The 114,884-nt window shown below is 40.7% G+C and carries 99 protein-coding genes, 1 pseudogene and 2 riboswitches (1 of these 102 only partly in view); of the genes and pseudogenes, 14 read left to right on the forward strand and 86 right to left on the reverse strand.

What is annotated here, in order from left to right; all coding sequences use genetic code 11:
* The 3 genes in view from COE25_RS25525 to COE25_RS25535 are tightly spaced (each overlapping or abutting the next) and all read right to left on the reverse strand, a layout consistent with a single transcriptional unit that may run on beyond the window.
* Window positions 1-185 carry the 5' portion of a response regulator gene (locus COE25_RS25525; RefSeq protein WP_098934619.1) on the reverse strand. The gene continues 1,402 nt to the left of window position 1, outside the view, so 185 of the gene's 1,587 nt are visible here — the first part of the coding sequence; the start codon lies at window positions 183-185; its stop codon lies beyond the left edge, outside the window.
* Window positions 160-1,644 carry a sensor histidine kinase gene (locus COE25_RS25530; RefSeq protein ID WP_306572951.1) on the reverse strand — a complete coding sequence of 495 codons (1,485 nt, stop codon included), beginning with the start codon at window positions 1,642-1,644 and terminating at the stop codon, window positions 160-162. The genes COE25_RS25525 and COE25_RS25530 overlap by 26 nt, the downstream gene beginning before the upstream one ends.
* Window positions 1,641-2,642 (reverse strand): sugar-binding protein, encoded by a 1,002-nt coding sequence (locus COE25_RS25535; protein WP_098934620.1) that lies wholly within the window; start codon window positions 2,640-2,642, stop codon window positions 1,641-1,643. The genes COE25_RS25530 and COE25_RS25535 overlap by 4 nt, the downstream gene beginning before the upstream one ends.
* Before the next feature lie 178 nt (window positions 2,643-2,820).
* Here COE25_RS25535 and COE25_RS25540 point away from each other — a divergent pair, with 178 nt between their 5' ends.
* A complete protein-coding gene (locus tag COE25_RS25540; RefSeq protein ID WP_098934621.1) occupies window positions 2,821-4,053 on the forward strand; it encodes an MFS transporter in 1,233 nt (410 codons plus the stop codon).
* 71 nt (window positions 4,054-4,124) lie between these two features.
* Here COE25_RS25540 and COE25_RS25545 read toward each other — a convergent pair whose 3' ends face one another.
* From COE25_RS25545 to COE25_RS25610, 14 genes are all read right to left on the reverse strand, one after another.
* The gene (locus tag COE25_RS25545) at window positions 4,125-5,114 is read right to left on the reverse strand and encodes a LacI family DNA-binding transcriptional regulator (RefSeq protein WP_098934622.1); all 990 of its coding nucleotides are present in this window, start codon (window positions 5,112-5,114) and stop codon (window positions 4,125-4,127) included.
* A gap of 3 nt (window positions 5,115-5,117) precedes the next feature.
* Window positions 5,118-6,176, reverse strand: coding sequence for an aldose epimerase family protein (locus tag COE25_RS25550; RefSeq protein WP_098934623.1), 1,059 nt, complete (start codon window positions 6,174-6,176; stop codon window positions 5,118-5,120).
* A 92-nt stretch (window positions 6,177-6,268) separates the two neighbouring features.
* Entirely contained in the window at window positions 6,269-7,753 is a 1,485-nt protein-coding gene (gene galT, locus COE25_RS25555) for a UDP-glucose--hexose-1-phosphate uridylyltransferase (protein ID WP_180247605.1), read from the reverse strand.
* Window positions 7,754-7,764: 11 nt separating this feature from the next.
* On the reverse strand, window positions 7,765-8,754 hold the full coding sequence (galE, locus tag COE25_RS25560) for a UDP-glucose 4-epimerase GalE (protein WP_098934625.1): 990 nt from the start codon (window positions 8,752-8,754) through the stop codon (window positions 7,765-7,767).
* The gene (locus COE25_RS25565) at window positions 8,755-9,936 is read right to left on the reverse strand and encodes a galactokinase (RefSeq protein WP_098934626.1); all 1,182 of its coding nucleotides are present in this window, start codon (window positions 9,934-9,936) and stop codon (window positions 8,755-8,757) included.
* 538 nt (window positions 9,937-10,474) lie between these two features.
* A complete protein-coding gene (locus COE25_RS25570; RefSeq protein ID WP_098934627.1) occupies window positions 10,475-12,709 on the reverse strand; it encodes an alpha-galactosidase in 2,235 nt (744 codons plus the stop codon).
* Window positions 12,710-12,994: 285 nt separating this feature from the next.
* Window positions 12,995-16,030 (reverse strand): beta-galactosidase, LacZ type, encoded by a 3,036-nt coding sequence (gene lacZ / locus COE25_RS25575; protein WP_098934687.1) that lies wholly within the window; start codon window positions 16,028-16,030, stop codon window positions 12,995-12,997.
* Between the two features lie 39 nt (window positions 16,031-16,069).
* Entirely contained in the window at window positions 16,070-16,894 is an 825-nt protein-coding gene (locus tag COE25_RS25580) for a carbohydrate ABC transporter permease (RefSeq protein WP_098934628.1), read from the reverse strand.
* Entirely contained in the window at window positions 16,887-17,783 is an 897-nt protein-coding gene (locus tag COE25_RS25585; protein WP_180247606.1) for a carbohydrate ABC transporter permease, read from the reverse strand. Before COE25_RS25585 ends, COE25_RS25580 begins: the two co-directional genes overlap by 8 nt.
* A gap of 182 nt (window positions 17,784-17,965) precedes the next feature.
* Entirely contained in the window at window positions 17,966-19,252 is a 1,287-nt protein-coding gene (locus COE25_RS25590; protein WP_098934629.1) for an ABC transporter substrate-binding protein, read from the reverse strand.
* A gap of 175 nt (window positions 19,253-19,427) precedes the next feature.
* Entirely contained in the window at window positions 19,428-21,191 is a 1,764-nt protein-coding gene (locus COE25_RS25595; RefSeq protein WP_257208962.1) for a sensor histidine kinase, read from the reverse strand.
* A 13-nt stretch (window positions 21,192-21,204) separates the two neighbouring features.
* Window positions 21,205-22,761 (reverse strand): response regulator transcription factor, encoded by a 1,557-nt coding sequence (locus COE25_RS25600; RefSeq protein ID WP_098934631.1) that lies wholly within the window; start codon window positions 22,759-22,761, stop codon window positions 21,205-21,207.
* Window positions 22,762-23,056: 295 nt separating this feature from the next.
* A complete protein-coding gene (locus COE25_RS25605) occupies window positions 23,057-23,728 on the reverse strand; it encodes a hypothetical protein (RefSeq protein WP_180247607.1) in 672 nt (223 codons plus the stop codon).
* Between the two features lie 107 nt (window positions 23,729-23,835).
* Complete coding sequence (locus tag COE25_RS25610; RefSeq protein WP_180247608.1) at window positions 23,836-25,209, reverse strand: alkaline phosphatase; 1,374 nt, start codon at window positions 25,207-25,209, stop codon at window positions 23,836-23,838.
* Window positions 25,210-25,604: 395 nt separating this feature from the next.
* On the opposite strand from COE25_RS25610, the gene COE25_RS25615 reads away from it, so the two are divergent.
* Window positions 25,605-26,813: an MFS transporter gene (locus COE25_RS25615; protein ID WP_098934634.1), complete on the forward strand. Its 1,209-nt coding sequence runs from the start codon at window positions 25,605-25,607 to the stop codon at window positions 26,811-26,813.
* Window positions 26,814-26,930: 117 nt separating this feature from the next.
* Here the strand turns inward: COE25_RS25615 and COE25_RS25620 are convergent, their stop codons facing one another.
* From COE25_RS25620 to COE25_RS25635, 4 genes are read right to left on the reverse strand one after another with little or no spacing between them, the layout of a single operon-like run.
* A complete protein-coding gene (locus COE25_RS25620) occupies window positions 26,931-27,926 on the reverse strand; it encodes an NAD(P)/FAD-dependent oxidoreductase (protein ID WP_098934635.1) in 996 nt (331 codons plus the stop codon).
* A gap of 16 nt (window positions 27,927-27,942) precedes the next feature.
* Entirely contained in the window at window positions 27,943-28,767 is an 825-nt protein-coding gene (locus COE25_RS25625; protein ID WP_088085208.1) for an ABC transporter ATP-binding protein, read from the reverse strand.
* A 13-nt stretch (window positions 28,768-28,780) separates the two neighbouring features.
* Window positions 28,781-29,803, reverse strand: coding sequence for a FecCD family ABC transporter permease (locus COE25_RS25630; RefSeq protein ID WP_098934636.1), 1,023 nt, complete (start codon window positions 29,801-29,803; stop codon window positions 28,781-28,783).
* Entirely contained in the window at window positions 29,800-30,786 is a 987-nt protein-coding gene (locus COE25_RS25635; RefSeq protein WP_256942520.1) for a FecCD family ABC transporter permease, read from the reverse strand. Before COE25_RS25635 ends, COE25_RS25630 begins: the two co-directional genes overlap by 4 nt.
* Before the next feature lie 352 nt (window positions 30,787-31,138).
* On the opposite strand from COE25_RS25635, the gene COE25_RS25640 reads away from it, so the two are divergent.
* On the forward strand, window positions 31,139-32,086 hold the full coding sequence (locus COE25_RS25640; protein WP_098934637.1) for an iron-hydroxamate ABC transporter substrate-binding protein: 948 nt from the start codon (window positions 31,139-31,141) through the stop codon (window positions 32,084-32,086).
* 849 nt (window positions 32,087-32,935) lie between these two features.
* Here COE25_RS25640 and COE25_RS25645 read toward each other — a convergent pair.
* The 11 genes from COE25_RS25645 to COE25_RS31040 form a co-directional block, all read right to left on the reverse strand.
* A complete protein-coding gene (locus COE25_RS25645) occupies window positions 32,936-34,546 on the reverse strand; it encodes a glycoside hydrolase family 43 protein (RefSeq protein WP_098934638.1) in 1,611 nt (536 codons plus the stop codon).
* Window positions 34,547-34,588: 42 nt separating this feature from the next.
* Window positions 34,589-35,242, reverse strand: a complete 654-nt coding sequence (locus COE25_RS25650; protein ID WP_257208963.1) for a YesL family protein — start codon at window positions 35,240-35,242, stop codon at window positions 34,589-34,591.
* Between the two features lie 75 nt (window positions 35,243-35,317).
* Window positions 35,318-36,118 (reverse strand): carbohydrate ABC transporter permease, encoded by an 801-nt coding sequence (locus COE25_RS25655; protein ID WP_180247609.1) that lies wholly within the window; start codon window positions 36,116-36,118, stop codon window positions 35,318-35,320.
* 115 nt (window positions 36,119-36,233) lie between these two features.
* Window positions 36,234-37,109 carry a carbohydrate ABC transporter permease gene (locus tag COE25_RS25660; protein ID WP_098934640.1) on the reverse strand — a complete coding sequence of 292 codons (876 nt, stop codon included), beginning with the start codon at window positions 37,107-37,109 and terminating at the stop codon, window positions 36,234-36,236.
* An 86-nt stretch (window positions 37,110-37,195) separates the two neighbouring features.
* A complete protein-coding gene (locus COE25_RS25665) occupies window positions 37,196-38,506 on the reverse strand; it encodes an extracellular solute-binding protein (protein WP_098934641.1) in 1,311 nt (436 codons plus the stop codon).
* 94 nt (window positions 38,507-38,600) lie between these two features.
* Window positions 38,601-39,398, reverse strand: a complete 798-nt coding sequence (locus tag COE25_RS25670; protein WP_098934642.1) for a response regulator transcription factor — start codon at window positions 39,396-39,398, stop codon at window positions 38,601-38,603.
* 7 nt (window positions 39,399-39,405) lie between these two features.
* Entirely contained in the window at window positions 39,406-41,193 is a 1,788-nt protein-coding gene (locus tag COE25_RS25675) for a sensor histidine kinase (protein ID WP_257208964.1), read from the reverse strand.
* Between the two features lie 187 nt (window positions 41,194-41,380).
* The gene (locus tag COE25_RS25680) at window positions 41,381-41,977 is read right to left on the reverse strand and encodes a biotin transporter BioY (protein ID WP_088085200.1); all 597 of its coding nucleotides are present in this window, start codon (window positions 41,975-41,977) and stop codon (window positions 41,381-41,383) included.
* A gap of 199 nt (window positions 41,978-42,176) precedes the next feature.
* The gene (locus COE25_RS25685) at window positions 42,177-42,707 is read right to left on the reverse strand and encodes a GDYXXLXY domain-containing protein (RefSeq protein ID WP_098934644.1); all 531 of its coding nucleotides are present in this window, start codon (window positions 42,705-42,707) and stop codon (window positions 42,177-42,179) included.
* The gene (locus tag COE25_RS25690; protein ID WP_088085198.1) at window positions 42,700-43,773 is read right to left on the reverse strand and encodes a DUF2157 domain-containing protein; all 1,074 of its coding nucleotides are present in this window, start codon (window positions 43,771-43,773) and stop codon (window positions 42,700-42,702) included. The genes COE25_RS25685 and COE25_RS25690 overlap by 8 nt, the downstream gene beginning before the upstream one ends.
* Window positions 43,774-43,988: 215 nt before the next feature.
* A complete protein-coding gene (locus tag COE25_RS31040) occupies window positions 43,989-44,147 on the reverse strand; it encodes a hypothetical protein (RefSeq protein WP_180247603.1) in 159 nt (52 codons plus the stop codon).
* A gap of 416 nt (window positions 44,148-44,563) precedes the next feature.
* On the opposite strand from COE25_RS31040, the gene COE25_RS25695 reads away from it, so the two are divergent.
* Window positions 44,564-45,100, forward strand: a complete 537-nt coding sequence (locus tag COE25_RS25695; RefSeq protein ID WP_088085197.1) for a ribonuclease H-like YkuK family protein — start codon at window positions 44,564-44,566, stop codon at window positions 45,098-45,100.
* Between the two features lie 66 nt (window positions 45,101-45,166).
* Here the strand turns inward: COE25_RS25695 and COE25_RS25700 are convergent, their stop codons facing one another.
* From COE25_RS25700 to garD, 3 genes and pseudogenes are all read right to left on the reverse strand, one after another.
* Window positions 45,167-46,627 carry a PAS domain-containing sensor histidine kinase gene (locus tag COE25_RS25700; RefSeq protein WP_098934645.1) on the reverse strand — a complete coding sequence of 487 codons (1,461 nt, stop codon included), beginning with the start codon at window positions 46,625-46,627 and terminating at the stop codon, window positions 45,167-45,169.
* Between the two features lie 161 nt (window positions 46,628-46,788).
* The gene (locus COE25_RS25705) at window positions 46,789-47,790 is read right to left on the reverse strand and encodes a DUF418 domain-containing protein (RefSeq protein ID WP_098934646.1); all 1,002 of its coding nucleotides are present in this window, start codon (window positions 47,788-47,790) and stop codon (window positions 46,789-46,791) included.
* 193 nt (window positions 47,791-47,983) lie between these two features.
* A pseudogene (garD, locus tag COE25_RS25710) lies at window positions 47,984-49,517 on the reverse strand (galactarate dehydratase).
* A gap of 334 nt (window positions 49,518-49,851) precedes the next feature.
* Here garD and COE25_RS25715 point away from each other — a divergent pair.
* Complete coding sequence (locus COE25_RS25715; protein ID WP_088085194.1) at window positions 49,852-50,217, forward strand: SET domain-containing protein; 366 nt, start codon at window positions 49,852-49,854, stop codon at window positions 50,215-50,217.
* 367 nt (window positions 50,218-50,584) lie between these two features.
* On the opposite strand, the gene metE is transcribed toward COE25_RS25715, so the two are convergent.
* From metE to COE25_RS25730, 3 genes are all read right to left on the reverse strand, one after another.
* On the reverse strand, window positions 50,585-52,876 hold the full coding sequence (gene metE, locus COE25_RS25720; RefSeq protein WP_098934647.1) for a 5-methyltetrahydropteroyltriglutamate--homocysteine S-methyltransferase: 2,292 nt from the start codon (window positions 52,874-52,876) through the stop codon (window positions 50,585-50,587).
* Between the two features lie 383 nt (window positions 52,877-53,259).
* Window positions 53,260-53,440: riboswitch (cobalamin riboswitch) on the reverse strand.
* A gap of 95 nt (window positions 53,441-53,535) precedes the next feature.
* Entirely contained in the window at window positions 53,536-53,931 is a 396-nt protein-coding gene (locus COE25_RS25725; protein ID WP_088085192.1) for a VOC family protein, read from the reverse strand.
* A gap of 353 nt (window positions 53,932-54,284) precedes the next feature.
* A complete protein-coding gene (locus COE25_RS25730) occupies window positions 54,285-54,614 on the reverse strand; it encodes a hypothetical protein (RefSeq protein ID WP_179195692.1) in 330 nt (109 codons plus the stop codon).
* A 510-nt stretch (window positions 54,615-55,124) separates the two neighbouring features.
* Between COE25_RS25730 and COE25_RS25735 the strand changes: the two genes are divergently transcribed.
* Window positions 55,125-55,691 carry a helix-turn-helix domain-containing protein gene (locus COE25_RS25735; RefSeq protein ID WP_098934648.1) on the forward strand — a complete coding sequence of 189 codons (567 nt, stop codon included), beginning with the start codon at window positions 55,125-55,127 and terminating at the stop codon, window positions 55,689-55,691.
* Window positions 55,592-56,518 carry an IS3 family transposase gene (locus tag COE25_RS25740; protein ID WP_256942518.1) on the forward strand — a complete coding sequence of 309 codons (927 nt, stop codon included), beginning with the start codon at window positions 55,592-55,594 and terminating at the stop codon, window positions 56,516-56,518. Before COE25_RS25735 ends, COE25_RS25740 begins: the two co-directional genes overlap by 100 nt.
* A 36-nt stretch (window positions 56,519-56,554) precedes the next feature.
* Here the strand turns inward: COE25_RS25740 and rlmD are convergent, their stop codons facing one another.
* The 10 genes from rlmD to COE25_RS25790 form a co-directional block, all read right to left on the reverse strand.
* Window positions 56,555-57,934 carry a 23S rRNA (uracil(1939)-C(5))-methyltransferase RlmD gene (rlmD, locus tag COE25_RS25745; RefSeq protein WP_098934649.1) on the reverse strand — a complete coding sequence of 460 codons (1,380 nt, stop codon included), beginning with the start codon at window positions 57,932-57,934 and terminating at the stop codon, window positions 56,555-56,557.
* A gap of 727 nt (window positions 57,935-58,661) precedes the next feature.
* Entirely contained in the window at window positions 58,662-60,125 is a 1,464-nt protein-coding gene (locus COE25_RS25750; RefSeq protein WP_098934650.1) for a nicotinate phosphoribosyltransferase, read from the reverse strand.
* Window positions 60,126-60,188: 63 nt separating this feature from the next.
* Window positions 60,189-60,734 carry a cysteine hydrolase family protein gene (locus tag COE25_RS25755; protein WP_098934651.1) on the reverse strand — a complete coding sequence of 182 codons (546 nt, stop codon included), beginning with the start codon at window positions 60,732-60,734 and terminating at the stop codon, window positions 60,189-60,191.
* A gap of 109 nt (window positions 60,735-60,843) precedes the next feature.
* On the reverse strand, window positions 60,844-61,785 hold the full coding sequence (locus tag COE25_RS25760) for a diacylglycerol kinase (RefSeq protein WP_088090266.1): 942 nt from the start codon (window positions 61,783-61,785) through the stop codon (window positions 60,844-60,846).
* Window positions 61,786-62,002: 217 nt separating this feature from the next.
* On the reverse strand, window positions 62,003-62,923 hold the full coding sequence (locus COE25_RS25765; protein WP_088085186.1) for a hypothetical protein: 921 nt from the start codon (window positions 62,921-62,923) through the stop codon (window positions 62,003-62,005).
* An 84-nt stretch (window positions 62,924-63,007) separates the two neighbouring features.
* Entirely contained in the window at window positions 63,008-64,087 is a 1,080-nt protein-coding gene (locus COE25_RS25770; protein ID WP_088085185.1) for a DUF6677 family protein, read from the reverse strand.
* Entirely contained in the window at window positions 64,084-64,581 is a 498-nt protein-coding gene (locus COE25_RS25775) for an anti-sigma factor family protein (RefSeq protein WP_098934652.1), read from the reverse strand. Before COE25_RS25775 ends, COE25_RS25770 begins: the two co-directional genes overlap by 4 nt.
* Window positions 64,578-65,093 (reverse strand): sigma-70 family RNA polymerase sigma factor, encoded by a 516-nt coding sequence (locus COE25_RS25780; RefSeq protein WP_257208965.1) that lies wholly within the window; start codon window positions 65,091-65,093, stop codon window positions 64,578-64,580. The genes COE25_RS25775 and COE25_RS25780 overlap by 4 nt, the downstream gene beginning before the upstream one ends.
* A 220-nt stretch (window positions 65,094-65,313) precedes the next feature.
* Entirely contained in the window at window positions 65,314-65,952 is a 639-nt protein-coding gene (locus tag COE25_RS25785; RefSeq protein WP_251028044.1) for a pentapeptide repeat-containing protein, read from the reverse strand.
* Between the two features lie 86 nt (window positions 65,953-66,038).
* Complete coding sequence (locus COE25_RS25790; protein WP_098934654.1) at window positions 66,039-66,821, reverse strand: class I SAM-dependent methyltransferase; 783 nt, start codon at window positions 66,819-66,821, stop codon at window positions 66,039-66,041.
* A gap of 118 nt (window positions 66,822-66,939) precedes the next feature.
* Between COE25_RS25790 and plsY the strand changes: the two genes are divergently transcribed.
* Entirely contained in the window at window positions 66,940-67,560 is a 621-nt protein-coding gene (gene plsY, locus COE25_RS25795; RefSeq protein WP_088085181.1) for a glycerol-3-phosphate 1-O-acyltransferase PlsY, read from the forward strand.
* A gap of 54 nt (window positions 67,561-67,614) precedes the next feature.
* Here plsY and COE25_RS25800 read toward each other — a convergent pair whose 3' ends face one another.
* Window positions 67,615-68,169 carry a thioredoxin family protein gene (locus tag COE25_RS25800; protein ID WP_098934655.1) on the reverse strand — a complete coding sequence of 185 codons (555 nt, stop codon included), beginning with the start codon at window positions 68,167-68,169 and terminating at the stop codon, window positions 67,615-67,617.
* Between the two features lie 225 nt (window positions 68,170-68,394).
* On the opposite strand from COE25_RS25800, the gene putP reads away from it, so the two are divergent.
* A complete protein-coding gene (gene putP / locus COE25_RS25805) occupies window positions 68,395-69,873 on the forward strand; it encodes a sodium/proline symporter PutP (RefSeq protein ID WP_098934656.1) in 1,479 nt (492 codons plus the stop codon).
* 153 nt (window positions 69,874-70,026) lie between these two features.
* On the opposite strand, the gene COE25_RS25810 is transcribed toward putP, so the two are convergent.
* The 4 genes from COE25_RS25810 to gatC form a co-directional block, all read right to left on the reverse strand.
* Window positions 70,027-70,566, reverse strand: a complete 540-nt coding sequence (locus COE25_RS25810; RefSeq protein WP_098934657.1) for a DUF1697 domain-containing protein — start codon at window positions 70,564-70,566, stop codon at window positions 70,027-70,029.
* A 1,015-nt stretch (window positions 70,567-71,581) separates the two neighbouring features.
* A complete protein-coding gene (gene gatB, locus COE25_RS25815) occupies window positions 71,582-73,009 on the reverse strand; it encodes an Asp-tRNA(Asn)/Glu-tRNA(Gln) amidotransferase subunit GatB (protein ID WP_098934658.1) in 1,428 nt (475 codons plus the stop codon).
* A 12-nt stretch (window positions 73,010-73,021) separates the two neighbouring features.
* Window positions 73,022-74,479: an Asp-tRNA(Asn)/Glu-tRNA(Gln) amidotransferase subunit GatA gene (gene gatA / locus COE25_RS25820; protein ID WP_098934659.1), complete on the reverse strand. Its 1,458-nt coding sequence runs from the start codon at window positions 74,477-74,479 to the stop codon at window positions 73,022-73,024.
* A 3-nt stretch (window positions 74,480-74,482) separates the two neighbouring features.
* Window positions 74,483-74,782 (reverse strand): Asp-tRNA(Asn)/Glu-tRNA(Gln) amidotransferase subunit GatC, encoded by a 300-nt coding sequence (gatC, locus tag COE25_RS25825; protein ID WP_088085175.1) that lies wholly within the window; start codon window positions 74,780-74,782, stop codon window positions 74,483-74,485.
* 237 nt (window positions 74,783-75,019) lie between these two features.
* Here gatC and COE25_RS25830 point away from each other — a divergent pair, with 237 nt between their 5' ends.
* Complete coding sequence (locus tag COE25_RS25830; RefSeq protein WP_088085174.1) at window positions 75,020-75,676, forward strand: lysozyme family protein; 657 nt, start codon at window positions 75,020-75,022, stop codon at window positions 75,674-75,676.
* Window positions 75,677-75,702: 26 nt separating this feature from the next.
* Here COE25_RS25830 and COE25_RS25835 read toward each other — a convergent pair whose 3' ends face one another.
* Window positions 75,703-75,960, reverse strand: a complete 258-nt coding sequence (locus COE25_RS25835; RefSeq protein WP_098934660.1) for a zinc ribbon domain-containing protein — start codon at window positions 75,958-75,960, stop codon at window positions 75,703-75,705.
* Between the two features lie 11 nt (window positions 75,961-75,971).
* Complete coding sequence (locus tag COE25_RS25840) at window positions 75,972-76,466, reverse strand: VanZ family protein (protein WP_098934661.1); 495 nt, start codon at window positions 76,464-76,466, stop codon at window positions 75,972-75,974.
* 89 nt (window positions 76,467-76,555) lie between these two features.
* Between COE25_RS25840 and COE25_RS25845 the strand changes: the two genes are divergently transcribed.
* Window positions 76,556-77,008 (forward strand): OsmC family protein, encoded by a 453-nt coding sequence (locus COE25_RS25845; RefSeq protein ID WP_088085171.1) that lies wholly within the window; start codon window positions 76,556-76,558, stop codon window positions 77,006-77,008.
* Window positions 77,009-77,198: 190 nt separating this feature from the next.
* Here COE25_RS25845 and COE25_RS25850 read toward each other — a convergent pair whose 3' ends face one another.
* The 9 genes from COE25_RS25850 to COE25_RS25890 all read right to left on the reverse strand — a co-directional run bounded on the left by COE25_RS25850 (window position 77,199) and on the right by COE25_RS25890 (window position 87,298).
* Window positions 77,199-77,633, reverse strand: a complete 435-nt coding sequence (locus COE25_RS25850) for a YueI family protein (RefSeq protein ID WP_257208966.1) — start codon at window positions 77,631-77,633, stop codon at window positions 77,199-77,201.
* A 256-nt stretch (window positions 77,634-77,889) separates the two neighbouring features.
* Window positions 77,890-79,173 carry an isocitrate lyase gene (gene aceA, locus COE25_RS25855; RefSeq protein ID WP_098934663.1) on the reverse strand — a complete coding sequence of 428 codons (1,284 nt, stop codon included), beginning with the start codon at window positions 79,171-79,173 and terminating at the stop codon, window positions 77,890-77,892.
* Window positions 79,174-79,221: 48 nt separating this feature from the next.
* Window positions 79,222-80,814: a malate synthase A gene (gene aceB / locus COE25_RS25860; protein WP_098934664.1), complete on the reverse strand. Its 1,593-nt coding sequence runs from the start codon at window positions 80,812-80,814 to the stop codon at window positions 79,222-79,224.
* A gap of 187 nt (window positions 80,815-81,001) precedes the next feature.
* A complete protein-coding gene (locus COE25_RS25865) occupies window positions 81,002-81,634 on the reverse strand; it encodes an NAD(P)-binding protein (protein WP_098934665.1) in 633 nt (210 codons plus the stop codon).
* Between the two features lie 3 nt (window positions 81,635-81,637).
* Window positions 81,638-83,086, reverse strand: coding sequence for a uroporphyrinogen-III C-methyltransferase (gene cobA / locus COE25_RS25870; protein WP_098934666.1), 1,449 nt, complete (start codon window positions 83,084-83,086; stop codon window positions 81,638-81,640).
* 27 nt (window positions 83,087-83,113) lie between these two features.
* A complete protein-coding gene (gene nirD, locus COE25_RS25875; protein WP_098934667.1) occupies window positions 83,114-83,434 on the reverse strand; it encodes a nitrite reductase small subunit NirD in 321 nt (106 codons plus the stop codon).
* Window positions 83,435-83,440: 6 nt separating this feature from the next.
* Window positions 83,441-85,864, reverse strand: a complete 2,424-nt coding sequence (gene nirB, locus COE25_RS25880) for a nitrite reductase large subunit NirB (RefSeq protein WP_098934668.1) — start codon at window positions 85,862-85,864, stop codon at window positions 83,441-83,443.
* Window positions 85,865-86,060: 196 nt separating this feature from the next.
* A complete protein-coding gene (locus COE25_RS25885) occupies window positions 86,061-87,047 on the reverse strand; it encodes a hypothetical protein (protein WP_098934669.1) in 987 nt (328 codons plus the stop codon).
* A 23-nt stretch (window positions 87,048-87,070) separates the two neighbouring features.
* Window positions 87,071-87,298, reverse strand: coding sequence for a hypothetical protein (locus COE25_RS25890; protein ID WP_088085162.1), 228 nt, complete (start codon window positions 87,296-87,298; stop codon window positions 87,071-87,073).
* Between the two features lie 245 nt (window positions 87,299-87,543).
* Here COE25_RS25890 and COE25_RS25895 point away from each other — a divergent pair, with 245 nt between their 5' ends.
* Window positions 87,544-88,272: a hypothetical protein gene (locus COE25_RS25895; RefSeq protein ID WP_257208967.1), complete on the forward strand. Its 729-nt coding sequence runs from the start codon at window positions 87,544-87,546 to the stop codon at window positions 88,270-88,272.
* A 45-nt stretch (window positions 88,273-88,317) separates the two neighbouring features.
* On the opposite strand, the gene pruA is transcribed toward COE25_RS25895, so the two are convergent.
* From pruA to COE25_RS25935, 8 genes are all read right to left on the reverse strand, one after another.
* Window positions 88,318-89,865, reverse strand: coding sequence for an L-glutamate gamma-semialdehyde dehydrogenase (gene pruA, locus COE25_RS25900; RefSeq protein ID WP_098934670.1), 1,548 nt, complete (start codon window positions 89,863-89,865; stop codon window positions 88,318-88,320).
* 119 nt (window positions 89,866-89,984) lie between these two features.
* Window positions 89,985-91,157: a CamS family sex pheromone protein gene (locus COE25_RS25905; RefSeq protein WP_088085155.1), complete on the reverse strand. Its 1,173-nt coding sequence runs from the start codon at window positions 91,155-91,157 to the stop codon at window positions 89,985-89,987.
* 13 nt (window positions 91,158-91,170) lie between these two features.
* The gene (ligA, locus tag COE25_RS25910) at window positions 91,171-93,180 is read right to left on the reverse strand and encodes an NAD-dependent DNA ligase LigA (protein WP_098934671.1); all 2,010 of its coding nucleotides are present in this window, start codon (window positions 93,178-93,180) and stop codon (window positions 91,171-91,173) included.
* 210 nt (window positions 93,181-93,390) lie between these two features.
* Window positions 93,391-95,658, reverse strand: coding sequence for a DNA helicase PcrA (pcrA, locus tag COE25_RS25915; protein WP_098934672.1), 2,268 nt, complete (start codon window positions 95,656-95,658; stop codon window positions 93,391-93,393).
* Window positions 95,659-95,715: 57 nt separating this feature from the next.
* Entirely contained in the window at window positions 95,716-96,411 is a 696-nt protein-coding gene (gene pcrB / locus COE25_RS25920) for a heptaprenylglyceryl phosphate synthase (RefSeq protein WP_098934673.1), read from the reverse strand.
* A 149-nt stretch (window positions 96,412-96,560) separates the two neighbouring features.
* Complete coding sequence (locus tag COE25_RS25925) at window positions 96,561-96,875, reverse strand: YerC/YecD family TrpR-related protein (RefSeq protein WP_088085151.1); 315 nt, start codon at window positions 96,873-96,875, stop codon at window positions 96,561-96,563.
* A 26-nt stretch (window positions 96,876-96,901) separates the two neighbouring features.
* A complete protein-coding gene (locus COE25_RS25930; RefSeq protein ID WP_098934691.1) occupies window positions 96,902-97,951 on the reverse strand; it encodes a DUF3048 domain-containing protein in 1,050 nt (349 codons plus the stop codon).
* Between the two features lie 91 nt (window positions 97,952-98,042).
* Window positions 98,043-99,788 (reverse strand): adenine deaminase C-terminal domain-containing protein, encoded by a 1,746-nt coding sequence (locus COE25_RS25935; protein ID WP_088085150.1) that lies wholly within the window; start codon window positions 99,786-99,788, stop codon window positions 98,043-98,045.
* 169 nt (window positions 99,789-99,957) lie between these two features.
* On the opposite strand from COE25_RS25935, the gene COE25_RS25940 reads away from it, so the two are divergent.
* Both COE25_RS25940 and COE25_RS32395 read left to right on the forward strand, forming a co-directional pair.
* A complete protein-coding gene (locus tag COE25_RS25940) occupies window positions 99,958-100,260 on the forward strand; it encodes a YgaP family membrane protein (RefSeq protein WP_098934674.1) in 303 nt (100 codons plus the stop codon).
* Window positions 100,261-100,355: 95 nt separating this feature from the next.
* Complete coding sequence (locus COE25_RS32395; RefSeq protein WP_335397359.1) at window positions 100,356-100,469, forward strand: EYxxD motif small membrane protein; 114 nt, start codon at window positions 100,356-100,358, stop codon at window positions 100,467-100,469.
* On the opposite strand, the gene purD is transcribed toward COE25_RS32395, so the two are convergent.
* From purD to COE25_RS26010, 14 genes are all read right to left on the reverse strand, one after another.
* On the reverse strand, window positions 100,466-101,740 hold the full coding sequence (gene purD / locus COE25_RS25945) for a phosphoribosylamine--glycine ligase (RefSeq protein ID WP_098934675.1): 1,275 nt from the start codon (window positions 101,738-101,740) through the stop codon (window positions 100,466-100,468). The two genes, COE25_RS32395 and purD, sit on opposite strands and share 4 nt — an antisense overlap.
* Window positions 101,741-101,758: 18 nt before the next feature.
* Window positions 101,759-103,297: a bifunctional phosphoribosylaminoimidazolecarboxamide formyltransferase/IMP cyclohydrolase gene (gene purH, locus COE25_RS25950; RefSeq protein ID WP_098934676.1), complete on the reverse strand. Its 1,539-nt coding sequence runs from the start codon at window positions 103,295-103,297 to the stop codon at window positions 101,759-101,761.
* Window positions 103,272-103,874, reverse strand: a complete 603-nt coding sequence (purN, locus tag COE25_RS25955) for a phosphoribosylglycinamide formyltransferase (protein WP_088085146.1) — start codon at window positions 103,872-103,874, stop codon at window positions 103,272-103,274. Before purN ends, purH begins: the two co-directional genes overlap by 26 nt.
* Window positions 103,871-104,905: a phosphoribosylformylglycinamidine cyclo-ligase gene (purM, locus tag COE25_RS25960; RefSeq protein WP_098934677.1), complete on the reverse strand. Its 1,035-nt coding sequence runs from the start codon at window positions 104,903-104,905 to the stop codon at window positions 103,871-103,873. The genes purN and purM overlap by 4 nt, the downstream gene beginning before the upstream one ends.
* Window positions 104,906-104,920: 15 nt before the next feature.
* Window positions 104,921-106,333 (reverse strand): amidophosphoribosyltransferase, encoded by a 1,413-nt coding sequence (gene purF, locus COE25_RS25965; protein ID WP_098934678.1) that lies wholly within the window; start codon window positions 106,331-106,333, stop codon window positions 104,921-104,923.
* On the reverse strand, window positions 106,309-108,534 hold the full coding sequence (gene purL, locus COE25_RS25970; RefSeq protein ID WP_098934679.1) for a phosphoribosylformylglycinamidine synthase subunit PurL: 2,226 nt from the start codon (window positions 108,532-108,534) through the stop codon (window positions 106,309-106,311). Before purL ends, purF begins: the two co-directional genes overlap by 25 nt.
* Complete coding sequence (purQ, locus tag COE25_RS25975; protein ID WP_088085142.1) at window positions 108,518-109,201, reverse strand: phosphoribosylformylglycinamidine synthase subunit PurQ; 684 nt, start codon at window positions 109,199-109,201, stop codon at window positions 108,518-108,520. Before purQ ends, purL begins: the two co-directional genes overlap by 17 nt.
* Complete coding sequence (purS, locus tag COE25_RS25980; RefSeq protein ID WP_098934680.1) at window positions 109,198-109,452, reverse strand: phosphoribosylformylglycinamidine synthase subunit PurS; 255 nt, start codon at window positions 109,450-109,452, stop codon at window positions 109,198-109,200. Before purS ends, purQ begins: the two co-directional genes overlap by 4 nt.
* A complete protein-coding gene (gene purC / locus COE25_RS25985) occupies window positions 109,445-110,158 on the reverse strand; it encodes a phosphoribosylaminoimidazolesuccinocarboxamide synthase (protein ID WP_098934681.1) in 714 nt (237 codons plus the stop codon). Before purC ends, purS begins: the two co-directional genes overlap by 8 nt.
* A 103-nt stretch (window positions 110,159-110,261) precedes the next feature.
* Window positions 110,262-111,560, reverse strand: a complete 1,299-nt coding sequence (gene purB / locus COE25_RS25990; RefSeq protein ID WP_088085139.1) for an adenylosuccinate lyase — start codon at window positions 111,558-111,560, stop codon at window positions 110,262-110,264.
* A 3-nt stretch (window positions 111,561-111,563) separates the two neighbouring features.
* Window positions 111,564-112,712, reverse strand: a complete 1,149-nt coding sequence (gene purK / locus COE25_RS25995) for a 5-(carboxyamino)imidazole ribonucleotide synthase (RefSeq protein ID WP_098934692.1) — start codon at window positions 112,710-112,712, stop codon at window positions 111,564-111,566.
* Complete coding sequence (gene purE / locus COE25_RS26000; protein WP_088085138.1) at window positions 112,705-113,193, reverse strand: 5-(carboxyamino)imidazole ribonucleotide mutase; 489 nt, start codon at window positions 113,191-113,193, stop codon at window positions 112,705-112,707. Before purE ends, purK begins: the two co-directional genes overlap by 8 nt.
* A gap of 113 nt (window positions 113,194-113,306) precedes the next feature.
* A riboswitch (purine riboswitch) is annotated at window positions 113,307-113,408 on the reverse strand.
* Window positions 113,409-113,496: 88 nt separating this feature from the next.
* A complete protein-coding gene (locus tag COE25_RS26005; RefSeq protein ID WP_179195689.1) occupies window positions 113,497-113,694 on the reverse strand; it encodes an NETI motif-containing protein in 198 nt (65 codons plus the stop codon).
* Window positions 113,695-113,721: 27 nt separating this feature from the next.
* Window positions 113,722-114,582, reverse strand: a complete 861-nt coding sequence (locus tag COE25_RS26010) for a mechanosensitive ion channel family protein (protein ID WP_098934682.1) — start codon at window positions 114,580-114,582, stop codon at window positions 113,722-113,724.
* Between the last annotated feature and the right edge of the window lie 302 nt (window positions 114,583-114,884).

The raw sequence follows: 114,884 nt of genomic DNA on the forward strand, positions 1-114,884 counted from the left end.
TCTATTCCCGGCATTTTTATATCCATAAAAATGATATCAGGCCGACGTTCCATGGCCATTTCAATTGCCTTTCTCCCATTGGGGGCTTCTCCAATGACGATTACGTCCATGGATGAACGGTTAATGATCTTCGTTAATGCCGTCCGCTCCAAGACTTCATCATCCACAATAAGAATTTTCAACAAGGCCATTTCCCCCTTTGGTAACGTCAGGAATCGTAAGTCTAAAATTGGTTCCATGGTCCACTTCTGATTCAATTTCAACAATGTCATTTCTTTGATAAAAGAGCTGCAGCCTTCTGATCACATTTTTCACACCAATACCCGTTGACTGACCTTTTGATTTTTCAGCTTCGTATCGTTCTTCTGGTACGATACACTCTACATATTTGAGCAATCTATTCTTGGTGATATCGTCCATTCCCGTACCGTTATCAATGACTTCGACGTAAATCTGATGATTATGCCTGTATATACGAAGACGGATGATCCCATTTTCTTCGTAGGATTCTACCCCATGCATGAAAGCGTTTTCGATTAACGGCTGAAGAATTAAACTAGGAATTTCAATATCTAAACAATCATCCTCGATGTCGGTCACAAATTGAATCCGTTCCCCAAAACGTGTTTGTTGGATATAAAAATACTCTTGAACAATTCTCACTTCTTCTCTTAGCGTTGAGGCCTTGTCGAAATCACTCAAGTTATACCTTAGTATGGCAGCAACAGCTTCTATTAATCTTGTAGTCTGCTCCGCTTCTTCCAAATAGGCCATTTTTGAAACCGTATTCAAAGTATTGAATAGGAAATGAGGATTGATTTGATTTTGGAGACTCTTTAACTCCAATTCTTTTAATAACTTATCCAACTCCCCTTGTTGTTTGATTTCCGTTACGAGCTGTCTAAGGTTCGTACGCATTTGGTTAAAGGTTTCTGTTAAAGGCTTTAACTCATCTTTTGTCGTGATTTTAATATCTTCTCCAGTTAAATTCCCTTTCGAAATTTGCTTTGCCGCCTCTGATAACAGGCTAATTGGTTTAGTGATCCCCCCTGAAATCCACAAAGCGATTAGCGTACTAAGAAAAAATGCTGCTGCAAATAGAGAGATGTACAATAACTTATAGTAATGATTTTGCGTTTCCATTTGTTTATAGAAATTTTGATAATCAGTCAGTTTATTATTTAACAGTGCTAGGGTACTTTCTTGTATGAAGGCAGCGATTTTCAAGACTCCATTAAAATGATTGGAATAGCTGTTAATATCGTCCTTTTGGAATGCCCCTACGGTTGCATCGCACTCGTCTAAGAAGCTGTCAATCATATTTTTATAATTCTTAAGAGTGATATCATTGCTGTTCAATTCTTCATTAAGTCGCTTTTGGTCATTAATTAACTTAAGCTTTTGTTTTTTATAATCTTTTAGATAGGAAGTTTCCTTATCTAAGAGATAGCCACGGAGATTTTCTGTAATTAAATTGGTCCTCTTTGAAATATCATTCAACAGCAGAAATCGTTCAAAGCTATCTTCATATTCAACGACAAGTTTTTCACTGCTGTTATAAAAAAAGAATCCAACCGATGTTAACAAAACAACCAGGACGACGAAATAAAGGAGTAGTTTCGATTTGATCCTAAATAATATCAATTACTCTCCTCCATTCTGTACAGATGGCTTACGGGTAAATCCCCAATCCTCATAATTCGGGTGTTCGTGTGGACGATGGGCTCAACAGGTTTCCCTTGGATGAGGTTTATCATCATTTTTACCCCACGATACCCCATTTCATAGGGCTCCTGAACCACTGTAGCCTGGATGGTTCCCTTCCGAATGTACTCAAGTGATTCTGGTAATGTATCAAATCCAACAATATAAATCTTTCCTGGTTTAACAAATCTATCGACCACTTGGGCAATGCCAATTCCGTCTAACGCACTTGTTCCGTAAAAGGCATTAACCTCTGGATGATCCTTTATGATCTGGTAGGCCTTTTCTGCTGCTCGGACTCTACTAATTTCGGATTCTACAATATCGATAATATGGATTCCTTTTTCACCTTTAACCGCTTCCTGAAATCCCTTTACCCGCAGCTGCTGATGGTTTGCAAAAAAACTGCCAGTGATGATCGCCACATTGGCTTGTCCCTTTGTATCTTGAATCAATGCCTTACCTGCTAAAAATCCAGAATAATAATTATCCGTTCCAATATAGGCCATCCGTTTACTATTCGCTGCATCGGTATCGACGGTAATCACTGGAATCCCACTCGCTACGACACGGTCAATTAATGGTGTAAATTGTTCATCACTCAATCCCTGTGTCAGGATTCCATCCACTTTGGACGCCGCTGACATTTCAATAGTCTTTAAATGATCATCAATATTTGCTTGCTTAGGACCGGCGTATTCTAACATCACACCATAGTCCTTCGCTGCTGCCTTTGCCCCCTGCTCTACAAGTCGCCAATATTCATTATCGAGTTCTTCTGTGACTAGAACAAAATGATAATCATACTTTTCAACCGGCTTTTTCTCTACAGGCAATTCATGAGTAAGGATCTTATATCCGTAAAATACCGCAAAAGAGCAACTTACAAGAAAAAAGACCGCCCCAAAAATATACGCCAGGACCGATAACCTGCTCATAAAAACGCTCCCATCCCTACACCAATCTAGATAAACACATTATACGGAACATCCCATATTTCGACAATGGGATATAGTGTGATTCCACAATATACTGCTAGTTTATGGTATTATTCGATAAGGAAATGAAGCGATTGTATACGTTCTTTTTAAATTTCATTGTGGAGGTCACTCTTTTTTGGAAAATCACTCCAAGTCTAATTACTATATCTTGTTGTTTATCGTTTTTGGTGGATTTCTTATTTTTGGATTGTCTGAAAACATTAAAGGTCCTGCGATCCCAATTATGCAGAATGATTTTAGATTGGGTGACACTCAGCTTGGACTTTTGCTAGCTTTAAATTCACTTGGTTATCTTTTAGCCTGTTCGTTCACATCTGCTCTAACGAATAAAATAGGGATTAAATGGACTGGAATTATTGCATTCCTTTCCATGGCTTTAGCAGGTATATTCATGTATATATCGACAAATTACGCTACTCTGTCTGCTTCTTACTTTCTTTTATACATTGGAAACGGTATACTCGAAATCGGTCTAGGAATTATGGCTGCACAGATTTTCACAAAAAATACAGGGACCATGATGAATCTCTCTCACTTCTTCTATGGACTTAGTTCAACTGTAGCTCCTGTGTTTGCAGCTTCGATGATGAGTTGGCATGTAATGGGAGGCGAACTTGGCTGGCGTGGCATGTATTTAATTATGCTTTCCTTATCGCTTGTACCGATTATTCCTTCACTACTTGGTAAATTCCCAAAGGAGAGTCATGAAGAAGCAGAAAAAGTTTCATTTTCCTTCCTCCTTCGTGAACCAATCGCCTGGCTAATCGTTGTCATTCTATCTTTCGGGGTTGTATCCGAGCTTGCCGTTGGAAGTTGGCTAGTAAACTTTTTGATTAAAGCCTACCATTGGAACCTTGAGGATGCCTCAAGTATGCTATCTCTCTTTTTTCTATTTTTTATGTTTGCTAGACTTTTTCTAGGGCCTATTACCGATAAGATTGGATATACATTATCTATTATGATTTTTTCTGCCTTTTCTGGATTGTGTAGTTTGGCAGCAATCATAATCGGGGAAGATGGTGCAATCCTTTTTGCAATTGCAGGGATCGGAATCGCTCCCATCTACCCAACTGTTATGGCCTTACTTGCTAAACGCTATCCAAAAGGAACAGGTACAGCTATAACTTTCACCGTCACACTTATGGGAATTGCTAGTGTCATAGGTAATCTTCTGATTGGTTTTATCATTGATCTTGTTAGTAAGATGTTTTCTAGTCACGGGGTGGTGGAAAACGAAATCCTCGGTTTACAAGCAGGATACGGATTTATAGCTTTTCTTGCCCTTCTATGCTCTGCTTGCTGCATCATCTTATATGTGACTCTTCGGAGGAGAAATGAAGTCGCTTAATTCAAAAAAGACCGATGCACAATAATCGGTCTTTTTCCCTTGGCTAAAATTCAAAAAGTCTGGGACTATTGTTAAAAACTACTATTTCTTATCACTAACTCGGTTGCAATGAATATTTTTTTGGCTGTTTTTCGGCCTGCAATTCTCTCCAAAATGGTGTCAACGGCGGTTTCACCCATGATTTCGGTATACACTTTAACCGTACTTAACGCTGGATAGACATATTTGGAGATACTGATGTCATTCACACCGATGATGTTAACCCGTTCTGGAACAGAAATTCCTGCCTCCAGTAAAGCCCGCAATGCCCCAACTGCAATCGAATCATTACCTGAAAAAAATGCGGTTGGCAGGTTGTCCCCATGTTCATCAATTGCCTTTTTCATCATGGCATGACCATCATCGGCTGAGAAGGTTCCTACGTACATAAAAGTTTCATAGGGCATCCCTTTACCTGTTAAATAGCGCTTGAACGCCAATTCCCTTGGGTCTTCAATGATGGAAGTTTTATCTTTAAACACTTCTCTTCCGCCGATATAGCCGATTTTCTCATGACCCTTCTTCATAAAATGATCAAGTACCTTTATTGTTGCCCTTTCAAAGTCAATGACGATCGAATCAAACCGATCTTCGTCTGGTGAGGTGTCCACAAAGACAATATTTTTGGTTATCTTAAGCAGCTCATTCACTTGCTTCTTGCTAAATTTCCCAATCGCAATCAGCCCTTGAATATCGTCTTCCTTCAAATCCTCATAGTTGTCTTGAAAATATTTGGCCACTTGAATCCCTTGCTGTCGGCATTGGTTTTCAACCCCAAGCCGGATCGACATGTAATACAAATCTTCCAGTTCTTCTTTTTCGGTATACCATTGCAGGAGAGCAATTTTCCCCGACTCCTGCTTGCGGGCTGGTTTCTTTTTATACGATAATTCCTCTGCCACTTCGAAAATTCTTTTTTTGGTTTCATCGCTGACAGAAAGTGTCGTATCATAATTCAAAACTCGGGATACAGTGGCGATCGATACCCCTGCCATTTGTGCAATATCTTTGATGGTAGCCATAAATCAATCTCCTAATGTATTAGCAAAAAACCGATATACTGTTTTGGAATAGTATACTTCCTCCGGGTTTAAAATGACAGAGGGGAACGCCGGATGATGGATAGAATCAGGAAATCCTTGCGTTTCGAGACAGACACCCAAATAGTTTCTTGACCTGACACCTGCTATGGAATAAGGTCCTTCTAATTGATTCCCTGTATAAAGGACGACGCATGGCTGGTCGGTCGAAACAAGCAGCGAACGGCCGCTTTCCTCATCACTAAGCATGATGGTATTTTCTCCCTTTTTGGTAAAAACAAGTGGGTGGTCATACCCATTACCAACAAGTACATTTTGTGGATGAGTCGAAACCATCCCAGAGCGTAACCTTCTGCCATGCTTAAAATCAAATGGGGTATTTTTGGTATCTATCATTTTACCAGAAGGGATAAAACCTTCGCCCAGTTCTAAAAACTGATCACTTTCTAATTGGAGAATGTGATCAGAACAATCTCTTTTTACATTTCCACTCAAGTTAAAATACGAGTGATTCGTTAAGTTGACAACTGTTTTTTGATCCGTTTTTCCTTCAAAAGTAATATCGAGTTCATTTTTATTGTTTAGAATATAGGTCACAGTGGTGTCTAAATTACCAGGATAGCCTTCGTCTCCGTCTGGACTATGATAAAAAAACTTCAAACCGACTGAATTTTCTTCCTCTATTATTTCGGTTTTCCAAATCACAGAGTTAAAGCCCTTCTTGCCCCCGTGTATATGATTGGGATAATCATTGTCTGCAAGATGGTATTCTTTTCCGCCCAACTCAAAGCTGGCACCATTAATTCTTCCGGCTACTCGTCCCACAACTGCGCCAAAATATGGGGACCATTCTGTGTAATCTTCGAAGTTTTCAAATCCAAGCACTACATTTTCAAAGTTTCCATGACGGTCAGGGACGATGATTTTAGTAATCACACAACCATAATTAAGGCAAGAGATCATCATGCCGTAATCATTGACTAAGGTATACTCAGTAACGGACTCGCCCTTGTAACTGCCAAATATTCTATCTACTATTTTCATCGATTTATCACTCCATATTTTTCAGAAGGTATCTAATTTATTTCTTTTTAAAAAGCTCGGGCAATCAACAAAGTTCTCGGCCTATTATGTTTTTATAACGTACTGATAAACCGCTGGAACCCAGATGCACCGACTTCATTCCGCTTAAACACACCTGCATCTTCCAAGCACCTTAAAAACTTCTTTCCTACTTCTTCTCTTACCAGACCATGCACATTCGCTTCATTGGCAATAGCTTGATAGCGTGTTTTTAACGCTTCCGCCCAGTCTAAATGATAGTCTGCCACTGCCGATGATCGACCTAGGATGAAATTTTCCACTTCTCCTAGTTCATCCTTTAACCGTGCTGGTAAAACCGCCAGCCCCATCACTTCAATCAGGCCAATATTTTCCTTCTTAATATGATGTACATCGGCGTGAGGATGGAAAATGCCAAGCGGATGCTCATCACTCGTCCGGTTGTTACGCAGTACCAAATCTAGTTCATATACATCCCCATTTTTGCGTGCAATGGGTGTAATTGTATTGTGCGGGGTTTCGCCAGTCCTCGCCTCAATTCCTAAATCTTCATCACTGTACTTTTTCCAATTGTCTAAAATATGTGAACCGGCTTCAACGAGCGTACTAATTTGATCGGAACGCAGGCGAATAACGGACATAGGCCATTTAACAACCGCACACTCTACATCCGGATATCCAGCCATTTTAAATGCCCAGTCATCCCCTGCCTTCGCCATCGCAAATTGATAATTCCCGCCTTGATAATGATCATGGGATAAAATCGAGCCCCCTACAATCGGCAGGTCCGCATTAGAGCCGACAAAATAGTGTGGAAATTGCTCAACAAAGCTTAACAGCCGTAAGAATGTCGTTGGACTAATAACCATATCGGTATGTTTTTCTGCTAGCACGATACAATGCTCGTTGTAATAGACATATGGTGAATACTGCAAGTACCATGTCTTTTCTAATAGATTTACTCGAATCATGCGGTGATTGGAGCGGGCTGGGTGCCCGATTCTTCCCGCATATCCTTCATTCTCCACACAGAGCAAGCATTTCGGGTAGTCCGTTTTCTTCACCGAACGCTCGAGTTCAATACTTTTGGGATCCTTTTCTGGTTTTGATAGATTAATGGTAATATCAAGTTCACCATATTCTGTAGCGGTTTTATATTCAATGTTATTTCGAATGCGCTTCATTTGAATGTAGTTGCTATTTTTACTTAACTCATAAAAATACTGTGTTGCTGCTTTTGGATCCTGTTTATATTTTCGATAAAAAAGCTGATTAACCGCTGATGGCCGGGCGATGAAACAGTTCATTATTTTACTTGAAAAAATCTCTTTTTCATCAAATAATTCTTCAATAATCCCTTGATTGCAGGCATAATCTACAATTAAATCGAGTAAATCAGGGATATCAAAGTTACTTTCCCCTGCTGCGTCCACTTCCTTAAACTCCGTTAGATGGAGAAGTGACAATATTTGATTGCGTGCATAGATTTCATCTTCCCGCTCAATTAATTGAGTGGCTATTGCTTGATTGATTAATTGTTGTATTAGTTGATAAATCATCATGTTCACCTCTATTTCTGATATCCATTCGGGTGGTGCTGATGCCAGTTCCAGGCATTGCTAATCATTTGATGAATCGATGTTCTCGTTGGATTCCATCCCAATATCTTTTTTGCTTTTTCCGAAGAAGCAATTAATGTACTTGGGTCTCCAGCTCGTCGTTCACCGATTTTTACCGGGATATCAATTCCTGTAACCTCTTTAGCTGTCTCAACAATTTCTTTTACTGAGAATCCTTGACTTGAGCCAAGATTGAAATGATTACTCTCCCCGCCATTTTGTAGATAACGGAGGGCTAATATATGGGCATCAATTAAGTCTTCTACATGAATATAATCACGAGCACAAGTACCATCTGCTGTATCATAATCTTCCCCAAATATCGTAACGGCAGGCCTTTTGCCTAATGCTGCTTCTAATACAACAGGGATGAGATGCGTTTCTGGGTTATGGTCCTCGCCAATTTGTCCGTCGCTTCTTGCCGAAGCTACGTTAAAATAGCGAAGGGAAACATAGTGAAGATCAAAGGCTTTTTCGCACCAAGCCATCATTTTTTCCATTGCTAGCTTGGTCTCGCCATAGGTATTCGTTGGAATTGTTGCCGCATCCTCTGTAATCGGTACAACCTTCTGCTCCCCATAAACAGCTGCTGTCGAAGAAAAAACGATGTGCTTGACGCTAAATTCCTTCATCATTTCAAGGACAACTTGTGTCCCATAAACGTTGTTATCAAAGTATTTTAACGGTTCAACCATTGATTCCCCGACAAGGGAATTGGCGGCAAAATGCAAGATTGCTTCAATGTTTTCTTTTTCAAAAACAGAGCGCATAAACTCACGACTGCGGATATCCCCTTCATAAAAACTTGCCTTTGGATGAATTGCAGCGCTATGGCCTGTTTGCAAATTATCAATCACAACCACCGTAAACCCCTGATCAATCAACTGGTAAACAGCGTGCGAACCGACATAGCCCGCTCCACCTAATACAAGGATACTCATTTAGATCGCCGCCTCCATTTGAATTTCTTTTGCCCCGTCACCAATGCTCGCTGCATAAAATTCTGCCTTGTAGCCAATTTTCTCGAGATAGGCTGACCCAACATTTGCAATAAAGTTTTCAACCTCGTCATTTTCTACGATTGCAATAGCACAGCCGCCGAATCCTGCACCAGTCATCCGCGCCCCTAGAACTCCCGGTTGTTTCCATGCAGCCTCTACTAAACTGTCAAGTTCCACTCCAGTCACTTCATAATCATCCCGTAAGGATACGTGTGATTGGTTAATCAATTGTCCAAATGCCTCTAAATTTCCTGCCTTCAGCTCTTTTAGAGCCTTAATTGTTCGCACGTTTTCATAGACAGCGTGCTTTGCACGTTTGCGGACCGTTTCATTGGTAATTAGGTATTGATTTTCATCAAACTCCGCTTCAGATAACTGACCTAGAGCCTCAATCGGAAGTTTTTGTTGCAGTTCCGCTAGCGCCTCTTCACATTCTCCTCTTCGCTCATTGTATTTCGAATCAGCTAATTCCCTGCGCTTGTTCGTATTCATGATTAAAATTTTGTAATTATCAAGATGTATGGGTGCGTATTCATAGCTTAGAGTCTGGCAATCTAGTAAAATTCCAGCATCTTTCTTCCCCATGCCAATCGCAAACTGGTCCATGATGCCGCTGTTCACACCAATAAATTCATTCTCTACCTTCTTACCAAGCTTGATGAGATCAAGCCGAGGAATTTCTAATTCAAATAGGCCGTTTACTAGCACTCCGGTTAACAGCTCAATGGAGGCTGACGAAGAAAGTCCTGCACCATTCGGTATATTGCCTTGAATAGCACAATCAAATCCCGATGGAATTTCATATCCCGCCTCGATAATGTAACGAATCATCCCCTTCGGATAATTGGCCCAATTGTGTTCTTTCTCATAATTTAGCTGGTTTAAATCTAATTCAATGATTCCTTTTTCAGGGAAGTTCGTTGAGTACAGGCGAATAACTTGGTCTTCCCGCTTCCTTGCTACAGCATAGGTACCGTATGTGATTGCACATGGAAAGACATGACCGCCATTATAATCGGTATGCTCGCCAATTAAATTAATCCTTCCAGGAGCAAAAAAGGCTTTTCTAGGTAAAATATGAAACATATCTAAAAATACTTTATTAAGTGTGGTAACTTTCATTTAAATTCCTCCAGAAATTCTGTTTCTTGTAAGTAAATTATTAATTTCAACTTAATTTTATAACGGTTAGTAAAAACATTCAACTATTTTTACTAAAAATTTACTTAAAAATATTAAGAAAAGCGCATGAGATTTTCATGCGCTTTCACAGCTCCCTTTCTTTCATCGAGAGAAGCCTTATTTTTTCGAATTATCATGCTTTACAATAATCCGATTGATAGGTTTGCCAACTACCGTCAATAACTTTATATTCTGTTTTTGCTACACCTGATTTACTCTCCAACTGAGATAAAGGAAACACGGAGAGCGTAAGCGCATTCGTGCTTGACTTATCGTAGGGCGGAGAGCGAAGTACACTAGCCGCTGGGCGCTGGAGCTGGATTCAAAGAACTATTTTAAAGTTATCCACAATTAATTATTTTATAATTTCCTAATCGATAAAAAAGGTATACTACCTTCCAATTAGGAGAGGTACTATACCTTTTTCTCTAGTGGACTTCTTCAATGACTAATCGTTTCCCGTCCTGATTTTATTCCATTACCCTTCGGTCTTTTGCAAATAAAAAACCTGGGACTGGAAGTCGCCGCCACGCTCGGCGCTCCCGCCATTGACACCGTTAAACTCCGTTGGAAGCGGCAGCCCCACGTTCATGAGCTCGTCGCCATAATACGTTCGTTCGCTTCCAGCCACTTTATACATTTTCGATTCAGCTAGTCCACTGAGACGAAGCGTTTGCTTCTTCTTAGGATTCGGCGTCGCCAATACCTTATACCAGCCAATTAAGGCTTCTGATTGGTCTTGGCTCACGACCATCCACGCCGTTTCATTATTCGAAAACGGGCTTAAGCAGCGATAAAAGTGACCATCACGAATCAACGCGCGATGTTGTTTATAAAAAACTACCTGCTCTTTAATTTCTGCGCGCTCTTCTTCGGTTAATTTCAGTGGATCTAATTCATAGCCAAACGTCCCAAAATAAGCAGTATTCGCCCTGGTTTGTAATGGTGTAGTCCGCAATGTTTGGTGATTCGGAACTGCCGATACATGAGATCCCATGCTATAGACTGGATATGCAAAGGATGTGCCGTATTGAATTTTTAACCTCTCAATCGCATCCGTATCATCACTTGTCCATGCTTGCGGTGCATAATACATCATCCCTGGGTCGAATCTTCCCCCGCCTCCTGCACATGATTCAAACAACACATGCGGGAATTCACCTGTTAACCGTTCATAGAGATCATAGACCCCTAAAATATAGCGATGGAAGAACTCTCCTTGCTGATGAACGGCTAGTTTTTGTGAGAATGCTTCGGTAATGTTCCGATTCATATCCCATTTAATATAAGCAAGGTTTGTTTTTTTAATAATTGCGGACATTTTTTCATAAAGATAATCAACAATTTCTGGTCTTGAAAAATCAAGAACCAGCTGATTGCGTCCCAATGTATAGTGCTGACCTGGAACACCAACGGCCCAATCTGGGTGTTCGCTAAATAATTCACTGTTCGGACTGATCATCTCCGGCTCAAACCAAAGCCCAAATTTCATTCCAGTTGCAGATATTTTCTGGGCTAAGCTTTCTAAGCCACCCGGAAGTTTATCTAAGTCTACATGCCAATCTCCAAGGGAGGAGGTATCATCATTCCGTTTTCCAAACCAGCCATCATCAAGGACCAGCAGTTCGATTCCTAATTCACTTGCTGATTTCGCAATATTGACGAGTTTCTCCTCATTAAAATCAAAGTAAGTAGCTTCCCAGTTGTTTATCAAAATTGGGCGCACGGCCTGCTTCCATTGCGCTTGAATCAGGTGCTCGCGATAAAGACTATGAAAGGCCTGACTCATCCCATTTAAACCTTGATCGGAATACACCATTACTACTTCCGGGGTTTGGAAGGACACGTTCGGCTTTAGATTCCACTTGAAGCCAAACGGATGAATCCCAACAGTAAGTCTTGCTGTGTCGTAATGATCCACTTCTATTTGCATCAAAAAGTTACTGCTATAAATAAAATTAAAGCCATATACCACACCTGTATGTTCGGTCGCCTCAGGACGCTTTAGTGCCAAGAACGGATTATGGTGGTGAGAGCTGGCACCGCGCAGACTGGAAATAGACTGAATGCCTGTTTCTAGTATTCTCTCTTTTACATGCCGCTCCCGTGACCACGCACCGGCTAAATGGGTAAATACAAAATCTTTATCTGGCAGGTCAAGCGATGCTCCCATTAATCGATCAACAACCAATTCCTCTGACCCCTCATTTATTAAAGATGCACTTCTCGTTATGACGGGTTTGTCACGGAAAATCGTATAAGTTAACAGCAATTTTGCTTGTAGGAATTCATCTTTTAAGATGATTTGAAGAGTACTAGCTTCATGCTTTTCTTCTACATAAGTTGCAGGAAGACCTTCAAGACGAGGCTTTCCGTCTACAAGTTGATACGAATCATATTTGAAATTAGGAACATGATTAGCCGTCGTTTTACTCACACTGATTGCCGGTTCGCGAAAATCAGAATTTCCGTAGGCAGGGTATTCTTGACGTAGCGTTTCCAAACCAAAAGCAGGATCATCTGCATACACGTGTGTAGTAGCCCCTGTTGGCACATCGTACGTCTGCAAGTGAGAAAAATCTTCTCTGTGGTGCAATGCCTTTCCATAATAAAGATGGCCTAATTGTCCATTTTTCATCACGTGAAAAATATAACTAACTTGGCCATTTGTTAAATGAAACTGTCTGTCCTCTTGATTAACATGAATAAGCATAACCTTCTCCTTCACAAAATTGGTTTGTTTTAGACATATTCTTTTTACTTATAGTCTCTGTTAAACTTGGTTGTTGATTTCCGCTCCAGGCACGAGCGGTTCGCGGGTGGTCCGGGGAGCCTCCTCGTCGCTTCACTTCTGCGGGGTATCCCCTGCCCCGTCCTCCCGCAGGAGTCTTCTGCCTTCCGCTACAATCAACTTGTGAATAAAATTTTTACAAAGCTTACTTAAAAGGAAAGAGCCTGGCAATATAAGGCTCTTTTCTTTATTTGATCCATTTCATAATTAGATTCTATTAATCACAAACTCGAATTCCATGTCTTGATTGGCAGGAATGAGGTGTTCATCATGCACCGGTGCACCCCAGCTGTCGTCTCCGCCGACGCCCATCTGCTTGCCTGCGACCGTCACAACGGTGTAATGGACATTTGGAAGCTCGTAATGATGCTGGGCATTCTCGAGTTCAAAAGCCGTATAAGGAGAAAAATTGCACTCTAATGGTTTAGTCGCAGCTGAAATTTTAATTCCCTGTCCTTCCTTGTTGGTCAGACTAACTCGGCGCACTCCCGTCCGGTTGCCCGATTCTTGCGGCATGACATATCCGGATAAATTCTCAATTACTTGATTTTTAAATATTCCAAGTCTTGCTCCTTGCGCCCGGTCTGAGTAATTTTCTTCAGGACCCATCGCATACCATTCCAGTTGGTCATAATCGGCAGGCACCTTGAAGGATACTGCAAAAATCGGCAGCTGCGGGAGATTTTCCGCCCCCTGATAGACCGACTTCACACAAACACTACCATTGGCAAGAACGGTATAATTTACTTTCACCACTACTTTTTCACTAATCGATAATTTATAAGTAAAAGCAATGCTCACCTGGCCATTTGCCTGTTCGACATCCATCCCAATGCATTGGCGCGCAAGACTGGCTGCATACCAAAGACCCGAATGATAGCCTTGAGAATAGCCTCGGTCATTATCCGTCGTCGCCCGCCAGAATAACGGTGCCGGCGGAAGAGCAATCATCTCTTTCCCTGCATAGTTAAGTGAAACCAGGCTGCCCGCCTGTTTCGAGAACAAGATGGTGAAGTCAGGGCCGTGGACACCAATATTGACATCGCCAGTGACAACCCGTAATTCCCCGTGAGCTGCCGTCTGCTCGACAAACGCCTCCGTCCTGAACACATATTGTCCGAATGCGACCTCGTAGCCAGCGTCCGCCCAGAGATTACTTTCCTTCAGCTTAAAAGAAGTTTGTATACAATATTCGCCAGAAACGCTGGTGATTTCAGCAGGCAATTTAAATTCGATGCGCCCTTCACTCTGCGGTGCCACCACCACATCGAGCTGATTCCGATACAACTCTTTACCTTCAAGGTAGAGAGTGTACTCCAAATCATAATCGGACGTATCTACGAAAAGACTTTCATTCTGAATTATTACCCCCGTACGATCCGGACTCAGTTTGATATTTTGATATAAATACTTTACTTCCTGCATCTTCGGCGACAACTCTCGATTGGCATACACAATCCCATTTGTACAGAAGCCATAATCCGTTGGGCGATCGTCAAAATCACCGCCGTAGGCCAAAAATTCCTTGCCATAACGGTCTTTTTTAATAATTGACTGATCAATATAATCCCAAATAAATCCACCTTGATACATCGGATATTTCCGCTCTAAATCTGTATATTTATTCATACCGCCAAGGGAATTCCCCATGGCGTGCATATACTCACAGCTAATGTATGGCTTTGACGGGTTATCGTTCAAATAGTTCTCAATGTCTGCTGGCTTCGCATACATCCGGCTTTCCATATCACTCGTATCATTGTAATCACGGGCATGGAAAACACCTTCATAATGAACCAGGCGACTTGAATCAACACGCTTAAAATACTTAGAAACATTCAGAATCACTTCACCCGCATAGGATTCATTGCCACAAGACCAAATGAGGATCGACGGGTGATTTTTGTCCCGTTCAAACATGGATACCGCTCTGTCCATAACGATGTTCTCCCATTCCGGCTTATTCCCGGGGATGTTCCATGACGGCTCGACTGCCCCCATCTTTTGCCATGAACCGTGCGTTTCAAGGTTCATTTCATCGATGACATAGACGCCGTATTCGTCACACAACTCGTACCAATAACTCTGATTCGGATAATGGGACGTCCGGACAGCGTTAATGTTGTTGCCTTTCAATGTTTTTATATCCCAAAGCATGTCTTCCTTTGTAATCGCGCGGCCAGTACGGCAATTAAATTCATGGCGATTGACACCTTTGAATACAATTCGTTCACCATTAAGGCGCATGATTTTATCGGCCATTTCAAATCTTCTGAAGCCGACTTTCTGCGGAATAACCTCTACCAAATGACCTAACTCGTTATATACCTGAATATAAAACTGATATAAATAAGGATTTTCCGCACTCCATAGCTTTGGATTATTGACCATCATTAAAACTGTCCAATTTCCGTTAGTGAAATCACCGTTTTGTGCCGCTACTAAGTGCCCCTCGGCATCGTACAATTCAGCAACTATTTTTGCTGGAGAAACCACATCAGATAAAAGCTTTAGGTCTGCTTGAAGCGTCCCTTTCGTAAAAGTCGGATCCAGCTCTGCGCGAATACCGGCGTCATAAACATGAATTTCCGGTACTGTGTAGAGGTAAACATCACGGAAAATACCAGAAAAACGCCAGAAATCCTGGTCCTCGAGCCAGCTGCCCGTGCTCCGTTGGTAAACCGCGACGGCAAGCTTATTCTCACCTTCTGTAAGAAATGGGGTAAGCTCAAATTCTGCAGGAGTAAACGAGTCTTCACTATAGCCGACGAACTCCCCGTTTAACCACACATAAAAGGCCGACTCCACACCTTGAAAGGATATATACAGCGGCTTGTTTTCCATTTGAGGGGGAACGGTAAACATCTTCACATAGCTTCCAACCGGATTATGGTCGAGTGGAATTTCTGGCGGACGGATCTCGTTAAGCCCGTCCCATGGGTACATCGTATTCACATATTGTGGTTTCCCGTAGCCTTGAAGCTGAATGTGACCTGGGACGGTGATGTCCCCCCAGCCCATGCAATTAAAATCCAACCGGTGAAAATTCTCCGGACGATTGTCTGGATTCACGCTATAGTTAAATTTCCAGTTACCGTTTAATTCATGGCGCATTGCCATTGGGCCTGCCATTTTTGCCTGCTCCAGTGTTTCATAATATCGGTGGTCTGAATGTGCTGGAAGCCGATTAACGGCAAACACATCTAAGTCGGTAAGCCATTCTATTTTTGGAATGGTTGTCATCATTATCACTCTTCCTATCTACATTTTTCCAAAATTTTATTATTTAACTGAACCCATCATCCCTGCAACGAAATGCTTTTGCATAATGAAGAAAATAAGTGCTGCCGGCAGGGTGGCAATCACAATCGCTGTCATAATCATTCCAAAGTCGGGTGAGTAGCTTGAACCGAGGTTTGAGATTAACAGCGGAATGGTCTGGTTCTCGGGTGACTGCAACACAACCAGCGGCCATAAATAACTGTTCCAGCTAGCCATGAAGGTAATGATGGCAGCTGCTGCATAGGTCGTCTTCATTGTCGGAACATATATCCGGAAGAAACATCCCAATTCGGACAGACCATCAATTCTTCCCGCTTCAAGAATCTCCTTCGGGAACATCTTTGTGCTTTGTCTAAAGAAAAAGATAAGATAAGCAGTTGTAACCGTTGGTAAGATGACGGCTGTAAGCGTATCGATTCCGATCATTGGAAGGGCTTGAGAAATGGTGGCAAACATTCTAAAGAGCGGTACCATTAAAGCCGCAAAAGGAATCATCATAGAAACCAGTAAAATATTAAACACAAAGTCCTTCGACTTACTTTTGTAAATTTCAAATCCATATCCTGCCAAGGAAGCGATAAGCATGGCAAGTACTGTTGTGAGTATCGAGATTTTCGCTGAATTCATTAATGCAGGTACAAGCTCAACTGTGTCTAATAGATTGTGAAGGTTTTCTATAAAGTGACTGCCAGGCAGCATCCTTCCTTGCGTCACATCTACAGACTTGTTTGTTGAGCTCACAATCATCCATAGAAACGGAAACATAGAAACAATGGAAGCGATGATAAGGACTGTATAGCTGAATGAGCGTTTAAGGTTATTCATTTTTATCACCTGCCACTTTGAACTGAATAATAGAGAAGATGACGATCATAATGACGATGGCATAAGAGACAGTAGCCGCATATCCGAAGTCAGGGGTATACTTAAATGATAAATTGTAAATGTACTGAGAAATTGTCATGGTCGCATTTCCCGGTCCACCCTTGGTAATATTCATAACCTCATCAAACAACTGAAGCGTACCAATCGTTGAGGTAATCGATGTAAATAGGATAATCGGTTTCAACATTGGAATGGTTATTTTGAAAAATTGTTGAACTGCCGAAGCACCATCTATTCTTGCCGCTTCATAGATCGATTCATCAACATTTTGAAGAGCGGATAAATAGAATATCATGTTATAGCCAGTCCAACGCCATGTGATGGCTACAATAATCGCTATTTTTGCCCAGAAGGGATCAGTAAGCCATTGAATCGGTTCCGAAATTAGTGAAACTTTCATTAGCATGATATTAATCATGCCATCTTGACCAAACAAATATTTGAAGATGACGGAATAGGCAACAAGAGAAGTTACACAGGGTAAGAAGATGGCTGTCCGAAAAAATCCCTTTAGCTTCAACGTCTTATTATTTAATAAAACGGAAAGAAACAAAGCCAGTAAAATCATCACTGGTACTTGAATGATTAGATAAATCACTGTATTTTTTACTGTTGTAAGGAACGTTGGATCCTTAAACAACCGTGTATAATTATCGATGCCAGTAAACGTTAGATTTGCACCGACTCCTGATTGAAAGGACAAAATAAGTGCCTGAACCATTGGGTAGAAATAAAAGAAAAAGATCAATACAGCTGCGACAATAACGAAGGACCAGCCAATGACAGCATTTTTCGCCCGAATTTTCCGGCCTGATTTTACTGAACTCAGGGTCTGATTGTGATTTACTTTAGAGGTTATCAACTTGAGTCAACTCCTTACACTTTTAATTAAAAAGATAGCCTCTGAACTTCGCCTGACACATCAGATACCTCCGTTTAACCTTAATGGAGAAGCCGGCGAAATACCGAGGCTTAATTTCTTATAGATTTGTTACTTTTCAACTTGTTTTTTTATTTAATTTGTTCTTCAGCTTGCTTTTGAGCATCTTCTAATACTTTATCTAGATCTTTACCCTTAAGGTAGTCCTGCATTCCAACAGCTAAAATGTCCTCAATTGCATACGTATGCATACCATAGTTTACTTGAGGAATTTTCTCTGTCCAGGCAGCAAAGTCACTAACGACCTTTTGACCTCCGAAGAATTCGTCCGCAGCCTTATACGCTTCGCCTTCAGCAGCTGGCTTGTAAGTACCGATCGCTCCCATTTCCTTATTCAAAGTCTGATAAAAATCAGCATTAGAACCAAAAGTTTTTGCTAAGAAGTCAGCAGCCTTTTCTTTACCAGGAATGTTAAGCACGTACCAAGAGCTTCCGCCTAAGTTAGAGGCGTTCACGGAACCTGAAATTCCAGCTTGTTTTGGCATCGGAACAACTGCCCACTTACCTGCTTGTGAGCTTTCCGCTTTGATGGATGGAGTAATCCAGTTACCCGTAGGAACCGTAGCAACATCACCACTGTTAAATCCTGCTACAAATTGGCCCCAATCAGAGACAGGTTTCACTAAATCCGCATCTAAAAGCTCTTTATATGTTTGGAATGCTTCCTTTAAAGAAGCGTTGTCCGCTATGTCAGGTGTAACCCCGTCATTCTTTAAATACCATGAACCGCTCGTTTGAATCATCATACGAATTAGACCTAGATCTTTTGGATCCTGTGTAAGCATTGATTTACCTGTTGCTTCTTTAACCTTTTTACCTACTTCAATGTACTTGTTCCAGTCGATATCTTTTAAATCCTCAACTTTGTATCCCGCTTTTTCCAAGTAATCCGTTCTAACATATAGTCCTGTAACACCAGTATCGAATGGAAGACCGTAGTTTTTGCCATCCAAGCTGGTAGGAGCAATTTTATACTGAGCGAAATCATCCGCTTTAAAAGAGCCAGTTAACTCATGGAACATATCTGGATACGCTTTAAGGAAGCTTTGTGCCCGATAATCTTCAATTAAAACAATATTCGGAAGTCCTTTTGTAGTTCCAGAACTTAAGCTCGTATTAAGCTTTTGAATAATGTCATCTTGAGCATGTTCAATAACTTTAATGTTTAGATCTGCGTTTTCAGATTTATAAGCTTCTTTTGCTAAATTCATTGCTTTAATGTTAAAATTCGGGTCCCATGCCCATACTGTTACTTCATTTGTATCTTTGCCGCTGTCGGAAGTCTCTTTATTTGATCCCGAAGAACAGGCAGTTAGCATCAATATACTAACTAAAAAGAGTGCTAGTACTTTTTTCATTGATATTCCCCCAACATTCTATTTTTGTAAGCGTTATCTAACTTACAAATACAATGTTATCACCTGTTAAGAAGTAACCGTTAGGACGATATTTTTAATGGTTGGTAATATTTTTATAACATGAACACGCTTCCATTTGATTTATTTGGATTATTTTTAGATTTTATGACTATTTTCACTTAGTTGAAACTGGAAGTGTCATCCGGACCTTTGTCCCTTCACCCAACTCGCTAGAAATTGTCACCCCATACTGTTCCCCGTAAATCAGTTGGATACGCTCATGGACATTCCGCACACCAATCCCAGAAAACATCTGTTGCTTACGCTTTGTAGTCGGGAGTTTATTCTCTGAAGAGACTTCCATTCCATCTCCGTTATCCACGACTTCACAAATCAACGTATTCTCCTCTTTCCAGACTAGTACATTAATATAGCCACCAGTCTTACGATTGAAGCCATGAAAGAATGAATTTTCCATAAAAGGCTGCAGGATTAGCTTTGGTACGTGATATTCCAAACAATCTGGCGCGATAAAATAGTTAACATTAATCCGGTTACCGTACCGCTTTTGATTAATAAGGACGTAATTTTTTAAATTATCCACTTCTTGGACAATGGTATTCGTCTCGCTGACATTGCCAATTGTATTCTGAAGCAAGGATATTAAAGAATTAATTGTTGCTTCGGTTTCTTCTTTTCCACCTTGCTGCACCATGAATTTTATTGAAGTTAACGTGTTGTATAAAAAATGAGGATTAATTTGCTGCTGAAGCGCAGCCAATTCCGCATTGCGCTTTTGCTTTTGTGATTCCACAAGCTGTTCAACATACAAGTGGAGTTCATCGAGCATGGAATTAAAGGCATTGCCGATTTTCATGGTTTCATATGTGCCGGTTGCAGTAACATATTGGTGGAATTCATGTTTTGACGCATCTTCTATCTGCTTAACAAGACTCGATAACGAATTTGTCAATCTCCTCGTCGCTAGTACGACAATGATTAACGCCACAAAGACGATACCCATTGAGATGAGCACGATATCTTTCTTATCAATTAGGTCTCCAACTGCTTTTTGCTTATCAATTATATTAAATAGGTACATGTCAAACGATGGAAGGTATTCCATCGAGATAATCTGATCCTTTCCCATAAAATTATCAATGATATAATGGTCTGAACTCTTTTCAATTTTTCCTACATAGCTAAGCAAGCCTTTTGGTGCTTGACCTATGAGCTTTGATTGGTTGCTAGAAACAATAACTCCCTGCTTGTCTACGACAAACACATTATTACCAGGTCCTGTATAGCTTGTGAAGAACTGTCTAAATTGACTTTCATCAAACGCAAAGAACATCGATCCATAAACAGTACCGTTGATCCGTTCCATTAGTACCTTTGATGCCACAATGAACTGGCGATTCGTTCCATCATTTCGCTTGTCCAATTGGTACACCAGTTTCTTTGGTTCCTTAAACGTATTACTAGTAAGTCTGCTAGCCCTTAATTCCTCATCCGTAATTGGCCAGTACGTCCGATCCGTTGCAAAACTGAATCCATTTCTACCCATGACTAGAATGCTTTCTTCATATGCATCTAAATTAGTTTCAATTCGCTTTAACTGTTGGCCCGCATTAAAATAGGCATTAAGTTTCTCTTTATTGCTATATTGCTCCTTCGTAAGAATTTTTTTAAACGTATTGCTTTGAAGGAGATTGTTAGATGCTAGGACGACCGAATAGTTAAAGGATTCGAAACTTTCCTTTACCTGACTCATTACTTTGGAGTTCGTAATGCTAAACTTTTTAATAAAAAATTGCTCCGACATCCGAATCGTTGTCCATGTAATAGTGATCGAAACTGTGATAATCATCATAACCGTAATGAAAAACATAACGATAAACAATCCGTTATGTTTAAAACGTTCGGGAATAAATCTCATAATTCACCATCTCTTATCTTAGTTTTTGCTTTCTTTTGTATTGGCTTGGAGACAATCCCTTTATTTTCTTAAAAACTTTACAGAAATAACTGTGGTCCGAATAACCGACCATTCCACTAATTTCTGAGATAGATTCCATTCCCTCCATGAGCAGTTTCGTCGCTTCTTCGATCCGCATTCTATTGAGATATTCGATGAACCCTTCCTTATTATGCGTTGAAAAATAGCTTGAAAGATAAGATGGATTAAAATGAAAGTGCTTTGCGACCCCAGTAAGGGTAAGCGGTTCGGCATAATGTTCTCTTATATATTCCATCAGTTTTTTCATATTTATATCTTCGGGCTCACTCTGCACCAAAAATATGCATTTTTCCGCTTCTTCAATAAAGCGATACATTAGTTCAACCGTGGCCTTCGCCGAAGGTGCTTCATCAATCGACCTAAAATATGAATACTTGGCTTCTTCCAATTCTGTTACGTCAAACTTCATATTACTTAGGAGAATGGTAATGTTAAAAATAATGTTGCCAAAAAAAGCTTTATATTCAAAGACATCCATCGTATAACAAGAAGACATTACCTTTACATGGTCTTGTAGATATTTGAAAGCGGAATCAAAATGTTTTCTCTTTAATTCTTCTGTAAACCAATCCAAATTAAAATTTTCGGGTTTGGGAGGCACTTTTGGAAGATTCTCTTTCATTAAAAACGGTTGATTTGGAAAATAAAAGCGATAATCTAACAATTTTACGAGACTTTCTTTGTAGTTGCTTTCTAGTTGAGAAAGGTCTGAAAACTCATCCGTCAAAGCAATACTTGTTCCTGGTATAGACTCTGCAAGTTGGCTGGCCAATTTAATAAACTCTTTATCATTCTGCTTGTTTATATTAATTAAGTATCCAATGATATTCTCTTCAACGCTTAAGGGCTCGTAAACAACTTGATTTATGATATGTTGCAATGCCTCTTCGATTTTCGCCTTGATACTTGTTTGAAATTCTGCACTATTTCTAGACTGGTGATTCCTTATATCAGCTCCAATTAAACAATAATGGCTGTATGGCAAAGCTTTGGATACTAACTCCGAATCATACTTCATTTCATATCCTGAAATCAGTTTATTGATAATCTGCCCAATTGGGAGATTGCCTGTTAACCTTTGATCCACTTTCTGAAAGGAAGGAATTCTGCTTGCGGCATTTTTCAGCGCCTTTAAGAGACCGTCTGCATTGAGCTTCGGCTTTAAGATATAATCAACGACACCACTTTGGAAGGTGGAGCGAACATAATCGAATTCTCCAAAACTACTTAAAATAATGATTTCAATTTGAGGATATCTATCCTTCACAATTCTTGTTAATTCTTCTCCATCCATGATTGGCATCACGATATCTGTAATAATGATGTGTGGTTTGGTTGCTTCGATTAACTCCAGGGCTTCTTGACCGTTCGAAGCCTCACCAACAATCATAAACCCCTCTTGCTCCCAATTGATATAATGCTTAATCCCTTGTCTGATTAACATTTCATCGTCTACAATAAGTGTTCGGCATAGTTCCCCGACTGTCAACGCGATCCCTCCAGAATACGACCTGCACAATTAGAAATTTCAGTATTTTTATTATACTATAATCATACTGATTACTTTTTCATAAAATTGTTCCAATTGTTGCACAACCGCAGAACACAAATAGGGCCCTATCCCAATCATGGGTAGGGCCCTGATGTCCTTCCGTTTCTTCCAGAGAGGTACAATTACTCAAGGTCTTTATATATTCGTAAAAATTTCAAACTGGCCAAAGGGTGTCAGGCACCGCTCGTGGACAAATGTCCACGAGTGGTGCCTGACACCTTTTTATTCTCCATTAAAAATCAAGTTGGATTTTTTGTGCTTCCTCCAGCCTTTCGTGTTTATCATTAAACACGTCACTGGTTAGAATACTAATCCATTCCGTTTTTTTGCTGCCTGCTTGATCAACTATAAAGCCTAGACTCCCCCGTTTGATTTGATTTCCTTCGATTTCTCCATTCAAATGTTCAAGATACATATCCTGTTTCCAATCCATTTTCACACCTGTATTCGTTTCAAAAAGGGCGACTGGAGCAAAATTCCGTTTTTCTTTGGATTGATTTTTTATATCGACACTTAATTTAATAAAATAAAATTCCTCGGCTTCTGTTAACGGATGGAAATAGTCAATTAAACTATAATCAGGTCGGTAGTGAAGTAGTTTCATTTCTTTGATCGTGTACTCGATGTCTCCGAAATGATATACCTTATTTATTTGTTTGATCGCTTTTAAAGTGGCCTCTCCTTTTTCATCCGTAACAGACTGGCCGGGTTTTTGTAAGGTTGAATCATCCGTTACCTGAGGGCTATTATAATAAGCGTCATGATCATCTTTCGAGATCTTTTTGGTAGCTGTGGAAGTATTCTCTATTTTTGCATCAGTTTTCTCATTAGTTGGCTGAATTGGAACAAATGAACAGCCCGTAAGTAGAAAAACAAATAAAATAGTTATCATTGCCTGTTTCACATCGATTCCTCCCATCAAGTAAAACTCCTTTTTAGAAAGATATCCCGCTGCTGCAAAGGCAAAGGGATATCTTATTTTCCAATCCTAATCTACTAAATTTTTGAAACTTACTTGTCTTCGATGACTATTTTTTTGCTACCTTTTTCAAGAATATCAAAGATGATTTTGGCATTGTCTGTATTATCAATTTGACCGGCAAAACGGTCGCTAGCGGGACCAAATGCATATACGTTTACATCTTCACCCGTATGCCCGCCAGTCGTCCACCCAGTGAATGAACGGATATCAATAATTTGTTCGATCGCATTATCGATATCCACTACTTTCTTCGTAGCAGCAGCATCTTTAACAGACTGAATCTCTTTATCTGTTAAAGGGAGATTAATATATTTAGACAAAGTTTCTTTCACATCTGCCCCATTAGCAATTTGCTCTGCCATAAAATCCGGGGTGCGTTTTGTTGCATTGATTGGTGCACTAAACCAGTTGTACTCTCCGCGGGCACCGATCGAGTAACCGCCAGTTGAATGGTCAGCTGTTGCCACTACTAATGTATGTCCATCCTTTTTGGCAAAATCAATCGCTGCTTTGAACGCTATTTCGAAATCTTCCATTTCACTCATCGCCCCAACAATATCATTATCATGACCTGCCCAGTCGATCTGGCTTCCTTCCACCATCAAAAAGAACCCTTTTTTATTTTGATTTAAGCGCTCAATGGCAGAAGTCGTCATATCTGCTAGGGAAGGCATCTCTGCCGTCCGGTCAATCATTTTTGGCATGCCTCGTTTCGCAAATAAACCGAGTACCTGGTCATTTTTGTCTTTTTTCAATTCTTGAAGATTTGAAACATAACTGTATCCGTCTTTTTTGAATTCATCTGTAAGGTTACGGTCTTGACGGATAAATAAATCCGAGCCGCCTCCCAAAAGAACGTCAATTTTGTGTTTTCCGTTCACCATCTCATTATAATAATCATCCGCAATGGCATTCATGTTATTACGGTTTACATCATGAGAACCAAACGATGCAGGTGTGGCATGTGTGATTTCTGACGTAGCAACCAGTCCGGTTGATTTCCCCTTCTCTTTCGCTGCTTCAAGGACTGTTTTGACTTCAGATTTGTCATTGTCAACTGCGATGGCAGCATTATAGGTTTTGACTCCCGCAGCCATGGCCGTTGCTGCAGATGCTGAATCCGTTACATTTTGCTTCGCATCCTCTGGATATGTAGTCTGTTGTCCAACTAGAAATTTATCAAACTCAGTTGGCTCTACTCTTTTAGTAGACGGGTCGTCTTTTAAATAACGGTAGGCCGACGTATATGAAACACCCATTCCATCCCCGATTAGAAAAATGACATTTTTAATTTCCGCATTGTTTTTAGTTGTATTTTCTGATTCTGCGTTAGCGGTGCCTGTTCCAACAAGACTGCTAAAAGCTATGGTTGAAAGGACAGCAACTGGAAGAACCTTTTTCATAAGTTTTTTCTTAAACAATTCGATTTCCCCCTCAAATAAACTTGAATATGTTGTTTTACGATTTTCATTATAGAGGGGGTTTATTAAGCAAATGTAAACAAATGTAAGGGCTAATAAATCGGAAGTGCTAAAATATAGGTAATTCGTATGGGAACAAATTACTTTTGAACAGAAAAGCTACATTTTCCAATATATTCCGGACCCATTTCTCCTAAAAAAGGCCTATTTTTCTTTATATTTTCTTAACAAAAATTAAACATTTATGTAAGAGCGGATCCTCCAGATAAACAAGATGCCATTAGTTCACTAGTGGTGCCTGACACTGTTTTCTGATAGTATTTTGAATAGAATTATATTTTCATATGGATATGAATAGAGGATTGAGGACACAGTTTATGTTTAGGAACAAGAATGTTTGGATTTTGTTAACAGGGGAATTTATTGCCGGTCTAGGTTTGTGGCTCGGCATTATTGGTAATTTAGAATTCATGCAAGAGAAGCTGCCTTCGGACTTTTTAAAATCGCTCCTTCTAGCAGCGGGACTGCTCGCTGGGATTGCGGTTGGGCCCTATGCTGGCAAACTTACCGATCAAGCAAGTAAGAAAACAGTTATGCTGTTGGCTGGATTTGTAAGGGCTATCAGTGTTGTCTTTATGTTAATAGCGATTGCAACAGGATCCATCTGGTGGATGGTTGTATTTTTAGTTCTGCTGCAGATTTCAGCTGCTTTTTACTTTCCTGCTCTTCAAGCAGCACTGCCGCTGATTGTCGCAGATAAGGATTTGCTCCAATTGAACGGTGTTCATATGAACGTATCGACCTTGTCGCGCATTGTTGGAACAGCCGTGGCTGGAATTTTGTTGGTTGTCCTGCCCTTAGCGATGCTTTATGTCGGTTCACTGGTAGCGTATATCGGAATATTTATTCTCACTTTTTTCTTGAATATAGATGAATCAAAGGATCATCAGACCGCAAAGAAAGGCCCATCAGAAGAAACAAGTTTTAAAGACGTTTTTCCGATTATTAAAGGTCTGCCGATTGTCTTTATGACGCTGATCATGACATTGGTCCCCGTCCTGTTTCTGGGCGGCTTTAACCTTGTCGTCATTAACATTAGTGAACTCCAGGATAGTTCAGCCATAAAAGGCTGGATCTACACGGCAGAGGGTATTTCCTTTATGATTGGCGCTTTTTTCATTAAATTAATTAGTGACCGCACTTCACCTTACATCATCTTGTTTGCCTGTTCCTTTTTGATTGGTGGATCTCAGCTGCTTCTTTATTTAGCTGATATACCGCTGTTGACCATCGTTGCTTTTGCATTATTTGGATTTTCTGTTGGCTGCTTTTTCCCAACGGCTTCCACTATTTTCCAAACAAAGGTACCGAAAGATTTTCACGGACGATTCTTTTCTTTCCGGAATATGCTGGACCGGATTACCTATCAGATTGTCCTGCTCATTAGCGGCTTCTTCCTCGACCTAATCGGCCTGCAACTGATGTGCGTCCTATTCGGAGGTTTATCAATCATCATGACAACGGTCTTCTATTCAAGACACAGATACCTTCAAACCCGGACCCGAACAGCAAAACAAGATACCTAATCACAAAAAGGCATCATCCAAAATTGGATGATGCCTTTTTGTCCACCCAGCACGTACAGGTGTCCACAAGTGGTGCCTGACACCACTTTTTGACTTCCTCTTTAAAATGACACCAGCTCAAAAGTGGGTCGTCGAGTAAATCGTCTTTAGTTCTTTTTCGGGTTCTATGTAGGCTTTGGCGCTGTTTACTGCAGTGGGTCCTTCTGAGAATCCGCCTGCGATTAGGTGTAATTTATTTGGGTAGTTTGCGACGTCGCCAGCGGCAAAAATTCCTTCGATGTTGGTTTGCATCCTGTTGTCTACTTTGATGTTTCCATATTCGAATTCTAAACCCCATCCCTTGATCGGACCTAGATCAATACAGAAGCCATGATTGACAAGAACTTCGTCTACTTCAATCACTTGAGTCTCGTTAGTTTCGATGTTTTTGACGCAAACACTCTCGATTCGATCATTCTCCCCATGTAAGGCGTCTAAAACATGCGGGGTTAGGATGGTCGCAGCAGATTTACGCAAATTACTGATATTTCGCTCCAGTCCTGAAAATTCATGTCTGCGATGCACCACTGTAATATGTTTGGCAATCGGCAGCAGCTCGTTGGCCCAATCAACGGCCGAATTGCCGCCACCGGAAATGAGCACATGTTTATCTTTATAGTCACTCAGCCTTTCAACCCCATAACGCAGGTTCCATCCTTCATATTTCTCAGCATTTTCTACGTCAAGCTTTGCACTTTTCAACGTCCCAAAACCGGTTGCTAGAATAATGGTACGTGTATGATGCTTCTCACCGTTATGACTTGTTAAAAGAAAAGTCCCATCCTCTAATCTTTCCAATCCGACAACCTGTTGATTCAAAGCAATCGTCGGGTTAAAGGTTAGTGCCTGATCCGCCAACTGTTTGATTAGATTTTCTCCTGAAATAGCCGGAATCCCGCCAATATCTCGGATGACTTTTTCGGGATAGAAGTAGGAAACCTTTCCGCCTAAGTATGGAAGAAATTCTATTACTTTCGTTTCCATCTCTCTCATCCCACAATAAAATGCGGTGAATAAGCCAATTGGACCCCCGCCGATAATGGTTACATCATAAATTTTCATATCATTCCACACCCAATCCCGCTTCTAACTAGAAATTCATGACTTTTCGTTTGTCGAAACTATGATCTTTCTGGATTAAATCATAGCAAAGACATACCGGCTTTTTCGTCCGTGGATCTTTTACAATTTCTGCGTCGATTTGAAAAACAGTTTTTAAAACTTCCGGGGTCATCACTTCTTCTGCCGTTCCCTCTTTGACCTTTTTACCAGCACGGAGGGCAACCATGTGATGGGAAAAACGCGACGCATGATTTAAATCGTGAATGACCATAACAATTGTCCGGCTTTGTTCCTTATTCAATTTTTCAAGCAGCTGTAAAATCTCCAGCTGATGTGCCATATCGAGGTACGTTGTTGGCTCATCTAGCAGCAATAGGTCCGTTTCTTGTGCGATTGCCATTGCAATCCATGCCCGCTGGCGTTGTCCACCAGATAGTGCATCGACAGGATGGTCAGCGAATAAAGTAAGCCCGGTAACCTCTAAAGCCCAATCAATCATTTTGCGATCATTATCCGACAGCCTGCCGAATCCGCTTTGATGCGGGGAACGACCAAAGGAAATCAATTCATAGACGGTTAATCCGTTCGGTGCCTCAGGACTTTGCGGAAGGACGGCCATTTTCTTTGCAATTTCCTTTGTTGGGACTTTGTGAATCATCTTTCCATCTAAATAGATAATTCCAGATTTAGCTGCATGGACACGGGCTAATGTTTTTAAAATGGTAGATTTCCCGCAGCCATTGGCGCCGATAATAGTGGTAATTTCCCCTTTGTTTATCTGTAAATTCAAGTTTTCAACGATCGTCTTGTCTCCATAGCCTATTTGAAGATTCTCGGTAGAAAGTGAAACCACAATCCGTTCCCCCTTATTTTGCTTTCATTAGTAAAAAGATAAAATATGGTGCACTAAATATTGCTACAACAATTCCAACCGGTATTTGTGTAGGCGCGAGAAGGTTTCTGCCAATCGTGTCTGCCAATAAAAGCAGGAACGACCCTAACACTGCTGTTATTGGCAGAAATAGTTGGTGCTTTGGACCAATTAATCTTTTGGCAATATGAGGTGCTACTAATCCCAGAAAAGCAATTCCTCCCCCGGCGGCCACACTAAACCCTGCGAGTGCTACTGCTGCTAAAAGCAATAGCCGTCTTTCTTTCTCTACCCGGATGCCGAGACCCGTCGCGACTTGATCACCTAAATTCAAGATATTTAAGGTGTGTGCTTTATATAAGGCAAAAGGAAGCAGAAGCAGGATTAAGGGTGCAAGAATGGCAACAAACTTCCAATTAGCTCCCCATATATCACCTGATAGCCATACAGCCGCCTGCATAAAGTCCTGCGGATTCATTTTTAACTGAAAAATAACAATCGCGGCGCCAAAGCCAGCATTCACACCAATTCCTACTAAAATTAACCGGACTGGGTCAATTCCTTTTTTCCATGCCAATACGTAAATCAGGAATGCCGCAATTACTGCTCCGACTAAGGCGAATAGCGGCATTAAAAAGATGCCTAACGTACTCACACTGTTCATAGAGCCTTGAAAGAAGTAGATAAATAGGATGACCATGAACCCTGCCCCTGTGTTAATTCCTAAAATCCCAGGGTCCGCTAAATCATTTTTCGTCACACCTTGCAAAATGGCCCCAGAGACCGCTAATCCTGCACCAATCAATAATGACAGAATCATTCTCGGCAGCCTAAAGTCAACTAAAACGAGTTGATCCCGGGCTGTTCCCATCCCAACTAATGTCTTAAACACATCCAGTGGGGCAATCCGGACCACACCAAGGTTTAAGCTTATGATAAAAGTGATAATCGTTAGGATAAATAATAGACTAATTACGACGATAAATTTTTTCTGTTTTACTTTCCTTTGAGTCTTCACAGCCCTCTCCTTTCCCCACGAGCTAGGTATAAGAAAAAGGGAACACCGATGATGGCCGTTATGGCTCCGACCGGAGTTTCAAACGGGGCATTCACCATTCTTGCTGCAATATCGGCGAGCACCAGTAACAGCCCGCCTAATATAGCAGAAATTGGTATAATCCAGCGGTAATCGGACCCAATGATAAAACGAGTAATATGTGGAATCACCAGTCCAATAAAACCAATGGCGCCAGCAACGGATACTGCGGCACCAGTTAGCACCAATACAACAATCACGCCAAGTGATTTTACTAAAAGTGTATTTTGACCGAGCCCCTTTGAAACTTCTTCGCCTAAGCTAAGAATGGTGATTGACTTTGAGATGTACAGGGCGAGCAATAGCCCAAGTCCACCAGAGATGAGTAAAATCTTAACGGACCCCCAAGAAGTTGTCGTTAATCCACCTGCATACCAGAAACTCATGTCCTTTGCGACTTGTGTATGAAGCGCAATGGCGCTTGAGAATGCACTGAGCATTGAGCCAACAGCCACTCCGGCAAGTGCAAGCTTTACTGGTGTCAATCCTCCCTTTGAAAATGCCCCGATTGTAAAAACAAGGATAACACCTAATCCTGCTCCTATAAAGGATGAAAAGGTTAAACCCAACATGGTCGCTGTCGGAAAAAAAGCAAGGGTAATGACTAACGCAAACGCAGCCCCATCGGTCACTCCCATGATGGATGGAGATGCGAGCGGATTCCGTGTCAAACCTTGCATCACGGCACCTGAAACGGCAAGTAATGCTCCGACTAAAACGGCTCCAATCGCCCTCGGCATGCGGATTTCTTGGATGATTTGATGGGAAGTAAGTTCAGGGTTAAAATGTGACACAGCCTCCCACACCGTTGCCAGCTTTATATCCGCTGCACCGTAGGCAATGGATAAACCCATCGAGATTAAGATTAGTATCAATCCCACAATTAATACCAAAGTTGCTTTAATGGCTGTTTTTAATCTGTTTTTATGAAGTTCTAAAGAGTCTCCGTCTTGTTGCTTTGCATTTCCTTTCAAATCTTACACCTCTTCTAGATAAAAAAAGAACATTTGGGTATATTACTAAATTGACAAGTATAATTGAATCGCTAAAAAAAGAATGATAATCATTATCATTAAGTATAGATATTTACCCTTGATTTTTCAATATAATAGTAGGATAAAAAGTGTTTCCATAAATATCCTTCAAATTCCCTTCACAAATTAGCACCAATCCACTTGTTTTGTTTATTGACATCATAAATGAAAATGATTATCATTACCATTATAACAGGTATTCACTATCTTAGGAGGATTAAATATGCTTAAAAAGCGCTTTTATTTATCTTTTACTTTATTGCTGATGTTATTTTTAGTAAGTGCTTGCAGTAATTCCGATAATTCAGATACGGACAAGAAAACAGAGAATAAAAATACCGAGGTGAAATTAACGGATGCAATGGGTGAAGTGGTTATACCCGCTAATCCGAAACGAATCATCGCTCCTTATTTAGAGGATTCATTGGTAGCATTAGGTGTAAGACCCGCAGCTCAATGGTCAATCGGTGACACGGTTTTAGACTATTTGCAGCCCGAGTTAAAAGACGTTCCCAAAATCGGCTGGGACCTTCCACTTGAACAGGCAATCAGTAACAACCCTGATCTAATCATATTCAGCTCTCAATCTTCCATCCAAAAAGGACAGTATGAAGAGTATAAAAAAATTGCTCCTACCTATGTCTATAAGGACGAGGTAAGTGCCGATTGGCGTAAACAACTGACTCAAATGGGCGAGATCCTAAATAAACAGGATGAAGCTAAAGAAGCCCTAGCGAATTACGATACCAAAGTAGCTGATGCAAAAGCAAAAGTCCACGATTCAATTGGCGATGAATCTGCCGCCATCCTTTGGGTAATGGCCGATAAGTTTTACTTGATGGAAAACAATCGTTTCAGCGCAAACGTTCTTTACGGCGATCTAGGCATTAAGCAGCCTGCTTTCGTTGAAGGTCTTGGCGGAGCTGCCGTTCAATGGGATCCAATTGCTCTTGAGAAATTGCCAGAAATCAAAGCAGATCATATCTTCCTTGTCAGCAAAAAAGGCGAAGCGGGCTTAGACCTTTTGGCGAAGAGTTCCATCTGGAATGGTCTTGATGCAGTAAAAAATGGCCACGTATATGAAATGAACGACCCAAGCAACTGGACAATCAACGGTTTAATCGCCAGTGAAAAAACAATTGACGAAGTGGTAAAATCCCTTAAAAAATAATAGCTAAAATTTCAAAAGGCGTCATCCTATTTTTAGGATGACGCCTTTTCGTCAATATAGCTTATGATACGGCAGGAGATATCCTTTTGAAGGTCATTAACGTTGTACAAGACAAACTAAGTTGGTGTGTTATTAGGTTTATTACTGCTACTAGGATTTAATCAAACGTTTGATTAGTTTTTCCCCATTTCTTAAAAAGCCAGATGTATCATGGCTTGAACACGATTTAATCAATCGTTTGATTAGTATTTCCACTTTGCTTTGAAAGCCCAATGTACCATAGCTTCAATTCAATTTAATCAAACGTTCGATTAGTTTTACACTTTGCTTAAATACTCAAATGATCTTCTGTTGCCTGATCCTGTTTATAATCAATCGTTTAATTAGTTTTCCTACTTTGCTTAAAAAGCCAGATGTATCATGGCCTCGACACGATTAACCAATCGTTTGATTAGTTTTTCCACTTTGCTAAATAACAAGATCTATCATGTCTTTAATTCGATTTAATCAAACGTTTAATTAGTTTTTCCATTTCCCAAAAAAATCAAATCTATCATGGCCTCAAATTCATTTAATCAAACGCTTGATTAGTTTTTTTGTTTTCATTAAAAAGACCAGATTTGCCATGGTCTCAGTCCCATGGAATCAAACGTTTGATTAGTTTTTTGCCAAGTGTAAAAATCATTTCCTTAACTTTATTATAAGTTAAGAGATTATGTTAAAGAGGTTGCTAATGTGGAGATATTATTAAATAAAAAGAGGGTGTCAGGCACCACTCGTGGACAAATGTCCACGAGTGGTGCCTGACACCTTTTTGATATCAACAACAAACTTAAATGTAAAATAGTATCAATTGTTGTTTTTGTAACTAAAGTAGTCAAAATCTGCATGCAGGTTTTGGCCTGATGTGTCTTGGCATTGCATGCCCACAAATGCGCCGGTGAAGAAGCCGCCGCCTTGAATATAATCGTCCGACAACTTGTAGGAGTGGAATGTTACTGGAATCACTGACCAGTTCTCACCATCGAAAGAGTAGGAGTATTGATATACATCCGTCTTCACATCCACACGAAGATACACATATTCAACATCCTCTGGAATGACAATTTCTTGACCTTGAAGCGGTTGGTCAAAGGTAAAATTTTCACAGGTCATGAGTTCAAGGATTCTCCCTTTGTCCTCGTTCCAGGTGACCTGGCATGATGTCCAGTTCTGTGTATTATAGTAATTCACCAAGCCTGCAGATTGCTGGAAGGTGTTCGGGTTAAAGGCAACTTTTGTCTCCGCGCTAAAGGTAAAATGCTGCCAACGTCTTGCCACAAATGCTTGTGCGAATTTAGAAGTTAACGATTCTTTCCCGTACAGGCGCAAGTGACCAGGGTTATCTTTCAATGAAACGATTTTCTCCCCTAATGGGATCCGTAAGCTCTGAAAATGAGGGTTCAACATTTCTGTATCAAATTCGTCTTTCTCAGGGAAGTCCCTGTCCCACTTCACTTCCTCCACCCTTGGCCCTTCTATCTCAACAGATGGCTGGTTTCCTCCGACAACATATGGCCAATCATTTTTCCACTCTAGTCTCTGGATCGCAGTTTCCCTTCCAAGTGGACAGTAGCCACGGGGATCTAACAAAGGCTGTCCTTCTCTGGACAATGGTCTTCCAGTTAAATGAACAAGGAACCACTCACCTGTATGGGTATGTACAATCGAAGCATGACCCGCTTTTTGAAGAGGAATCCTCGGGGCATGGAACGACGTGATCAGCGGGTTCTCCGGATGCACTTCGTATGGACCCCTCAGTTGTTTAGAGCGCGCAATGGTTGCTTGGTGATCAAATTTCGTGCCGCCTTCAGCCGTTAATAGAAAGTAATAGTCACCAATTTTATATAAATGCGGCGCCTCCGTTAGTTTAATATCTGTTCCTTTAAAAATAATTTCAGCCTTACCAACTAGCTTTTGTTCTACCGGACTGTATTCCTGAAGTGAAATCCCGTAAAAATTGTGATGACCCATACGATGATCCCAATTCATGTTGACCAAATATTTTTTACCATCTTCATCATGAAATAATGAGGGATCAAAGCCTGAGCTATTCAAATAAATTGGGTCTGACCACTCGCCATCAATCGTTTCACAGGTAGCAAGGTAATTATGGCAATCCTTCCATTGACCTTCAACCACCTTTACATCCGTATAAATCAGCCAGAACTGACCATCACGGTAGGTTAGTGCCGGTGCCCATATTCCTCCCGAATCCGGATTCCCCATCATATTCAACTGGCTTAACCGGTTTAGCGGCCTCGCTGCTAAACGCCAGTTTTTTAGATCCTTGGAATGGTAAATCCTCACCCCTGGAAACCATTCAAATGTCGACACCGCAATATAATAATCTTCGCCAACCCGGCAAATACACGGATCTGGATTGAAACCCGTTAAAATGGGATTTTGAATTGTAGCCATTTTTTTAACACTCCTGTTCATCAACTAATATTCATGCTCGTTTTAGCACTTACCATATCTGCCAGCACTACTTACCTTCTTTTGTCTTGCCCCCACCCGGTTAAAGCAATAATTCCCTCCAAACATCAGTATCCAAGCAATCGTTGCAGCACTAAAAAATGGGATGAAGCTTGTTTGGTACAAATTCAAGAAAATGATCGCTGCTGAAGCTGCCAGCATCAATACGGTCATGTGCAAATTAAGTACGCTTAAGAAAAAGGCATTTTTTATATAATCCAAAGTTTTTAATTCAAAATGGACATAGACTGGAAAAATATAAGCAAGGGTAAGTACGTAAAATCCTGTGATAATCAGTAATGGGATGAACAAGGTAAATTGGAGCGCTCCCCCTACTGTTCTCAAGTAAAGAAAGTCAAAAATGATAAATACCCCACTCAATCCGATACATATACCCAATCCATTTGATTTTTTGAATTCTTGTTTGTAAACGGAAAGAAACGTTTTCCAAATGGGGAGGTCGGTTTCTTTCAACTGCCATTTTCGGACGATCGTAAAAAGAGCCACCGTTGCCGGCATGATTCCCAGCAGAACCAATCCTGCTAGGGAAAAGAGAAACCATAACAGATTGACGTATGCAAGCCTCATGATCCACTCACAAAAAGTGAACAGTTTCCCCATCGTTTTTCCAAATTGCACGGTTTTTCACCTCTAATCCCAAGTTTCCCTCAATGCCTTCCATCCTATTTTCATAGGTTGCTAGATTATAATAAATCAGCCTTTAACTGAACCGGAAGCAATTCCTTCGACAATTCGGTTGCTCAAGATTAAGAATGCAATCAGAATTGGCAGGATACTAATAACAAGTGTTGCTCCAATTGCACCCCAGTCCGTTGTATATTGACCGATAAAGTTCTGAATTCCAACTGTCAGCGTTTTAAAGCTGTCTGAACTAATAAATGTGTTGACGAAAACAAATTCATTCCAGTTGTATATCATGTTAATAATCGCTGCTGTTGCAATAACTGGTGCAGTCATTGGCAGGGTAATCCGGAAAAATATATGATTAATCGAAGCTCCGTCCATAACAGCAGCCTCTTCTACCTCTCTTGGCAGTGCCTCATAAAATCCAAGCAATATCATAATTGTGATTGGCAGATTAAAGGCAGTATAGGCTAAGATGACGGAAAGCGGATTATCAATCAGGTTTATTTTTGTAAAAGTATTAAATAAAGGAATCAGTGTGGAATGGACCGGAATCATTAGTCCTACCATGAATAAGCCCAACACCAATTTACTGCCCTTCCAGTTCATTCTCGTAAGAGCGAAGGTTACCATACTTGCTAAAATAACAGTCAATACAACCGCTACTACCGTGTAGGTGATACTGTTGAAAAAGTATTGGCTAATGTTCCCTTCTGTCCAAACCTTTTGGTAATTTTCCCACTTTGGCTGTGCTGGCAAGGAAAAGGGAGACATATTAAAAACTTCTTGGTTATTTTTCAATGAGAAAAGAAATAACCAGATGATCGGAAAGATTTGAAAAATTGCTACGATAATAAGGAATAGGTACATAATTCCATAGGCTGCGCGATTAAGGAATGGGCTCTTCGCTAGATTCGATTTTTCCTTATTTATGATTACCGGAGATCCAGTCGTTTTCACAGTATTCACCTAAATCCCCCCTCTTTTAATAAATATCGTCATTCTGTGTGGTAAATTTCCTTATGATATACGTAACAACTAAACAGATGATCAATAAGAAGAAACCAATAGCACTTCCGTACCCAAAGTCAAAGCCCTTAAATGCTTTATGGTACATATATGAAGCCATAACCTCACTGGAATTGTTTGGACCTCCATCAGTCATAACATAAATCAAGTCGAAATATTTCAATGATCCGACAACTGCAAGAACAATCGTTACCTTGATTACATTCATGATTAATGGAATTTTTATTTTTAATGCAATTTGAAGTGGCGTGGCTCCATCAATTTTCGCAGCTTCTTCAAGGGAATCCGGGATGTTTTTCAATGCTGCATAATAGATCAAAATATAAAAGCCTGCATATTGCCAGATAATCGGGACGATAATCGCGTAGAGCGCGATACCTGGTTCCGCTAGCCATGCGGGTGGATTTTCAACTCCAAGTGAAACCAGAACACTATTTAGAATTCCATTTGTAGGGTGGTAAATTTTCAGCCAGAGTTGCGCAATGGCAACAGATGCAAGCAGCATGGGAATCAGATAGATTTTTCTAAGCAAATCTGCTCCTTTTATTTTGCCTGCCAATATCATCGAGATGAATAAATAACCAATCAAGCTAAGTGTTGAAAAAACTGCCAGTATTAAGGAGTGGTAGGCACTCTTCCAAAACAAGGAATCCTGTATCAGATGGGCATAATTTTTTAAGCCAATGAATTCCATATCTCCGATTCCATTCCATTTCATTAAGCCGAAATATCCGGTTTGCACAATTGGGACATAAATCAAGGCAAGGATAAGAAAAAGCGCTGGTGCGATATACAGAGCAACTATCTTCTTATTGGACATAACTCTATTCATTACGGTTCAACTCCTTTGCAAACAGGATAAAATGAAGGGGCACATACCAAAAGTAAAGATATATGCCCCTTTTTTCTAAGTTGCGATTATTTGCCTTCGTCAGCCTTTAACGCATCTTCGTGTTGTTTAGCAAAATCTTTTGGATTCACTTCGTCCCCGAACAGTGATTGAATTAGATTCAAATGTGTTTCAGCAACAGATGCACTCATTTGAACATCTGCGAATAATGTTAGATTGCTAGCTTTATTCAATTCGTTTAATACATCAATATAAAGTTGTGGCAATTTAACTTTGGCAGTATCTACTTTAGTAGCTGGAATTACACCTGCTTTTTCAACAGATTGCTCTCCCCATTTTTCAACAAAGAATTTAACAAATTCTTTTGCTTCAGGCTTAACCTTTGAGTTTTCAGATACGAACAAGCCAACCCCAGGACCGCCAACCCAACTGTCGATGTTCCCTTTACCGCCTTCAACTGTTGGGAATTTAAAGAATCCAACATTGTCACGGAATGCTTGTGGAATTTCTTCATTTGTCGTGAAGTTCGGAAGTTCCCATGTCCCCATTAGGTACATAGCAGCTTTTCCATTTAAGAATTCTGATTTTCCTTCATCATTAGATAAACCATTAAATCCTTTATTGAATGCATTTTCTTTTACAAGTTTTTGAATTTCATCTGCAGCTGTTACTAAGGCAGGATCTTCAAATGAGCCAGTACGATCGATTGCTTTGTTTAAAACCTCAGAACCACCTAAACGGTCTGCAAGGTACATATACCATAGAGATCCAGTCCAACGATCTTTATTTCCAAGTGCAATTGGTGCTACACCTTTACTAGCAAGTGTTTTCACAACATTTGTGAATTCACTGTAAGTTTGTGGTACTTCGAGATTAAATTTTTTGAAAATTTCTTTATTGTAATAAATAGGAGCGATGTTTAATTCTAGTGGAAGACCATAAGTTTTGCCGTCTAACGCATATGCTTCTGTTGTTCCACTAACGAAAGAATCTTTCAAACCGCCAGATAATACATCATCAAGTGGTGAAAAAAGCTTTCCTTTAACGAAAGGAGTCATATATCCAGCTGCCCATGTAAAACCTACATCTGGAAGCTCGTTAGATGCGGAAAGAACTTTCATTTTGTTCTTGTATTGTTCATTTTCAAGTACTTCAACCTCAATTTTTACATCCTTATGATTTGCCTCGTATTGCTTGATAATATCTGACACGATCAAATTTTGTTGTTTGGAGCTTCCGGCAGGCCAAAGATGCATGAATTTAATCGTTTTCTTGGAACTGCTCTCATTGCTAGCCTTGTCAGAACCACTGCAGCCCGCAAGACCAGCTGTAAGAAGCAGTGCAAGTACTAGCAACAATGTATACGCTTTCTTAAACATTTCAAAACCCCCAATAAATTGTTTTCGCTTACATACTGAATTTTAGCACTAATAAAAAATCACGGTAAGGTAACCGCGATTGGGGGAAATTCCACTATTTTTGGATAGGTGCTTCGTCAAGGACAGCCACTTTTCTGTATTTGCTTGGTGTAATTCCCTCATAATCCTTAAAGATTTTAATGAAATACTTAGCTGTCTGATAGCCTGCCTGCTGTGCGATATCTTCGACATGTGCATCCGTGGTTAATAAAAGGTTTTTGGCCATTTGCAGCCTTTTTCTCGTCGAGTATTCACTAAATGTCAAACGGGTTTGCTCTTTAAACAAAACACTGAAATAACTGGCATTTAAATGGACAGTATCAGCCACTTCCTTTAAGCTGACCTGCCTATTTAAATTTTTATTTATGTATGTAATTGCATCTTTTATTAGAGAATTCGAGAGGTCTTTCCGAGCATCCACATTCAGTAGCTTTTGATCGGCAACTTTTTCTAGATGGTCTGCCCTTTCGATGTTAGCTTCTGTTTCCAATGCCTGCTCAACTGCTTCAATTAGTTTTTGTTTACTTAACGGCTTCAGGAGATAATTAATTACTCCCAAACGAATTGCTTCCTGAGCATATTCAAAATCAGGATGTCCAGAAATAATCATCACAACGGGCTTATATCCTCTATCCTTAATGTTTTTCAACAGTTTCAAACCATCCATCTCAGGCATGCAAACATCTGTGATTAGAAGGTGAATTTTATGTTTGCCAAATAGCTCATATGCCTCAGGTCCATCAGTAGCACTTATTATTTCATATTTTCCCGCGGACCATATTTCCAGTGTTTTTTTCAAGCCTTGTCTTGTTGTTTGCTCATCATCGACGATTAAGATAGTCTTGGTAGACATCTGTTATTTACCTCCTCAGCTCTGGAATTTCAAATGTAACCTTTGTTCCCTCGCCTTGTTCACTATCTAGGTATAGATGCTTCAAATTGTATTGATCATAATAAAGTCGAATTCTTTTATTCACATTGGTAAGAGCCATCCCCATTCCTTTAATGGAAGACTCACCATCCATTTCTATCGCGTGATTAATTTGTGAAAGCATTTCCGCCTCCATTCCTGAACCATTGTCCTTTACGGTTATCGTGATATTTGAGGAGTGGTCCACTTTTTCAACATGTATAAAGACGGTACCTTGCTTTCTCTTTTTCTCAATTCCATGGATTATTGCATTTTCAACTAAAGGCTGAATGATAAGCTTTGGTATTTTTATATCTTTGAATTCTGGCCGCACCGATATAGACCATATCAATCGGTCCCCCAGCCTCATTTTCATCAGCTGTAAATAGCGTTCAATATGTTCAAGTTCATCGTGAATGGTTACCCATTCGCCACTATTTTTGTTTCCAATTGTATAGCGGAAAAGCTCTGACATCGCAATGACTGTCCCGGCCAAATCCTCTTCTCCCTTTTCTTCTAATGACCAGTAAAGGGCATTTAATGTATTGTAAAGAAAATGGGGATCAATTTGGGATTGAAGCGCTTTCAATTCAGTTCTACTCCGCAACAGTTCCTTTTCATACACCTCTTGTATTAGGTGATTCGTGTTTTCGACCATTTGGTTGTACGTATTATTAAGTTCAATAATTTCCAACGACGCGGAACTTCCAGGATTTATCTTTAATTCATCCATTTTAGCTTTCTTCATTGTATTGGTTAGTCGCTTAATAGGCCTCGTGATCATCGTCGCCAAAAAAATAGAAGAGACAAAGAAAATGATATATCCGATTACACCCGATAGTAAAATAAAGGGACGTACCGCTGAGACACGTTCTAAAAGGAAACTCGTCGGCTTTAAGATAACCAATGTCCAGCCCGTCAGTTTGGACGATTCCTTTACTATCATGAACTCTTTTTTATTAATAGTAACGGCTTTTTGTCCTTCTAAAAGCATATTCTGAATATCAATTCCATAATTATCAGTAATTGGAGCTAAGTCTCGATCAAGGAGCATCATATACCCCTTTTCTCCATGTTCCTCTATGTTCTCTTTTACTTGAAAATAGCTGTTAGAGATCCGAACGACCAAATATCCCCCGTTTGAAAACCAACGGTCTATTAAACTCACTCTTCTAATGGCATAAGAATAATTGGTATTGGCCGGGTCTTTTCCTACCCATACTAATCGTCCTTTTTCTTTATCCGCTACCTCTATCCATCTCGGTTGAATGCGGTTAGATAAGTGCTTATTATCAAAAGGATAAATTCTTTTCCCCTTAGATGTAAATAGTTCAAAGCTGGAAATCCCATCCGAGTAGGCGTAGAAATTATTGATGACTTTGATTAACGATTGCTGCTTGGCGAAATCCATGATATCCCCGTCAACGATCCCTAACAGTAGCTGCTGGACGGTACCATTCGTCGCCAACTGGTTCGACAGTGTGTCCACTTGTCTATATAATGTTTCCATTCTTCCATTTGCTTCAACTGCTGTTTGCTGAATTTGTTCCTCTGCATTGTCCTTCATTAAAGTTCCGACCTGGTTGTATACCATAATGGAAACAATCGCAAGAACAATCATCATAACAAACAAAAAAACAGCTAGAATCTGATTACGCAGGGTATTTAAGCTTCTCAATCGTGACCTGATGATTGTAATCACCCATTCTGTAATAACTTCTATCAATATATAAATCAAATCCATTATTCCTGAATTATATCAAAATGCCCTTGTAAATTATATGTATAACATCCGAATAATCTAAAAGTTTCGTATCAGGCAATTACTTCGAAAAAAGGTCACAAAAAGGGTGTCAGGCACCGCTAAAAGACAAATGTCCACGAGCGGTGCCTGACACCCTTAGTTTGTTTATAACTTGATGCCCTTAAGAAACACGCTTTAAATGTTTAAATTGTCCTTTTGAAAGGACGGTTTTTTCTAGTCGGTGGGCCATGATTCCGGCAAGGACGGCTAAGATTATGTCTTTTGGAAGCGGAACAACCATCCATAACCAGGCCATTTTATAAGTGAATCCTTCTGGTGCAGCAGCCCAAAGCTTATAGGCAAAATACATCCAATTAGTACCGAAGAAGTAGTTTACAGCCATTCCGATTAAGGAGGCGATGATAAAGGCTGCGACAGTTTTCTTCTTCTCAACGATTTTTCCAATGATAAACGCTGTAAAAATATACGATATAATAAAGCCGAAGGTAGGACTAAAAATTGTGGATGGACCTGCCCCAAATTTAGCAAAAACAGGAACGCCCACAAAGCCAACTAGCATATAAACCGTCATCGCTATGGATCCTAACCGGCTCCCCAAAATAGCTCCTGCCAGGATAGCGAAAAAGGTTTGGAGTGTAATTGGAACTCCTCCCACCACCATAAAAGGTACAAAGGAGGTTATATTTGCCCCAATCGCCATTAATGCTACAAACATCCCCACTAGTGTTATATCCAAAGCTCTTAATTTCTTCATCATTCTCCCACCCCAATAATTAATTGTTATAATATTAAAATATATGGTTGAACACTGTATTGTCAACCTAATTTTAATTTAAGTTAACATTAGGAATGAAAGAAGGTGTCAGGTACCGAGAAAGACCACTGTTCTCTCCACGTGGACAAAAGGCAGTTTTGTCCACGTGCGGTGCCTGACACCAACTTTTTGACACCAACTTTTACTTGGTTGTGATATCGGTCAGGACGGCATAGCCGTTGTTTACTTTTAGTTTGGCTAGTATTTCTCCTTTAGCAGAGGCTTTTTCCCATTCTGCCCCGGTGTTGTCCTCAAGGAAGTATTTATCCAGATTGTACTCAATGAAGGCAATTTCTTGTCCTTGGTTGTCTTTATCAATATAGTTTATTGTTCCTTTTAGGAATATTCCTTTATCGGGTTTTTCAAGGCTGACTTTAATGGGGGTGTGGACTCCGTCCTTTTTCTCCATAAGAACGAATACATCAAACTGTCCCCCCTGGTCCTGCAATCGTGAGACCACAGCCTTATCCACCAAACTTATCGGGACTTCTTCAGCTTCATATTGAAGGGTCACATAATCACCTCGAAATAGGTCGGATGGGTCCAACGGTTTGGTTTGGAGAATCATATCCACCCCCGTTAACATGGTATAGAGGGGCGCGAAGCACATGCCTAACAAAATCAGCACAGGTACGGAACAGGCCAAAACCAACTGCTTTGCTCGCTTATTCATGCACACTCACCCCTTTTTTCCTTTGTTTTTCAAAATAAAAACCGAAACCTAGGAGCAGAAATCCTCCAATAATAAATACGAACGATTTCGGCAAAAACTCAAAGGATAAATCCAAGTAAAAACGGAAGATCATCACGCATAGAATAATGATACTGAGCAAACTTCCTTTTTTAATTAAATACAATACATAGAGCACATAGATGACCGAAAAGGGAATATACATCCAATCCATTGGCCAGGTATCTTCAAAAGATAACAATAGCGCTGAGGCACCATGAACGAGGTATCCCAAGACAACATAAATGTCTCTAATTCTCCCTCTTGAGAGGACTAGAGCCACTCCTAAGACCAAATAGATTAATCCATACACGTAAGGAAAATCAGTATATTCATAGCGGTTGACAAAAAAGCTAATGACCGTCCCGATAAATGCTAGCGATAATAAGCCAGCGACAAATCCAGTTACTTTTGAAAACCCTATTTTTTCATTAAGTAAATAAATGGCAGCAATCCAAAGCAGTGTCCAATACGGGATATTTACCCCTTCGAGATATTGTCCATCCAGCATGTATTTGAGGACAAAAAAGGAAGATGCTAATAGGATCCATTTATCCCGTAATACCCATGCTAATGGCAAAATGCCAAGCGACCACCATAAAAAAGCATTTTGTGAATTTGTTCCGAGATGAAACATTTGCTCCACAAGAAAAATCCCCGCCCCGAACACAAGAACACCTACATAATAAAGGCTTTTAGATGTCTTTGGATAGTTCCTTTCCATTTTAAATCCTGCCAGATTACTGGCAACGAACAGCGCGATGATTAACAGGAGCTTCGCTGTTTTTCCAATCTCATCCCAATTACTCGCGATAAAACTGAGTACCCCCGCGCCAATCAAAATAGAACCCACATACAAAAGTGTTTTTGTGAAAGAGAGTCTCTGTACCTCGTAAATCTCATCTATCTCATTGGCCTTTCCTGCAGGAAGAATCTCTGAATCTTCTAAGAACCTAAGCTCACGCTTCAAAAAATTTAATTCATGCTGCTTCACAATCCGTTTCGCCATCCATCCCACCCCTTTAACATCTATTTATTTGGGACTACACTCTCACAACCACTTTAGGCTAATTGCACTACAGTTAAGTTTATTCGACAATTAGTGTTAATATCCTTTTAAAAAATGAGTGTATGATCCCCGTTTCCTGATATCACCAAAAAAAGAAAAAGGTGTCAGGCACCGCAAAAGGACAAATGTCCACGAGCGGTGCCTGACACCATTGTTTATTTATCCCGGCAGTTTTTGCAAACTTTGATGGTTTGGTTTGTTTCTGTTGTATGCGGATATAGTAGCTTGATTCTTGTCCTTTCACACAGCGGGCATGTTCCCCGGCCATTTGAAGGCAGGTAGCTGATTGTTTTCCCTCGGTTTCTCTTTGCCATTTCCATCCATCCCTATCTAGATAAAATCTCGTTTCTTTATCTAATGATGGACTGGCACAAATATTGTTAGGCAAATAATTGTTTTTAGAAAAAAGGTTGTTCCAAGGCTATTAATTTCTATATAGGGTTAGCAGATTCCATTTTCCGTTGTTAATTGAGCATAATTCAAAACCGAATCAATACTGAGCAGTCTTCGAACTGTCCTCCCAGGAAGGACAAATGAAGCGTTTGTCCACGGACAGTGCCTGACACCCTAAGGTGTCACACCCATGCATTTTTGCTCACCTATCTACATACATTTCAATAAAGATCAAATACTTTCAATGGCTGCACGACAATAAATCACTTTCCATAAGATAGGAGTAAGAGTCGAGACTAAATTTTTTAGTTGGAAAGGAAAGATGTGGTGCTTCAAGATGAAAAAAAACGGGGCTTATCACGATTTGTTTCAAAATCTTCAGGAGAATGGAATGTCGTTCGAACAGGTTTTTGAACGGATTGTAGCATTCATGAAGTTAGATCCAAGTGGGAACTATCGACTAATGGTTGGCACAGATTCTCAAGTCCATAGATCCACAACTGTTTTTATCACAGGAATTGTGATTCAAAATAAAGGAAAAGGAGTATGGGCGTGCATAAGGAAAGTCATTATTCCTAGAAAAATGACTCACTTACATGAACGGATTTCCCTTGAATTATCCTTAACTGAGGAAATTGTATCGCTGTTTAACGAAGAAAGGAAAAATGAGTTGATCAATCTTGTCCTCCCCTATATATATAAAGGAGCAACCTTCACAATGGAGGGGCACATTGATATCGGTGCTGGTAAACGAAACAAGACGAGTGAGTTTGTAAAGGAAATGGTAACGAGAATCGAATCGATGGGGGTTGAACCGAAAATCAAACCAAATGCCTTTGTTGCTTCTAGCTATGCAAATCGTTACACCAAATAAGGGTGTCAGGCACCACGTGGGACAATTGTCCCTTAATGATGCCTGACACCCTTTTTTACATCCTTATTAAAAGCATTCCAGTTCAACTTTTACAGTGGTGCCTTTCCCAGGTTGACTGTCGATTTTCATAGTACCATTATGTTCCTGGATGATTTTGTTGCTGACGGTTAGGCCAAGTCCGATTCCTTTATCCTTGGTTGTATAGAAGGGAGTTCCCAAATAGCGCATAAGTTCGCCGTCAATGCCCATCCCTTCATCCGAAAAGCTAATCTGCACTCGTTTGCCTTCTATCCTTTGCACATGAATATTCACATTTCCACCAAACGGCATCGATTCAATTGCATTTTTTAAAAAATTAACAAAAACCTGTTTCAACTGATTGGGATTACAAAGCAAATCAATATTATCCTTTTGATTATGGCTGATTATTTGCACATTATGTAATAAAGCTTGTGGATGAAGTATATTAACCGTGCTTTTTAAGATTGAATTTAGATTTTCTTGATCAAATTGAATGGCTTGAGGTTTCGCCAACGACATAAATTCATTCACAATCATATCAATACGATCTAATTCGTTCATGATGATTGATAAATAATCACTTTGTTTTTCTTGGTTCCTAGTATCTTTCAAAAGCTTTGAAAACCCTTTCAACGAAGTCAACGGGTTTCGTATTTCATGAGCAACTCCCGCAGCCAATTGGCCAATAATCGAAAGCCGGTCTAAATTTCGGAGGGCATCATCATTTTTTACCCGGTCTGTAATATCCCTTCCCACCGTCACATAGGAATCAATTTCTCCTTGTTCATTAAAAATAGGAGAAAAAGTGGTCTCCGAGTATATTACTTCCTTATCAGCTGCTTGTAACTTTGTTTGCAGCAGTTGTGGTTCCTTTGTTTCTATTAACCTTTGATAAACTCTTTCAAAATGGTCTATTTCCTCAGGTATGATAAGATCGTATACGGTTTTACCTATTAACTGGTCAGGAGTATATCCAATTCCGTTTTCATGAGAAGGAGATGCATAGACTATCTTTTTATCTAACGAATAGACCTTAATCATATCCGATGTATTTTCAGTTATAAGCTTGTACAGTTCACGTGTCTTTTTTAATTCTCTTTCAATATTTATATGCTCTGTTATATCGCGAAAGATTGCAATAACAGCAATAATTTCCCCACATGAATTTCGAAAGGGAGAATAGGAAACAGCAATATCAAGTATGCTTCCGTCTTTATGGTATCTTTGGGTAACCATATCAGGATATGCTTCACCACTTTTGACTGATTCAATAATATCATGCACTATGTCAGGAGTGGAAAATTCCTCAACTCTTTTTCCGATGACATCGTCCTCTGTATAGCCAAATATCTTCGTATACACATGGTTCACTCGAATAAATCGATTCTCCATATCGACCATACAAATCGCGTCTGCGGTACAGTCAAGAAATAAGTCAATTAAATCATCTGGATTATAAACCACAGATTCATTCGCTTTCGTAAAAATCGGGAAACTCTTCGACATAGAGATCTCTCCAAACACATCAATTATACTCTTAATCTCCATTTTACAGAGTTTTTCGATAAAGAAAAGAAGTATTTTACAAAATGGTGTCAGGCACCACCGAAAGACACTTGCTAGAATTTGTCCACCTCACATGGACAATTTAGGATTGGATAAGTATTTTATTTACGCATTGGCGGGAATTCGAAATAGGTCAGCGCGCGCCACACCCATTCTAATGGGCCGAAGCTAAAGTGGCGCAGCCAAATCGCACTGAACGTTAGTTGAATGACATAAATAGCTAAACAAAAATAAAGTGAATGTAAATAAGTTATATGATCAAATAAATCCAGCATCTTCCCCGCAACTAGGATTACGATTGTTTGTGAAACATAGTTTGTCAGCGCCATCCGTCCGTAGCTCTTTAAAGGTGACAGGACCTGCCGGACAACAGGAAAATTCAGAAGCAAAATCATCAGCCCGATATAAAAAGCAGAGACAATTGGACCAATCGTGATTCCAATCCGTAAGAATTGCTGCGTTTCTATGGACTCACCACCTGATCCAAAATCAAACGGGGCATGCTGATATTGATAAATAAGACCTGCCACACTTAAAACAAACATCCCCCCTGTGAAAACAGCTGTCACTTTCCATCGATCTGATATTCGTTCAAATAGCCGGTACTGCCCGGCGGCAATTCCTAACAACATCAATGGAACCACCATAAACATTTTCTGAGCATACAAACTTAGGACGAGCAGCATGACTATTCCAAAAACAAGATTTACAACCTTGTTCGCTTTATAAAAAGGTAAAATAATCAGACCACAAATAGCGTAAACCGTTAATGCTTCCCCTGGATGAAATTGCACATGAACTAATCCAAAGATAAACAACACGAGGATTCGCCGCAAAAACAAAACATATCCATTTTTCCCCTTCGCATTTGCCCTGGAGATAAATATATAAAACCCCACACCAAACAAAAAGGTAAAGATCGTATAAAAGCGGCCTTCTACAAATAAATATAAAAACCTCAAGTACGATGCATCAGTTGTATGGGGTATTGGTAACTTAATCAACAATAATGGAATGATGTTAACCAGGATAATCCCCATTAGTGCAAATCCCCGTAAATAATCAAGAACATCGATCCGTGTGGATATCTCCTTCGCATTCATCCTAATCAACTCCACTATCATTATAACCGTTAACAAGATATTCAACTATTTTGCCAATCTAAAAAGGCTGACAGCGTGCTTCCTGTCAGCCTTTAATATTTTTAGCTTTGCCACAATCGTTCTATCCTTATATCATTGTTCTTTAATTTTAAAAGAAACAACCATAAAAAGTCATAGCCCTGTTTCATAGGCATCAAGTAATCGGTGCAGGGTTAAATAAGCATAAATCATTATGCAAGCCCCATTTTTCCGCATAGGTTTGCTTGCGACTGCTCGCCACATCTAAAATCAGGTGAAAAATTTCCCATCCTACATTTTCAATCGTTGCCTCACCTGTTGCAATTGTTCCAGCGTTAACATCAATCAGGTCCTTCCATTGCTCGGTTAAGGCATTGCGAGTTGAAACCTTAATCACAGGAGCCATAGCTAAACCATAAGGCGTTCCCCGACCCGTTGTGAAAACTTGCAAATGCATTCCGGCGGCTAATTGCAGTGTCCCACAGACAAAATCACCTGCAGGGGTAGCAGCGAAAAGTAAGCCTTTTTTCGTTGCCTTCGCACCTGGCGGAACTACTTCAACAAGGGGACTGTTGCCCGATTTCGTTACCGAACCCAACGATTTTTCCACAACATTTGATAAGTCGCCTTTTTTATTCCCAGGCGTCGGATTGGCATCCCGGTCCACTTGACCGCCTTGCAAATAGTTGTCATACCATTTCATTTCCCTTTTTAAATCGTTGCCTACTTTCTCATCAACAACTCTGGACATTAATAAGTGGACAGAATCCCTAATCTCAGACACTTCGGAAAACATAACCGTTCCACCTGCCCGAACAATGAGGTCGGCAGCATAGCCAACAGCTGGATTGGCTGTTACACCGGAGAAAGCATCACTACCGCCACATTGTACGCCAATAACAAGATCCGAAAGAGGACATGTTTCCCGCTTCCGCTCATTTAACCTTTTTAGACGTGTCTCGGCCATTTCCAAAATCTTTTCGACCATATTTATAAAGCCTGTCTGTTCTTGTAATAAGATAACATTGGAGGTATCTCCATCTGGTAATAATCGGTCAGGAACTAATTTTTCACACCCCAAACCAACCACCAAAACTTCCCCGCCAAAACTCGGATGGGCGGCTAAATTTTGGAGGGTTCGAATCGGGATGATTGCATCGGGGGAATTAATCGCCACGCCACAGCCATAGCTATGATTGAGAGCGACGACATCGTCTACATTTGGATATTTTGGTAAAAGTTCATTATTAATCCGCTTAACCGCAAATTCCACCACTCCTACGACACATTGTACACTTGTTGAAATTCCAAGAATGTTTTTGTACCTACCGTGCCGTTCGAATTCCGATACCCTTCAAATGTATATCCCTCTAGCGGCGGCAAAGGCTGTGACGCTTGCTCAGGTGCTAATAGTTCGTCCAGCTCGGGTGCACTTGGCAAATCAACCATGGTTTCATTGACCCAGCTTCCTTTTTTTACAGGATTTTTAACATAACCGATGATGTGGCCATAACGAATAATCGCATCCCCACACTTTAAATCCGTAAGTGTTACTTTATGACCTTGAGGTACTCGCTCATTCAGTTTTAGTCCATCTAAAAAATTGCCCCCTCAGGCAATCCCCCAGTGTTGACAATGATCGCTACATTATCATCAGGGTCCACTTTAATATATAAGGGCTTTTCAATCTCAGTTACGTTCAAAGACATGATCCAGGCTCCTTACTAATAGATTAATAGCTTTCCTCATAGCTTTTGAAAAACTATTCGTTATCACCTATATTGTAAACCTGTTAGAAAAATTAACCATTAGTCAATTAAATAATTATTATGATAATTTTTTTGGACAATTGCACAACTAACATCTTGGTAAGCCCCTTACAAAAATAAGTTCACTAAGCCAGGTTAGTCTCAACACTAACTTGGTTTTTTTCCGCTATCAACAGACTTCTACCTAATTGACCCATACCAAACACCTCCCTTTTTCATACCTTAATAAAAAAACTGCAACTGAGATGTGTATAAAATGGAGGTAAACAGAACTATGTTGGAGGTAAGGCAATCTCAATACGGGAGAGGAATCTTTGCTACACGGGATATTAAGAAGGATGAGCTTTTAGAGGTGTCACCCGTCATTATCTTCCCTAAAGAAGAGTTTAAGTATTTGGAAAAAACAACCTTGATCGATTATGTATTCTGGTGGGGAAAAGATTTCGATGAATGTGCGTTAGCCTTAGGAATTGGGTCGCTCTTTAATCATTCCCGCACACCTAATGCCATTTTCAAAAGGAAATTAAAAAAAGGTACAATCAATTTTTATGCTTATACCGACATTAAAGAAGGAGAGGAAATCCAGATCAATTACAATGGTGACCCAGATGACAAAACAAGATTATGGTTTGAGAAATAAAGACAAATGAAACTCGAAATATGAGCCCAGTCGTTAGAATGGGCTCGCATATTTGTTGACTATTCCAATCATCATTTCTTGTTTTACTTTAAGCCATTTGTTTTTTCATGATTAATAATCTCGATAAAAAATATAATTTTCGGTTATTATTTTGGGGTACTTTGAGTAGTAGCCGCCGTATGCAGGTTAGCATTTTTTAGAGTCAAACCAAAACCTTCTGTAATCTGAATTAATTTATCACGTGCTTCATACACATTCATATTTCCGACAAAATCTGTAAGCCTGATAACTGGATAGTAATTCCCAATTAACCAAAGAGCCTTTCCAAAAATGGAAAAGGCCCTTAATTTAATTGTTAAGATTAGATTTAAACAGTTTGTTGTTGCTGTTGGCGTAGGTTTCGTGCGGCTGACACCATATTTTTTAGCGATGCAATGGTTTCTTCTTCATGACGTGTTTTTAAACCACAATCTGGATTCACCCAGAACTGTTCTTTTGAAATAATTTCTAAACTATCGTTTAAAATCGCTTTGATTTCTTCTAGACTTGGTACACGTGGACTATGAATATCATACACTCCTAAACCAATACCAAGTTCATATGGATTTTTTTTAAGAGATTGAATCAACTCCCCATGACTTCTAGACGTTTCGATTGAAATCACATCTGCGTCAAGGGCACGAATCGGCTCAATAAAGTCATTAAACTCGCAATAGCACATATGTGTATGGATTTGTGTTTCATTTTTCACACTAGAAGTTGCTAACTTAAAGGCATTTACCCCCCATGCTAAATACTCAGCCCATTTTTCTTTGCGTAATGGCAGTCCTTCACGTAATGCCGGTTCATCCACTTGAATAATGGCAATGCCTGCATCTTCTAACGCTGCAATCTCTTCTCTTAGTGCTAAGGCCAGTTGGTTGGCTACTTGTTCACGTGAAATATCATCGCGGACAAAAGACCAATTTAAGATTGTGATAGGACCTGTTAACATCCCTTTCACATACTTAGACGTTAATTGCTGTGCCGCTTCTACTTCCTTCACGGTCATTGGGGCTGTCCACTCGACGTCACCATAAATAATTGGTGGTTTTACACAACGTGAACCATAGGATACAACCCACGCTTTTTCTGTAAAGGCAAAACCTTCTAGCTTTTCTCCAAAGTACTCAACCATATCCGTCCGCTCAAATTCACCATGCACTAAAACATCCAATCCTATTTCTTCTTGAATTTGAATCCAACGAGCTGTTTCATTTTTTAGAAACGCTGCATACTCAGCGTCTGTAATTTCCTTTTTACGCCATGCTGTACGTGTCCGTTTTACTTGAACTGACTGAGGGAAGCTGCCAATGGTTGTGGTTGGATAATCTGGTAAATCTAATGCCTTTTTCTGCAAAGGCTGACGTTCTTTAAACGTCATTGAACGAGCAAAATCCTCTTGTGTTACTTGTAATACTAGCTCTTTCACACGTGCATTTTTCCTTGCCTTATGCTGTACTAATGCTTCAGTTGCTATCATACTTTGTGAAACGCTCTTATTTCCTGTCCAAGCCTCGTCACGTACGTAAGATGCGATATGTGATAACTCAATTATTTTCTCATCGGCAAATGACAAAGCATTTGTCAGTATGGCATCCAGCTTTGTTTCTGCCTTCGTCGTCACAGGTACATGCTGTAAACTACATGAAGACTGAATCCAAGCTTCTTTTACACCGCTTAATAATAAAACAGCTTTTGTATTGAATGCTTTTTCAGCCAAATTTGCCCGCCAAATATCCCGTCCATTTACGATACCAATTCCTAATACTTTGTCTTGTGGGAACCCGTTTTTTCGAAGTGAAGCCATATTCTCTTCGGAACCATGAATGAAATCAAGACCAATCCCTGCAACAGGTAATTGAGACAGCTCTTCATACGCTGATAGTCCTTCAAAATAGGTTTGCAACATGATTTGTGCAGCCGGTACTTCTTCTGCTAACTGTTTGTAAATTTCTTGCACTAGTTTTACATCATCTGCTGTTAGTGAAAGGGTTAGTGCTGGTTCTTCCACTTGAATCCACTTTGCCCCAGCATCTACAAGTTGCTGCAATACTTGAGCATATAACGGTAAGAGTTTTAAAATAAACAATGCTTTCGATTTAGCATCGTATCCTTTCGCTAAGCTAACAAAAGTAAAAGGACCGATCATTGTAGGCTTTGTAATAAGACCTAATTCCTCTTTGGCTTCTACAAAATAATCTAAAATGTAGTTCTTCGTTAATTGTAATGACTTGCCTTCATACTCGGGCACGATGTAGTGATAGTTGGTGTTAAACCACTTTGTCATCTCACAAGCCACAACATGGCTTGCCCCACGGGCCATTTCGTAATAAGTGGTTAGATCGACTTCATCACCTGTCCACTTATAACGATTTGGAACCATACCGAACATTGCCGCATGGTCAAGCATACGGTCATAAAGGGTAAAATCCCCAACTGTTAGTAACTCTAAGTCTAATGATTGCTGGCGCTTCAAATTATTCAAACGATTCGTTTTCATCTCGAAAATAAATTGCTCCTCTGATATCGCACCCTTCCAAAAAGATTCTATACAACGTTTCCACTCCCGATTATCACCAATGTACGGGTAACCAATGGCAGTACTAACTAAATTCATATTTCATTCCTCCTTATTTAAATTTACATATTCCCAAGTAGAACAAAGGCGCAAGCGCCCGTTTAGCTGCGTATGGACTGGAGCGCTCCAACTGAGATAAAGGAAACACGGAGAGCGTAGCGCATTCGTGCTTGACCTATCGTAGGGCGGAGAGCGAAGTCCACTAGCAGTTGGGCGCTGGAGCTGGATTCAGAGAACTAGTTCACGTTATCCAAAATAAATGATTTGATAATCTCCTATACAACAAAAAAGCCATCTCCACAAAATGGAAATGGCTCTACAATCAAGTTTAAGTTTTGCTAAAAAAATATGCATAAACATAGCTACTCATAACTCGTTTGTCGTACAAAAGAATGTCACCACCTATTTCCACGTAGGTATTTGGTGTGTACTGGAAATTGGCAGGTCTCCTGGCTTATCATCATTGCTCCTCACACCTTCCCATCCTAAGACAGTGGTATTTGTGATTCACTCCGATTTACAGTTGCGGGACAGCGACGGAATTACACCGTTCTTCCCTTTTAAGCCAAGCCTTAGCTTGGCACCAATTCTTACACGATATGTAATTTTCACTAACTATAGCATATTAATAATATGAAGTACATAATTTTCTGAAAAGTAGTCAGTATGATGAGAGTTCTCTCACTCACCTTAGGATTCTATTTTGCATTCGCATCGGGTTGATGAATTCCGAATATATTGCCTTCGGTATCAATATAGTATCCCTGCCACGCCATTCCAGGCAGGGCATATTTGGCCATTGCGACCTTGCCGCCATTCTCAATAATTTTAGCTTCCGTTACATCGTAATTTTCCACTCCCATTGTACAAGCAAATGCATTCAAAGCTTGGTTTGCTTCCGGTGGAGCACTTTGCCGCTGCATCAAAGCACCATTGATCCCAAGTTCATTCTCATCGCCAGTCACTGCTCCAAAGTAAGGCATTCCTGCATACTCACTCCAATCTTGAAATGACCATCCGAATACCTCTCCATAAAACTTCTTTGCCCGTTCCATGTCATTGACATGAATTTCGAAATGAACTAATCTTCCCATGATTGCCTCCTAATTAAAAAAGTAATTATATTCGCTTCTAGCAAGTTAGTACTTATGTATATCTTGGGGTTATGATGCATTATCTTATGTTAGCAAAACTAAGGATGAAGCCAACTTTTCAATTTGAGCCAAAGCCTAATATATTTCCTCTTTATTATAGGATAATTGTTGGAATATATTCAATTTTTATAAAGATTAAATATTTTTACTTATTGTAAAAAAATATTTATTATGGCTAGACACCTTAGAATGGTTAGATGGAATGCAAATTGTTACATATGAAGGTAATTACTACTATAGAGTTATATGGATACGGAGCGAAATTGAAGAATTTAGCAAACAGTCTTAAAACATTAGCCAAAATACACTCTTACACTCCCTTCTATTTTTGCTGTTGCTAAACAATTCTGTATAAAATTCAGGATTTGTTTTTGATCCCAAGTTAAGAAATCACTTTCTGACAGAGAATCACCATTTTTATAAAATTGCTTGTAGGCATTCATAGCCTTTTCAATTTGTTGTATCGAGAAGGTAGAACTGTCGCCTGATCCACTAACTCCTGCATAGTAATTATTTGCATCAAGTAAATTATACAGTATGGTAGCATTATAATTCCCCATGCTAAAACGAGCATAAGCAATTTCTTTTCCTGCTTTATTGTGTCCTGATATATCGTGACCCATTAATTATCCTCCTTCAGATATAAATTTACTTACCAGAAATAATTAGTCTTAGGAAACTTTTAATGATAATATGCTTACATGGTTTACCTATCCTTTCAGGTCTATTTTTTTATTAAACAATTTTTCTTGAAATAACATGGAAGAAATGGGTGTTAAAGTAGAAAAATGTGAAGATTCAATAAGGAGGTTGTTCATAAACGTTTGCATAATTTCAAAGTTGGATTTATTCTTCAAGGTTTTCATTAAATCATTGTTTTGATGGGGAAAATGATGGTGGACAGAAACGCCAAAAATTGAAAAAGTAATTATTTTATTGTCATGTTTCCATTTTGCTACCTCCTCAGATAAAATAATATCACATTAGAATTCATATAAATTTAGTCTTTTCAAAAGCTTTTCTACAATTATGTGAACATATTAGTAAATCATTAAAGACCTTTAAAAGGCAACATCCAAAGTGTACTGCACCCCAAAAGTTAGAGTGAAATCTAATTTTTGGGGTGTTTTTGAGTGGCTAAATATAGTGAAGGATTTAAGTTAATGCTAGTAAAAGAGTATCTAGAAGGTAAATTGGGATATAGATTATTAGCACAGAAGTATGATATGAAAGACTTTACACGCATTTTGAGATGGGTAAAAGTTTACGAAAAATTTGGGGAGAAAGGGTTAATGAGAAAGAAGAACAAGGAAACTTATTCTGTTCAATTTAAGCTAGATGTTTTAAGCTTTATGAAAAGAACAGGTTCTTCAGAGGCAGATACCGCCCTTCAATTTGGACTAACCAACCCTTCTATGATAGCTTCATGGAAGAAAGCTTTTTTGGAGGGTGGTCCTGAGGCCCTGGATAGACCGAAAGGACGGCCATCCATGTCTGATAATAATAAGAACAAAAGAAATAAAAAAATTGCAGAAGAAAAAGAAATGACGTACGAACAAAAATTGGAGAGAGAAAACGAACTTTTGCGTTTAGAAGTAGAATACCTAAAAAAGTTGCGAGCTTTTCAGATGGATCCGGAAGGCTACCTCGAAAAGCACAAGCAGCGCTATCATTCGAACTCAAAGAAACCTTCAAACTAAAAGATGTTTTAGAGAGAGTTGGTATTCCTGAATCTTCGTACCATTATCATATAAAAGGGATGAAGAAGGAAAATCCAGATCACGAACTTGAAGAATGTATTCAATCCATTTTTGATGAAAATAACGGAAATTATGGATATCGTCGTATCCAACTGGAATTGAAAAACCGTGGTAATGAAGTGAATCATAAAAAGGTGCGACGCATCATGAATAATCTCGGAATTAAAGTGGAGAAGTTTAGTAGAAAATCACGTAAATACAGTTCTTACAAAGGAACTACAGGAACAGTTGTCAAGAACCGTATAAATCGTCGTTTCCACACAAAGGTGTGTCATCAAAAATTAACAACAGATATCACAGAATTTAAGTGTTCAGACGGTGTAAAACTGTATCTGAGTCCTATTATGGATATGTTCAACGGTGAAATTCTTTCGTATGGGATAGGTATGCGCCCAACCATAGAATTAGCGCTCAGCCCTCTGAAGGAAGCTCTTGAAATAGTAAAGGATTCTAAGTTTAGAACCACTGTACATTCTGATCAAGGCTGGCATTATCAACATAATAAATGGGTAAAAACACTAAAGAAAAACAAGGTGTGCCAGAGTATGTCGCGGAAAGGAAACTGTTTAGATAATTCACCTATGGAGAACTTTTTTGGGTTACTGAAACAGGAAATGTATTACGGAGAAGCACTGTGCCCATTTGAGGAATTAAAAAAGAGAATCGAAGAATATATCAATTATTATAATAACAAGCGTATAAAGCAAAAATTGGCAGGCATGAGTCCGGTTCAATACCGTATCCACACCAGCCAAATAGCTGCTTAGTATAAGGCTCTAACTTTTGGGGGTCACATCAAAAGGTTAGTTGCCTTCTTTTAAGATGAGTTGCGCCACACACTCCACATGCGTGGTCATCGGAAACATATCGACCGGCTGCACTTCCACCGTTTTGTATCCACCGTCCTCCAATATCCGTAAATCTCTTGCGAGGGTGGCTGGATTACATGATACATAAACGACTTTTTTCGGTTTCATCTCAATAATCGTCTGCAGCAAGGCCTCGTCACAGCCTTTGCGCGGCGGGTCAACAACCAAGACATCGGCCACATTACCTTCCTTATACCATTTCGGTATAACAACCTCCGCTTCCCCTGCAGCAAACTCTGTATTCGTCATCTCATTTAACGCCGCATTCCGCTTAGCATCCTCTATTGCCTCTGGAACAACTTCCACACCGAATACTTTCCGGGCTTTTTGTGCTAGAAATAGAGAAATCGTTCCGATTCCACAGTAAGCATCAATGACACTTTCTTCACCGCTAAGGTCCGCATATTCTAGCGCCTTATCATATAACACCTTTGTTTGAACAGGGTTTACTTGGTAAAAGGACAGCGCGGAAATGGCAAATTTCACATCCCCGATATAGTCATAGATGACTTCATTCCCCCACCAAACGGTCGTTTTTTCCCCCATGATGACGTTTGTGCGCTTCGAATTGACATTATGGACGATTGACTTTACCTTCGGGAGCCGCGCAACAATTTGCTCAACCAGCTGATCTTGCTGAGGGAGATCCGCCGTCCTCGTGATAATTACTACCATGAGCTCTCCCGTCTGCTGACCATAACGAGCCATAATGTGTCTGAGTACACCTTTATGAGATTCCTCGTGATACGCACGAATCCCTAGCTCGCTGCATATTTCCTTTACCGTCTGGACCGCTTCATTAATTTCAGGCAATTGAATGACACTTTCATTCGTATCAACAATTTCATGGCTCCTCGGTTTAAAGAAGCCAGCAATCAATTTGCCATCCTTCTCCCCAACAGGTACCTGTGCTTTGTTGCGGTAATGCAAGGGATGGTCCATCCCCAGAATCGGATGAACAACAACATCCTCCAGTTTACCGATCCGTGTAAGCACCTGACGGACCTGGTTTTCCTTATATTTGAGCTGACCTTCATAGCTGATGTGCTCGAGCTGGCAGCCGCCATATTTATGGATATCACCGCTCTCAATATCGACTCGGAACGGGCTTTTTTCATAAAGTTCGACCAATCGCCCAAAGCCGTACCCTTTGCCTGTCTTAATCACCTTCACTTTTGCCTTTTCGCCAGGCAGTCCGTTCGGGACAAATAACGGGTACCCATCCACCTTGGCCACACCCGCTCCGTCATGGGTTAAATCTTCAAAAACTACATCTATGTAATCATTTTTATTAACCGGTATTATTCTGCTCATTCGTTTCTTCCTTTGCTTGTTTTGACTAGCTAAGATTGTAACACAAAGCATGACTGTTTGTGAAACTTGCAAAGGACAAGATCCTTTTTTCAAAAATAACCAAGAAAATTGTCAGAATTTTTTTATTTCCAAATATAATAAAAGTGTATATGATTAAAACAATCTCATTACTGGAAGGAGTGGATAATAATCAAGCTGATAAAAAACCTGTCCATTCCGTTACTCTTTGCCTTCCTTTCTTTCACCTTTAGCCACTTTTCAAATACACTTTCACACTCTCATACTGATTTCAAAGCAATCATCAACGTAGATGATGGCAAGGTGAAAGATCAATGGGGTGATAACAAAAAGCTGCCCGTTGTTATACAAACTCTCTTTATCCTTACGACCATCCTTTCAGCAGCACTAACTCCACTCATTTATTTGTTCATAAGTTTTCACAAAAGCTTTATTTTTCTCATTCCTATCTTTCATCAATCAAACTATGTGATTCACCCTCCCGAATCATAAGCTAACACCATAATAAGGGAGGAAATTAATATGTGGATCCGCTTTGTAATCATTGGCTTCTTTTCAATATCAGCCGCAAGTATGCTTACCTATCAGGGTATTGAAATTTTCCATGCCTTTGTCGATTTCTTTAAACAAAAATAAACGAAGGGCAGACTCAAAAGGGAAATAACCCCCTCTTAAGTCTGCCCTTTTTTATCAAAAGAACGCCTGATCGTTACCTTTTCATTGCCTCTACCTTGTCTTTAACCTCTTCAATATTTCTCATCTTGTTATCCCAGCATTTTTGACTCAGGTCAACTGGATAATCTTCTGGATTCGTAATCCGCTGATACTCGCCCCAAAGTGCATCGAGGTTTTGCTTCAAATAATCACGGGATTCTTCCAAGCAAGGCATTTCATAAACAAGCTCGCCTTTAGAAAAGATTTCTTCATGTAATTCTTTAGCCGTAAAGTTGGTAACCACCTTATTCATGTACGTATGGGTTGGATGGAACATTCGCAGCCGTTTTTCAGGCATCTTTTCGTCTGCTAACGCAATATAATCTCCTTCGGCATGGTGGTTTGTATTATTGATGATTCGATAAACCCTCTTCAATCCTGGAGTTGTAACTTTTTCCGGATTGGATGAGATCTTGATCGTATCTTCCATTTTTCCGGTTTCATCCTCAATAGACACAATTTTATAAACCGCACCCAGTGCAGCTTGGTCGTAAGCCGTAATCAGCTTTGTGCCAACTCCCCAGCTGTCGATTTTGGCGCCTTGTGATTTCAAGCTCATTATCGTATATTCATCTAAATCACTTGAGGCAACTATCTTTGCATTGGTGAATCCTGCCTCATCGAGCATTTTGCGCGCTTCCTTTGAAAGGTAAGCAAGGTCGCCGCTATCAAGTCGAATTCCGATAAAATTAATTTTATCGCCTAACTCTTTCGCCACTTTGATCGCATTAGGAACACCGAGGCGGAGTGTATCATATGTATCCACCAAAAAGACACAATCCTTGTGTGTTTCGGCATATTTGATGAAAGCCGTATATTCATCTTTATAAGCTTGGACCATCGAATGAGCATGTGTTCCAGATACTGGAATACCAAACAGCTTACCCGCTCTTACATTGCTTGTTGAGTCAAAACCGGCGAGATAAGCTGCTCTTGTTCCCCAAATCGCTGCATCCATTTCCTGGGCCCGTCTTGTCCCAAATTCCATCGCCACTTCATCGCCCACAACTTGCTTGATGCGGGATGCCTTCGTAGCAATTAATGTTTGATAGTTCACAATGTTAAGCAGCGCCGTTTCAATCAATTGGGCTTCACAAAGCGGAGCCTCCACACGTAAGATCGGTTCATTGCCAAAAACAAGCTCGCCTTCTTTCATCGCACAGATTGTTCCCGTGAACCGGATATCTTTAAGATATGTGATAAAATCTTCTTTGTAACCTACTTCATTTTGCAAATACTCGAGGTCTTCCTCACTAAAGCGGAAGCCTTGAATAAACTGGATTACTTTCTCCAATCCAGCGAATACTGCATAGCCGTTCCCGAACGGAAGCTTGCGGAAAAATAGTTCGAAGACCGCGCGTTTATTATGTATCCCATCTCTCCAATACGTTTCTACCATATTAATCTGATATAGATCGGTATGCAGAGTTAAACTATCATCGTGATAAAAGTGTTTCATAATCAGACCTCCGAAATACTATTTCAGCTTTTCCTCATTATAACCAATATTACCCTCGAAAGTCTATTTAACTATCGCTCCTAGGGATTGTTCAAAATGTCCGAGAGCCCATTCATGACCACCCTGATTAAAAGAAGCCACGGCATCCTTATATACCACAATCTTAAATCCTTTATTGTACGCATCTACTGCTGTATGAAGAACACAAATATCGGTGCAGACGCCGACCAAATGAACTTCTGTAATTCCGCGCTCTCGTAATTTGATTTCAAGGTCTGTTCCCGCGAAAGCAGAGTATCTTGTTTTATCCATAAAGGTAACATTCTCACGTTGTTCATTCATTTCAAACACTTCCTTCAGCGCGCCAAACAAGTCTCTTCCTGACGTCCCGCGAAGGTTATGCGGCGGAAACAATTTCGTTTCTGGATGGTATTGGTCACCCTGATCATGGACATCAATGGCAAATACAACGTAATCACCCTTCGTAATAAACTCTTTTGTCAGTTCAACCATCCTTCCTTCGATTTTTTGTCCTGATTCACCGCAGGTTAACGCCCCATCCACCGCCACAAAATCATAGGTATAATCGATATTTATTAACGCCTTCATTTCACAACGCCCCTTCTCATTTCATTACAGACATTATTCTAGGATTATTACACAATTCCCTTTTTCACCTGTAAAAAAAAGCCCGCTCCGATTGGAACGAACTTTTCACTTAGCTATATCTTTTCCCCGATTCCCAATCAGTCGGGCGATCATTCGGGCGAATATCTTCAAGAGGAACAAACACCTCTAAATGACGGTACAAGTTTTCAAACTCGGCTGGAAGCAAGCCGCCAAACTCCCCATCCAAATTCAACTGGACTTTATCTACTGCCTGGACTTTAATCCGGTTGGCCTGAGTGTAGATGATATTCGGATCATTTACATGCTCACCGCGTAGAGCCAACGTCGCAATCCGGATAAATTCAGCAAGATTCGTCTTTTTCAATATTAATAATGAAAAGAGTCCATCGTTAATAGAAGAATCCGGTGCCAGCTTTTCAAAGCCGCCAATTGAGTTTGTCAGCCCGACAAGAAAGAGCATCGCTTCACCCTCAAACAGTTTCCCATCATACTCAATCGAAACTTCTGAAGGTTTAATAGAAGGCAGCATTTCCATCCCTTTTAAGTAGTAGGCTAGTTGGCCGAGCATCGTTTTCAATTTGCTTGGAACTTCATATGTAAGCTCGGTTATTCTTCCGCCGCCCGCAATATTAATAAAATATCGATCATTGATACGTCCAATATCGACGGGAATCAAATCACCTTTAGTGATAATATCTACAGCTGGTCCAATATCTCTGGGGATATGGAGGGCTCGGGCAAAGTCATTCGTGGTTCCTGCTGGAATGATCCCTAATTTAGGACGGTAATCTTGTTCCGCCAGTCCATTGACCACTTCATGAATCGTACCATCTCCACCCGCTGCAATAACGATATCATACTGACGCTCAACAGCTAAGCGTGCTGCTTCGGTCGCATCCCCTGCCCCAGTGGTAGCGTGACAAGAAGCTTCATACCCAGCAATCTCAAGCTTTTGAAGAATCTCTGGAAGATTCCGCTTTAGAATTTCACGTCCTGAGGTAGGATTATAAATCAGTCTTGCTCTTTTCATCGTTTTCATCATCCTATTTTTGAAATCAACAATCGGCATTCGTTATCTGCTCAATTCAATATTCTACCAATTATTATCCTAGCTTACAAACTTATAACCAAGCCTATAAACTATTTTCTTCAAACATCCAACTCCTATCATAACGTTTTTTTATTTTTTTGCAAAAAACTAGACAAGTGGATTTAGCCATGTATGCCTATATCACTTGTCTATATATTTATTCATTCGTAGTAAGACTGACATCAAAGGCATTGGCAATATTGATATGGTATTTTCCTTCACCCGATTGAAAAACCGCATTTTTCCTGCCATTATCGATACCATTGAGATCCTTTTCCGTTGACACCTTCCAGTCGCCATCTTTCCCTCTTACCTCTTGGGCACCTACTGCAGCAACCTTCAAATTGCTAGCCGCGGCCACATCGACAACGACCGATGCGACACTTTCAATACTCCAGTCGTTCGCTATCGAGCGTGGCTTTAAGGTTAACGCATTATCACTGCCAATTACCTCAAGCTTCACATGATTTGGAACCAAAAGCGTCGCCGCAACCTCTCCACTTGCATTAAACGGACTCATTTCGTTTGGCAGTGACTTCATGTTTAAATAGAGTGTATCACCCTTTTGGTTTGCTGAAATCACATCATCCGCACTTTGGAGTAACTTCTCCTTTTTGGCTGTTTGCACCCGGTATGTACCGAACAACGATACCTCTTTTTCCTCCGTTGACTCCACTGTCATCTGATGGCCCACCGTCCTGACCACCACCCGTTTGATGCTGTCATCCACTTGGTAGGAAAAAGCAGGCAGTTCAAACGAGCGCTCTTCCCTCGCCATCACTTCTTCCACCTTACCCATAACCCCCGTTGTGCTTAAAATTGCAAACGCAATCCCGGCAGTTCCAATCACACCTACAAAGAAAATACTAAGAAAATCATATTTTAAGACCGGCTTTTCCTGTCGTGACAAAAACAAATAAAGGAGAATTTCAATTCCGAGAACAACCAATAAAAGCGGCCACCAAGCCGTCATAACTTGTACAAGGTCTAACCCCAAAAACGTTGAAAAAAAGAGGAAGAGGCCAAGGAAAACGAGTGAGGCCCCCATCGAAAACGTCCCAACACGCCAAGTTCTCATGCTTCTTCTCCTCCCTTTCTTTTTCTGAAAAGGAACCCAATCCCGAATCCGATTATTGCTGCCCCTGCAATAGTTTTTCCCCACTTACTCATGCTTCTCAGCCCCCTGCTTTTGTTTGCTTCCAGATAGAAGTTTAATTCCCCCGCCAATCAACAGCAGACAAACAAGTCCCGTTTGAAAATAACCTTGAACCCAATACATCACATCGATATCAATTAACCTGCTTAACATCGGTGAAAAAGCTGGAAGCAGGACGTTCATCACTAGATAGTAGAGTCCCATCAAAACAAGTCCAATGCCGACCCATTTCTGATGATTAAGGAAATAAGCAATAATCGGAACATCCTCCACCGTTTCTTCCCCGTACTTTGAAACCTTTTGCATCGCATCGAAAAAGCTGTAAAACCAAATGATCGGGATTAAGAACAAGAAGATACCAAGCCGTAAGATATCTAAAATATAGATAGAAAAGAGAAAGGCTGCCATTAACTGAATGCCCCGGCGCTGTAAGCCTAAATAGAGGTGGCCTGCCCCTGGGAAGATTGAAAGAAAGGTCGCAATCGACTTACTCTTTTTCCCGTCCTCGCGGCGCATTTCAAAGTCTTCAAAAATCGTTCTGTCGACAAGCTCCTCACCGCGCTGCTTTTTATTTACCTGTTGAACCGCATCAAAGAATCCGTAGACCCAGATAATCGGCAGGGCTGCCATAAAGACCATAAATTCGCCGCGATTGGAAAGCGCAGTTACAAATGTAACCATGACCCCCAGCCCCAAAAACGTTGCCAAAAGTGTTAAGCCCCTGTTCATCAGTCCAATTTGGAAATGCCCTAGGCCAGGAATAAATGACAAAACGATTGTATAGAAGCGTTCTGAATCTTGGGAAGCCTGTAGCTGCGGTTCATCCGGGTTCGCTGTCTTCTGCGCTTTTTTATGTTTAGAAACCTGCACACCCATGTCGATAAAACTAATTAGGTAAATGAATAGTCCTAACATAAAGGTAACAATGCCAACTTCCTCATTATTGGTTACTAACCCAATGACAGTGACGAACGCCAACCCCATTACGGTCAGTAGATATAGTACTCCGCGAAACATGTTGCCGAAATATATATGACCAAGACCTGGAAATAAGGATAAGGTCAATGCTTTTGTCGGATTTTTCATTTCTTAACTGCCTCCTTTTTTTCTAGTGAATCCATCCATGCAAAAGTTTTATTGATAACACCCTCTGTGACCGAATGCTTCTTTTTCTGAACTTGCGGTTGCGGGCTTTCTAACGCATTCGCATACGTAGCGAGCGACTGAAAAGCACCCGTGAAGGTCAACAGAATCGTCGCCGCTGCAGCCAGCAGATAATGGAATGCCGCTTGATGATAAAAAGGTTTTTTCTCCATTTTGGTTTTGGCGTCATTTTTGATGTCATTTTTGGTGTCAGGCACCACGATTTTTTGTTTCGAAACCTCTGCCATGACCAAATCGGTAAACTCGCTCATGTCGGAGAGAATTGGAAGCGATGATTCATTTGCTTCCATCGCCATTAAGTAATGGTTGAGACATTGGTCGCACGAGTATAAATGGCCTTCTAATTCCTGCCTTGAATTCTCATTGATTTCGTCATTAACGTATTGCAACCACTCATCATAAGTGTAATGCTTCATGAAAAATCGTCCTCCTTCCAATTCTTTTTCATCCAATGGCGAGCCCGGTATAGCTTTGTTTCAATCGTTTTCACTTGTACATTTTGTTCGTCTGCCAATTGCTGATAGCTTTTTTCCGCTATGTAAAATCCGTAGATCACATCACGGTAATTTTCGGGCAGTTCATCAAGCTTCCTCCTGACGAGCCTTCTCCGGTCGGTATCCATTATCTCTTTTTCAATACTATCTTTCGGTGTCCCTACTAACTGCAACTCGAGGTCTTCCGCCACTTCCTCTTTTCTTCTCACTTGTTTTCTTTTGATATCTATCGCATGATTAACGGCAATTCGCGTCATCCACGTTTTGAAACCTTGATTTTGATATTGGGGGAGAGAGGTATAGATTTTCATAAAAACTTCCTGTGCCGCGTCTTCTGCTTCCTTTTGGTCGCGAAGAACAGCAAAGATGGTCCGGAACACATCATTGCGGTACTTCTCTACCAAAAGGCGAAAGGCGTGATCATTGCCTTCCAACACATTTTCTATTAAGGCTGCATCGCTAATTGCTCTCTCCCCCTTTCTTTGTTGTTACTCACTTTAATAGACGACAGGTTATTGAAAAAACCCTACACTAATTTAAAAAATATTTTTTCGAATCTTTTTTATCATACCATGCTAATTTTCATGGCAGAAAAATTCCACAAGAAAAAACCGTGCGACGGCGGCCGCACGGTTTTAGCAGAAATATCGTAGATTATTCTTTAATTTCCAATCCTAATAGCCTCGCAAATCCTAGCGCCTGGTCTGCAGAAACCGTGCACCCTGCAACACTATCAAGTGAGAGATTTAAGCGGTTAAACTTACAGGTGCTGAGGTCCACTCCTTTAAGAGTGGTTCCCGTAAAATTCGCATCATCAAGATCACAATTTTTAAATTCAATTTTTTTAAACTTGGCATCATAATAATCAGCATTGCGAAGGGAACAATTTTCAAATCTCATTTCCTTCAAATCGGCATATCCAAACGAGCCCATATTCAGATTACAGCTTTCAAACAAGACATTACGAAGTGTAGCATCTGCAAGATTTAATCCTAATAGTTTAGAATCGCGAAACTCGACACGGTGGATAATTCCATCGGTAAAATCCACATTGGATAGATCGCATCGATCAAAAATGACATCGGTTAATTGAATAAACCGAAATGATCCATCGAGAAAGGTTACATTTTTAAATACAACCTCCTCAAAAATTAGCTTTTCAATTTCCTCTTGTGATATCGAGCAATCGCTGATGATTGCCATGTTAATGTAAGAATCTTCTCTATCGTTAAAGTCTAATGGTGTTAAACTTGATGGAATTTTTGGCTGTTGAATTTTAAGCTTCTGACTCAAATTGATCATCCTTTTCATAAGGCGATGTTGTTTCATCATGTGATGAGTTTATCTTTTAAGTTATTATAACGTAAATAGTAGAAGGTCTACTCTCCAATTCTTAAAATACAAACATTACATTCATGTGGAATGACAAAGGATTCTTGATTTGGTATTGAACTGGCTAACTCCTCCAATGCCGCTTTTCGAACATTTACATCTATTCCTGCCAGCCATGAAATCGACTCCATTCGCTCGATCCATTCCTGCTTTGTAAAGTTGACCGTGTAATTTAACTTATAAAAATCTCTCAGTTCGAAACCATTTGTCTGCCATTCAGCAAACCACTCGACGGGAAATCCGTTCATCCGCATCTGGGACTCTGCCTTCGAACCTGCTGGCAATAAGCCGCCTTCAACGTATTTAGCTAGCACTGCCAAGGTTTTTTCAACGGCAGGCGTGCCTGATAGAAAACCAGAATCAATAACAATTAACGTCCCTTTTGCTTTTAATATCCTTTTCATTTCTTGGATTGCCTTAGGACGATCAAACCAATGCCATGCCCTTATTACTGTGACAATATCAAACTGTGAATCTTTTAGACCTGTATCTTCTGCACTGCCCAATTGATACGGAATGGTAAAATTCTTCGTAAGATTGAAAGCCTTTGCCTGTTCTAGCATTTCCTTTGATGGCTCAATGCCAATAACATCCGCTTTTCGTAAGGCCACTTTTCTTGTTAACACACCAGTTCCCGAGCCGATATCAGCGACTTTTTTTCCTTCAAAAAAAATATTGCGGAGATAGAGGCTATCCATTAAGGTTACGGGAATATCTTCTCTTGCGCATGCATAGCTATTAGCAACTTGACCAAAATCAATTTGTCTCATGTTGAGCGCTCCCTTTTCTTACTAATAGTGAGAATTCAACAAAATAATACCACTGAAGTGTGATAGAATCTATAAATAAAACGAATTTAATAAAATAATAGATGGGGGAAGGGTGCTTATGTTCTGGCTGTTGCTTCTAGCTTCCTACTTAATTGGAAGCGTTCCCACTGCCTTAATTGTAGGCAGGTTGGTCTTTGGTGTAGACATCCGGGATCATGGCAGCAAAAATCCTGGTGCAACCAACACATTGAGGGTTCTTGGTAAAAAGTCAGCTATTTTCGTCCTGCTTATTGATCTTGCGAAGGGCGCTTTGGCAGCCTACATGCCAATTTACTTCAATCTTGAGGCGGAACCCCTTTACTTTGGATTCGCTGCTGTTGTTGGACATTGCTTTCCAATTTTTGCAGGCTTTAGAGGGGGAAAGGCGATTGCTACAACTGCCGGAGCACTGTTGATTGCCAATTTTCCTTTATTAGTGATTGCCTATATTACCTTCTTTTTGGTTATTTTTTTAACAAAGTATGTATTCTTCGGCTCCATCACCGTTGGTCTAAGTATGCTCGTATATTCCTTGGTTTCTCCTAATTTTGAGTTAGAACTTATCTCTTTTTTATTTACTTTTTTCTTAATTTATTTGCACCGGTCGAACATCCGTAATTTCATTCTTGGAATTGAGCCAAAAATCAGTGATAAAAATTTGCAGAACGACCGTATCCCTCCAAAGAACAGCAGTATTTAATATGGGCGAGAAAAGGATCCCCTTGTAGTTAAAACTACTTGGGGATCCTCTTTGTTATTTTAACAGTGTCGATAGGATACTATTGGCTACGGTTTGCCAAATGACCGCATCTGTTTGATAGGTTTCTTTAAAGTTCTTAAACATTGCCATTTGTTTCTCTTGGAAATCCTCAGCGTCTTTATCTGGCAAGGCAGCACGCTTTTCCATTACAAATGCCTGTATTTCAGGTGCTCTTGGTCCCCATACGCCTGCTTCATTGCCTTCTTCATTGATAAAAATAAAAATTGGAATGGCTCTCGACGTGCCATTGGTTAAATATTGGTCCATTAACTCCAGATTTGAATCGCGGAGCACGAAACGGACTTCCATCTCGGCGGCCTCAGCTATTCGCAGCAAAATTGGGTTATTCAGCATCGCATCTCCACACCAATCCTCTGAGAGGACAATCGCTCGTAATTTTTGCGGTCTTAATGCCTCGAGTCTATTTCTGTCTTCATCCCTTAAGGTAAATTGCTTATAGATTGTGAGCATTTCATCTTTATTGGTGGTCATCGCGTTGATGTACCCATCGACAGTTAATCCTTTTTGAAACCATTGGTTTAAATCCATTTATACAGCACCCTTTTCATTTGCTTCTATAATAGTCGTTTCAATTACACGTTACAATTGAACTGCTTAAGCAGATTCGCCAATGTTATACTACAAGTATTTTTCCCTATTTTATAAAAACATATTTTTACACTAGTAATAGGATTTTAAAGTTGATAGAATATTTTTTATATAGAAAATATTATTAACAGTGTTTTCTACGATAACAAACAGAGGAGGAAATATATGTCTAACGAATCACTACAACTACTCTCGATTGGAATCTATATTGCCGCTATGCTCTTTATCGGTTGGTATTCATATCGAAAGACTAGCAATCTTACGGATTACATGCTTGGTGGAAGGTCTTTAGGACCTGCTGTAACCGCCTTAAGTGCTGGGGCTGCTGATATGAGCGGCTGGCTCTTAATGGGCTTACCTGGGGGGATTTATGTAACCGGTTTGGCAGATGCGTGGATCGCGGTTGGTTTAACGATTGGAGCCTATCTTAACTGGCTGCTAGTTGCACCTCGCTTACGTTCTTATACTCAAGTTGCCAATGATTCCATCACGATTCCTAGCTATCTTGAAAACCGTTTTAAAGACAACAGCAAACTACTCCGTATTGTTTCAGGTATTGTTATTCTTATATTCTTTACTTTCTATGTTTCTTCCGGAATGGTTTCTGGAGCTGTCTTTTTTGAGAGCTCGTTTGGCACGAGTTACCATACTGGGCTTTTGATTGTTGGCGGCGTTACGGTTGCCTACACCCTATTTGGTGGATTCTTAGCTGTAAGTTATACAGACTTTATTCAAGGATTAATGATGCTGATTGCCCTAGCACTTGTTCCCGCTATTGGCATCTTTCACACGGGTGGCCCCGCTGAAACGTTTGAAACGATTCGAGCGATTGATCCTACTAAAATGGACTTATTAAAAGGGACAACCTTTTTAGGAATAGTTTCGGCAATGGCATGGGGCCTAGGCTATTTTGGCCAGCCGCATATTATTGTAAGATTTATGGCAATCAAAACGATCAAAGAAACAAAAAGCGCCCGGCGAATTGGTATGGGCTGGATGATTATCTCGCTTATCGGTACAATCTTAACAGGATTTATTGGGATTGCATTTTTCCATAATAATCCGGAGCATGTATTAAAGAATCCAGAAGCGGTATTTATTGAATTAAGCCAGATTTTATTCCACCCTCTATTCGCTGGATTTGCTTTGGCTGCCATTCTTGCAGCGATAATGAGTACGATTTCTTCCCAATTAATCGTAACTTCTAGTGCGCTTGTTGAAGATTTATACAAAATGGTGATGAACAAGAACGCTAAAGATAAACAACTTGTCTTCTTAGGAAGAATGGCGGTTCTTCTTGTGTCCGTTGTTGCTGCTGCACTTGCTTTCAAACAAAATAGCACCATTTTAGATCTTGTTGCCTATGCATGGGCAGGCTTCGGAGCTTCTTTCGGACCTGTTATCCTGCTAAGTTTATTCTGGAAAAAGATTACGAATTGGGGAGCCCTTTTCGGGATGATCGTCGGTGCTGTTACCGTTATCGTTTGGAAAAATGTTGGACTTGGTGACACGCTTTATGAAATAGTTCCAGGCTTTGTCTTCAATCTAATTGTAGCAGTCGTTGTCAGCTTGATCACTTATAAGAAAAATGATGCCATTGAAAAGGAATTTAATGAGAGCGTTCGTTTATTAAAAAATGAATAACAGAACAAAAGGCGCAAGCGCCCGTTTAGCGGCGTATGGACTGGAGCGCTGGAGCTGGATTCAGAGAACTAGTTCAGTGTTATCCACAATTAATTATTTTACACTACGGTATACAATAAATAACGCTCGGATCCAATCGATCCGAGCGCTTTTTTATTTCAAAGCTTCTACCATGGTCGATAGTTTGATGACGGTTTTCCAGTTACGTACTGTCGCAGGAACACCTAATTTCGGCAGCTGAGTGGCAAGTTTTGAATCGAGGATACTTTGCCGTAAAAAAAGGTAGACTTCTTTCCCTTTTATAAAACATTCGTCCGGCTCGCTTTCGTAGTTGCGTAAAAGGTCCGTTTTCACTTGGGAGGGTTCCTCCGCCAAAAAGGCTAGTTGGATACTCTCGCCTTCCTTAAGCGAATCGATAGAATAGGGACAATCACGGATAATCTGTTCGTATTCCTCAGCTGTTCTTAAAATAACAGGGACCGGAAAACCAAATGTCTTACTTATCTCATCCTCTAATCGTTGGCTAAGTTGCTCTGCCTCGTCCTTTGCTTCGAATAAAACATTTCCACTTTGAATATATGTTTTCACCTTGGTTAGGCCCATTGTTTCTAATAGACTTTTTAAATCTGCCATTTTGATCCGGTTATGCTTGCCAACATTGATTCCTCGTAACAGCGCAATATAAATTGTCATCCGTGTACCTCGCTTTATTTATAACATCATTTTGTTTAAATCTTACCATTTATTTGCCGAATTAAACTACGAATAGTCCTAAAATCTACTTTCCGCAAGTTGATGGCGGTTATCCGCAAGTTAGCTCACTCTATCCGCAAGTCAGGGAGGAGAATACTAATTTTTGGAAAAGAGTACCACATAATAATTTTTATGGAGGGATTTATATACAAAGGGGGTATCTAAGAAAGCTTTGGACGAAAAAACTAGTTTCATATACTAATAAAGATCGCCTCTCATTTTTAATCAGCAGATTTGAGAGTTTTATCAGCGAATCTAGCCCATTTATCAGCGAATTCACACAGTTTATCAGCGATAAATCAGATTTTATCAGCGTATCAGAAAATAGCCATTTAAATATTTAGCCTAAGTTCTTTTACATACCTCGACTATTTTCCCAAAAATATAGAACTAACCAAACGTTTGATTAAAACTAGTATCAGCCCCGGTAAATCAATGTTTTTCTCCGAAATCATATAAAAATTTTGTCGGGAACTGGGGCAGCTAAGCCTTCCATTCACCTTATTTCCCTTTAAATTTACACCCCTCGACCAACTGCAAACTAATCAAACGTTTAATTAAATAGGCGGAATAGCCCTCCCTCTCAACCTTTTACTCCTAAACCTTGAAAAAAGATTGTTGAATTTACACTACTCCAAAAAACTAACCAAACGTTTGATTAGTTAGCCACGAGGCCATATAAATAAAGTGTTTCAGCCACTTATTGTGAAAATCCTTTGTCGACCCGAGCGATAATTTACCTCTAATAAAATAATAAACAAGTCGATATTAGGACTTTCTTAGGGAAACTCCTATGCTTCGACACGTTTCCTGATCATTCCTTACTAACCAAACGTTTGATTAGTTGCGGGATAAACCCTTTTAAGAAAAGGATTTTTTCCCGGGAAATGGCGAAAAGAATGTCGAAATCCGCAAACCATAAAAAAACTGGCAGAATAGACTCTGCCAGCTTCGTTTAACGTTTTTGTAATTCTTGCTGCAATAACTGATTGACCATCTGCGGATTGGCCTGACCCTTAGTTGCCTTCATTAATTGCCCCACTAAGAAGCCAACCGCTTTATTTTTCCCATTCTTAAAATCTTCAATCGATTGCGGATTCGCATCCAGCACCTCAGAAATAATTTTAAGAAGTGTTCCCTCATCGGAAATCTGGACAAGCCCCTTGTCCTTCACAATTTTCTCGGCATCGCCGCCGTTTTCAATTAACACTTTAAAAACGGTTTTCGCGATTTTCGAAGAAATCGTTCCGTTTTCGATTAGCTTAATCATGCTTGCTAGACCTTCCGGTGTTAAGGCTACTTGATGAAGCTCTTTTTGCTCAGCATTCAAGTAGGCTGAGACATCCCCCATGATCCAGTTCGAGGCAAGCTTCGCATCCGCACCACCATTAACTGTCTCCTCGAAGAAATCAGCCATTTCTTTTGTTACAGTTAACACTTTTGCGTCGTAAACGGGTAAGCCAAGCTCTTCTACATAACGCTTTTGACGCTGGTCTGGCAGTTCAGGGATCTCGGCACGAACTCTTGCTTTCCAGTCCTCATCAATGTACAAGTCCATTAAATCCGGCTCTGGGAAGTAACGATAATCATCGGAACCTTCTTTGACCCTCATCAGCAAGGTTGCCCCAGTGGCTTCATCAAAGCGGCGAGTTTCTTGATCAATCGTTCCACCGGCCGACACCACTTCGCGTTGACGCTTCTCTTCGTATTCAAGCCCTTTGCGGACAAAATTGAATGAGTTCAGGTTTTTCAATTCTGTTTTCGTTCCGAATTCTTCTTGACCAACCGGACGAATCGAAATATTTGCGTCACAACGAAGTGAGCCCTCTTCCATTTTACAATCCGAAACGCCTGTATATTGGATAATGGATTTTAATTTTTCAAGATAGGCATAAGCTTCATCAGGAGTGCGAATATCCGGTTCAGAAACGATTTCAACAAGCGGAGTGCCCTGACGATTGTAATCGCATAATGAATACCCTTTGCCATGGTTCAGCTTTCCTGCATCTTCTTCCAAATGAATTCTCGTAATTCCAATCCGCTTCGTATAGCCATTTACCTCAATATCAATCCAGCCATGTTCCCCAATTGGCTTATCAAACTGGGAAATCTGATAGGCCTTGGGATTATCCGGGTAAAAGTAGTTTTTGCGGTCAAACTTTGTATGTGTAGCAACCTCGCAATTAATGGCCATGGCAGCTTTTATCCCAAATTCTACCGCTTTTTTATTAAGGACAGGTAAAACTCCTGGGTAGCCCAGGTCAATCACACTTGTATTTGTATTCGGTTCAGCTCCAAAATGATTGGGGCTCGCTGAGAAAATTTTTGAATCTGTTTTTAACTCAACATGGACCTCAAGTCCAATCACTGTTTCAAATTCCACGGTCTTCACCCCCTATAATCCAGGTTTCTGTTTATGATAGTCTGTTGCCTGTTCAAATGCATGTGCTGTCCGATAAATTGTTGCTTCATCAAAATACTTGCCGATGATTTGTAAGCCTAACGGCAACCCGCCATCAAAGCCACACGGAATCGAAATTCCTGGTAAGCCTGCAAGGTTCAATGGAATCGTTAAAATATCATTGACATACATCGTTAACGGATCCTCGATTTTTTCACCAATTTTAAAAGCCGGCGTTGGTGTAGTCGGGCCGATAATCACATCATACTTTGCAAAAACATTCTCATAGTCTTGCTTGATTAATGTCCGAACCTGCTGCGCCTTTTTGTAATAGGCATCATAGTAACCTGAACTTAGTGCAAACGTTCCAAGCATAATCCGGCGCTTTACTTCATCACCGAAGCCTTCTGCTCGTGTTTTTTTATATAAATCAATTAACGTTTCCGCATCCTTTGTACGATAGCCGTAACGGACTCCGTCGAAACGGGCGAGGTTCGCTGAGGCTTCTGATGACGAAAGCAAATAGTAAGCGGCAAGTGCATACTTCGAGTGCGGCAGGGAAACTTCTTCCCAAACGGCGCCAAGACCCTCAAGCACCTTTAATGCATTTAAGACGGATTGTCGGACGGTTTCGCTGACACCTTCACCAAGATACTCTTTTGGTACTGCGATTCTAAGACCCTTTACGTCACCAGTTAAGGCACTAGCAAAGTCGGGTACGCCCACATTTGCTGAGGTTGAATCCATTGGATCCAGGCCGGATATCGCTTGAAGCAGGTAGGCATTATCCTCAACGGTTCTTGTAATCGGTCCAATTTGATCAAGTGATGACGCAAAGGCTACAAGGCCAAAGCGGGAAACACGACCATAGGTTGGCTTTAATCCGACGACACCACAAAAAGAAGCTGGCTGACGGATCGAACCGCCCGTATCAGAACCAAGGGAAAATAGGACTTCACCTGCCGCAACAGATGCTGCTGAACCGCCTGATGAACCACCTGGAACCGTCTCAAGATTCCATGGATTCCGTGTCGTTTGATAATGGGAATTTTCGTTTGAAGACCCCATTGCAAATTCATCCATATTTAACTTCCCAATCGTTACCGTTTCTGCCTGCTGCAGTTTCTGAACGACGGTGGCATCATAAATTGGATCAAAGTTTTCGAGAATTTTACTCGCACAGGTTGTCCGCAGTCCTTTTGTAACCATGTTATCTTTTAAGCCAATCGGCATCCCGAATAGCAAACCTTTTGCCGCATCCGTGTTAAGTTTCTCATCTAATGCTTTTGCTGATTGACGGGCGCGCTCTTCATCCAATGTTAAAAATGCCTGAACTTTGTCCTCGACTTGTCCGATTCTCTTGTATGATTCTTCAACAAGATCGGACACATTTAGTTCCTTTTTATGTAGCAGCTCATGTAAGTCTGCAACTTTATAGTCAAATAAACTCACGTTTTAATCCTCCTTCCCCATAATCGATGGTACTTTAATCTGTCCATCCTGATGTTCAGGCGCATTTTTTAGTACCTCTTCAAGCGCTAATCCTTGTTTGGATTTATCTTCACGTAAAACATTTTTCATATCCAGCACATGGTATGTAGGTTCCACATTTTCCGTGTCCAATTCATTTAACTGCTCAGCAAAGGTAATAATCGCATCCAGCTGCTTTGTAAACTTTTCTGTTTCTTCTTCGGTTATAGCCAAGCGTGCCAGGTTGGCTACATGCTTAACCTGCTCATTTGAAATACGTGACATATCATAACCCCCAATCCCATTTGTCTTATCATATCAATACTAATGATGATACCAAACTTTTCCGCATTACCGCAATGATTCAACTATCAGTATTGGCAAGCAAATCAATTTTTGTTCAAACTTTTAAAAATTTAATTCTATTTTTCTCTTAATAATGCAAATATTTTTTCTAATAAGTTCATCACAGACATTCTTGGCATCTTCCCTTATAATGGTCAGGGATGGGAGGGCTTCTGAATGAAAAAACGAAGACGGAAGAAATTCAAACTCTTTTTGATGCTGTTTATGCTTTTTTGTGGATTGGCCATGTTCCAAAATTATTTTCAACAACCAGGTTCCCTTCAACTTGAAAAATCTGATCCATTTGCTGATGTAAAAAAATATAGTCCCTTAATACACGATGAATTAGCGAAATATAATCTCGAAACTCATACGACAGTACTAGTAGCCTTAATGCAGCAAGAAAGCCGCGGCAAAGGCGGGGATCCTATGCAGTCGTCGGAATCGGCTGGTTTGGCAAGAAATACAATTACAGATCCCCAAAAAAGCATTCAGGTTGGGGTTAAACATTTTCAGCGAGTACTCACTTATGGGAATCAGAAAAAGGTAGATTTCCAGACCATTATCCAGTCTTACAACATGGGAATTGGCTACATTGACTATGTCGCACAGCACGGCGGTAAACATAGTGAGGCATTGGCGAAAGAATTCTCCCTCCAGCGGGTAAAAGAAAAGCCAGCTATATATACTTGTGGCGGCAATAAAGATAATTTCCGCTACCCTTATTGCTATGGTGATTTTACCTATAGCACAAAGGTAACCAAAAATATTCAATTGTTAGCAGATACAGTACCAGTTACTGGGACTGAAAAAACCACCAGTGGATCTTTTTAAAGATTCATCGGTGGTTTTTGTTTATCCTAATCTATTCTATTAACCTTCTTATTAAACCAATGGATATACCCACAACGGTGACAGGTTAATGTGATTGCAGAGCGGTTGGCAAAGTCAAAATTTAAAAAAGTGGCCAATGCTGTATTTAACTGGGCATGACTAGACTCAAACCGATCATGTTGGCAATGAACACAGGTAACTTGAATTCCATTTGCCTGATATTGCCCCGCCCCCATTGATTTCTTAATGTTTTTTGCAAAGAGTGTAAAGAATCCTTTTGCCATCCGACTGCCTCCTAAAATTGCGTTGTTTTTATGTTTTTCTTTTTCAAATGGGCGATCAGAAAAACGAGCTTAATTGGCAGGTAACCAAGAATTCCACCAGCCGTATTTAAAATTAAGTCGTCCACATCAAAGCTGCCAAATTCAAATACGAGCTGCAACAGTTCGAACGTTAGACTTAAGCAAAAGGTAGCAAAGGTGACAGCGCTGATTTTTTGAAACTTTTTTGCCAGCAATGGTAAGATAAATCCGAACGGCATAAAACCGATGACATTCCCTGCTAAGTTCTCAATCCGAATACTTAGATTGATATCTGCTAAAAACAAATAAAATTTAATGGTTTTAAAGGGGACGAAATTATTCGACCGCCAGTGGTATTCATCATAGGTAAAGTTAAAATGATTAATAATCTCAGATAACGGGATATATTTAAACAAAATTAATTTCGAAAGAATCGCTAAATATAAACAAAGAATTAGGAAAAGGGTAATTTTAAAAATAATTTTCATAATCACTGCTCCATTTTTTACGTATCAAATTAACCATACCATATTTTCCAAATAACGTGGGAGCAAAACTAAAATTGGAGGAATTTAGAATGGCCGAACATATTTTTCACTTAAAGGCGAACTGGCCGGGATTACGGAATGATGTCGGAGAGATTGAAGCCGGGAATCTAAAAACAAAGATTTCCATCCCACCAGGAATGGATGGACCGGGTGTCGGCACTAATCCAGATGAGATGCTGCTAGGGGCTGCCGCGACCTGCTATATTATCACACTTGCAGCGATGATGGAACGTAGTCATTTGCTGAAGGAGACTCTAATGATGGAGTCTGAAGGAATTGTGGATGTCACCAATGGGGTTTTTACATATAAAAAAATTATCCACCGACCACATGTAGTCTTGAAACCAGGTGCATCCGAAAAAGAAGTGGCGATGGCTAAGAGACTCGCCAAAAAAGCGGAGACTTCTTGCATGATCAGTCGAGCCATTCAGGGAAATGTTGAAATGGAGCTTCAGGCAACGGTGGAAGTGGCAGCTGGATGAAAACAGAGGAGTGTATAGTGTCATAAAGACAGTTGGAGGTTGTGCATGAGGTATTTTGTCCTTATGAACTCCTCATAAGGACAGTTGGGGCTCTGGCTTGATGCTTTTTGTCCTTATGAACCTCTCATAAGGACAGATTGACCGTTGGCTTGATGATTTCCGGTGTTAAAGTCTCTGAAATCACATCTGCTTATTTTTTAAAGATTTTTGAAAAAAAGCCCTTGCTCTTTTTAACTTCCTGCAGCTGGGCAGGTACCTTCTTGGTTATATAGATATCTTCCTTATCAATTGCATGATCCATAGCTAACACCAAGCCGATTTCCGTGTCGTGCTCTTTATTGGTCACAATAGTATGTTCAATCTTATATTTTGTGGCCAGCTTTACATATTTGGAAAGGGCCTCGTAATTCATGTTTCCATTTAAGAAAAGATGGGACTGGGGCTTTTCCTTCATATGCTGCTCCACTTGGGGATATACTTCTTTTTCTCCCACTTGGCTTTTCTTAAGGGCAATAACAATCCGCTCTCTCAAAGTTCCTAAGAATTTTCGCCGCTCATCTGGTTTTGTTTCAAGTGGTCCATAGATACCTTGCTGTAAGATTTCATCAACGGTTGTCTTTTTCAACTCAATCAACTCCATATAAAGGCTATTATTATCTATGATGATACATTAAAAAACGTTCCGTTCCAAAAAGTGGGTTCAATAGCTTGTAAATTTAACTATAAGCAAGTTGGATCTCCTCATACGCAAGTTGGACCATCCCATACGCAAGTTGGATCATCTCATCCGCAAGTTGGTTCCCAATTCCTCTATTTAAATATAAACTAATCAAAAAATCCCTCCCTCCAATAGGAGAGAAGGATTCGCGGTCTGCTGAGACCTAGTTTTTTCCTGTAAATTGTTCTGCCTCAGTCGAACCTTTTAATGCGGTTGTTGATGATGTTCCACCGGTAATGACCATAGATACTTGGTCAAAGTAACCTGTACCAACCTCACGCTGGTGACGTGTGGCCGTGTAGCCGTATTGCTCGCTATCGAATTCCGCTTGCTGCAATTCGGAGTAAGCTGCCATGCCGCGCTCTTTATAGCCGCGAGCAAGTTCGAACATGCCATGGTTTAGAGCGTGGAAGCCAGCAAGAGTAACGAATTGGAACTTGTAGCCCATTTTTCCAAGTTCGACTTGGAATTTCGCAATCGTTTCTTGATCCAATTTCTTTTTCCAGTTGAAAGATGGCGAGCAGTTGTATGCGAGCAGCTTGCCTGGGAATTGCTCATGGATCGCTTCTGCAAATTGTCTTGCTTCCTCGATATTCGGCTCAGAAGTTTCGCACCAAATAAGATCCGCATATGGTGCATATGCTAGACCACGAGCGATCGCCTGGTCAATCCCCGCCTTAACACGGTAGAATCCTTCTCCCGTACGTTCACCAGTAATAAATGGTGCATCATTCATATCAATATCACTCGTAATTAGATCAGCTGCGTTAGCATCTGTCCGGGCAACTAAGATTGTTGGAACCCCCATAACGTCAGCAGCTAAACGAGCGGCAATCAAGTTACGAACCGCCGTTTGGGTTGGCAGCAATACTTTACCACCTAAATGGCCACACTTTTTCTCGGAAGAAAGCTGATCTTCAAAGTGGACACCTGAAGCACCAGCTTCAATCATGCCTTTCATTAGTTCGAAACAGTTTAATTGGCCGCCAAAACCTGCTTCGGCATCGGCGACAATTGGAGCAAACCAATCAATCGAGTTGTCTCCTTCTGAATGGGTAATCTGGTCTGCACGTTGAAGCGCTTGATTAATCCTTTTGACAACACTTGGTACACTATTTGCTGGGTATAAGCTTTGGTCAGGGTACATGTGTCCGGACAGGTTTGCATCGGCTGCTACCTGCCAACCGCTTAGGTAGATAGCTTTTAGTCCTGCTTTAACTTGCTGGACTGCCTGATTTCCTGTTAATGCTCCAAGGGCATTTATATAGTCTTCTTCATTTAATAGCTTCCAAAGCTTTTCAGACCCTTTTTGAGCCAACGTATGCTCAATATCAATCGATCCGCGTAACTTAATAACATCCTCGGCAGTGTATGGTCTTGTAATCCCTTTCCAACGGCTATCCATTTCCCAGCTTTCTTGTAATTGTGCAACTCTTGAATTTGTCATTTTATATTCCTCCTATTAATCTATTAAGTATTTTTTTAATTTAATAAACTAGATCAACTCATACCCTGGTATAGTCAAAAATTCAGCAAAATCATCATTTAAAATCAATCGGTCAAACAATTCAACAGCTTCATCAAATCGGCCGTTTTCAAATGTCTGTATTCCAATTTCCTGTTTGACTTTTTCCAATTCCTCCACCTTATATTGCTGATACATTTCCACAGTGACTTTCCGTCCGTCGTTCAGAATCCCTTTAGGGTGGCGAATCCACTGCCACAGCTGGGCGCGTGAAATTTCTGCAGTTGCAGCATCCTCCATCAAGTTGTGAATAGGTGCTGCTCCATTGCCTCTTAGCCAGGAAGCCACATATTGAATCCCAACATTTATGTTCAAACGAACGCCCTCTTCTGTAATCGTTCCACCTGGTGACTCAAGCAAATCTTGGGCAGTCACACTGATTTTCTGTTGCTTAAGTGTATGAATTTGGTTGGCAATCGGCATTTCACGGTTGAAAACTTCTAGGGCTACCGGAACAAGACCTGGGTGTGCCACCCATGTTCCATCATGACCATCACGGGCTTCACGCTCTTTATCAGCGCGGACTTTTGCAAAAGCCTCCTCATTAGCAGCCGGATTATTTCGAATGGGAATTTGGGCTGCCATCCCTCCGATTGCCGGTGCCTTGCGGCGGTGACAGGTTTGAATCGTTAGTAACGAATACGAACGCATGAATGGTACTGTCATCGTTACCTGAGATCGATCCGGTAAAATGACATCCTTTTGATTACGCAGCTTTTTCAAGTAACTGAAGATATAATCCCATCTTCCACAATTCAATCCTGCAGAGTGTTCCTTTAGCTCAAATAAAATCTCATTCATTTCAAATGCGCCCATGATGGTTTCTAGTAAGACAGTCGCTTTAATGGTTCCATTCGGTATCCCAAGCTTCTCTTGCGCAAATACAAATACATCATTCCAAAGCCTTGCCTCCAGGTGACTTTCCAGCTTTGGCAGATAAAAATATGGACCTGTTCCCCTCTCAAGTAACTGGTTCACATTATGGAAAAAGTACATCCCAAAATCGAAGAAACTTCCTGAAATAGACTTGCCATCTAGTAAAATATGTTTTTCTTCTAAATGCAGGCCGCGTGGTCTAACAAACAGAACAGCTGTTTTTTCATGTAGTTCATATTTTTTACCGTTAGGATTTTCAAAGGAAATCGTCCGATTTACTGCATCTCTTAAGTTGATTTGTCCTTCGATGATGTTTTCCCATGTCGGTGAAGTGGCGTCTTCACAATCAGCCATAAAAACCTTTGCACCAGAGTTTAAAGCGTTGATAACCATTTTTCTATCGGTCGGGCCTGTAATTTCTACCCTGCGATCTTGCAGGTCATCCGGCAGCGGAGCAATGGTCCAGTCACCATTCCGAATATGTTTTGTCTCAGGAAGAAATTCTGGCAATTTCCCATCATTAATTTCGGCTTGCCGTTTTTGTCTGTACTGTAACAGTTCAATTCTTCTTTCGCCAAATTTTCGTTCTAGCGCTTCAATAAAATTTAATGCCTCTGGTGTTAAAATCTCATCGTACTGGGCTCTCATTGCCCCAACCACTTCAATACCTGATGTTTGCGTCGACATGAACTACATCACCCCCTTGTTATAATACAGCGACTATCTACGTTTTGTATTATATAACACTGATTTTAAAAATGGAACTACTTTTCTGAAAATTTATAAAAATAGGTAAAAACTCCTAGTCCACTGATTTTTCAAAAGGAAAAATCCATAAAAAAAAGGACGTCATCGACATCCTGTATTACAGTCATTATTCGCGCGTTTCGTTAAGAAGCGTTTCATATAATCTAATAAAATCATCTTCTCGATTATCACTAGTTAAGAACTCCGAACTTACAATGGTTTTTAATAGTTTCCTCTTCAAAGAAGCATTTTCCACTTCCTTCAGAATCCATTTTCGTTTTGAAAATAGAAACTCAAGATAGCCCTCGTAGGAATCATCAAACTGGTCCTCGAGCTGCTCCCGAATTTTCCTGGCGAGAGATGGACTCGCACCTCCTGTTGAAACGGCAATGCTCAACAGTCCACGTTGAAAATGGGCTGGGACATGGAAATTGGATTCACCTGGATCGTCTGCAATCGTTACAAGCTGATGGGGTGCCGTTGAATTTCTGATCAACTGATTTATTTCTCGGATATTCGTCGCAGCAAAAATCATGAATGCATCCTTTAAGTCGCTCGAAAAAAAAGACTTTTGCTTCCACACAATTTTCCCCTCACGATGAAGCTTTTGGATTTCATCCGTTACCTCCGGGCTGACGATTACGATTTCTGCACCCGTACCAAGCAGTCCCGTTACTTTTCGCTCGGCAACTTTCCCGCCCCCAACAATGACGACTGTTTTTCCTTCTAACCTTAGGATTACAGGATAGCCTGAATTCATCTTCTACACTTCCTCGACAGGACGGGCAGCTAAATATTCAACCAAGGCTTCTTTCGTTGCGCTGGCAGGCATTCCATGCGACATAAAGCCGGCTTTTCCAACGGCAGCTGCTGTTTGTTTTCCCATGCTGACCACATGCAACCCTTGCAACAGTTCAACCGCATTCAAGTCACATTCACGTAACGCTTGTACAAACGGTTCAACGGACGCACTGCTTGGGAATACCATGGTATTCACGTCAGCCTCATCTAACATTCTTTTAAAAAGAGGCAGAAACTGATGATCTATTTCTTTTCTACTAGTCACTATGATGTCTGCCTGATCATACTCTTTTTTCAAGATGCTATCGTCCCCAACAATGAGCAAGGCTCCGGTCTCGTGCATTTCATCAACCTGTACAGCAATAAATCCACGATTATTTAATGCTTTGATTGATTTCATCGAAGCGCCAAAGAAATCGGCACGGATTTTTCGAATATCCATTCCACTTTCCATCAAGGCTGTGAAAAATCCATCTACACTTTCAGGTGAGGTAAAAAATATTTTTTCATAGGAAGTTACTTTTGTCAGATCAACAGGCAGTGCAGTCTTTTTCCACTTTGGAAATTCAATCACATCGGCACCTTGATCCATTAATTCCTTTGCTAATTCACTTTGACCCTCACTCGTACGGGCAAGCAGTATTTGCCGTCCGTAAAGCGGCATTTTCTCGAACCAGCTGATTTTTTCACGCAGAGAAATGACACCCCCTACTAAAATAATCGATGGGTTGCTAAACTTTGCCTCCAAGACCTTCTCGGAAATATCAGCAAGTGTCCCTTGCAATGTTTTTTGGCGGCCAAATGTACCCCATTGAATCAAAATAACCGGGGTCGACGCTGGTTTACCGTAGTTAAGGAGATTTTCGCAAATAAACGGTAAATTGCCGACTCCCATGTAAAAGGCAATGGTATCAACACCACGAGCCAGTCCTTCCCAATCAAGTACTGGTTTGCCCTCTTGCGATTTGTCATGGGCAGTAACGACTGCAAATGACTCTGCATACTCACGGTGGGTAACAGGAATTCCTGCATAAAGGGGGGCTGCAATCCCCGATGTAATGCCAGGAACGATTTCAAATGGAATTTGATATTCGGCCAGGGATGCCGCTTCTTCGCCAACTCTGCCAAACACGCCTGGGTCTCCGCCTTTTAAACGAACAACCCGCTTGCCTTCAAGAGCCTTCTCAACCAAAAGCTCGTTGATATTCCCTTGGCGTAATATATGGCGGTTCGGTAGTTTTCCGCAATAAATCAGTTCACAATCCGCTGGAGCAAACTCTAACAGTTTGGGATTGGCAAGCCTGTCATATAAAATCACTTCGGCTTGCTTTATAGCCTCCAGTCCTTTTACGGTGATTAAACGAACGTCCCCGGGTCCTGCTCCTACTAAAAATACTTTCCCATTTTTCATTCTGCAGCCATCCTTCCCATTTCGCTCTTATCTGACAATAAAAACGATATCTTCCTCTAATTCAACCTTAAATGTCCGTACTTGACCTACATCCGGTGACTGTACTTTACCATCTTTTAAGGATATTTTCCAATCATAGACGGGGCAATATACATACTCGCCACTGACAAGGCCTTCTGAAAGGACGCCTCCTTTTGGATGGGGACTGCTGTTTTCAATCGCATAAACCTCTCCATTTGTTAATTTAAATAGGGCAATTTCTGTATTATCGGTTTTAATCGTATACCCAGATCGAACTCTTAAATTAGAATAGTTTGCCACTGGAATTCTTGTTATTGTTTGAAGCATATTGAATCACTCCCCAGCCTTAATAGTGTGTTTTGCATAATATTTATCTTGAACTTCTTCACTTTGAATCGCTTCATTCCAAGGTTCGATATATTTATTTAATGTTTTATCCATGCGCTCGTTTAAGCCTTTCCGTGTGGCCTCATTGGAAAGTACTTCTCTCACATGATCCAAGCCGACACGTTCTACCCATTTTGAAGTACGCTCTAGGTAATTGGCTGTTTCGCGATAATATTGAAGATAAGCACCCGTGATTTCCATTACTTCCGCTTGTGTTTTCACTGTACATAGGAGGTCCCCCGCACGGAGGTCGACACCGCCATTACCAGCGACATAAATCTCCCAGCCGCCATCAATTCCGACAAAGCCAATGTCTTTGATTCCTGCTTCTGAACAGTTCCTTGGGCAGGCCGATACGCCCATTTTTACTTTATGAGGGGTATCGAGGCGTTCAAATTTCTTTTCAAGTTCAATGCCAAGTGCCATCGAATCCTGTGTTCCATAGCGGCAGAACTGAGCGCCGACACAAGTTTTTACGGTACGAAGCGTTTTTCCATAAGCATAACCAGAAGGCATATCGAGCTCTTCCCACATACTTGGCAGGTCTTCTTTTTTCACTCCGAATAAACCAATCCGCTGTCCGCCTGTTAATTTTACGAGCGGTACCTCATACTTTTCAGCGACCTCGGCGATTTTTTTCAAATCAGCGGCTGTCGTTACCCCGCCATACATTCTTGGTACAACCGAGTAGGTTCCGTCCTTTTGAATATTGGCATGCATTTTTTCATTGACGAGTCTGGAATCACGATCATCTTTGTATTCATCCAAATGAATCATACCTAGATAGTAGTTGATGGCCGGACGGCATTTGGTACAGCCTTCCTCATTATTCCACTCAAGGACATTCATAACTTCTTTTACACTTGTTAAGCCTTTTTCTTTAATTTCGGCCACAACTTCATCACGGCTTAGAGTTGTACAACCGCACAGGCTTGTCTTTTGTGCTGCCGCTTCATCAAATTGGTCACCTAGTGTATAGGCAAGAATATTGCTTACCATCGGTTTACAGCGTCCGCAAGAACGGCCCGCGTTCGTACAATGGCTCACTTGGTCCAGTGTGGTTAACCCTTGAGTTTTGATTGCTTCAACGATGGCGCCTTTAGTGACTCCGTTACAACCGCAAATTAATTCATCATTCGGCATCGATGCTACATCATCATTGCTGCCTTCTGCACTGCATTCAGATTGCAGCACCGATATGCTAGTCATTCCGCTGATATCCTCTTTTTTCGTCAGCATTCGGTATAGCTTGGTGCTATCCTTGGTGTCTCCATATAGCACGACACCAACAATCGTGTTATTTCTCGTTAAGATCTTTTTATAGGCACCATCATATTCATTGTAGACCATGATCGATTTTGTTGAACCATCTTCAAAAATTTCTCCAGCAGAGAAAAGGTCCACACCGGCTACCTTTAATTGTGTTCCTGTTACAGAGCCTTCATATGGTTCGCTTAAATTTCCACAAATACGGTTGGCCAGTACTTTTCCTTGTTCATATAATGGGGCCACCAAGCCATAGACAATCTCTCGATGTTCCGCACATTCCCCCACTGCGTAAACATGAGGAACACTTGTTTCCATGAAGTCATTGACCACTATCCCGCGATTGACATAGATTCCGCTGTTTCCTGCCACTTCGGTGTTAGACTTAATCCCGATTGCCATAACCACCAGGTCCGCTTCCACCTCTGAACCATCTTTAAAGCGAAGACCTGTTACTCGTTCGTTGCCAAGAATTTCAACGGTTTCTTGTTCCATTAAGAAGTTCATGCCCTGTCTTTCTAGTTCTGCCTTCAGTAAGGATGAAGCAACCGAATCCAGCTGTCGCTCCATTAGATGCGGCATTAAGTGAACAACATCAACCTTCATTCCCAGGTTTAACAGTCCTCTTGCTGCCTCAAGACCTAGAAGTCCTCCGCCGATGACCATGGCTTTCTTAAATTGCTGTGCTGACTTGATCATCATTTCACAATCATTGATATCACGAAATCCAGTCACACCGATTTTGTCTGCACCTGGAATTGGGAGGATGAAAGAATTCGAGCCAGTGGCAATAATTAATTCATCATATTCGACTTCCCTGCCTAAATTACTAACCACACGTTTTCCGTCCACATCAATGTTTACAATCGCTTCACCTGTAAACAATTGAATATTATTTTCCTTATACCAATCGAGCGGGTTGATGATGATATCTTCAAAGTTTGTATCCCCTTGAAGTATATTTGATAGTTTAATCCGATTATAGTTTGGGTACGGTTCTTGTCCAAAAATAGTAATTTCAAATGGTTCAGTGGATACTTTGAGAATTTCCTCTATCGTTCTGATGCCTGCCATACCATTTCCGATCATTACTAGTTTTTTCATTTATCAATCACTCCTCATATGTTAAATAAATATTTTTAAGGTTAGTAAGGTTTTCTTAATAGTTAAATTGTAAATGCTAGTGTCGATAAAATTTGTGAAGTACGTCACTTTTTAATCAATATATGTGAATGATTTCACATTATTGTCAAACATAGTATAAAAAGAAAAAATAGCACACGATTGTATGCTATTTTCACTACACTACCTTTTTTTCAGTTTTCCTTATTTGAAAGAGTTTTACCATTGAATGAATCATCGGAACAAGCACACCAATTACTAAAACAGGGGCAAGCTCCCATAATACTAAGGGTGGAGTGATGAGAATACCTGTTTTATGGATTGCAAACAAGGCAAGAAAATAAGCTAGGCTGCCAGCCAGTCCAGCTAACCGAGGGGTTTTTCTAAACAATAAATAGCATAAAGGAATGAATAAAAGCGTTATCGGTACATAAGAGGTTGGATAACCAACTGCAGCAAAAATAGCTTTGCCTACAAACCTTAACAGGATATAAAGTGCCGTCGCCATCACAGATATGGTATAATTGCGGCAATATCGGATGATTAGAATTGTTAGGAGAGTGACCATTAGAATTGTATAGATGGGATAGACCCATTCCGGAATGCCGCCAAAAATCTGTGAGGCAGGATCTGAGATAAGTTCAAGGATTTCCTTTGAGGCAATCGATTTTCCATGAATGTATTGATCATATGAAATGGCCCCGTTTTCCTGTTGCATATTCGGAAACATCAAGCATTCAAGGAGATACATGGCAAACCAGGTATGAAGTGACCACCATGACGGTTGAATATCTCTCGTATATAGAAAGTAACCACGCCAGACCCCAAAAATCATAATTGCTGTACCAATATAATAAATAAAATGGGTTGGACTCCATGTGGTTAAATCAATTCCATACGCAATATGATAAGTGAAATCTAGTGGGATCCCAATTAGGAATATGACGTAGCCTATTGTAATCAGGTTTCTAGAAAATCGGTCCATATAATTTAAACGTCGCCACTCTTGAATTAACAAACATGCGCCTAAAGCAAAACCGATGGTATTAACAATATGGGGAATGGAGTATTCCTCAAATAAATATTTAAAATGATAAGAAGCATCCCATGCAGAACCAATAAATTTTAATAGAAAGGCAAGTACCCATAAACGATAATATTTCAACGATATCAGCTCCTCTCTAGCGCTTATCCAAGTAAATCAAATATATCCCCAAAGATGGCAATAAGAATATAATTCACAGCTAACGCAATCGCAAACGTGATTCCCGCGCCCCGAACATTTTTCTGTCGAAATAATTTATACATAAACGTAATTCCTGCTGTGACAACAAAAATATTACAGATTAAAAATGTCAAAAGTAAATTTTCACTATGTTGGACTGATGTGACGTGAAATAGATATAATGGAATCAATTTTACAATCCCCCACACTTTTAGTTCCTTACTGCCTTTTCTCTATATTATCATTATTTTTACTATAGGTAACTTTATAAATTACATAAAATTCTTGCATTGGTTGAATTAGGTAATGTATTTTTTAAAAAAGTAAGTATCATTGAATGGAGGAATTCCCACTGAAAAAATCTATCCTATTTATGATCCTTTTTTATACCTTGTTTTTATCGGCTTGTAATCCGGTTAGGGTCCAAAAGTCGAGTATGGACCCTAATATGAGTGCCACTCCAACTGGTGTCATCCCTACAAAGTCTGATTGGAAGATCCAGGATCATCCGAATGCAAATGAGAAAATACCCATTTCACTGCTAATAATGGATCAGTCCAATAAACCGATTCAATCATTCGATACTGTTCATGAGAAAAAAATGCATTTATTTATTGTTAGTAAGGATTTAGCTTATTTTTCTCACATCCATCCAGAATATAAGGGAAATGGCGAATTTGATTTTACCACTAGTTTCCCCGCCGGCGGAGATTATAAGCTCATCTCTGAATTTACTCCGAAGGGTGGAGGGGACCCTAGTGTAGAAAATCATTGGGTCCAGATTGAAGGGGATGCCGCAGAAGGAAAACCTCTCGTCCCTGATCAGAAGCTAACCAAAGTCGTTGATGGCAAACAAGTGAAGCTCTCTTTTGACCAAATGATGGCTGGAATGACGGTCCATATGAATTTCACCATTAGTGATGCAAAAAACCATCAACCCATTAAAAATCTGCAGCCTTATTTAGGGGCAATGGGGCATGCGGTCGCCATGAGTAGTGATGCGGAAAAGTATTTACACATCCATCCGATGACAACAGAAGGAAATGGTCCAACGATAACCTTTATGACTATTTTTCCTAAAAAAGGCATTTATAAGATATGGGGCCAATTTCAGCACGATGGCAAAGTATTTACGGTTCCATTTGTGATAAACATATCAAAATAAAAGTGAACCCCCTCCTCGGCTTGAGAAGGGGGTTCACTTTTATAATTAATACATTTCTGAAGTTGTTTTTGCCTGCATATGAAGCAGCAAGTAATCAGGACCGCCTGCTTTGGAGTCAGTTCCGGACATATTGAAGCCGCCAAATGGCTGATAACCAACGATGGCTCCAGTACAAGATCGGTTAAAATACAGGTTTCCAACATGGAAGTCTTCACGAGCTTGTTCCATGTGGGCACGATTTGTAGTAATAACTGCACCAGTTAAGCCGTACTCCGTGTTGTTAGCAATTTCAAGCGCTTCATCGAAGTTCTTTGCCTTTGTGAAACCAACAACAGGTCCGAAAATTTCTTCTTGCATAATACGTGCTTTAGGAGCAAGATCCGCAATAACCGTTGGTTTAATGAAATAACCTTTGGAATTATCCCCTTCGCCGCCAGCCATTAACTTACCTTCTTGCTTGCCGATTTCAATGTATTCCATGATTTTTTTGAAAGCGTTATTGTCGTTAACAGGGCCCATGAACGTAGCTTGTTCAGTTGGATCTCCAACCGTTAACTCATTCGTTAACTCAACGACGCGATTCAAAACTTGATCATAAACACTTTCTACGATTATCGCACGTGAACATGCAGAACATTTTTGACCTGAGAAGCCAAATGCGCCTGCAACAATTGATTGAGCAGCAAGCTCTAGATCTGATTCACTATCAACCACGATGGTATCTTTACCGCCCATTTCAGCAATCAAACGTTTCATCCATACTTGTCCTGGGTTCACTTTCGAAGAACGCTCGAAAATTCGAAGTCCAACATCACGGGAACCAGTAAAGCTGATAAAGCGAGTATCTTTATGGTCCACTAAATAGTCGCCCACTTCAGCACCGCTTCCTGGTACGAAATTAAGAACACCTTTAGGCAGACCTGCTTCTTCCATGACTTCAACAAACTTCGCTGCAATCACAGGAGTAGTTGAAGCGGGTTTTAATAGAACTGGGTTACCAGAAACGATAGCTGCTACTGTAGTTCCTGCCATGATCGCAAATGGGAAATTCCATGGCGAGATAATAACACCAACACCAAGTGGGATATAGGAATAACGATTAAATTCATTCGGACGGCTTTGAACGGGTACGCCATCTTTAAGTGCTAGCATTTGGCGTGCATAGTACTCAAGGAAATCAATTCCTTCAGCGGTATCTGCATCCGCTTCTCTCCATGGCTTACCAGCTTCTTTCGTCATAAGAGCAGAAAATTCGTGTTTGCGGCGGCGAATAATGGCTGCTGCTTTAAATAATACATCCGCGCGGACTTCAGGTTTAACTTTTTTCCAAGTTTTAAATGCTTCGACTGCTGCTTGCATTGCTTTTTCAGCTAGGTCTTGGCTAGCTTTTGAAACGCGGCCAATTACTTCTTCCTTATTGGAAGGATTATAAGAAACAATTTTATCTTCTGTTGCAATTCTTTCTCCATCAATAACTAAGTCGTAATCCTGACCTAAGTAACCTTCAACTGTTTTTAACGCCTTTAGATAGGCCTGACGGTTCTCTTCAATCGTAAAATCTGTAAATGGTTCGTGCTTGTAAGGTTGTACCATTTGTTAAAACCTCCTATGTATTAAAAACGTTTACACTCCACTGTTCATTCTAACATGTTTCATTTAAACGCCGCAAACAAAGATAATTCAAAAAAAGAGACCCGGCAATATGCCAAGTCTTATTGGTAAATATGGACAAAAGGTTCCTCTTCATTAGCCTTTCGGACGATCAGTGCTTCAGGACCATCCACAGATGTAACACTTACCGAGACAGACAAATACTTAGGAAAATGTTCCATGACAAGGCCGGTTACATACTGCGTAAAACCAATTCCTTCTGTTTTTCCATAAAATTGAATTGGAATATTAATATTTAAATCCTGCAATTGGTCTCCCATGTAAAAGGCTCTGCCAATCACACCATTATAGTTAGGAAAATACTCCTCCACATCCTGCTTAAAATTTAAAAACGCAGTGACATCATCACGATGTTCTTCCTGTGCATCTGCGGAAGGGAAAAGAAAGTACTTTTCATTTACATTTTCCCAGCCATTTAAAGTAGTGCTGCCATTGTCGACAGTGGAATAGGTAATAAAGTTACCAGGAACGACGGAAGATTTACTTGCTTGCTCAAACAAGGCAATCGAAATTGGAACGTCCTTTAAAGACTTTATGCTCCTCATACGCTTTACCACTTCTGCAGCTATTTTCTTCCCTTCACTGACCATTTCTGAATGCGGGACTTTTTCCTCAAGGGTATCGCCGTCTGATGTCTGTTTATAGTAGTAAACTGAATTTAAGGCAAGGCCAATCGTAACACCGCCGAGTGTTACATTCCCCTTTTCATTTTTTATTAAGTAGTCGTGTTCTAAAATATGAGCTAAATAGATTGGCGAACTCGGTTCACCCTTACTCCCAGTATTCACAGGATTTAGCCCAATATTATCAGCATCTTTTAGTGTTTTATCCTCTTTTTTCATTTCATTGAACTGCTCTTTTGTGTATTTACGTTTTAACCAAAGTCTTATTGTCTCTTCTTTGATTTCCCGTCCTTCACGAAACAAATATTTTTCTGTATCAAAAGAATTTTGGGCAATTCTCATTAAGCCCATTTCAAACTCGTTTAAGTCATATCTTGTATTGATATTATTGACAACCAATCCGCGTGCTTCCCCTGGTTCAAATGGCAAAATTGTCCGGTAATAGCTGTCCGAAATATTATACTTTGGAATAATTGCCTTCCCTTTCACTTTCTCCTTCGTTTGCACAACCTCATTTTGCTTCTCAAAGTTTGGTGCACAGGCACTCAGCAAAAAGACAAGGGAGAGAGCGAGCAATGAGAACTTTCTCACGTCGATACACCTCTTATTTATTTAATTCAACTAGGAGTTTCTCCTCGTCCCACACTTCAATTCCTAGTTCTTGTGCTTTGGTAAGTTTTGAACCCGCCTCTACACCAGCAATGACAAGGTGTGTTTTTTTGCTGACACTGCCAGCCACATTCCCGCCCAGCGCTTCGATTTTATCCTTTGCTTCATTCCTGGATAAACGTTCCAGCTTTCCTGTAAGAACAACGGTCTTTCCTGCAAAGATGGAATCGGAATTTTCTGCAGAAACTGGTCTGGAACCCTTATATTCCATATTAACACCAGCAGCAATTAATTCGTTGATTAACTCCACAGCCTCTTCTTTTTCAAAAAAGGCGACGATAGAATCCGCCATTTTATCACCAATTTCATTAACCGCGATTAAATCTTCCTTCGTGGCCGCTGCGAGTTTGTCCATCGTACCAAATTGTTGGGCTAACGTTTTTGCGGCTTTGGCACCAACATGACGGATCCCTAGTCCAAATAAAAGCTTTTCAAGTGAATTATCTTTCGATATCTCAATGGCTTTAATAAGATTAGTAGCTGATTTCTCACCCATTCTTTCAAGGGCTAGAAGCTGTTCACGAGTAAGCTTATAAATATCGGCAACATCTGCAATTAATTTTTCAGCAAAAAGCTGGCTGATGACCTTTTCCCCAAGACCCTCGATGTTCATCGCGACCCTTGAAACAAAATGAATTAAGCCTTCCCGGAGCTGTGCAGGACATTTAGGGTTAATACAGCGTAAAGCCACTTCACCTTCAAAACGCACGAGCTCACTTTCACACTCGGGACAATGAGTCGGCATGTGGAATTCCACTTCTTCCCCTGTCCGTTGGTCAGCCAAAACATTGACCACCTCTGGAATAATATCCCCTGCCTTTTTGATAACGACTTTGTCACCAAGCTTGATATCCTTTTCCCGGATTAAATCCTCATTGTGCAAGGAGGCACGCTGTACAGTTGTTCCTGCTACTTTGACTGGCTCAAGAATGGCCGTAGGGGTAATCACACCTGTTCTACCAACACTTAACTCAATATCTAAAAGAGTTGTGACCACTTCTTCTGCAGGGAACTTGTAAGCAATGGCCCAGCGCGGACTTTTTGCTGTCGTTCCGAGTGCAGCCTGGTGGGCATAGGAATCTACTTTAATGACGATTCCATCAATCTCATAGGGAAGGTGCGGGCGCTTTTCGACCCAGCTATTGACATATTCGATCACTTCGTCAACCGATGCACACTTGTTCCGTTCATGATTTGTTTTAAAGCCGAGTCGATCCAAGTAATCAAGGCCTTCACTATGTGACTCTATCTCACTGCTTTCACTGATATTTCCAATTCCATATAAAAAGACATCCAGCCTTCTAGAAGCAGCAATTTTCGGATCAAGCTGTCTTAGCGATCCTGCTGCTGCATTTCTAGGGTTGGCAAATAGCTCCTCGCCGCGTTCTTCCCTTGTTTGATTCAAGGCCTCAAACGAGCGCTTGGGCATATAAGCTTCGCCGCGAACCTCCAAGGAAACATTTTCGCGGAGACGGAGCGGGACGGATTTGATGGTTTTTATATTAGCGGTAATATCTTCACCAATGGTCCCATCTCCACGGGTAGCGCCTTGTGCAAATAGACCATCCTCATATCGTAACGATACAGCCAGGCCGTCAATTTTCAACTCACATACATAAGAAATATCGTCCCCGACAGCTTGACGGATGCGGCGGTCAAAATCCCTTAAATCTTGCTCGTTAAAAGCATTGCCAAGACTAAGCATCGGTGTACGATGCTCTACCTTTTCAAACAGATCGAGCACGGTGCCGCCAACCCTCAGTGACGGCGAATCTGCTGTTTTTAATTGCGGAAATTTCTCCTCAAGTTCCAACAGTTCATGCATTAATTTGTCATATTCAGCATCTGGTACAGATGGTTTGTCTAAAACATAGTATTCATAGCCATAATGATTTAGCAGGCTGCTTATTTCAGTAATTCTCTTTTCTGCACTTTGAAGGTCCATATATTCAGTCCTTTCCTTAAGGCTTTCTTAAACTTGTCTGTTGATTTCCGCTCCATGCGCGCAGCGCCGCGCGGGCGGTCCGGGGAGCCTCCTCGGCGCTAAGCGCCTGTGGGGTCTCCCCTGCCCCGTCCTCCCGCAGGAGTCTCGCGCATTCCGCTCCAATCAACAGAGTGTGTAAAATCAAAATAAGGTTTAACTTAGCCTATCTAATTAGGCTTTATTAATCGGAGCAAATTTGGCTAACAGGCGTTTGATTCCAACCGGACTTGGAAAAGCAATATCTAACTCCGTTCCTTCCCCTTGGCCTTTTACACTTACAACGGTTCCGATACCCCATTTACCATGTTGGGCTTTATCGCCAACCTTCCAGCCAGCCTCATCGCCAGAAGGAGCAGAAACTGGGCGCATGACTGGTTTTCTGGCTGCAGCCGGTGTACCAAATGACGTCTTCGGTGATCCGAACGATGTGCTGCGTCCTGAGCCAAATGATTTTCCAGTCGATCCAAATGGTGAATTCACTTTTTTCTCCGCTGGTTCGACTCCTTCGATCAGGTCTTCAGGGATTTCTTTTATAAAGCGAGAAGGTGGATTCATATTGGTTCTCCCAAACAATGTTCTCATTTGGGCGTTTGACAGGAACAGCGTTTGCTCCGCTCTAGTAATTCCTACATAGGCTAGCCGGCGCTCTTCTTCCATTTCTACTTCTTCCATCAATGATCGGCTATGAGGGAATACACCTTCTTCCATACCAATCAAGAAGACAACCGGGAATTCCAGCCCTTTAGCCGAGTGCAAGGTCATAAGCGTAATTGAATCTGCCTTTTCACCATCGTCATCAAGCGAATCAATATCAGCCACCAGGGCCAAATCGGTTAAAAAGGCAACAAGACTCTTATCTTCACTTGAATCTTCGAAGCTTTTCGTCACAGATAATAATTCCTCAAGGTTTTCGAGGCGGCTTTGGGCTTCCAGCGATTTTTCCGCTTTGAGCATTTCACGGTACCCGGATTTTTCCAGTACTTCTTCAACTAGTTCTGTAACAGACAGAAACTCTTGCATATTGGTATAATTACCGATTAAATCGCGAAATTCTCTTGCCGCTTTGGTGATTTTCGGACTTAACCCTAATAATTCTACGGACTCAAGTGCTTGGAAAAGGGATAAATCATGCATATCGGCAAAATCAGCAATTTTATCAACGGAGCTTGAACCAATCCCACGCTTTGGAACATTAATAACACGGCGTAAGCTAATATCATCATCAGGATTGGAAATTAGGCGTAAATAAGCCAGCATATCCTTAATTTCTTTCCTGTCATAGAACTTTGTTCCGCCGACGATTGAGTACTCGATATTCGATTTTAGAAGCACTTCCTCCATGACACGGGACTGAGCGTTCGTGCGATAAAGGATGGCAATGTCGGTTAATTTGTTCTGATGATTACGGGTTAATTCTTTAATTTTTCCAGCAACGAATTGTGCTTCCCCCTGCTCACTATCCGCACGGTAATAAACAAGTTTGTTGCCTTCCGGGTTTTCGGTCCATAGGTTCTTCGCTTTACGGTTTAGATTGTTTTGGATGACCTTATTGGCAGCTAGAAGAATCCTTTTTGTTGAACGGTAGTTTTGCTCTAGTAAAATAACCGTTGCGTTCGGATAGTCTTTTTCAAACGAAAGGATATTTGCGATATCCGCTCCGCGCCATCGATAAATGGATTGGTCAGAATCCCCTACTACGCATAAATTCTTGAAACGACTTGCAAGTAACTTTACTAACAGATACTGGGCTTTGTTCGTATCCTGATACTCATCGACATGAATATATTGAAACTTGCGCTGATAATATTCGAGGACATCAGGAATCCGTCTAAATAATTGAATCGTCAGCATAATGAGATCATCAAAGTCCAGCGCTTGATTCTTTCTTAATCGCTTCTGGTACTCTTCGTACGCATTACCTACAACATCTTCAAAATAGCCTCCACCTGTTTTCTTATATTCGTCAGGTTCGATTAACTCATTTTTCGCTGAGCTAATCGCTCCTAAAATGGCACGTGGATCAAATTTCTTTGGATCAATATTTTTTTCCTTAAGAATTCCTTTGACCACGGATAGCTGATCAGTTGAATCAAGAATCGTAAAATTACGATTAAAGCCGATTCGGTCAATATCTCGGCGTAAGATCCTTACACACATCGAGTGAAAGGTGGAAATCCAAATTTCTTCGGCAGCCCCGCCCATCATTTTTCCGATTCGATCTCTCATCTCTCGTGCGGCTTTATTTGTAAACGTAATCGCTAAAATATTATAAGGATTTACTCTTTTTTCTACAATCAAATAGCCAATTCGATGTGTCAGAACTCTTGTCTTACCACTTCCAGCACCAGCCATTAGTAACAGCGGTCCATCGGTTGCCTTAACGGCACTTTGCTGCTCTGGATTCAGTCCGTTTAATAGCTTATCAGTTAAATATTGCATTTAATATCCACCACCATTACAAACATTTGTTCTTATTTTTATCTTAACTCTATTTTTCTACTTTAGCAATGATCGGTCAATCTTTACTGTTTCCAAGGCTAGGTCAAAATTTTCATAAATGGCGTTCCCGACCACAATGACATCAGCATGCTTGGCCATTTCTGCGGCATGTTCAATGGTTGATATTCCTCCACCATAAAAAAGGATAGTATTTTCAAGCGACTTTTTTACGTTCGCAACCAGTTCAATATCACCATATTTACCGCTATATTCTACATAAAATATCGGCAGCTGAAACATTTTTTCAGCCATTACCGCGTAAGCAATTACCTCTTCATTGGTTATGTTTGTTTTCGCATTTGTCAGTTTCGCAGCTTTGCAGTCCTCGTTTAAAATGCAATAGCCTTCCATGACAATTTCTTCCCAATCCATGATTTCACCAAATTCCTTAACCGCTTGATGGTGAAGTCCCGTAATCCATTTGGTATCGCTGCTATTTAAAATGGTTGGAATAAAATAAAGATCGAATCCTGGTGTAACCGTCTCAATCGTTGATACTTCAAGGACACATGGGACCGAAAACCTGCGAATTCTTGCCATCAAATCGAGGACATTTTCTAATGTAATCCCATCTGTCCCACCTACGATAATGGCATCGGTTCCTGATTCACAGATTTTTTCTAAACGGTCTTCCGCTATTTCTTTATTTGGGTCGAGTTTAAACACATGCCGCCACTCGCGAAAATCATACATCAAAAAGATCCTCCCATATCATTAATTCCATTTCACCATTATAGCACTAGCCGATTCGATAAAAAAAGAAAACACTAAATCTAAATATAGAAATCATAACCATTTTTAAAGTGAAAAAGAAAAACCGAAGAACAATTTCTCCGGTTTGTTTATTCTTGTTCAGTTGCAGTCGTTTCGCCCTTAACCCGTTCAAGGACCATTTCATACGTATCGTTTCCATAGTTCAAACAGCGTTTCACCCGTGAAATGGTGGCTGTGCTCGCTCCGGTTTCCGTTTCAATTTTATGATACGTATTCCCTTCGCGTAGCATTCTTGCAACATCAAGACGTTGTGCTAATGACTGAATTTCATTAATTGTGCATAAATCGTCAAAAAAGCGATAGCACTCTTCAAGATCATTTAAGGAAAGAACAGCTTGAAACAATTGATCAAGCTCCTTGCCCCGTAATTTATTAATTTGCATATTGTTTACCCCTTTAAAATGTCCATTTAGTTTACATCAAACGTGGCAATATTCTGCAGACCAGGTTTGGTTGGAACAACATTGACCCATGTTTTTCCTTGTACGAGTGGAACCTCTTCACCATTTTTGACTGGAACAATTTCACCGTTCTTATTCATCCACTCCACTTGGTTGACCTTACCCTTTTGAAGCAGATAGGCTTTTCCGCCAGACTTAAAATCGATATCTCGACGCCCATAGGAATCGATAAACTGGTGCTCAGCTTCGATAATAAAAATATTATCCAACAAAACAGGCTCATTTGTATCTAAATCAATGGTTTGCTCGTTGCCTGAAAAACGAATATATTTACCGATCGTATCGTCAAATTTAAAGACTGAATTAGAAATTCCACTCTTAGAATAAGTAATCTTAACAGATTTAGCATCCTTACCCGTAATATTTTTACTTTCTTCTTTTGTGAAAAATTTAAATGGTGCGGGACTTTTTCCCATTGAGTATTTCTTCTGCTTAGCACCTTTTAAAATGTTTTCATACGTAATATAGGAGTTATGGGGTGCTTTTCGGGTTTTAGAGCGTTTAAATAGTGTACCATCATAGACCATCCCATTTAAATTATCAATATAGTTACCATTTAGGAGTTTCTTTGCTTCCGGGCTATAGCCATGGGCAATGTAAAGGGCATTAAGTCCTTTTGCCAAGTAAATATAATAGTCCCTTGCACTCCTTACCGGACCAATATTTGCCGGCTTTTCACTTTGAAATACTGCCAGGAAGCGAGTGATATCACCCTCCGCTAGAATTTCATAGACGATATCTGCCTTGTTCAGGCCCGATTGGGGTCTTGCTTTTGGGTGATTATTAATCATTACAGCTACCGCTCTTCCATCTGTGCTGATTTCAGAGCCAATCCCTGTTAATGGATAAGAATACGGGTCAACTTGTTTCTCTTCTGGTTTATTCTCTGTTTGAGTTACAGGTTTTTCCTTCTTTACTGTTTCCTTAACCTTTTCCTTATCACTACACCCAGAAAGTAGTAACAGGAAAGCTATCACGAAAACAACCCATTTTTTCATCTTCATGAACACACCCCTTCATGAACACACCCCTATTTACTTTCAATAAAGAAAAACACTTTCACGCTTTAAAACTTTACTCACTTACAGTTTAACGCATTATTGACGGAAAGAGTACTGTTTTATTCATTACATCGTACATTCCCTGTGGAGTAATCCGAATGTAAGGCAAATGTGTTGCAGAAAAGAAGGCAAGACTGTATATAGGATCTGAAAATGAATATCCTCGTTCTCTTAACTCGGTAAGCAGCTTTTTTTCTTGACTGATTAATTCTTCGATTGGAAGGTTTGACATGATTCCACCTAAAGTTAATGGCATCTCGCACACGACCTGATTGTCCTCAACCATCACAATGCCGCCGCCTAATTCTTTCATTCTATTAAAAGCCTGGAGCATATCTTGTTTATTTTTTCCTATTAAAATAATATCTCCGGTACTTGAATACGAACTGGCCAATGCTGATAATGTAGTCGCAAATCCCTTTAATAACGTATTAATTCTCCATTTCCCATTGCGGTCAATCAATGTAAAAAAGCATTCATCATGATGTGATGGCAGTTCATCTCCTGAAGCATCAATAGAAATGGAATATGGCTTGGTGATGACGGCATTTTCCATCTTGATCCCAAACGGCATGGAAAACTGCATATCATCTACTGACAAATCCCAATCCAACTCCATCGGCTTTAGTCCATATTCGTCCCAAGTAATTGGAGGGTAGGCATCGGCCACTTGCTGTCCATCCCGTTTGACCCATTTTCCTTTCGCTAAAACGGAAACAGGTGTTGGATTTTCAATACTGGATAAGAAGTTTATATTGGCTACCCGGCCAGTTGCAATATTACCATGGAGATGATCAATATTGTAATAGCGGGCAATGTTTACTGTTGCCATATTATAAGCATCAATAGTTGGAACACCTTTTTCAATGGCAATGCGAATCATCGCATCAGTGACTCCTTGCTCGTAAAAGGTTGAGGATGAGCCATCAGTATTAAATATTAATCTATCATATGCCTCTATGCCTAGTCGCTTCATATCATCCAATATGTTTGGCAAATCAGGTCGAATTGATGAATACCTTAAAGACACCATATACCCTTGCATTAATCGGTTATATACTTCTTCACCTGTCATCGCTTCATGGTCAGAGTCCGCACCAAGCAGCATCATTTTTGCCAATGTTTTTTCTGAAGCTCCTGGGAAGTGGCCTTCAATTTGCTTGCGCATCCGTTTTGCTTCTTGAATCCAATGGAGCATCATATCATCGCCATCAAGCAGTTTGGGCCATCCTGTCAATTCCCCGCCCTGAAGAACCGCATCGTGCTCAAGCCATGATTTAACATTACTATGTGAAAAAATTTCTTCTTCATGCAGAATTTCTGTTTGTGAATCAAAACGGCTCCACCAAAACATTGTTGTTGGAATCGAGCGAAGATCCTTTAATAATGTAAACGCTTCCCTTTTTTCCAAATGTAAAACAAGGGCCATATTGTCATTTATTAATGTCGTTGTCCCGAACTGGGATGCATACGCAGCCAGTGTTTGGGGATTATATAATTGAAACGGATGGGCATGTGGTTCAATGTATCCCGGAACAAGAATCTCATTGGTGCAATCAATGATTTCACAGTTATCAAGATGTGTTGGCAAGTTCTCACCCACATAAACAATCCGATCTTCACAAATCCAAATATTTGCTCTTAACCACTTTTGAAACGTCTGATTTAAATACAAGGCGTTTTTCAATAAAATGGTTGGAGACGTTTTTCCATCCAAAACGGATACATGCATGCGTAAGTGTTTATTTTTCCAGCGGTAGCGTTGCTCTAGCATACGTCTTCCCTCCCCTTTTTAAAAAAACTATCTATACAATAATAAGTTGATTTAACAGTAAAGAAAGCCCTTACAAAAAATTCTTTAGATACAATATTATCATATTTTACTGTTTAACGCATTAAAGAATTGATAATATTTGTAAACAATTTGTGAAGGAGTGAACAAAATGAATGTTAAACCAAATATTAGTATCTTAAATGCATTAATTCGGATTACGATTGGCTTAACGATTCTTTCCTGGACTACCTCTAAACTGGTCAAACACCCTTGGAGAGATTCTTATTTGTTTGTTGCCTTGTGTGGGGCAATGAAGGTAGCAGAGGGAATTGTCCGCTATTGTCCACTTACTGCTTTATTTGAAAAATGTCAGTGCATGATCGAGGATCACGATCGGGCGATGGATTCAATGGATGGAATGGAAGGACTTAATGGGGATGGGGATCAATTGGTACCCTATAATCCAACTTAAATCGGGGAATTGTAGAATCAATCGAATCTCATTTTTTTTAAGCTAAAAAAGAGCTGACCCTAAAGCGGTCAGCCCTTGATTGGAGTTGATTTTTTATGTTTTGGGAGTATTTAACGGATATGTCGTTTGTTCTAACTGCCATTATCGGCAGCATTGTCGCACTTCTTTATGTGTTTATTCGTCGAACTGGAAAGAGGCGAGCCCGTTAGCGCGTAGCAGGTTGGATCGCTTTTGCACCGATATCTTTTCGATAAAACACACCATCACATGTTAACTTTTCCAGTTCACGATACACTTTTTCTTGCGCTTCTACTATACTTTCGGCTTTGGCTCCTACAAGAAGGACCCTGCCTCCAGCAGTAACAAACTCACCTGCATCATTTTTCACTGTTCCTGCATGAAAAGTGAAAACCTCTTGATCATTTAAGTCTGCTAACCCTGTTAACACTGCACCCTTTTCATATGCCTCAGGGTACCCTTTCGCAGCCACTACAGCACCGATCATAGCCTGTTCATCCCATTCAAGAGTGGGACATCCTCCATTTAAGAGCTCCAACACGACTTGAACTAAATCCGATTTCAATCTAGGCAGCACTACTTGTGTCTCTGGATCACCAAAACGGGCATTAAATTCAATCACCTTTGGACCATCAGGTGTTTTTATCAAACCCGCATATAACACGCCGCAAAAACTTCTGCCTTCTTGTACCATTGCTTTTGCCGCCGGAATAAGGACAGTATCAACAGCCGTTTGAACGGTCTCCGCACCGATCTGAGGAACAGGTGAGTAAGCACCCATTCCGCCTGTATTTGGACCAAGGTCACCATCATAGGCGCGTTTATGATCTTGAGCGATTTCTAATGGTACGACGACCTCACCATTCACCAATGCCATTAACGAAAATTCCTCACCCGCTAAAAACTCTTCAATGACTACACGAGATGACGCTGCACCGAATTTTGCATCAATAAGCATTTCTTCCACGCTAGCGAGGGCCTCTTCTTTCGTGAGCGCTACGGTGACACCTTTTCCTGCTGCTAATCCGTCCGCTTTAATGACAATCGGCGCACCTTTTTCCTCAATATAGTTACGGGCATCCTCATATTTAGTGAAAACAGCATAATCAGCCGTAGGAATTTGATATTTCTTCATTAATTCCTTTGCGAATGACTTGCTTCCTTCGATCTCGGCTGCCGCTTGGCGGGGACCGAATACCGCCAAACCAGCAGCTTCAAATTTGTCAGCAAGTCCCTCTAGCAAGGGTACCTCTGGACCAATAATTGTTAAGCCCACTCCATTGGCCTTAGCGAACTGAAGGAGCTGTTCATGCTCGGACTCTGCAATCGAGACAAGTTCCGCTACATCTGCCATTCCGGGATTACCAGGAGCAACAAATACTTTTTCTAATCCTGCGCTTTCACTTACTTTTCGGCAAATTGCATGTTCTCTACCACCACGGCCGATAATCAGTACGTTCATCGAATGCCCTCCATCGGTTTAATGTTTGAAATGTCTAACTCCTGTAAACACCATTGCAATTCCATATTCATCAGCCTTTTTAATAGAATCCTCATCACGGATGGATCCGCCCGGCTGAATAATTGCGGTAATTCCGGCTTTCGCCGCTGCTTCAACGGTATCGTCCATTGGGAAAAAGGCGTCTGATGCAAGAGCCGCTCCCTCAGCCTTTGTACCAGCTTGCTTCAGCGCAATTTCAGCTGCACCTACTCGGTTCATCTGTCCAGCACCAATACCAATTGTCATATCCTCATTAGTAACCACAATCGCATTTGATTTCACATGCTTGACAACTTTCCAGCCAAGCTTTAATGCTTCCCATTCTGCATCTGTCGGTTGTCTTTTCGTGGCAACCGTGACGTTCGCATCTTCTAATGTATAACGGTCTTGCTCCTGAACTAACAATCCGCCTTCAATCGTTGTCATTTTTAACTCTGGTTTTTTAACATCATTAAATGGAATGGTTAGCAGGCGAAGATTCTTTTTCCCAGTTAAAATTGCTAATGCTTCCTCTGAGAAGGAAGGTGCAATGATAATCTCTAAGAAAATTTCATGAAGTTTGCTTGCTGTTTGGGCATCTACTTCACGGTTAAAAGCAATGATTCCGCCAAAAATGGACACAGGATCCGCCGCAAATGCTTTTGTAAACGCATCATACCCTGTTTCACCTGTTCCAACACCGCATGGATTCATATGCTTTACGGCTACAGCCGCTGGTCCTGCAAACTCTTTAACAATCTGCAGGGCTGCATCCGCATCGTTGATATTGTTATAAGATAGCTCTTTTCCATGAAGCTGGACGGCATTAGCAATCGAGAATGTCGAACCAAGTGGCTTTTTATAAAAAGCTGCTTGTTGATGTGGATTTTCCCCATAACGAAGAGACTGCTTTAATTCATATGTTACTGTTAATGTCTCTGGGTTTTTTTCTTCAGCCAAATGGGTCATATACTCCGCAATTAAGGCATCATAGGCTGCCGTGTGGCGGAACACCTTTGCTGCAAGCTTTCTTCTTGTTTCAAACTTCGTTTCACCATCTGCTTTTAATTCAGCAATTACGGTCTCATAGTCAGTTGGATCAACCACAACAGTGACATATTGATGGTTTTTAGCAGAAGCACGAAGCATCGTTGGACCGCCAATATCAATATTTTCAATCGCATCGGCAACTGTAACATCTGGTTTTTCGATTGTTTGCTGGAAAGGATAAAGATTGACGCAAACCAGTTGAATTGCTTGTATTCCATGCTCGTCTAGCTGTTGTTGATGCTTTACATCATCCTGTTTTGCAAGCAAGCCGCCATGGATCAATGGATTTAATGTTTTCACACGACCTTCTAAAATTTCCGGAAAATTAGTTACATCACTAACGCTAAGAACAGGTATACCCTGCTCTTGAAGAGCCTTTTTCGTGCCTCCTGTGGAAATAAGTTCATATCCTAGGCTGACTAATTCCCTTGCAAATTCAGTTATTCCATTTTTGTCAGAAACACTAATTAGCGCGCGCTTTTGTGTCATTGATTACATCTCCTTGTGTCAATAGCATTTGCAGTACGGATGGATAAAGTTTATGTTCGCTTTTCTGGATTTTCTGCTGTAGGCTTTCTCTTGTCTCATTTTCGTCGAGTCGAACCCGCTCCTGAATAATGATTGGGCCCGTATCCATTCCCTCATCAACAAAATGGATGGTGACACCGCTCCACTTCGCTTGAGCCGCCAACGCCTGCCCAATCGCATCTTTGCCAGGAAAAGCTGGAAGCAGTGACGGGTGGATATTGACGATTCTTCCTTTATACTCAGCTAACAATTTCGAACCAATCAAGCGCATGTACCCGGCAAGGACAATGAATTCTACACCCGAGGTCTTTAATTGAGCTAAAATTTCTTCCTCATAATGTTCCTTACTAGTATAGTCCTTTGCGGTAAAAACAAAACTCGGGATCTTTGCTGCTCTTGCTCTTTCAATCGCAAAAGCACCCGGTTTGTCGCAAACTAAAAGAGAAATATTTGCATCAAGATGGCCTGCTTGAACTACATCAATAATGGCCTGGAAATTGCTTCCGCTCCCTGATGCAAACACAGCTATCTTTTTCATAGGCGTCCACCTTGAGCCTTGATATTAATTCCTTCATTCCCAGTTACCACACCAATTTCATACGCAGTTTCTCCAGATTGGTTAAAATGTTCTAACAGGTCAGCTGCATTTTCCGGATCCACAGCGATCACCATGCCGATCCCCATGTTAAAAATATTATACATCTCTTGGTAATCAATTTGTCCATGAGAAGATAGTAGTTTAAAAACAGGTGGGATATCCCAGCTTTTTTCATACAACTCTGCACCTAGACCCGCTGGCAGCATGCGCGGAATATTTTCAATAAATCCGCCGCCTGTTATATGAGCCATCCCTTTTAATTGGAACTTTTTCAACGCGGACAAAATCGGTTTCACATAAATTTTTGTAGGCTTGAGCAACTCTTCTCCTAATGTACACCCGAGTTCATCAACAAAATCAAGTAACGACCAGTCATTAAATACTTTTCTTACAAGTGAATAACCATTGCTGTGAATCCCGCTCGATGCTAAGCCAATCAGCACATCACCCGCTTGAATCGTTTCGCCCGTGATGAGCTGCGATTTTTCACAGGCACCAACCGTAAATCCGGCTAAATCATACTCCGTTTCACTATACAATCCAGGCATTTCAGCTGTTTCTCCGCCAACTAGCGCACAGCCAGCCTGCTCACAACCGTCGGCAATTCCTTTGACAATTGCCTCTATTTTTTCAGGCTCCGCTTTTCCACACGCAATGTAATCTAAAAAGAACAAGGGCTCTGCACCCTGTACAACAATATCATTAACACACATCGCGACTGCATCGATTCCAATCGTATCATGCTTATCCATCCAAAAGGCAATCATCAGTTTCGTGCCCACACCATCGGTGCCTGACACCAAAACTGGTTCTTTTAATTGTAGTGCTGATAAATCAAACATGCCGCCAAATCCACCCAAACCGCCAAGGACGCCAGCCCGGGCTGTTTTTTGAACATGCTTTTTCATTCTCTCTACTGCTTCATAGCCTGCTTCAATATTAACTCCTGCTTGCTTATATGCATTTGCCACGCTGCTCGCCCCTTTCTACTTTTGGTAATAATATTGGAGTGTGTCAGGATAAATTTCGGTTGGGTAATTTCCGGTAAAACAGCCAAGGCAATAACCGCTTGTGCCGTCCCCATCTTTTCTACCAATCGCTTCGATCATTCCCTCCACGCTAATAAACGTTAGCGTGTCCGCACCAATCAGTTCTCTCATTTCTTCGATTGATTTATCAGAGGCAATCAATTCTTCTTTTGTCGATGTATCAATTCCATAGAAGCACGGGTTTTTAATTGGTGGAGACGTAATCACCACGTGAACCTCAGTTGCTCCTGCCTCTTTTAGCATCGTGACAATCCGCCTGCTTGTTGTTCCTCGAACAATCGAATCGTCCACCATCACGACTCGCTTTCCTTCTACTACGCCACGTACAGGGGAAAGCTTCATTTTTACCCCTTGCTCTCGTAACGATTGAGAAGGCTGGATGAACGTCCTTCCGACATAGCGGTTTTTGACTAATCCCATTTCATAGGGAATTCCCGTTGCTTCGGCATAACCAATCGCAGCTGAAATACTAGAATCTGGTACACCTGTGACGACATCCGCCTCAAACGGGGCTTCTACTGCCATTCTTTTCCCGAGGTTTTTACGGGCGGTATGGACGTTGATTCCTTGAATGTTACTATCCGGTCTTGAAAAATAAATATATTCCATCGTACAAATAGCTTTTGTTGTATTTACAGCGAATTGTTCAGAAGTTATCCCGTTATCATTGATAATTAATAGTTCCCCCGGGCGAATATCGCGAATATATTCCGCACCCACCACATCAAAAGCACAGGTTTCTGATGCAACAACATAGGCATCACCAAGGCATCCAAGCGAAAGAGGTCTTAAGCCGTGCGGATCTAGAGCCACCATTAATTCGTTTTCTGTCATAATTAAGTAGGCATACGCCCCTTTTAACATCGAGAGTGCGTTTTTGGCACGGTCCCTTGAATCAGAATAACCGCTTCTTTTCATAAGGTGAGCTAAAACCTCTGTATCAGAGCTGGTTTGAAAAATACTCCCTTGAGCCTCAAGCTGATGTTTTAATGAGTTCACATTAACTAGGTTTCCATTATGTGCAAGGGCAAGACTTCCTGTTTGTGAATGAAACAAGAGCGGCTGAACATTTTCGTAACCGCCGCCGCCTGCTGTTGCATACCGAACGTGTCCAATCGCTGCAGTACCTGTCAATTCCTTCATGGCACTGGCCGTAAAGATTTCGGACACGAGCCCTTCGCCCTTTACGCCTTTTAACTTACTTCCATCAGATACAACAATGCCTGTTCCTTCCTGGCCGCGATGCTGAAGGCTGTGAAGTCCATAATAGGTAAGTTGTGCTGCGTCTACATGTCCCCAAACCCCAAAAATTCCACACTCTTCATTTAATCCCTTGATTTCAGGTAACATGGGATCGCCCCTTTCCAGGCATCTTTTAATTCTTCAATTGAAGCTTCAAGTACGGTTGACTCACCCATTGAGATTTGCAATTTAGCTGTATCATTCACTAAACCGATTTGTACTGCGTCTACTAAACTTTCAAACTCAAGCTTATCTTCTTCTTTTACTGACAAAAGGAAACGAGATTGTGTTTCACTGAATAAGGCAGAAACTAGGTTCCCCTCTATTTCTACTTCCGCTCCAAGCTTTTCATTCGCAAAAAGACATTCAGCTAACCCCACGGCTAAACCGCCTTCTGATAGGTCATGAGCTGATTGAACCAATCCTGCACGAATCGCAGCTAGGACCTGATTTTGTCTTTCTTTTTCAATCGTTATATTTAATTCAGGGGCTTTACCGAACACCTTTCCGTTCAGAAGCTTTTGCAGTTCACTGCCGCCGAATTCATCCTTCGTCTCCCCGACTAAATAAATAAGGTTGCCGCTATTTTTAAAGTGCTGTGTCGTAATATGATCAATATCGGTTACTAAACCAACCATCCCTACGACTGGTGTTGGATAGATCGCTGTTCCACTTGTTTCGTTATATAAAGAGACGTTTCCACCAATTACCGGTGTCTCAAGAACACGGCAGGCTTCGCTCATGCCATCCGCAGCTTTTTCAATCTGCCAGAACACTTCTGGTTTTTCCGGGTTTCCGAAATTTAGGTTGTCAGTAATCGCTAATGGTTCCGCACCAGAACAAACAATATTGCGGGCTGCTTCTGCCACGGCGATCTTCCCACCCATTTCTGGATCTAAATAGACATAGCGGGAATTACAATCCGTTGTCATCGCTAATGCTTTCCTTGTTCCGCGAATTCTAACAACAGCAGCATCTGATCCTGGGGAAACGACTGTATTGGTACGCACCATGTAATCGTACTGCTCATACACCCATTCCTTACTTGCAACAGTTGGCTGACGTAAAATTTGTAAAAGCGTTTCTTTCACATCATCTACCTGTGGAATTTCGTTCTCCATCGCTTGGAATTCCTTAAAATAGCTTGGTTCTTTTGACGGTTTTTGGTAAACCGGTGCATCTTCCGCTAACGCATCAGCCGGAACGTCCGCAACGATTTCCCCATTATGAATGAGACGAAGCTGTTTATCGCTAGTGACTGTCCCGATACCAACTGCTTCAAGTCCGTATTTTTCAAAAAGCTCGACGATTTCTTGTTCTCTACCTTTTTTCACGACGATGAGCATCCGTTCTTGTGATTCAGACAGCATCATTTCGTAAGCAGACATCCCTGTTTCCCGCTGTGGAACTAAGTCTAAATTCATTTCAATTCCCATTCCTGCTTTACTGGCCATTTCCGCAGATGAGCTGACAAGTCCCGCTGCACCCATGTCCTGAATGCCAACAAGTGCATCAAAATGAATTAATTCTAAGCAGGCTTCAAGCAGTAATTTTTCCATAAATGGGTCGCCTACTTGAACTGCAGGACGATCCTCATTGGATTGTTCCGTTAATTCCTCGGAAGCAAAGGTTGCACCATGAATTCCGTCTCGGCCAGTTTTAGCCCCAACATACATGACAGTATTGCCTTCACCATGCGCTTGCCCTTTTTTGATGTCCTTATGGTCAATTAGTCCAACACACATGGCATTGACTAACGGATTTCCTTCATAGCAAGGGTCGAATTGGATTTCGCCGCCAACTGTTGGAATTCCAATACAGTTGCCATAGCCGGCAATCCCTGCGACGACCTCTTTAAATAAATAACGTACCCGGGCGGAATCAAGTTCACCAAAGCGAAGTGAGTTTAACATGGCGATTGGTCTTGCTCCCATCGAGAACACATCGCGGATAATACCGCCTACGCCGGTTGCCGCTCCTTGATATGGTTCAATAGCTGATGGGTGATTATGACTTTCTATTTTAAAAACAACAGCCTGTTCATCGCCGATATCGACAATACCCGCACCTTCACCAGGTCCTTGTAAAACTCGTTCCCCTGTAATCGGGAACTTTCTTAGAATCGGCTTTGAATTTTTGTAGCTGCAATGTTCCGACCACATGACGGAAAAAAGGCCAGTTTCGGTATAATTCGGTGTACGTCCAAGAATGTTTTCAACCATTGCAAATTCTTCGTCGGACAAACCCATTTGCTGATATATTTTTTCTGCTTTGATCTGGTTAGGATTTGGTTCAAGCGTTGACAACATATGCTTCCCTCCAAGTTTTCACAATCGATTGGAACATTTTCAGTCCATCGGCGCCGCCTAATAGTTCATCTACTGCTCTTTCCGGGTGAGGCATCATCCCAAGAACGTTTCCTTTTTCATTGGTAATTCCAGCGATATCAGCAAGACTACCGTTCGGATTTTGATTATAGGTAAAAACAATTTGATTGTTTTCTTTCAGCTTCGCAAGTGTTTCCTCGTCACAATAGTAATTTCCTTCACCGTGCGCAACAGGGACAACGATTGATTCCCCTTTGCTGTATTCAGAGGTAAACATTGTTTGATTGTTTTCGACTTTTAACTCAACAGGCTTACAAATAAATGAGAGGCTTTCGTTTCGTCTCATAGCGCCAGGAAGTAACCCTGCTTCGAGCAGAATTTGAAATCCGTTACATACTCCAAGAACTGGCTTTCCTGCTTCTGCCGCTTTGATAACTTCCTTCATGACATTACTGAACCTAGCGATAGCTCCAGTGCGCAAATAGTCCCCATATGAAAAGCCGCCTGGAAGCAGAATTCCATCAAATTCTTCTAAGCTTTCAGAATCATGCCAAACATATTCCACTTGCTCTCCAAGTTCATCTTGAATGGCATGGAACATATCAACGTCACAATTTGATCCTGGGAAGACAATCACCGCAAATTTCACAGAGTAACACACTCCTCTACTTCGTATCGGTAATCTTCAATGACCGGATTTGCTAAAAGGTTGGTACAGATTTCATTGATCACTTCATTAATATCCCGCTCTGATTTTTCAATCGTTAACTCCATATATTTACCGATTCGGACATCGGCTACTTCCTTATAGTTTAGAGAATGTAAAGAGTTGGTTACTGCTTTCCCCTGTGGGTCTAATACACTTTCTCTTAACGTGACAAATACCTTTACTTTATACATGCTGACGTCCTCCCAATCTCGCTAAAATATTTTCATAAGCATCTGTTAAACTTCCTAAATCACGGCGGAATACATCCTTATCGAGCTTTTCATTGGTTTCTTTATCCCATAGCCTGCAGGTGTCGGGCGAAATTTCATCGGCAAGCAATATTTGACCGTCCTTGTCTTTTCCAAACTCTAGTTTAAAATCGATGAGACGTATGCCCAGTTCATTGAAGAAGCTTGATAAAACTGTATTAATTTGAAGTGCTTTTTCTCGTAAAATTGCTGCATCCTCTTCAGTTGCAACTTGCAGTTCAAGGATGTGATCTAATGTTACAAGCGGATCTCCAAGTTCATCGTTTTTCAGGTAAAACTCAACAATCGGCGTTGATAACTCGCGGCCCTCTTCGATTCCCAATCTATTTGCAAGGCTTCCTGCCGCAATATTTCGAACAACTACTTCAAGCGGAATAATGGTTACTTTTTTCACCAATTGTTCTATTTCAGATATACGCTCGATAAAGTGGGATTCAATTCCCTGTTCTTTAAGTTTTAAAAATAATAAACTAGTAATCTCGTTATTTAAACGGCCTTTTCCTGTGATGTCAGCCTTCTTTTGTCCGTTATAGGCAGTTGCTGAATCCTTATACTCAACCAAAACAATCTGTTCGTCGTCAGTTGCATAAATTCGTTTCGCTTTTCCTTCGTATAAAGGTTTTTTCATTGTAGAAACGCCTCCTGTTTTGCAATATTGGGAATCTTCTTACTAGGCGAGGGGCATGAGTGCCCCAGTTCTCGCCTTTTTTATGTTTTAGTCACATGTCCCTTTACTCATTCAACCCTAAGCGGTCAAAAATTGTATCTACATGTTGCAGATGATAGCTATAATCAAAACAATCGGCAATTTCAGCACTGGATAGCAGCGAAGTAATTTTATCCTCTGCTTCAATTAAGCTGCGGAAAGGAACTTGTTTCTCCCAGGCTTCCATCGCCTTTGGCTGTACTGTGTCATAAGCTTCTTCGCGTGATAGCCCCTTATCAATCAGTGCAAGCAGTACACGTTGGGAATAAATCAACCCTAGGGTACGATCCATGTTGCGCTTCATATTCTCCGGATAAACGGTTAGGTTCTTCACAATGTTACCAAAGCGGTTCAACATATAATTCAAAGCAATCGTGGCATCCGGCAAAATGATCCGTTCCGCAGATGAATGAGAGATATCACGTTCATGCCAAAGCGGTACATTTTCGTAAGCCGTCATCATATAGCCGCGAATCACGCGGGCCAAACCAGTCATATTTTCTGAACCAATTGGATTTCGTTTATGAGGCATTGCCGAAGATCCCTTTTGTCCCTTTGCAAAAAACTCTTCCACTTCACGAGTTTCACTCTTTTGCAGCCCGCGAACCTCAACAGCGAATTTCTCAATAGAAGTTGCAATCAAAGCAAGCGTCGACATGTAGTGGGCATGGCGGTCGCGCTGCAAGGTTTGCGTCGAAATCGGCGCCCGTTGCAACCCTAATTTTTCACAAACATACTGTTCTACAAACGGATTAATATTCGCGTATGTCCCCACCGCACCTGAAATCTTTCCGAACTCGATACCCTCTGCCGCTTGTCTAAAGCGCTCCAGGTTCCGTTTCATTTCTTCATACCAAAGGGCAAGCTTTAAACCAAATGTGGTCGGCTCCGCATGAACTCCGTGCGTCCGTCCCATCATTACCGTTAATTTATGTTCCTTGGCTTTATTTTTTAGTATCTCAACAAAGTTTTCTAAGTCTTTTTGTAAAATCGCATTGGCCTGCTTTAATAAATAAGAAAGAGCCGTATCAACCACATCTGTTGACGTTAGGCCGTAATGGACCCATTTCCTCTCTTCCCCTAATGTTTCGGAAACAGCGCGGGTGAATGCAACCACGTCGTGCCGTGTTTCCTCTTCAATCTCCTTAATGCGGTCAATATTAAAAGAGGCATTTTCACGAAGTTTCTTAACATCTTCCTTTGGAATATCCCCAAGTTCCGCCCATGCCTCACAAGCAAGTATTTCTACCTCAAGCCAAGCATTAAAGCGGTTTTCCTCCGTCCAAATAGCTCCCATTTCCGGTCTAGTATAACGATCAATCATGTTTTATCCCCCGATCTTTTCTTTTGTTTTTTTCCAGATGCTGCTTTCATTAATTTCCGCAAGAGCCGCTTCGACACTCTCTCGCAAAATCGTCACATGGCCCATTTTCCGTTTGATTTTTGCTTCCTTTTTTCCATATAAATGAATCTTCCAGTCATTCAAAGTTGGAATTTCCTCATAAAGGTTTTCAAGATGCTCTCCTAATAGGTTGACCATAACTGCCGGTTTTAATAGCCCCGTATTTCCTAGCGGCCAATTACAGATTGCACGGATATGCTGCTCGAACTGTGACGTTTCACAAGCTTCAATTGTGAAATGGCCAGAATTATGCGGCCGTGGCGCCAGTTCATTTATATAAATGGTTCCATCACTAGTCAAAAACATTTCGACAGCAAGCGTCCCGACTAATTGTAACGAATCGGCCAGCTTCTTTGCCAGTTGAATAGCTTCTCTTTGTAAAACTTGTGAAATTCGTGCAGGAACAATCGTCGTATCTAAAATATTTTCTTCATGAATGTTTTCAGCGACTGGAAAAAATGTCGTTTCACCATCAAGCTTTCTTGTCACAATCACCGATATCTCTTTTTCGAAGGGAATCCATTTTTCAACTACACAGGCACCATGTTTTAGAAGGGGTTCCCCCTTCGATAAATCCTGAGGTTCCCTAATCACCAGCTGCCCTTTTCCGTCATAACCGCCTCTTGCCGTTTTCAGGACAGCCGGGTAACCAATGGTGTTAATTTTTAAAAATAAATCCTCCATGCTGTTAACTACTTCATATGGTGCAACATCTACCCCAGCTTGTTGGATGGCTGCTTTCTCCTTAATCCTGTCCTGCGTGACCGTTAACAGCCGCGGCCCTTGCGGCACATAAGCTTGATCACATAACCAGTCTAATGTATCCGCATCAATGTTTTCAAATTCATATGTGATGACATCACTAACTTCTGCTAATTTACCGATGGCTTTGCGATCATCATAAGCCCCAATGACTTCAATATCTGCGACTTGTCCGCACGGAGAATCTTCCGCCGGTTCTAATACCGCAATTCGAAAGCCTTGAGCCTTTGCCGCTAGAGCCATCATACGACCAAGTTGGCCACCGCCGATAATTCCTATCGTTGCTCCTGGTAAAATCGTTTTGTTAGACAAGTTGATCACTACTTTCCAGTACCTCTTGTTTAGTTGCTTCTCTTCTTGCTTCTAATTTTCCAGCTAATTCAGCGTCACCCGTTGCTAATATTTGTGCAGCTAGTAAACCTGCATTCACTGCACCCGCTTTGCCAATCGCGACTGTTGCTACAGGTACACCACCCGGCATTTGGACGATAGACAACAAAGAATCCAATCCCTTTAATGCCTGTGTTTGTACGGGAACACCGATGACCGGTAAGATGGTTTGTGAAGCTACCATTCCGGGAAGGTGGGCCGCACCGCCGGCTCCGGCAATAATCACCTTTAAACCTCTATCTCTGGCTTCCTTCGCATATGTAAACATCAAATCAGGTGTCCGATGGGCTGATACCACTTTTTTTTCATAAGCAATTTCTAACTGGTCGAGAACCTCACAAGTATATTTCATTGATTCCCAATCCGATTTACTCCCCATGATAACTCCAACAAGAATGGACATCGCTAATCCTCCTTTTTTACCTAAATAAAAAGCCCGAACAAATAGCTTCTCAAGAAAGAGAAAGCCATTTGTTCGGGCATAACAATAGAAAGGGGCCAGCCCTTAATCTACCGAACATATTGACTTTCCCTCATAGTCCAATAATTTACGGTTATTGGGTAGAAACTTATGGGCCATATCCCCATGGATATACGAGGGTAAAGATAAATTGTTTAATTCACTCCTATATATTACAATCAACTCAGGAAGGTGTCAACAAATAAATCGAACGTTATTTTGAAATCGAACTATAATGTTCGTGTTTTACTCTGTTAATATGCCTTCAAAGATGATTTGACGTGCTACAGGTTCATAAATAGTTTCGCTGCCTTTTTTGATTTCTTGAAAAATTGGCTTCTCCGTTCGGCGTACGGGCGTATATCCCAACTTTTTCATTCTATTCAAGCAGTCCTCAATACTTTCATTTTCCTGTACCTCAAATTGCATTTTCTTTTTACCCATTGACACTAATTACCTCTCTTTCCACCTTTAATGTCTCTCTCTCAGTAAGGCATTTTCTACCTCTCTTAATAACATAGTATCTTCTGCCAATTTTATTTCGTAATCAAACAGGGTTTGAGCAATAATCCTTCTTGCTCCTTTTGCCGCATCCCAGTAATAGGCATCATCCACAAGACCCGTTACCGTGTATTCTATCCCTCGATAACCCGAATTGATTGTAGTCATCCCATATACTTTGAACGGCTCTATCGCACAATTGGAGTGGTCTAACTTTAAACATGGTTTGTGTACTTCATTCATTTTTTCACAGGCAATCTCAAGAATTTCAAATACCCTTTCAGGATTTTCTCGATAGCTTACCACTACTCTTTCAATCACCCTCATTTGATCGATATTAAAGTTGTGAATCTGTTTTACTTCTCCATTGCTTATCGTTAAAACCTTTCCACTCCATTCTCTAATCTTTAAGAACCTTAATCCTATATCCACAACCGTTCCATTAAAGGTATTATTTATTGTGATAAAATCGCCTTTATGCAGCTGCTTTTCATAAATTAAGAAAATACCTGAGAGAATATCTTTGATTAAGCTCTGCGCCCCAAACCCAACGATTACCCCGACAACCCCTGCCCCAGCAAGAATTCTTCCAAAATTACTTACATATTGGGATATCGCAAAAAAAATGAAACTAATCGTAACTGTGTATTTTGTTAAAGAGCGGATCATGCTTTCAATCGTTTGCTCTTTTCGTTCCTCAATGAAATGGGTTTTTAGAAAAAAGTTATGAACCGTATTATTTATGATTAAAACAATGGCCCTTGCAATAACAGCAGCTATTAGAATACTTATCAGTTTATAGTGATGCAGCAATTCCATCCAATCCATCATATCACCCACTTGTCTTCCAATCATACTTAGTGTTTGCAATGTTTGATGTTACAAACATTTGATGGAAAAAATATTTTTACGATAGACTTTTTTCCTGCTCACTTGTGAGATTTTGTCCTTCGAAACCCTCAGAGTGACCGTTCGGTCCTTTTTTCTTCGAGCACCGGCACTGTGAGCCTTAAGATCGGACACTTATCACTTACTACCTGGTTTACAGCACCATAAATTCCTAATCACCTAAAAACAAATTATTTTCTCCACATAACAAAAAGACAACCATTACTGGTTGTCTTAGATTTGCC

The sequence above is a fragment of the Bacillus sp. AFS031507 genome (assembly GCF_002584635.1).
Classification (GTDB): Bacteria; Bacillota; Bacilli; order Bacillales; family Cytobacillaceae; genus Neobacillus.

What these genes read in the sequence shown, in the direction of transcription:
- COE25_RS25770 (WP_088085185.1), bottom strand. Translation starts at nt 64,087, where the DNA reads ATGAAAAATCCGACAAAAGCATTGACCTTATCCTTATTTCCAGGTCTT.
- COE25_RS25895 (WP_257208967.1), top strand. Translation starts at nt 87,544, where the DNA reads ATGGACCCTAATATGAGTGCCACTCCAACTGGTGTCATCCCTACAAAG.
- COE25_RS25790 (WP_098934654.1), bottom strand. Translation starts at nt 66,821, where the DNA reads ATGAGACAAATTGATTTTGGTCAAGTTGCTAATAGCTATGCATGCGCA.
- purD (WP_098934675.1), bottom strand. Translation starts at nt 101,740, where the DNA reads ATGAACGTACTGATTATCGGCCGTGGTGGTAGAGAACATGCAATTTGC.
- COE25_RS25715 (WP_088085194.1), top strand. Translation starts at nt 49,852, where the DNA reads ATGTTGGAGGTAAGGCAATCTCAATACGGGAGAGGAATCTTTGCTACA.
- COE25_RS25835 (WP_098934660.1), bottom strand. Translation starts at nt 75,960, where the DNA reads ATGGCAAAAGGATTCTTTACACTCTTTGCAAAAAACATTAAGAAATCA.
- COE25_RS25925 (WP_088085151.1), bottom strand. Translation starts at nt 96,875, where the DNA reads ATGCAAATTAATAAATTACGGGGCAAGGAGCTTGATCAATTGTTTCAA.
- COE25_RS25685 (WP_098934644.1), bottom strand. Translation starts at nt 42,707, where the DNA reads ATGAATAAGCGAGCAAAGCAGTTGGTTTTGGCCTGTTCCGTACCTGTG.
- COE25_RS25615 (WP_098934634.1), top strand. Translation starts at nt 25,605, where the DNA reads ATGTTTAGGAACAAGAATGTTTGGATTTTGTTAACAGGGGAATTTATT.
- COE25_RS25550 (WP_098934623.1), bottom strand. Translation starts at nt 6,176, where the DNA reads ATGAAAATAGTAGATAGAATATTTGGCAGTTACAAGGGCGAGTCCGTT.
- COE25_RS25750 (WP_098934650.1), bottom strand. Translation starts at nt 60,125, where the DNA reads ATGAAACACTTTTATCACGATGATAGTTTAACTCTGCATACCGATCTA.
- COE25_RS25665 (WP_098934641.1), bottom strand. Translation starts at nt 38,506, where the DNA reads ATGTTTAAGAAAGCGTATACATTGTTGCTAGTACTTGCACTGCTTCTT.
- COE25_RS25800 (WP_098934655.1), bottom strand. Translation starts at nt 68,169, where the DNA reads ATGGATTTAAACCAATGGTTTCAAAAAGGATTAACTGTCGATGGGTAC.
- purS (WP_098934680.1), bottom strand. Translation starts at nt 109,452, where the DNA reads ATGTATAAAGTAAAGGTATTTGTCACGTTAAGAGAAAGTGTATTAGAC.
- COE25_RS25935 (WP_088085150.1), bottom strand. Translation starts at nt 99,788, where the DNA reads ATGCTAGAGCAACGCTACCGCTGGAAAAATAAACACTTACGCATGCAT.
- COE25_RS25830 (WP_088085174.1), top strand. Translation starts at nt 75,020, where the DNA reads ATGAAAAAACGAAGACGGAAGAAATTCAAACTCTTTTTGATGCTGTTT.
- COE25_RS25545 (WP_098934622.1), bottom strand. Translation starts at nt 5,114, where the DNA reads ATGGCTACCATCAAAGATATTGCACAAATGGCAGGGGTATCGATCGCC.
- purH (WP_098934676.1), bottom strand. Translation starts at nt 103,297, where the DNA reads ATGACACAAAAGCGCGCGCTAATTAGTGTTTCTGACAAAAATGGAATA.
- aceB (WP_098934664.1), bottom strand. Translation starts at nt 80,814, where the DNA reads ATGTCGACGCAAACATCAGGTATTGAAGTGGTTGGGGCAATGAGAGCC.
- COE25_RS25840 (WP_098934661.1), bottom strand. Translation starts at nt 76,466, where the DNA reads ATGAAAATTATTTTTAAAATTACCCTTTTCCTAATTCTTTGTTTATAT.
- purB (WP_088085139.1), bottom strand. Translation starts at nt 111,560, where the DNA reads ATGATTGATCGTTATACTAGACCGGAAATGGGAGCTATTTGGACGGAG.
- cobA (WP_098934666.1), bottom strand. Translation starts at nt 83,086, where the DNA reads ATGAAAAATGGGAAAGTATTTTTAGTAGGAGCAGGACCCGGGGACGTT.
- COE25_RS26005 (WP_179195689.1), bottom strand. Translation starts at nt 113,694, where the DNA reads ATGGGTAAAAAGAAAATGCAATTTGAGGTACAGGAAAATGAAAGTATT.
- metE (WP_098934647.1), bottom strand. Translation starts at nt 52,876, where the DNA reads ATGAATTTAGTTAGTACTGCCATTGGTTACCCGTACATTGGTGATAAT.
- pruA (WP_098934670.1), bottom strand. Translation starts at nt 89,865, where the DNA reads ATGGTACAACCTTACAAGCACGAACCATTTACAGATTTTACGATTGAA.
- COE25_RS25680 (WP_088085200.1), bottom strand. Translation starts at nt 41,977, where the DNA reads ATGATGAAGAAATTAAGAGCTTTGGATATAACACTAGTGGGGATGTTT.
- purE (WP_088085138.1), bottom strand. Translation starts at nt 113,193, where the DNA reads ATGTCCATTCTTGTTGGAGTTATCATGGGGAGTAAATCGGATTGGGAA.
- nirB (WP_098934668.1), bottom strand. Translation starts at nt 85,864, where the DNA reads ATGAAAAAACTAGTAATGATCGGAAATGGTATGGCAGGCATCAGAACG.
- COE25_RS25570 (WP_098934627.1), bottom strand. Translation starts at nt 12,709, where the DNA reads ATGCTTATTCATGTTAATCAAGAGGACAGACAGTTTCATTTAACAAAT.
- COE25_RS25845 (WP_088085171.1), top strand. Translation starts at nt 76,556, where the DNA reads ATGGCCGAACATATTTTTCACTTAAAGGCGAACTGGCCGGGATTACGG.
- nirD (WP_098934667.1), bottom strand. Translation starts at nt 83,434, where the DNA reads ATGCTTCAAACAATAACAAGAATTCCAGTGGCAAACTATTCTAATTTA.
- COE25_RS25730 (WP_179195692.1), bottom strand. Translation starts at nt 54,614, where the DNA reads ATGGGTCACGATATATCAGGACACAATAAAGCAGGAAAAGAAATTGCT.
- COE25_RS25940 (WP_098934674.1), top strand. Translation starts at nt 99,958, where the DNA reads ATGAATGTTAAACCAAATATTAGTATCTTAAATGCATTAATTCGGATT.
- purL (WP_098934679.1), bottom strand. Translation starts at nt 108,534, where the DNA reads ATGTTGTCAACGCTTGAACCAAATCCTAACCAGATCAAAGCAGAAAAA.
- COE25_RS25595 (WP_257208962.1), bottom strand. Translation starts at nt 21,191, where the DNA reads ATGAGATTTATTCCCGAACGTTTTAAACATAACGGATTGTTTATCGTT.
- ligA (WP_098934671.1), bottom strand. Translation starts at nt 93,180, where the DNA reads ATGGACCTTCAAAGTGCAGAAAAGAGAATTACTGAAATAAGCAGCCTG.
- plsY (WP_088085181.1), top strand. Translation starts at nt 66,940, where the DNA reads ATGTTCTGGCTGTTGCTTCTAGCTTCCTACTTAATTGGAAGCGTTCCC.
- COE25_RS25580 (WP_098934628.1), bottom strand. Translation starts at nt 16,894, where the DNA reads ATGAATAACCTTAAACGCTCATTCAGCTATACAGTCCTTATCATCGCT.
- pcrA (WP_098934672.1), bottom strand. Translation starts at nt 95,658, where the DNA reads ATGCAATATTTAACTGATAAGCTATTAAACGGACTGAATCCAGAGCAG.
- COE25_RS25725 (WP_088085192.1), bottom strand. Translation starts at nt 53,931, where the DNA reads ATGGGAAGATTAGTTCATTTCGAAATTCATGTCAATGACATGGAACGG.
- COE25_RS25655 (WP_180247609.1), bottom strand. Translation starts at nt 36,118, where the DNA reads ATGTACCTATTCCTTATTATCGTAGCAATTTTTCAAATCTTTCCGATC.
- purC (WP_098934681.1), bottom strand. Translation starts at nt 110,158, where the DNA reads ATGAAAAAACCTTTATACGAAGGAAAAGCGAAACGAATTTATGCAACT.
- galE (WP_098934625.1), bottom strand. Translation starts at nt 8,754, where the DNA reads ATGAGTATCCTTGTATTAGGTGGAGCGGGCTATGTCGGTTCGCACGCT.
- rlmD (WP_098934649.1), bottom strand. Translation starts at nt 57,934, where the DNA reads ATGAGCAGAATAATACCGGTTAATAAAAATGATTACATAGATGTAGTT.
- COE25_RS25810 (WP_098934657.1), bottom strand. Translation starts at nt 70,566, where the DNA reads ATGACAATTTATATTGCGCTGTTACGAGGAATCAATGTTGGCAAGCAT.
- COE25_RS25760 (WP_088090266.1), bottom strand. Translation starts at nt 61,785, where the DNA reads ATGAAAAGAGCAAGACTGATTTATAATCCTACCTCAGGACGTGAAATT.
- COE25_RS25640 (WP_098934637.1), top strand. Translation starts at nt 31,139, where the DNA reads ATGCTTAAAAAGCGCTTTTATTTATCTTTTACTTTATTGCTGATGTTA.
- COE25_RS31040 (WP_180247603.1), bottom strand. Translation starts at nt 44,147, where the DNA reads ATGGCAAAGAGAAACCGAGGGAAAACAATCAGCTACCTGCCTTCAAAT.
- purN (WP_088085146.1), bottom strand. Translation starts at nt 103,874, where the DNA reads ATGAAAAAGATAGCTGTGTTTGCATCAGGGAGCGGAAGCAATTTCCAG.
- COE25_RS25610 (WP_180247608.1), bottom strand. Translation starts at nt 25,209, where the DNA reads ATGAAAAAGGTTCTTCCAGTTGCTGTCCTTTCAACCATAGCTTTTAGC.
- COE25_RS25695 (WP_088085197.1), top strand. Translation starts at nt 44,564, where the DNA reads ATGAAAAAAAACGGGGCTTATCACGATTTGTTTCAAAATCTTCAGGAG.
- gatC (WP_088085175.1), bottom strand. Translation starts at nt 74,782, where the DNA reads ATGTCACGTATTTCAAATGAGCAGGTTAAGCATGTAGCCAACCTGGCA.
- COE25_RS25590 (WP_098934629.1), bottom strand. Translation starts at nt 19,252, where the DNA reads ATGAAAAAAGTACTAGCACTCTTTTTAGTTAGTATATTGATGCTAACT.
- COE25_RS25705 (WP_098934646.1), bottom strand. Translation starts at nt 47,790, where the DNA reads ATGAATGCGAAGGAGATATCCACACGGATCGATGTTCTTGATTATTTA.
- COE25_RS25670 (WP_098934642.1), bottom strand. Translation starts at nt 39,398, where the DNA reads ATGTCTACCAAGACTATCTTAATCGTCGATGATGAGCAAACAACAAGA.
- COE25_RS25865 (WP_098934665.1), bottom strand. Translation starts at nt 81,634, where the DNA reads ATGAATTCAGGCTATCCTGTAATCCTAAGGTTAGAAGGAAAAACAGTC.
- COE25_RS25775 (WP_098934652.1), bottom strand. Translation starts at nt 64,581, where the DNA reads ATGAAGCATTACACTTATGATGAGTGGTTGCAATACGTTAATGACGAA.
- COE25_RS25765 (WP_088085186.1), bottom strand. Translation starts at nt 62,923, where the DNA reads ATGAGAACTTGGCGTGTTGGGACGTTTTCGATGGGGGCCTCACTCGTT.
- COE25_RS25755 (WP_098934651.1), bottom strand. Translation starts at nt 60,734, where the DNA reads ATGAAGGCGTTAATAAATATCGATTATACCTATGATTTTGTGGCGGTG.
- purF (WP_098934678.1), bottom strand. Translation starts at nt 106,333, where the DNA reads ATGTTACCTGAAATCAAGGGATTAAATGAAGAGTGTGGAATTTTTGGG.
- pcrB (WP_098934673.1), bottom strand. Translation starts at nt 96,411, where the DNA reads ATGTATGATTTTCGCGAGTGGCGGCATGTGTTTAAACTCGACCCAAAT.
- COE25_RS25930 (WP_098934691.1), bottom strand. Translation starts at nt 97,951, where the DNA reads ATGAAAAAATGGGTTGTTTTCGTGATAGCTTTCCTGTTACTACTTTCT.
- COE25_RS32395 (WP_335397359.1), top strand. Translation starts at nt 100,356, where the DNA reads ATGTTTTGGGAGTATTTAACGGATATGTCGTTTGTTCTAACTGCCATT.
- COE25_RS25700 (WP_098934645.1), bottom strand. Translation starts at nt 46,627, where the DNA reads ATGTCGAAGAGTTTCCCGATTTTTACGAAAGCGAATGAATCTGTGGTT.
- lacZ (WP_098934687.1), bottom strand. Translation starts at nt 16,030, where the DNA reads ATGACAACCATTCCAAAAATAGAATGGCTTACCGACTTAGATGTGTTT.
- COE25_RS25565 (WP_098934626.1), bottom strand. Translation starts at nt 9,936, where the DNA reads ATGAAAGTTACCACACTTAATAAAGTATTTTTAGATATGTTTCATATT.
- putP (WP_098934656.1), top strand. Translation starts at nt 68,395, where the DNA reads ATGTCTAACGAATCACTACAACTACTCTCGATTGGAATCTATATTGCC.
- COE25_RS26010 (WP_098934682.1), bottom strand. Translation starts at nt 114,582, where the DNA reads ATGATGGATTGGATGGAATTGCTGCATCACTATAAACTGATAAGTATT.
- COE25_RS25690 (WP_088085198.1), bottom strand. Translation starts at nt 43,773, where the DNA reads ATGGCGAAACGGATTGTGAAGCAGCATGAATTAAATTTTTTGAAGCGT.
- COE25_RS25645 (WP_098934638.1), bottom strand. Translation starts at nt 34,546, where the DNA reads ATGGCTACAATTCAAAATCCCATTTTAACGGGTTTCAATCCAGATCCG.
- COE25_RS25535 (WP_098934620.1), bottom strand. Translation starts at nt 2,642, where the DNA reads ATGAGCAGGTTATCGGTCCTGGCGTATATTTTTGGGGCGGTCTTTTTT.
- COE25_RS25660 (WP_098934640.1), bottom strand. Translation starts at nt 37,109, where the DNA reads ATGAATAGAGTTATGTCCAATAAGAAGATAGTTGCTCTGTATATCGCA.
- galT (WP_180247605.1), bottom strand. Translation starts at nt 7,753, where the DNA reads ATGATTTATCAACTAATACAACAATTAATCAATCAAGCAATAGCCACT.
- aceA (WP_098934663.1), bottom strand. Translation starts at nt 79,173, where the DNA reads ATGACAAATTCAAGAGTTGCACAATTACAAGAAAGCTGGGAAATGGAT.